The sequence below is a fragment of the Cronobacter sp. HA18006 genome, from assembly GCF_011605445.1.
Lineage (GTDB): Bacteria > Pseudomonadota > Gammaproteobacteria > Enterobacterales > Enterobacteriaceae > Cronobacter > Cronobacter sakazakii.
The window spans coordinates 57296-172638 of sequence record NZ_JAANQB010000011.1; the positions used below are offsets into that span (position 1 = coordinate 57296).

Genomic DNA, 115343 nt, shown 5'->3' on the forward strand with positions numbered 1-115343 from the left:
CCGGCAGGCAGCTGCGGGTTTTGTCCCACCCAGCTCAACTGACGCCGCCAGCTTTCCGGCTCCAGCTCGCGCAGTTCAACACCGTTAACGCGCAGCGAGCCTTCATAGGGCAGAAACCCGGCCAGCAGGTTTAAAAGCGAGCTTTTCCCCGCGCCGCTTTGCCCCACCAGCGCCACGCGTTTGCCCGCGGGCAGCGTGAAATTCAGCGGCCCGGCGAGACGTTTCCCTTGCGGCGAAAGAATGGTCAGGCCCTGTGCCTCAAGCGAAATCGGCTCGCAGCCGGGAAGCTCCAGTGTGCCTTTCTCAGCATGCTGAATCGGCGTTTCAAGGAACGTTTTCAGGCTATCCGCCGCGCCGACAGCCTGCGCTTTGGCATGATAAAAGGTGCCGAGATCGCGCAGCGGCTGGAAAAATTCCGGTGCCAGAATCAGCGCCAGGAAACCGGCGAACAGCGTCACGCCGGTGCCGTAATGGCCGAAATTCAGCTCGCCCAGATAAGAGAAGCCGAAATAGACCGCCACCAGTGCAATGGAAAGCGAGGTAAAAAACTCCAGCACGCCGGAGGAGAGGAACGCGAGGCGCAATACTTCCATGGTGCGCTGGCGAAAATCCTGCGAGGCGGCCTGAATGTTGTGCGTTTCCGCTGCGCCGCGGTTGAAAAGACGCAGGGTTTCCATACCGCGCAGGCGGTCAAGGAAGTTGCCGCTCAGGCGCGCCAGCGCCTGGAAATTACGCCGGTTAGCATCGGCGGCACCCATGCCGACCATCGCCATAAACAGCGGGATCAGCGGCGCGGTGCCAAGCAGGATCAGCGCCGCTGCCCAGTTATAAGGAAAAATAGCGAGCACAATCAGCAGCGGCACGCTCGCCGCCAGTGCCATTTGTGGCAGGTAGCGGGCGTAAAAATCGTGCATATCGTCAATCTGCTCAAGGATAAGCGTCGCCCAGCTACCGGCGGGTTTCCCCTGGATCCAGGCAGGCCCGGCCTCCTGAAGGCGGTTCATCACCTGCTGGCGAATGCGGGCGCGGATATGTTGCCCGGCGTGAAACCCGACTTTTTCGCGCAGCCACACCACCCAGGCCCGTAATACGAAGACCAGAATCAACAGCACAAACGGCAGCAGCAGCGCCTCGCGCGGGATGCCTTTGATTATCAGATCGTTAAGGAGATCGGCCAGCAGCCAGGCCTGCGCGACGATAAGCAAACCGCTCACCACGCCAAGCAGGCGCGACAGGCTGAGCCAGCGGCGGGAGATAACACTTTGCTGTTTAAGCCAGCGGGTCAGTTCTTGTTGACGGGTTTTATTCATTGCATGCACTGAGCAGTAAAATCCAGAGTGCTCGCCGCAAGGCGAGAGAGCAGGCAATGTTACAACGGGGATAAAAGAAAGGCGACTGATTCGTCGCCTTGTTTAACGTGCGGAATTAGCTCTGCTTTTCAGCAAGACCGTCAAGATAGCGTTCGGCATCCAGCGCGGCCATACAGCCGGTGCCGGCGGAGGTGATCGCCTGACGGTAAATATGATCCATCACGTCGCCTGCGGCGAAGACGCCCGGAATGCTGGTCTGGGTTGCGTTACCGTGAATACCGGACTGCACTTTGATGTAGCCGTTCTCAAGCTCCAGCTGGCCTTCAAAAATCGCGGTGTTCGGGCTGTGGCCGATCGCGACGAACAGGCCGGCGACATCCAGCGTCTCGACGTTTTCCGGGTTTACGGTGTCGCGCAGACGCAGACCGCTGACGCCCATCTGGTCGCCGGTCACTTCTTCCAGCGTGCGGTGGGTGTGCAGCACGATGTTGCCGCTTTCCACTTTATCCATCAGACGTTTCACCAGGATTTTCTCGGCGCGGAAAGTATCGCGGCGGTGGATCAGGTGTACTTCAGAGGCGATGTTCGCCAGATACAGCGCTTCTTCAACCGCAGTGTTGCCGCCGCCGATGACCGCGACTTTCTGGTTGCGGTAGAAGAACCCGTCACAGGTGGCGCAGGCGGAAACGCCGCGGCCTTTATAGGCTTCTTCAGACGGCAGGCCCAGATAACGCGCGGAGGCGCCGGTGGCGATGATAAGCGCGTCACAGGTGTATTCGCCGCTGTCGCCGATAAGACGGAACGGACGGTTTTGCAGATCGACCTTGTTGATATGGTCGAACAGGATTTCTGTTTCAAACTTCGCGGCATGCTCGTGCATGCGTTCCATCAACAGCGGACCGGTCAGATCGTGCGGGTCGCCCGGCCAGTTTTCCACTTCAGTGGTGGTGGTCAACTGACCGCCTTTTTCCATCCCGGTAATCAGAACCGGCTTCAGGTTGGCGCGCGCCGCGTAGACCGCAGCGGTGTATCCCGCCGGGCCGGAGCCAAGAATTAACAGCTTACTGTGTTTAGCCGTGCCCATGAGATCCTCATTGTTGTTGGCAGACAATGGGCTGGATTGTAGGGAATTTACGGGGCTAAAAAAAGAGTGTGGCAATTTTGTTAACGATTCATGCAATAGCTGCGGCCGATAGCGTCATTATTTTTACTGATTAAAAAGCGCGGCATATAAGGCAGTAAAATGAGGAATTATCGCCGCTCGCAACCAGTCTCTGGCACGTTCTACTAAAAATCGATGTTTTGCTTTGACAATCCCCTGCGCTTTTGCGAAAACATTCGAGGAAGAAAAAAGGGTTGGCTTTGGTTGCCGCGCATTCTGGCGCAAGCTTGTGCCAATTTCCGGGCTATTGAAATTCACGCATGGCGTGGACAGACGCCATACGTAATGTCGATAGCTGCCAGTGGGCAACGGTCTTCTAACTGACGCCCTGAACAGTGAAGTGCAACGGGTAATGGCAGGTGTAGGGAAGGAATACAGAGAGACAATAATAATGGTAGATAGCAAGAAGCGCCCTGGCAAAGATCTCGACCGTATCGATCGTAACATTCTTAATGAGCTGCAAAAGGATGGGCGCATTTCTAACGTCGAGCTTTCAAAAAGAGTGGGTCTTTCACCGACGCCGTGCTTAGAGCGCGTTCGTCGCCTGGAACGACAGGGTTTTATTCAGGGCTATACGGCTCTGCTGAACCCGCATTATCTGGATGCCTCACTTCTGGTATTTGTTGAGATTACTCTGAATCGTGGCGCGCCGGATGTGTTTGAGCAGTTCAATGCTGCTGTACAAAAGCTGGAAGAAATTCAGGAGTGCCATCTGGTTTCGGGCGATTTCGACTACTTGTTGAAAACCCGTGTGCCGGATATGTCCGCGTACCGTAAGCTGTTGGGCGAGACCCTGCTACGTCTGCCGGGCGTGAACGACACCCGTACTTACGTCGTCATGGAAGAAGTGAAGCAGAGTAATCGTCTGGTCATTAAAACCCGCTAACACAGAACAGGTGCAAACCGGGCGTAGTTTGATTACACTCCTGTTAATCCATACAGCAGCAGTGGCGGGGTTTCTCGCCACTGCTGTCCGTTTTACCTCATGGACCTGGAGAGCCTGTCTTGAGCCAGGAATACACCGAAGACAAAGAAGTCACACTCACTAAATTAAGCAGCGGGCGACGACTGCTCGAGGCGCTGCTGATCCTTGTAGTGCTGTTTGCCGTCTGGCTGATGGCCGCCCTGTTAAGCTTTAATCCTTCCGATCCGAGCTGGTCACAAACGGCATGGCATGAGCCTATCCATAATCTGGGCGGCGCGCCTGGCGCGTGGCTTGCGGACACGCTGTTCTTTATTTTCGGCGTGATGGCTTACACCATTCCTGTGATCATGGTAGGCGGCTGCTGGTTTGCCTGGCGTCAGCGCGGCAACGAAGATTACATCGACTATTTCGCCGTGGCGCTGCGCTTGATAGGCGTACTGGCGCTCATCCTGACTTCCTGCGGACTGGCGGCGATTAACGCCGACGATATCTGGTATTTCGCCTCCGGCGGCGTGATTGGCAGCCTGCTCAGCACCGCGCTTCAGCCGATGCTCAACAGCAGCGGCGGCACCATCGCGCTGCTCTGCGTCTGGGCGGCAGGGCTGACGCTCTTTACCGGCTGGTCCTGGGTCAGCATCGCAGAGAAAATCGGCAGCGCGGTGCTTACCGTACTGACGTTCGCCAGCAACCGTACCCGCCGTGACGACACCTGGCAGGATGAAGACGATTACGAAGACGATGAAGAGCACGACGAATATGAAGAGGATGAGCGTGAGCTGAAGCCAGCGAAAGGAGAATCCCGTCGCGCGCGTATTCTTCGTGGCGCTTTAGCCCGCCGTCAACGGCTGGCGGACAAATTCAGCAACCCTGTCGCCCGTAAAACCGACGCCGCGCTCTTTTCGGGCAAGCGGATGGATGACGCCGACGAGGTGCAATACAGTGTGCGCGGCACGCCGGCTGATGCCGACGACGTGCTGTTTTCCGGCCATAAAGTCACTGAACCGGACGCATTTTATGATGAAAACGACCCGCTGCTGAATGGTCATTCGATTGCCGACCCGGCCGCCGTTGCCGCGGCTGCCACACCGGTTGCGCCGGTCTGGGCATCTGCGCAAACGGCAATGCCGTCTGAAGCAGTAAGCGTTCAGGCACCGGACGTCGCGCCTGAAATTGAATGGCATTCCGCGCCTTCTGCGCCGCAATCGCATCCGGGGATTGCCCCGGAGCCGGATTACTATGCGCCGTCACAGCCACCTGTCGCACAACCACCAGTACAGGAAGAAGAGTACTGGCAGCACAGCGCGCCGGTAACGCCTGCTTATCAACCTGCGCAACAGTCTCATCAGCCGCAGCCGTATCAGGCGCAGCCCTCTCCTACGCAGGTATATCAGCAACCACCGCATGATCCTTATGCGCAGCCGCAGAGTGGTCAGTACGCGCCAGAGCCTTATGTACCTGCGCAGGAACCTTATGCACCGGCATCGCAAACACCTTACGCTGCGCCAGACCCGTATGCCCCGGCTCATGAAACTGCGCCGGTGCACGAGCCAGAGCCCGTTGCACCGCCGGAAGAGGTCAAACCCGCCCGTCCACCGCTCTATCACTTCGAAGAAGTGGAAGCCCAGCGCGCTCGCGAACGCGAACAACTGGCCGCGTGGTATCAGCCGATTCCTGAGCCTGAAGAGCTTACCCGTAAACCAGAGCCAGTCCGCGCACCAGACCCCGCGCCTGCCGCGCCTTCAGCATCGGTTTCTGATACCGCTGGTGCCGCCGCGTCTGGCCTGAACGTAGCCGCACAGGCGACTGTCGCTACGGCGGCTGCAGAGGCTGCATCGCAGGCAACCTCTGCAGCAGCGCAAACCGCCGGCCTCGCCTTTACCCCGGCGGCCAGCGAAGCACCGCGTCCGCAGGTGAAAGAGGGCATTGGCCCGCAGCTGCCGCGCCCGAACCGCGTTCGTGTGCCGACGCGTCGTGAGCTTGCCTCTTATGGCATCAAACTGCCTTCCCAGCGAATGGCCGAAGAGCGCGCCCGTGAAGAAGCGGAGCGTCGTATGGCGCAACAGCAGCAGGGCGTTTCTGAAGAAGAAGCTGATGCGATGTATCAGGACGAGCTGGCGCGCCAGTTTGCCGCGTCCCAGCAGCAGCGTTACGGCGAAACGTATCAGGCAGAGATGAGCCCGGAAGAGGAAGACGCCGCTGAACAGGCTGAGCTGGCACGTCAGTTTGCCGCGTCTCAGCAGCAGCGCTATTCTGCGCCGCAACCGTCTGGCGCTGCGCCGTTTATGCCTGATGACATTGCGCTTTCGCCGATGAAAGCGCTGGTTAATGACGGCCCGAGCGAGCCGCTGTTTATGCCAGAGCCTGTCGAGCCTGAGCCGTATCGCCCTGCACATCAACCGCAGCAACATTCTCAGCCGCCGCAACAGCCGCATACGCACGTTGCGCAGCCCGCAGCGCCCGCGCAAAGCTACGTGCAGCCGCAAGGTTATGTGCCGCAGCCTCAGGCACCGCAGGGCTATGCCCAACCTGCTGCCACGCATCAGTCTCAGATGCAACCGCAGTCTGTGGTACCGACTCAGGGTTATCAGGCGCCTTCCGCGCCCGCTCAGGGCTATCAGGCTCAGCCTCCGGTTGCGCCTGTGCAGCCTCAACAGCCAGCGGCACCGGCATTATCACCGCGTGACAGCCTGATCCATCCGCTGCTGATGCGTAATGGCGAAGAGCTGCCGAAGCATAAGCCGTCTACGCCGCTGCCGTCGCTGGATCTGCTGACGTCGCCGCCAGCGGAAGTGGAGCCGGTGGACACCTTTGCTCTGGAGCAAATGGCGCGTCTGGTGGAGGCGCGTCTCGCCGATTTCCGCATTAAAGCGGATGTGGTGAACTACTCGCCAGGCCCGGTTATTACCCGCTTCGAGCTGAATCTGGCACCGGGCGTTAAGGCTGCGCGTATCTCTAACCTGTCGCGCGACCTGGCGCGTTCGCTCTCCACCGTTGCGGTGCGCGTGGTGGAAGTGATCCCCGGTAAGCCGTATGTCGGCCTTGAGCTGCCAAACAAAAAACGCCAGACCGTCTATCTGCGCGAAGTGCTGGACTGCGCGAAATTCCGCGAGAACCCTTCACCGCTGAGCGTGGTGCTGGGGAAAGATATCGCTGGTGAACCGGTCGTGGCCGATCTCGCGAAAATGCCGCATCTGCTGGTGGCGGGTACCACCGGTTCCGGTAAGTCGGTGGGCGTTAACGCCATGATCCTGAGCATGCTCTACAAAGCGACGCCGGAAGATGTGCGCTTTATCATGATCGACCCGAAAATGCTGGAGCTTTCTGTCTATGAAGGCATTCCACATCTTCTGACCGAAGTGGTCACCGACATGAAAGACGCCGCCAACGCGCTGCGCTGGAGCGTGAATGAAATGGAGCGCCGTTACAAGCTCATGTCGGCGCTCGGCGTGCGTAATCTTGCCGGTTATAACGAGAAGATCGCCGAAGCGAAACGCATGGGCCGCCCGATCCCGGATCCGTACTGGAAACCAGGTGACAGCATGGACGCCACCCATCCGGTGCTGGAAAAACTGCCGTATATCGTGGTGCTGGTGGATGAATTTGCCGATCTGATGATGACGGTCGGTAAAAAAGTCGAAGAGCTGATCGCGCGTCTCGCGCAGAAGGCGCGTGCGGCGGGCATTCACTTGGTGCTGGCGACGCAGCGTCCTTCCGTGGATGTTATCACCGGCCTTATCAAAGCCAACATTCCGACGCGTATCGCATTTACCGTGTCCAGCAAAATCGACTCCCGCACCATTCTCGATCAGGGCGGCGCGGAATCGCTGTTGGGGATGGGTGATATGCTCTACTCCGGCCCGAACTCCTCCATGCCGGTTCGCGTTCACGGTGCCTTCGTGCGTGATGAAGAAGTTCATGCCGTCGTGCAGGACTGGAAAGCGCGCGGGCGTCCGCAGTATGTCGACGGCATCACTTCCGATAGCGAAAGCGAGGGCGGTGGCGGCGGCTTCGACGGCGGCGAAGAGCTGGATCCGCTGTTCGATCAGGCCGTGTCGTTTGTGGTGGAAAAACGTAAAGCGTCGATTTCCGGCGTACAGCGTCAGTTCCGCATCGGCTACAACCGCGCGGCACGCATTATCGAACAGATGGAAATGCAGGGCATCGTCAGCGAGCAGGGCCATAACGGCAACCGCGAAGTGCTGGCGCCGCCGCCGTTTGAGTAACCGTTCTTTTCCCTGCGCGTGCGGCATGTGACCGTGCGCGCAGGGCTTCACGCTCATCACGATTCTGAAAAGATGGGTAAATTACCAAAAAATCAGGTTTTTCTTCTGTCGAAAATGTCAGCCTTATGGCTACAGTTAGGGACAGTAAGCGATCCCGTACTGGGGTCGGTCGTATTCTGAGGGATAACAATGAAAAAAATCGCCGTTACCTGTGCTTTGCTTTCTGCGTTTGCCGTATCGTCCGTGTGGGCGGATGCCGCAGGCGATTTGAAAAGCCGCCTTGATAAAGTCAGCAGCTTCCACGCCAGCTTCACCCAGAAAGTGACCGATGGCAGCGGCGCTGCCGTTCAGGAAGGCCAGGGCGATCTGTGGGTCAAACGTCCGAATCTTTTCAACTGGCATATGACGCAGCCGGATGAAAGCGTGCTGATTTCCGATGGCAAGACGCTGTGGTTCTATAACCCGTTTGTTGAACAGGCGAGCGCGACCTGGCTGAAAGACGCGACCAGCAATACGCCGTTTATGCTGATTGCGCGTAACCAGAGCAGTGACTGGCAGCAGTACAACATTAAGCAAAACGGCGATGATTTTGTGCTGACGCCAAAATCAGCCAGCGGTAACCTGAAGCAGTTCACCATTAACGTGAGCCGCGACGGCACCATCAATCAATTCAGCGCCGTCGAACAGGACGACCAGCGCAGCAGCTATCAGCTGAAATCTCAGCAGAATGGCGCTGTGGATATGAGCAAATTTACCTTTACGCCGCCGCAGGGCGTAACGGTGGATGATCAGCGTAATAAGTAAGCCGAGGTCCGGGTGGGCAATCTTTCGCTCGATTTTTCCGATAACACCTTTCAGCCACTGGCCGCGCGTATGCGGCCAGAAAATCTGGCGCAGTACATCGGGCAGCAGCATCTGCTGGCGCCCGGTAAGCCACTCCCCCGCGCCATCGAAGCCGGGCATCTCCACTCGATGATCCTTTGGGGGCCGCCTGGCACCGGGAAAACGACACTGGCCGAAGTGATTGGTCGCTACGCGAACGCTGATGTGGAGCGTATTTCGGCGGTGACATCCGGCGTGAAAGAGATCCGCGAGGCTATCGAGCGCGCCCGCCAGAACCGCAACGCGGGCCGCCGCACGATTTTGTTCGTTGACGAAGTGCATCGCTTTAACAAAAGCCAGCAGGACGCTTTCTTGCCGCATATCGAAGACGGCACCATTACGTTTATTGGCGCGACAACGGAAAACCCATCGTTTGAGTTGAATTCCGCGCTGCTTTCACGCGCGCGTGTCTATCTGCTGAAATCGCTGACGGTGGAGGACATCGAACAGGTATTGACCCAGGCGATGACCGACCGTGAGCGCGGCTACGGCGGACAGGATATCGTCTTACCGGATGAAACCCGCCTCGCGATTGCCGAGCTGGTCAACGGTGACGCGCGCCGCGCGCTGAATACGCTGGAAATGATGGCCGATATGGCACCCACCGACGACAGCGGCAAACGGGTGCTCAGGCCCGAACTGCTGACGGAAATCGCTGGTGAGCGCAGCGCTCGCTTCGATAATAAAGGCGACCGTTTTTACGATTTGATCTCTGCACTGCATAAGTCGGTGCGCGGTTCAGCGCCGGATGCGGCGCTCTACTGGTATGCGCGTATTATCAGCGCAGGCGGCGATCCGCTGTATGTTGCGCGGCGCTGTCTGGCTATCGCCTCGGAAGATGTCGGTAACGCCGATCCGCGCGCCATGCAGGTGGCCATTTCTGCGTGGGACTGCTTTACGCGCGTCGGCCCGGCGGAAGGCGAAAGGGCGATTGCGCAGGCGATTGTCTATCTTGCCTGCGCGCCGAAGAGCAACGCGGTTTATACCGCTTTCAAGGCGGCGCTGAAAGATGCCCGTGAGCGCCCGGATTACGATGTGCCGGAACACCTGCGCAACGCCCCGACGAAGCTAATGAAAGAGATGGGTTACGGGCAGGAGTATCGTTATGCGCATGATGAGCCTAACGCCTATGCCGCTGGCGAAGACTATTTCCCCGCCGAAATGGCACAAACGCGCTACTATCATCCCACCAACAGAGGTCTTGAAGGCAAGATTGGCGAAAAGCTAGCCTGGCTTGCTGAGCAGGATCAGAAAAGCCCCACAAAACGCTACCGCTAACGCGATCGTTGCGGTAAGGTTAATCGTTGAATATCAGTGCGACCGCAGGCTGCGGTCGCCTTTCCCTTTTCTTTTTTCGATAAGCACAGGATAAGCATGCTCGATCCCAATCTGCTGCGTACCGAGCCAGACGCAGTCGCAGAAAAACTGGCACGCCGGGGCTTTAAGCTGGATGTAGATAAGCTGGTCGCTCTTGAAGAGCGTCGTAAAGTTCTGCAGGTAAAAACTGAAAATCTGCAGGCTGAACGTAACTCGCGATCGAAATCCATCGGCCAGGCGAAAGCGCGTGGGGAGGATATTGAGCCGCTTCGTCTGGAAGTGAACAAACTCGGCGAAGAGCTTGATGCGGCGAAAAATGAGCTGGATGCGCTGCTTGCGGAAATCCGTGATATCGCGCTGACCCTGCCTAACCTGCCGGATGATGAAGTGCCGCTGGGTAAAGATGACAGCGAAAACGTAGAAGTGAGCCGTTGGGGCACGCCGCGTAAATTCGATTTCGAAATCCGCGATCACGTGACGCTGGGTGAAACGCTGGGCGGTCTGGATTTTGCGAGCGCCGTGAAGCTGACCGGCTCACGTTTTGTGGTTATGAAAGGGCAGATTGCCCGCCTGCACCGCGCGCTGTCGCAGTTTATGCTGGATCTGCATACCGAAGAGCATGGCTATAGCGAAAACTATGTGCCGTATCTGGTGAACCACGACACGCTCTACGGTACGGGTCAGTTGCCGAAATTCGCAGGCGATCTGTTCCATACGCGTCCGCTGGAAGAAGAAGCCGACAGCAGCAACTATGCGCTGATCCCGACCGCAGAAGTGCCGCTGACGAACCTCGTGCGCGATGAGATCATCGACGAAGAGTCGCTGCCGATCAAAATGACCGCGCATACGCCGTGCTTCCGCTCTGAAGCGGGTTCTTACGGCCGCGATACCCGTGGTCTTATTCGTATGCACCAGTTCGATAAAGTGGAAATGGTGCAGGTTGTACGTCCGGAAGATTCCATGCAGGCGCTGGAAGAAATGACCGGCCACGCGGAGAAAGTGCTGCAACTGCTCGGTCTTCCGTACCGTAAAGTGCTGCTGTGCTCTGGCGATATGGGCTTCGGCGCGCGTAAAACCTATGACCTGGAAGTCTGGCTTCCGGCGCAGGATACGTACCGCGAAATCTCTTCCTGCTCCAATATGTGGGATTTCCAGGCGCGTCGCATGCAGGCACGCTGCCGCAGCAAGTCTGATAAAAAGACCCGCCTGGTTCACACCCTGAACGGTTCTGGTCTGGCGGTTGGACGTACGCTGGTCGCTGTGCTGGAGAACTATCAGCAGGCGGATGGCCGCATCGAAATTCCTGAAGTGCTGCGTCCGTATATGAAAGGTCTTGAATTCATCGGCTAAGGTGAATCGCCCATTCTTTTAAAAGCGCCTGCGGGCGCTTTTTTCATTTTTAGACCCGCCTCTTTTATAAGAATTATTGATAAATTTTTTCATCGATATCTACCCGGCATTATTCAGCTAACTTATTATTTTTAATGAATTATGCCAGGCGAAAATCACCAGTACCGTAACGGATAAATGAACACTGTTCATCGACAGCCTGTTTCGACCATAAAAGGCGATTTCTGGCAGATTGACTTTGGCGTTGCTGGTGGCATGATGCGCACGAATTCTTACCTTCCTCACGGTTTTATCCATGTCTATCTATACCCGGCCAGTGCTGCTTTTGCTCTGTGGCCTGCTGCTGTTGACCCTTGCGATAGCGGTGCTGAATACGCTCGTACCGCTGTGGCTGGCCCATGACAATTTGCCGACCTGGCAGGTTGGTATGGTCGGCTCGTCTTATTTTACCGGCAACCTGCTGGGCACGCTGATTACCGGCGCGCTTATCAAGCGCTATGGATTTAACCGCAGCTACTATCTCGCTTCGCTGATTTTTGCTGCTGGCTGTGCCGGGCTCGGCATGACGCTCGGTTTCTGGAGCTGGCTTGCGTGGCGTTTTATCGCGGGTGTCGGCTGCGCGATGATTTGGGTGGTCGTGGAAAGCGCGCTGATGTGCAGCGGCACGGCACGTAACCGCGGGCGTCTGCTGGCGGCGTATATGATGGTTTATTATCTGGGCACGGTCGCCGGACAACTGATGGTCAGCAAGCTGCCGACCGACCTGATGAGCGTCCTGCCGTGGGTCACTGGCATGGTGATGGCGGCCATTCTGCCACTGCTCTTTACCCGTATCGTGAACAGCAGCAGCGAGCATCAGGAAAAAACGCACGTCTGGCCGATGTTTAAGCTGCGTCAGGCGCGTCTCGGCGTTAACGGCTGCATTATCTCCGGTATTGTGCTGGGTTCGCTGTATGGTCTGATGCCGCTGTACCTTAACCATCAGGGCGTGAGCGACTCCGGGATCGGCTTCTGGATGGCGGTGATGGTGAGCGCCGGGATTATTGGCCAGTGGCCTATCGGTAAACTGGCTGACCGTTTCGGGCGTCTGCTGGTGCTGCGTGTGCAGGTGTTTGTCGTGATCGTGGGCTGCATGGCGATGCTGGCACAGGCTGCGATGGCACCAGCGCTGTTTGTTCTTGGTGCCGCCGGTTTTACGCTTTACCCGGTTGCGATGGCCTGGGCCTGTGAAAAGGTTGAGCATCACCAACTGGTGGCGATGAATCAGGCGCTGCTGCTGAGCTATACCATCGGCAGCCTGCTGGGACCAACTTTTACCGCCATGCTGATGCAGAGCTATTCAGACAGTCTGCTGTTTGTAATGATTGCCAGCGTATCGTTTGTTTATCTGATGATGCTGATGCGCAAAGCCGGGCATCATCCTACGCCGGTGGCACACGCCTGATAACAAAACGCCCGCATGATGCGGGCGTTGTTTTTAGTACATCACTTTGTGGCCGTACTGCTCAAGGATCCCTTTGACGCGCTCCATCGTTTCCTTTTTCGGTGGTTTCACGCCGTCAAGCTTATACTCTTCGCCCATCGCCACCCATTTATGCTTACCCAGCTCGTGGTAGGGCAGCAGTTCGATTTTCTCGACGTTGCCCATATCGCGGGTAAATTCGCCCAGGCGATGTGCGGAATCATCATCATCAGACCAGCCAGGAACGACGACATAGCGGATCCAGGTTTTGATGCCTTTGGCTGAAATATATTTGGCGAACTCCAGCGTGCGGTGATTAGAGACGCCGACCAGATTCTGGTGGATTTCATCGTTCATCTGCTTGAGATCGAGCATCACCAGATCGGTTACTTCCAGCAGTTCATCGATAACCGGATCGTAGCGACGTACGAAACCGTTGGTATCAAGACAGGTATGAATGCCTTCTTTCTTACAGGCGCGGAACCAGTCGCGGACGAATTCCGCCTGGAGTATCGCCTCGCCGCCGGATGCCGTGACGCCGCCGCCGGAGGCGTTCATGAAATGCCGGTAGGTCACCACCTCTTTCATCAGTTCTTCAACCGTTATCTCTTTGCCGCCGTGTGTGTCCCAGGTGTCGCGGTTGTGGCAATAGAGGCAACGCATCAGGCAGCCCTGAAAGAAGGTGATAAAGCGGATCCCCGGCCCGTCGACGGTGCCACAAGATTCGTAGGAGTGAATGCGACCAGTAACTGACATTGCGGTGTTATCTCCAGTTCAGGCCCGATGCAACAGGGCCGGGTGAGCGCGGTCTGTGCCGCGTCGAGTCTTTTTTGCGAGATAACTGAAGTATAGTCAGTCGCCTTGCAGAAAAGGCTCATACCGGGGTGGGTTATAAGAAAGGCCCCACAAACGTGGAGCCTTCATTTTACGCATTTTCAGCCAGAGCGGGTATTACATTGTCTGAGTGAAAGTACGGGTGATGACGTCCTGCTGCTGTTCTTTCGTCAGCGAGTTGAAACGCACCGCGTAGCCAGACACGCGAATGGTCAGCTGCGGGTATTTCTCAGGATGTTCCATCGCATCCAGCAGCATTTCGCGGTTCATGACGTTCACGTTCAGGTGCTGACCGCCTTCGATAGACGCTTCATGATGGAAGTAACCGTCCATCAGGCCCGCCAGGTTAGTTTTACGCACTTCGTCGTCTTTACCCAGCGCGTTCGGCACGATAGAGAAGGTGTAAGAGATACCATCTTTTGCGTAGGCGAACGGCAGTTTAGCAACCGAGGTCAGAGAAGCGACAGCGCCTTTCTGGTCACGGCCGTGCATCGGGTTAGCACCCGGGCCGAACGGTGCGCCAGCGCGGCGGCCATCCGGGGTGTTACCGGTTTTCTTACCATAAACCACGTTAGAGGTAATGGTCAGCACGGACTGGGTCGGGATAGCGTTGCGGTAGGTTTTCAGTTTCTGAATTTTCTTCATGAAACGTTCAACCAGGTCAACCGCCAGGTCATCCACGCGAGCGTCGTTGTTACCGAACTGCGGGTATTCGCCTTCGATTTCGAAGTCGATAGCCAGACCGTCTTCATCGCGAATCGGTTTAACTTTCGCGTATTTGATGGCAGACAGGGAGTCAGCGGCAACAGACAGACCTGCGATACCACACGCCATAGTGCGGATAACGTCGCGATCGTGCAGCGCCATCAGCGAAGCTTCGTAGCTGTATTTGTCATGCATGTAGTGGATGATGTTCAGGGCGGTGACGTACTGTTTCGCCAGCCAGTCCATGAAGTGATCCATACGTTCCATGACTTCGTCGAAGTTCAGCAGATCGCCTTTGATCGGTTCAGATTTCGGGCCTACCTGCATTTTCAGTTTTTCATCAACGCCGCCGTTGATAGCGTACAGCATGGTTTTCGCGAGGTTAGCGCGAGCACCGAAGAACTGCATTTGCTTACCAACTACCATCGGGCTTACGCAGCACGCGATAGCGTAGTCATCGTTGTTGAAGTCCGGACGCATCAGGTCATCGTTCTCGTACTGCAGAGAAGAGGTGTCGATGGAAACTTTCGCCGCGAATTTTTTGAAGTTCAGCGGCAGTTTTTCGGACCACAGAATCGTGATGTTCGGCTCCGGAGACGGCCCCATGGTGTAGAGGGTGTTCAGGAAACGGAAGCTGTTTTTGGTTACCAGCGTACGGCCGTCAACGCCCATACCACCAACGGATTCGGTCGCCCAGATCGGGTCGCCGGAGAACAGCTCATCATATTCTGGTGTACGCAGGAAGCGCACCATACGCAGTTTCATCACCAGGTGGTCGATCAGTTCCTGGGCTTCCTGCTCGGTGAGTTTGCCTGCTTTCAGGTCGCGTTCGATGTACACGTCAAGGAAGGTGGAGACGCGGCCAAAGGACATCGCGGCACCGTTCTGGGATTTCACCGCAGCCAGGTAGCCGAAGTAAGTCCACTGTACAGCTTCCTGAGCGTTGGTCGCCGGACCGGAGATATCACAGCCATATTTCGCTGCCATCTCTTTGATCTGGCCCAGAGCGCGGTGCTGTTCAGCAATTTCTTCACGCAGACGGATAGTCGCTTCCAGGTTTACGCCATTTTCCAGGTCCTGCTGCAGAGAGACAAACTGTGCATATTTGTCTTTCATCAGGAAGTCGATACCGTACAGCGCAACGCGGCGGTAGTCACCAATGATACGGCCACGGCCGTAAGCATCCGGCAGACCGGTCAGCACGCCGGATTTACGGCAGTTCAGGATGTCTTTGGTGTAAACGTCGAATACGCCCTGGTTGTGGGTTTTACGGTATTCGGTGAAGATTTTTTTCAGTTGCGGATCCAGCTCGCGGTTATACGCTTTGCAGGAACCTTCAACCATTTTGATGCCGCCAAATGGGATAATGGCGCGTTTCAGCGGAGCTTCAGTCTGCAGACCAACAATTTTCTCAAGAGACTTGTTGATATAGCCTGCGTCATGCGAAGTGATGGTGGACGCCACGGAAGTGTCGAAGTCTACTGGCGCATGAGTGCGGTTTTCCAGTTTGACGCCTTCCATAACTTTGTCCCACAGGGTAGTGGTGGCTTCAGTTGCGCCAGCCAGGAAGGACTCGTCACCCTCGTATGGCGTGTAGTTTTTCTGGATAAAGTCGCGGACGTTGACTTCATTCTGCCAGTCGCCTTTCGCAAAACCTTCCCAGGCTGTGGCTAACTTTTCATTAAGCTCGGACATGTAACACCTACCTTCTTAAGTGGATTTTTTATTTACTGCCTGGAACAACTATCAGCGATGGTCATCGCCACGCAGGTAAATGACCCAGTACGTCAATCCGACAAGCAACCCTCCACCGATAATATTACCAATCGTTACCGGTATCAGGTTATCGACGATGAAATTCATCATGGTCAGATGAGAAAATTGGTCTGGCGAAGCGTGGATCGCGCTCCAGAACTCCGGGCTGCCAAAGTGACGAATCACTATCCCCATCGGGATCATAAACATGTTGGCGATGCTATGTTCGAATCCGCTGGCCACAAACATGCCGACCGGCAGAATCATAATAAAGGCCTTATCAATCAGGCTGCGTCCTGAATAACTCATCCAGACGGCCAGGCAGACCATCAGGTTAGCCAGGATGCCAAGGCAAACTGCCTCAATAAATGTGTGTTCAACTTTATGCGACGCCGTTTGCAGGACATTAAGCCCCCAGCCGCCGTTGGCGGTCATATACTCGCCGGAAAGCCACATCAGTAAGACAAAGAGCAGGGCGCCAATCAGGTTGCCGATATAAACATTTACCCAGTTGCGCGTCAGCTGACCCCAGGTGATACGCCCGCTGGCTTTGGCGACCACAATCAGCACCGTTGAAGTAAAAAGATCGGCGCCGCAAATGACGCAAAGAATCAGACCGAGTGAGAAACAGATACCGCCAATCAGTTTGGTAATGCCAAAAGGCATCGCGGCAGCGCCGGTGGTGGCGGTGATATAGAAAACAAACGCAATGGAAATAAATACGCCAGCCGTAATTGCCAGATAAAACGTCTTTAACGGATGTTTCGTGGCTTTATAAACGCCCGCTTCCTCGGCAACTTTCGCCATCGCAGCAGGGAGTAAGGAGTCAAAAGGGTTGTCAGCTTTCACACTAACTCTCTCTTTATTTATTCGGCGAGTTGATACTAACAAAGCATGATGCAGTAAAATTTGATATGGATCATATCTCGCCAGGTTTGCAGGACTGAAAGGCGTCTGGTTTTTACGCAATTTCAGCTTAACTTTATGATTATTCAATAAAAAATAAATTTTAAATATTATTAAAAGTGTTGAAAAAAAGCGGTTTGCCTCTCCTCATAAAGTGTTAATCATTATGAATTATTGGCTAAAAAAGGTAACAATCAAGCCGGGCGGATATATTTAATATTCACCAGTAATTAACTTGATATTTACATTCAAACTTTTAACCAGACAAATAAAAACGGGGCCGTAAACGCGCCCCGTCATATTTGCTAAACATAAGTGTGAAGCAGGTCAATTGATATGCGTTATATCAATTTCCTTGCCAAAACCTGGCTTTAGCCCGTTGAAGTTTTTCATAGGCAGCCAGCAGCGACTGATGCGCCGGGAAAGCTTTCAGATCGCCGTCGACGGGCTGTAGGCCATAGAAGGGCGCTTCGCCGCTGATAGCCGCGCTCGCGGCTTCCACCGCGTCTGCGCCATACATACGAACGAAGGCATTAAGGTACTGTAGCGGCTCGCGTTCCTCTTCCTGCGCCAGCAGCAGAAGCGTCTGCAGGCAACGATAATAATTGGCGCGCCCGGCGCTAAACACCGATGCGTTAAATTCCATGGTCCACTCGGTCCAGATCAGCGCCTGATCCAGATCGCCGCCAGCCAGCGCCAGCATCGCTTTTAGCTCGCCGATGCGCAGGGTATACCAGCCGTTATCTTTACCCGTTGCCAGGCCCAGCAGTTCGCGCACGCGAGTGAAGTCGTCATGGCCTTCTTCGTCCAGTTGAGCGATCAGGTTCAGATAATCTTCTTTCTCCCACTCGCTGCCCGGCAGCGCCAGCAGCGTTTCGCGCAGATGGCTACCCATATTGTTATTCGCGAGCAGCAGATCCTCTGCCGGATAGATGTCAGACATGCCCGGCACAATGATACGACAGGCGTAAACGCCCAGATGCTCGTAATCGGCGATGTAGACTTCTTTATCTTCAGCCTTAAAAATCGCCATCAAAGTAGCGAACTCTTCTTCCGTCGTACCGGCGAAGCTCCAGTCTACAAACGGATAATCCGCGTCCTGCTTGAACATATCCCAGGAGATAAGACCGCTGGAGTCGATGAAGTGCGTCTCAAGGTTCGCATGTTCGGCCACTTCTTCATCATCGAACGTCGGTGGCGTAAACACGTCGAGATCTTTCAGGCCGCGGCCCTGCAGCAGTTCGGTGACGGTACGCTCCAGCGCTACGCCGAAATCGGGATGCGCGCCGAAGGAGGCAAAGCAGGTGCCGTTAGACGGGTTAAACAGCACAACGCAGATAACCGGATATTTTCCGCCGAGAGAGCCGTCGTAAGCGAAAATCGGGAAGCCTTCCGCTTCGAGCGTATTGATAGCCTCGACCACGCCTGGATAGCGCGCCAGCACCTCCTGCGGGATCTCCGGCAGGCTGATGCTTTCGGCAATAATGCGGTTCTTGATATGACGCTCAAACACTTCAGACAGCCCCTGAACACGGGCTTCGTTCCGGGTATTGCCCGCGGACATGCCGTTGGACACATACAGGTTGCCGACGATGTTCATCGGAATGTAAACGGTCTGTTCATCTGACTGGCGGGTGAACGGCAGGGCGCAGATGCCGCGCTCTTCATTACCAGACTGCAGGTCAACCAGCATGCTGGCGGTCAGTTCGTTCTCCGGATCGTAAAACGCGCGCAGGCGGGCATCAAGAATGCCTTCCGGCAGTTCATCGCTTTGCGGGATCGGAAACCATTTTTCGTTCGGATAGTGCACGAACGGGCCGTTTGCGATCGTATCGCCCAGCCAGAAATCGGCGAAGAAATAGTTGGTGGACAGACGCTCAAAGTATTCGCCCAGCGCGGAAGCCAGCGCGGCTTTTTTGGTGGCACCTTTACCGTTGGTAAAGCACAGCGCGCACTCTTTGTCGCGAATATGCACAGACCAGACGTTCGGCACCGGGTTTAGCCAGGAGGCTTCTTCGATGTTAAAGCCCAGATCGGTGAGTTTCTGCTGGAAGCGAGCAATGGAGTCTTCCAGTGCGGCATCTTTGCCGGGGATGAAGGTTTGAGTCATGGGATCCACTTTTATCGTACGCAAAGCACGCAATGATACGGATTTTAGCCCTTCTGCGCCATCGTCCCGCCCGATGCGGCAAAAATAAATCTTACGACTATCCTTAATCAAGATAACTCCCTGTTATGGCGTAAGAAAAATATGAAAGCTTTCGATTTGCAACGGATGGCGCTTGACAAGTTTCCATTAGAATTTTTGGGTGAAGTCGCGCTGCGCAGCCTTTACACCTTTATCCTGGTGTTTCTGTTTCTCAAAATTACCGGGCGACGCGGCGTGCGTCAGATGTCGCTCTTTGAAGTACTAATCATTCTAACGCTCGGATCAGCGGCGGGGGACGTGGCGTTTTATGACGACGTGCCGCTGCTGCCCGTGCTGGTAGTGTTTGTTACGCTCGGCGTGCTCTATCGTCTGGTGATGTGGCTGATGTCCTGTAGCGAAAAGCTTGAGGATCTACTGGAGGGCAAACCGCGCATCATTATTGAAGACGGCGAGCTGGCCTGGGAAAAGCTCAACCGGGAGAACATGACCGAATTTGAGTTTTTTATGGAGCTGCGTACCAAAGGCGTGGAGCATCTGGGGCAGGTGCGACTCGCTATCCTTGAGGCTAATGGTCAAATCAGCGTTTACTACTATCCCGACAAACTGGTACGACCGGGACTGTCGATTCTGCCGGAGTATTGCAGCGAGCGTTTTGAACACATCCCTGAAACCGGCGATTACGCCTGTATCCGGTGTAGCGAAGTGGTGACGTTTGATGCCGGTGTGAAACCGTCCTGTCCGCGTTGTAAAAACCATATATGGGTGAAGGCAAGCACCGCGACCCGCGTCACCTGACAGCAAATTCCACCGTCAGCGGGCGCTGCGCTGGCGGATTGTGTTGTGTGATTTGGCGCACATTCCCCCTGGCGCCAGGATTAGCCGTTGCAGCCCTCTCAACGGAATGATAAAACCGATAGCCACAGGAAAAACTTATTGCTTTTAGCGTGGTGAGGGGAAATGGCTCAGGTCTACAATTTTAGTTCTGGCCCGGCGATGTTGCCGGCGGATGTGTTACGAGTGGCTCAGGAAGAGTTGCGTGACTGGCAGGGGTTAGGCACCTCTGTGATGGAAATCAGCCACCGCAGTAAAGAGTTTATTCAGGTGGCGGAACAGGCGGAACAGGATTTTCGCGATCTGCTGGAGATCCCCTCAAATTACAAAGTGTTATTCTGCCACGGCGGCGGACGCGGGCAGTTCTCCGCGCTTCCGCTGAATCTGCTGGGCGACAAAACGACTGCCGATTATGTTGATGGCGGCTACTGGGCGGCAAGCGCGGTTAAAGAAGCCAAAAAATACCTGACGCCGAATGTGATCGACGCGAAAATCACCGTTGATGGCAAACGCGCCATTAAGCCGATGAGCGAATGGCAGCTCTCGGCGGATGCCGCTTACGTCCACTACTGCCCGAATGAAACCATCGACGGCATCGCGATTAACGATACGCCTGATTTTGGCGACGCTATCGTTACCGCCGATTTCTCCTCCACCATTCTTTCTCATCCGGTTGATGTCAGCCGTTACGGCGTCATCTACGCGGGCGCGCAGAAAAACATTGGCCCGGCGGGCCTGACGCTGGTTATCGTGCGTGAGGATCTGCTTGGCAAGGCGCATGTCTCTTGCCCGTCGGTGCTGGATTACAGCGTGCTGAGCGAAAACGACTCCATGTTCAACACGCCGCCGACGTTTGCCTGGTATCTCGCGGGCCTGGTGTTTAAATGGCTCAAAACCAACGGCGGCGTGGCGGCGATGGACAAGATCAACCAGCAAAAAGCCGATCTGCTCTACGGCGTGATTGATAACAGTGATTTCTATCGCAACGATGTTGCAACGGCTAACCGTTCACGCATGAACGTACCGTTCCAGCTCGCCGACAGCAGCCTGGATAAGCTGTTCCTTGAAGAGTCCTTTGCTGCGGGCCTGCACGCGCTGAAAGGCCACCGCGTGGTGGGCGGCATGCGCGCCTCTATTTACAACGCGATGCCGCTCGAAGGGGTAAAAGCCCTGACCGACTTTATGGTGGATTTCGAACGCCGCCACGGCTAATCCTTCCGTTACGTTTCGCCCCGCGGCTGGCCGCGGGGTTTTTATTCTGTTTTATCGAGACTTTTTTCATGCAGGAATCCCTGACCTTACAACCCATCGCGCGCGTGGATGGCACTATTAACCTTCCTGGCTCCAAGAGCGTTTCCAACCGGGCGCTGCTATTGGCGGCACTGGCGAAAGGCACCACCACGCTCACCAATCTGTTAGACAGCGATGACGTGCGCCATATGCTCAACGCGCTGAAAGCGCTTGGCGTTCATTATTCGCTTTCTGACGATCGCACCCGCTGCGAAATTCAGGGGCAGGGCGGGCCGTTCAATACGCTCGTGGAACTGGAACTGTTTTTAGGTAACGCCGGAACCGCAATGCGTCCGCTGGCAGCGGCGCTGTGCCTTGGCACTAATAATGTGGTGCTGACTGGCGAGCCGCGCATGAAAGAGCGCCCGATTGGACATCTGGTCGACGCGCTGCGTCAGGGCGGCGCAGATGTCACGTATCTGGAGCAGGAAAACTATCCGCCGCTGCATCTGAAAGGCGGATTCACCGGTGGCAACGTGACCGTTGATGGCAGCGTTTCAAGCCAGTTCCTGACCGCGCTGTTAATGGCCGCTCCGCTGGCACCGGGCAACACCGCTATCGACATTAAAGGCGAGCTGGTATCAAAGCCCTACATTGATATCACGCTGCACCTGATGAAAACCTTTGGGGTTGAGGTGGAAAACCAAAACTACCAGCGTTTTGTCATTCAGGGCGGCCAGCAGTACCAGTCGCCAGGACATTATCTGGTAGAAGGCGATGCGTCTTCCGCGTCTTATTTCCTCGCGGCGGCAGCCATTAAAGGCGGCACTGTCAAAGTCACCGGTATTGGGCGCAATAGTGTGCAGGGCGATATTCGCTTTGCTGACGTGCTGGAGAAAATGGGCGCACATATCACCTGGGGTGACGATTTCATCAGCTGCACCCGCGGTGAGCTGAACGCGATTGATATGGATATGAACCATATTCCCGACGCGGCGATGACCATCGCCACTACCGCGTTGTTTGCTAGAGGCACCACCACGCTTCGTAATATCTATAACTGGCGTGTGAAAGAAACCGATCGTCTGGCGGCGATGGCCACCGAGCTGCGCAAAGTCGGCGCTACGGTTGAAGAGGGGCATGACTTCATTACCGTCACGCCGCCTGCGCAGTTACAGTTTGCGGATATCGGCACCTATAACGATCATCGCATGGCGATGTGTTTCTCGCTGGTGGCGCTTTCCGACACGCCGGTTACGATTCTCGACCCGAAATGCACCGCGAAAACCTTCCCGAATTATTTCGCGCAGCTCGCGCGTATCAGCCACTCCGCTTGAATACGCGGTTTTCCCGGAACGGCAGCGCGCCGTTCCGGGCATCTGCGCCCACTTCTTCTACACTCAGCCACAATGGCGGCGATATTTTGCCGGAAAGATAACAGTCTGCGGTGATGAAGCGTATAATGCGCCGCGTTCACGTTGCAGGCCTGCCATTTGTTATTGAAGGAGAAAAAGATGACGGCATCCGTCCCGGTAATCACAATCGATGGCCCAAGCGGCGCAGGGAAAGGCACGCTCTGTAAAGCGATGGCTGAAACCCTGCAATGGCATTTGCTGGATTCCGGCGCCATCTATCGGGTTCTCGCGCTGGCCGCCCTGCATCATCATGTTGATGTCGATTCCGAAGAAGCGCTCGTTCCGCTGGCAGCGCATCTGGATGTGCGCTTCGTCGCGCAGCAGGGCGAGCTGGAGGTCATTCTGGAAGGTGAAGACGTCAGTGCCGAGATCCGTACTCAGGACGTGGCCAACGCCGCCTCGCAGATTGCCGCGTTCCCGCGTGTGCGCGAAGCACTGCTGCGCCGTCAGCGCGCATTTCGAGAAGCACCCGGCCTGATTGCCGACGGGCGCGACATGGGAACGGTGGTTTTCCCTGATGCGCCTGTGAAAATTTTCCTTGACGCTTCCTCCGAGGAACGTGCTCATCGCCGTATGCTACAGTTGCAGGAAAAGGGCTTTAGTGTTAACTTTGAACGCCTTTTGGCCGAGATAAAAGAGCGCGATGACCGCGATCGTAACCGGCCAGTAGCGCCGTTAGTGCCCGCGCACGATGCTCTGGTGCTGGATTCCACCAGCCTTAGCATTGAAGAGGTTATCGAAAAGGCGCTTGAATACGCCCGTGAAAAACTGGCGCTCGCGAAGTAACGCGACCGAATTTGCAGTACCCCCGTTGCAATGGAGTGACAGCGGGTATGTGAAACAACCCCACCCAGCATGATGCCAGGTGGACGTTAATTTAAAACCTGAAGATTAAACATGACTGAATCTTTTGCTCAACTCTTTGAAGAATCCCTGAAAGAAATCGAAACCCGCCCGGGTTCTATCGTTCGTGGCGTTGTTGTTGCTATCGACAAAGACGTAGTACTGGTTGACGCCGGTCTGAAATCTGAGTCCGCCATTCCGGCAGAGCAGTTCAAAAACGCCCAGGGCGAAATTGAAATCCAGGTTGGTGACGAAGTTGACGTTGCTCTGGATGCAGTAGAAGACGGTTTCGGTGAAACCCTGCTGTCTCGTGAGAAAGCTAAACGTCACGAAGCGTGGCTGATGCTGGAAAAAGCTTACGAAGAAGCTGCAACCGTTACTGGTGTTATCAATGGCAAAGTCAAGGGCGGCTTCACTGTTGAGCTGAACGGTATTCGTGCGTTCCTGCCGGGTTCCCTGGTAGACGTGCGTCCGGTTCGTGACACCCTGCACCTCGAAGGCAAAGAGCTTGAATTCAAAGTAATCAAGCTGGATCAGAAGCGCAACAACGTTGTTGTTTCTCGTCGTGCCGTTATCGAATCTGAAAACAGCGCAGAGCGCGATCAGCTGCTGGAAAACCTGCAGGAAGGCATGGAAGTTAAAGGTATCGTTAAGAACCTCACTGACTACGGTGCATTCGTTGATCTGGGCGGCGTAGACGGCCTGCTGCACATCACTGATATGGCCTGGAAACGCGTTAAGCATCCGAGCGAAATCGTGAACGTGGGCGACGAAATCACTGTTAAAGTGCTGAAGTTCGACCGCGAGCGTACCCGTGTCTCCCTGGGCCTGAAACAGCTGGGCGAAGATCCGTGGGTTGCTATCGCTAAACGTTACCCGGAAGGCACCCGCCTGACTGGTCGCGTAACCAACCTGACCGACTACGGCTGCTTCGTTGAAATCGAAGAAGGCGTTGAAGGCCTGGTACACGTTTCCGAAATGGACTGGACCAACAAAAACATCCACCCGTCCAAAGTCGTTAACGTTGGTGACGTGGTAGAAGTGATGGTTCTGGATATCGACGAAGAACGTCGTCGTATCTCCCTGGGCCTGAAACAGTGCAAAGCCAACCCGTGGCAGCAGTTCGCTGAGACCCACAACAAAGGCGATCGCGTTGAAGGTAAAATCAAGTCTATCACTGACTTCGGTATCTTCATCGGCCTGGACGGCGGCATCGACGGTCTGGTTCACCTGTCTGACATCTCCTGGAACGTGGCTGGCGAAGAAGCCGTTCGCGAGTACAAAAAAGGCGACGAAATCGCTGCCGTTGTACTGCAGGTTGACGCAGAGCGTGAGCGTATCTCTCTGGGCGTTAAACAGCTCGCAGAAGATCCGTTCAACAACTACGTTGCACTGAACAAGAAAGGTGCAATCGTTACTGGTAAAGTAACCGCAGTTGACGCGAAAGGTGCTACAGTTGAATTAGCAGACGGCGTTGAAGGTTACCTGCGCGCTTCTGAAGCTTCCCGTGACCGCGTAGAAGACGCGACTCTGGTTCTGAGCGTTGGTGACGACGTTGAAGCTAAATTCACCGGCGTTGATCGTAAGAACCGCGTTGTGAGCCTGTCTGTTCGTGCGAAAGACGAAGCTGACGAGAAAGATGCAATCGCTTCTGTTAACAACAAACAGGAAGAAGGCAACTTCTCTAACGCAATGGCTGAAGCGTTCAAAGCAGCTAAAGGCGAGTAATTGCCTTGACAGATTACAGGTTCCGGCCTGTAATCAGACACTAAGGGCGGCTTTGGCCGCCCTTGTTCGATGATAGCTGTAAGACAATTTTCCTGAATGGAAACCGGAGGAAACATGACCAAGTCAGAATTAATCGAAAGACTTGCAAGCCAGCACTCCCATATCCCGGCGAAAGCGGTGGAAGATGCGGTTAAAGAGATGCTGGAACATATGGCCTCTACCCTTGCCCAGGGCGAGCGTATTGAAATCCGGGGTTTCGGCAGTTTCTCCTTACACTATCGCGCACCACGCACCGGGCGTAACCCCAAAACAGGTGATAAAGTCGAGCTGGAAGGTAAATACGTTCCGCACTTTAAACCGGGTAAAGAACTACGCGACCGCGCCAATATTTACGGTTAAGGTTTATCGCTTAACCTTGCAGAAAACGGTACTTACGGGTGCCGTTTTTTGTACCCATCACATGACCTTGCGAGCTATCTCGACGCATTTCCTGCAACATCTGCAATACCATAAATTCTTCTCTGCACATCTCGTAAATCCACCAGTTACAGCCTGACAACGTTCCTTTTCGGCCGCACACTTCGTGGCAACAAGGAGGTGTCTGTGATCTCACTGCCCGTGTTGAGCCTGTGCGTTATGGCTGGTCTGTCGCCACTGCTGTTCTTACCTTCGCTACCGGGTATCGCGCAGATAGCCGTCATCACAATTGCATCGACGTTAATGCTGTTTTTGCGACATTCCGCTGTGCGGTTTCTGGCGCTGGCGCTGCTTTTCTTTTGTTGGGGGCTGCTCGCTGCCCGACAGGTTACGCTGCCATATGATTTGTTAACGACAAAAACGCACCAGGTTGAAGCCGTTATTACCGGGACTGATGGCGCTACGGAACACCATATTAAAATTTACCGGGCAGACGGCAAGCGGTGGTTTCCTGCGCCTGGCGTGGTACTGCGAGACAGCTATTTACCAAAAAAGGCCTGTGCCGGTCAGCGCTGGTTGATGACGTTGCGCCTGCGGCCAGTTCACGGGCAGCTCAACGAGGGCGGTTTTGACAGCCAGCGTTATGCCTTGTCGCAACATTTACCGCTGACAGGGCGTGTTGTATCTGCGCAACTACTTGAAGATAGCTGCAGCTTTCGGGCTCGTTATCTGGCTTCTTTCAGTCACCATATGGCGGCTTTTAACTGGCAGCCAGTGATACTGGCGCTCGGTTTTGGCGAACGCATGGCATTGACGGACGATGTCAAACGCTTGCTTCGTGAAACCGGCACCGCGCATTTGATGGCTATCTCAGGGTTGCACATCGGCTTTGCGGGGACGCTTGGATGGGCGCTGGCGCGATTACTGCAACTATTACTGCCTGCGCGTCGCTTAGGCTACCGGTTTCCTTTGCTGGCGATGCTTATTGCGGCGGCGCTCTATACCTGGCTTAGCGGGAGTAATCCGCCTGCCATCAGAACGCTTATCGCTCTGTCCGCGTGGTGCGCGCTGCGGCTTTGCGGCAGGCAATGGACGCCCTGGCAGGTATGGATGTGCTGCGTCGCGGCCATCCTGTTTTTTGATCCTGTGGCGATATTATCGGAAAGCCTCTGGCTCTCGGCCTTTGCCGTGGCGGCGCTGATTTTCTGGTATCAGTGGGTGCCGCTGCGCGCGGAAGGGAAATGGCGACCGTTAAAAAGCTTGCTGCATCTGCAATGTGGTATGACGCTCCTTCTGCTGCCGCTTCAGTTGCTGTTGTTCCACGGGCTCAGCCTGACATCGCTACTGGCAAATCTAATTGCGGTGCCAGTCATTACTTTCGTCGTTGTTCCACTGGTGCTGTTGAGCATGGTGCTGGATCTGGCGCATCTGGCATGGCTGGAACATTACGCGGGTTTGCTGGCTGATAGATCGCTCGCGTTGCTTTTCTGGCTGTTGCGAGAGCTTCCCCCCGGATGGCTGAGCCTGGACCAGCGCTATCAGTGGGTAACACTCGCCCCGTGGCTGATTATGATTGCGTTGAGAGTGGGCTGGCACCGCATTTCGCCCGCCACGTGTGGTATCTCACTGGGCCTGTTGACATGGCCCTTCTGGCAAAAAACGACAGATGATGTCTGGCGGCTGCACATGCTGGATATCGGACATGGGCTTGCCATCGTCATTGAGCGCCACGGCAGAGCGATACTCTATGACAGCGGCAACGCGTGGCCGGGCGGCGACAGCGCGCAGCAAATCATTATTCCCTGGCTACGGTGGCATCATCTCAAGCCTGAGGGCGTCATCATCAGCCATGAACATCTCGATCACCGTGGCGGTCTGGAGAGCCTTACCAGTACGTGGCCGACGATGTGGATACGCAGTTCGCTCCACTGGGCTGGTCATATCCCCTGTGTCAAAGGCGCGCACTGGCGCTGGCAGGGGCTGATTTTTACGGTTCACTGGCCCCCTGAAGGTTATCAGGAGCGAGGCAATAACCGCTCCTGTGTCGTTAAAGTGGATGACGGCGAGCACAGCATCCTGCTAACAGGCGATATTGAAGCTTCCGCAGAGTTGGCTATGCTCAAAAACCAGTGGCAACCGTTGCAGGCGGATATTCTTCAGGTGCCTCACCACGGCAGCCGTACTTCATCGACGCCTACGCTGTTATCGGTAGTGAATGGCAAAGCGGCGCTGGCGTCGGCATCACGATATAACGCCTGGCGGTTACCTTCAGCAAAAGTGGTGAAACGCTATCAGCAGCACCGTTATCAGTGGTTTGATACGGCACATGCCGGGCAGCTTTCAGTCTCTTTTTCATCAGGGCAATGGAAAATCGAGGGGTTAAGAGAACAGATTTCACCCCGCTGGTATCATGAGTGGTTTGGCTCACCTGCTGAATACAGGTAGAATATGCGGCTATTTCAACGAAAGCTGGTTTTTTGAATGCATAACGATAAAGATCTCTCCACGTGGCAGACCTTCCGCCGACTCTGGCCGGTGATAGCGCCCTTTAAAACGGGTCTGATTGTGGCTGGGGTAGCGTTAATACTCAACGCAGCCAGCGATACCTATATGCTATCGCTACTTAAACCATTACTGGATGATGGTTTCGGTAAAACCGATCGCTCAGTGCTGCTATGGATGCCACTGGTGGTCATTGGGCTGATGATCCTGCGCGGTATCACCAGCTATGTTTCCAGTTATTGCATCTCCTGGGTTTCCGGGAAAGTCGTCATGACGATGCGCCGCCGTTTGTTTAATCATATGATGGGCATGCCTGTCTCTTTCTTTGATAAACAATCTACCGGTACCTTGCTCTCCCGCATCACCTACGATTCTGAGCAGGTGGCGTCTTCTTCATCCAGCGCGCTGATTACCGTCGTGCGTGAAGGGGCGTCAATCATTGGTCTGTTCATCATGATGTTCTACTACAGCTGGCAGCTTTCGCTGATCCTTATCGTACTGGCACCAATTGTGTCACTGGCGATTCGTGTCGTGTCGAAACGCTTTCGCAGCATCAGTAAAAACATGCAGAACACCATGGGGCAGGTGACGACCAGCGCGGAGCAAATGCTTAAAGGCCATAAAGAAGTACTGATTTTCGGTGGCCAGCAGGTTGAAGGCGAGCGTTTTGCTAAGGTCAGCAACAAGATGCGTCTGCAGGGCATGAAAATGGTCTCGGCCTCGTCAATTTCTGACCCGATTATTCAGCTGATAGCGTCCCTGGCGCTGGCGTTTGTGCTCTATGCGGCAAGCTTCCCGAGCGTCATGGAAACCCTGACGGCAGGTACCATCACGGTTGTGTTCTCGTCCATGATTGCCCTGATGCGCCCGCTGAAATCGCTGACTAACGTGAACGCTCAGTTCCAGCGCGGGATGGCAGCCTGTCAGACGCTGTTCGCTATTCTCGATAGCGAGCAGGAAAAAGACGAAGGCACGCGTGTCATCGAACGTGCGCAGGGGAATCTCGAATTCCGCAATGTCACCTTTACCTACCCGGGACGTGAAATTCCGGCACTGCGTGATATCAACCTGTCTATCCCTGCCGGGAAGACGGTCGCGCTGGTGGGGCGTTCAGGCTCTGGTAAATCTACACTCGCAAGCCTCATCACGCGTTTTTATGACATCGACAGCGGCGAAATCCTGATGGATGGCCACGACCTGCGCGACTACACGCTATCGTCGTTGCGTAATCAGGTTGCGCTGGTATCGCAGAACGTGCATCTCTTTAATGACACCATCGCGAATAACATTGCTTACGCGCGCACCGATGTTTACAGCCGTGAAGCCATTGAGAATGCCGCCCGTATGGCTTATGCGATGGATTTCATCAATAAGATGGATAACGGTCTGGATACGGTCATCGGCGAAAACGGCGTTCTGCTTTCCGGTGGTCAGCGTCAGCGTATCGCGATTGCCCGCGCGCTGCTGCGAGACAGCCCCATCCTTATCCTCGATGAAGCGACGTCTGCGCTGGATACCGAATCAGAACGTGCTATTCAGGCCGCGCTGGATGAACTGCAAAAGAACCGCACCTCGCTGGTTATCGCGCATCGTCTTTCGACTATCGAGCAGGCGGACGAAATCGTGGTTATCGAAGACGGACGCATTGTCGAGCGAGGCAATCATACCGAGCTTCTGGAGCAGCATGGCGTCTATGCGCAGCTTCATAAAATGCAGTTTGGGCAATGATTGAGCGCATCTGGTCTGGCCGTTCGCTGTTATGGGTGCTCCTGCTGCCGCTCTCCTGGCTGTATGGCCTCATTAGCGGCGCTATTCGCCTGAGCTATCAGCTGGGCTTACGTAAGGCCTGGCGCGCGCCGGTGCCGGTGGTCGTGGTGGGGAATCTTACCGCAGGCGGCAACGGTAAAACGCCGGTCGTGGTCTGGCTGGTCGAGCAACTGCAGCAGCGAGGTATACGCGCAGGCGTAGTATCGCGCGGTTACGGCGGGAAGGCTGCGCATTATCCGTTAGTGCTTAGCGCAGCTGCCACGCCTGCGCAAGCAGGCGACGAGCCGGTGCTTATCTACCAGCGCACCGGCGCGCCCGTGGCGGTATCCGCCAATCGCGCGCAGGCGGTGCAGGCGCTTATCGATAACGCCGGGCCGCAAATCATCATTACCGATGATGGTCTTCAGCACTACGCGCTGGCGCGCGATAAAGAAATCGTGGTGGTTGATGGCGTGCGCCGTTTCGGCAACGGTTGGTGGCTTCCGGCAGGCCCAATGCGTGAGCGCGCATCCAGGCTTAAGCAGGTTGATGCGGTCATTACCAATGGCGGAGAAGCGCGTCCCGGCGAAATCGCCATGCAGCTTGAACCAGGGCTCGCGGTTAATTTACGCAGCGGTGAAAGGCGTCCGGTCAATACGCTGGAAAATGTGGTGGCGATGGCGGGAATCGGTCATCCGCCGCGCTTCTTTGCCACGCTTGAAAAATGTGGCCTGACACCTGTTAAAACCGTGAGCCTCGCTGACCATCAGGCGCTGCGCGAAACCGACGTGCTGGCGTTGCTCAGCGAAGGTCAGAGCCTGCTGATGACGGAAAAAGACGCGGTGAAATGTCGCGCCTTCGCCCATGATAACTGGTGGTATCTGCCAGTCGACGCGACGCTTGCGCAGCCGCAAGCCGATCAATTACTGAAGGACATTCTCACGCTGGTGCGTTAAGCAGGGGCGCCAGCCATAGCGGACGGGAGCGGATATGTCTGGAGTGCATCTTTCTTTGCGCGCGGCGCGCCACCTTCACCTTGCCGCGCAAAGGCTGCTGAAAAAGCCGGTTCGCCGCGCATGCCCTGCCGATATTCTTGCTGCCATCACCCGCATGTCTCTCCTGCAAATTGATACCATCAATATCGTGGCGCGCAGCCCGTATCTGGTGCTTTTTAGCCGTCTTGGTAACTACCCGGGCCGCTGGCTGGATGAGGCGCTGGCGCGCGGTGAGTTGATGGAGTACTGGGCGCACGAAGCCTGTTTTCTGCCGCGCAGCGATTTCCCGCTTTTTCGCCACCGTATGCTGAGCCCCGAAAAGATGGGCTGGAAATATCGTGCCGCATGGATGGAAGAACACGCGCAGGAAATCGGTGAATTAATGGCGTTTATCGAGCGTAACGGCCCGGTGCGTTCGGCAGATTTTGAGCATCCGCGTAAAGGTGCCAGTGGCTGGTGGGAGTGGAAACCGCACAAAAAACATCTCGAAGGGCTGTTTACCGCAGGGCAGGTGATGGTGGTAGAGCGGCGCAATTTTCAGCGCGTCTACGATCTCACCACCAGAGTCTTGCCCGACTGGGACGACAGCCTGCATCTGATTGATAAAGCGCAGGCCGAGGCGCAGATGCTCGCTAACAGCGCCCGCAGCCTCGGCATTTTCCGTAGCGCCTGGCTTGCTGATTACTACCGCTTGCGCCATGTCGCTACCGGCCCGCTATTGCAGGCGTGGCAGGATGAGGGATTCGTGGTGCCGGTTGACGTCGAGACGCTCGGGCCGATGTGGTTGCATCATGAGCTTCTGCCGCTGCTTGAGCGAGCTGTGGCGGGCAAACTCACCGCCACCCACAGCGCCGTGCTCTCACCATTCGATCCCGTTGTCTGGGACCGCCGCCGCGCGGAAGAATTCTTTAACTTCTCTTACCGCCTCGAATGTTATACGCCTGCACCTAAGCGCAAATATGGCTATTTCGTCCTGCCATTGCTGCACAAAGGCGCGCTGGTAGGGCGGATGGATGCCAAAATGCACCGCCAGCAAGGCTCGCTTGAAGTCATCGCGCTTTATGGCGAAGAGGGCGTATCGTTCACGGCAGGCGTTATCGCCGGATTGCGGCAGGCTATTGGCGATTTCGCCGCCTGGCAGGGCGCAACCAGGGTCGTTTTCCGCCAGTTGCCCGGCCCGCTTGCGCACGCGTGGGGCGAGGGCTGGGAAATTGACCCCGCGCCTGAAACGCATGTGATATCCTCAAAAGATTAATACCACCGGTCCATCAGGAGGAACCATGGATCATCGTTTACTCGAAATCATCGCCTGTCCGGTTTGCAACGGCAAACTCTACTTTAATCAGGAAAAGCAGGAACTTATCTGCAAGGTTGACCGTCTGGCTTTCCCGCTGCGCGACGGTATCCCGGTCCTGCTGGAAAATGAAGCGCGCGCGCTTACAGCCGAAGAGACCAACCCATGAGTTTTGTGGTGATTATTCCTGCCCGCTACGCGTCGACGCGTCTGCCGGGCAAACCGCTGGTCGATATCAACGGCAAGCCGATGATCGTACATGTGCTTGAGCGCGCGCGTGAGTCAGGCGCGGCGCGCATTATTGTGGCGACCGATCACCCGGATGTGGCACGTGCGATTGAAGCGGCAGGCGGCGAAGTGTGTATGACCCGCGCCGATCATCAGTCCGGCACGGAACGTCTGGCGGAAGTCGTGGAGAAATGCGGTTTCGCTGACGATACGGTTATTGTCAACGTTCAGGGCGACGAGCCGATGATCCCGCCAGCGATTATTCGCCAGGTCGCAGAAAATCTGGCGAGTGCGCAGGCAGGCATGGCGACGCTCGCGGTGCCGGTCCATGATGCCCAGGAAGCGTTCAACCCCAACGCGGTCAAAGTGGTGATGGATGCGCAGGGTTACGCGCTCTATTTCTCACGCGCCACCATTCCGTGGGATCGCGACCGTTTCGCGCAGTCGCGCGATACCATCGGCGACAGCTTTCTGCGTCATATCGGTATTTACGGCTATCGCGCCGGGTTTATCCGCCGCTATGTCACCTGGCCTGCCAGCCCGCTTGAGCAGATTGAAATGCTGGAGCAACTGCGCGTCCTGTGGCACGGCGAGAAAATCCATGTGGCGGTTGCCGCCGTGGTGCCCGGCACCGGCGTGGATACGCCTGAAGATCTTGAGCGCGTGCGCGCCGAAATGCGTTAACAGAAAACCGGCCCCGGCCGGTTTTTTTACGGCGTCACACAGTCGCGCCGACCGGCAGCGTCTGGAACGGTTTGATCTCTTTTAGCACGAACATACTCTGCATCTCTTTTATGCCCGGCAGACGGCGCAGCACCGACATGGCGAACTCCGCGTAGGCGTCGAGATCGCGCGACACCACCTGCAACAGGAAGTCGGCATCTCCACCAATGCTGTAACAGGCCACCACGTTTTCCAGCTCCATGACTTCCTGTTCAAAACGCCGCGCCTGCGCCTCGCTGTGGCTGTCGATGCTGACACGCACGAATACCATCACGCCAAGCCCGATTTTGCGGCGATCCAGCGCGGCGTGATAGCCGAGAATCACCTTGTCTTCTTCCAGTTTTTTCACCTTACGCCAGCAGGGCGAGGGCGAAAGGTTGACGGATTCCGCCAGCGCCTGATTGGTGGTGCGTGCATCCTGCTGCAAGAGTGTCAGCAGGGTGATATCTGTGGGTGTCAGGGTATCGTCAGACATAATTTTTCCCGTTTCTCTTTTTAAAGGGTAATTTTACCCTTTCATAGCGCATTGCGGTGCAATAAAGGTCATTTTTTTCCGCCGTTGTCGGGCAGACTTATTACATCAACTGACAGGGAGAAAAACATGCAATTCGATACCCGCCTGCATAAATGCACTATCGTCGTCGACCGCGCGCTCACGCCAGGGCTTGCCATGAACGCCGCAAGCGTTCTGGGCGTGTGTCTTGGCAGACAGGTCGAGGGATTAGTCGGCCCCGATCTGTTAAGCCTGGATGGGGTGACTTATCCGGGCGTGATCCGCGCGCCGCTGCCGGTGCTGCTCGGCGAGGGCAACACGCTGTTAAGCCTGTTTAGCGCCGCGCAGAGCGATCCGCAAATCCTGGTGCTGCCCTTTAGCGCGCTGGCGCAGTCGTGCAAAACCTGGGAGGAGTATGAGCTCCGTCTGGCGGGTGCCAGCAGCGCGCAAACCGAGCTGGCGGCGCTGGGGCTGGTCGGCCCGAAAAAACAGATAGCCCGACTGACAGGCAACCTGCCGCTTTACCGTTAAGCTAACTGGCATGGAATTGATCTCAACAGATGACATCCGCCGTAAGGACGCCCATTATAAAAACAGTAGCGTTTATAAGGGTAACGGCAAATGGAGCAACTGCGTGCAGAACTCAGTCACCTGTTAGGTGAAAAACTCAGCCGGCTTGAATGCATTAGCGAGAAAGCAGACACCGCGCTCTGGTCGCTTTACGACAGCCACGGCAACCCGCTGCCGTTGCTGGCGCGGAGTTTTACCTCGCCGGGGCTGGCGCAGCAGCAGGCCGGGAAAATGTCGATTCTCGCGCGTTACGGCACGGTGCGCATGCCCGTGGTGTATGGCGTAATGACGCATGAGGAGCATCCGGGGCCTGATGTGCTGCTGATGGAGCGCCTGCGCGGCGTACCGGTGGAAGCACCGGCGCGCACGCCGCAGCGCTGGGAGCAGCTTCAGGATCAGATTATTGAGGCACTGCTGAGCTGGCACCGCGTTGACAGCCACGGCTGCGTGGGCAGCGTCGACAGTACCCAGGAGAATCTCTGGCCGCACTGGTATCGCCAGCGCGTTGAAGTGCTCTGGAGTACGCTCAATCAATATCAGAATACCGGGCTGACGATGCAGGATAAGCGGATGCTGTTTCGCACCCGTGAATGTCTGGACGCGATGTTCGCCGGGTTCAACGACAATTGCGTGCTGATCCACGGCAATTTTAACCTGCGCAGTATGCTCAAAGATGCGCGTAGCGATCAGCTTCTGGCAATGGTGAATCCGGGCGTGGTGCTCTGGGCGCCGCGCGAATATGAGCTTTTTCGCCTGTTCGACACGCCGATGGCTGAAAGCCTTTTCTGGCGCTATCTCCAGCGCGCGCCAGTGGCGGAATCGTTCCTCTGGCGCCGCTGGCTTTATGTCCTGTGGGATGAAGTGGCGCAGTTACTGCAAACCGGAAAAATGAACCGCGCCGCGTTCAGTAAGGCGTCGGAATCACTTCTGCCCTGGGTCGCCTGAGCCCACGCCTTTTACCCATTGCCAGACGCGCCCGAGAATTTCATAACCGGCGCGTTCGCTGTGCATCAGCCACAGTGAAGACGGATAGACGCGCTCCCACGGATTGAGCGGCGAGTCGATTGCCATCTGGTTGGCGGGGGCTGGTATCGGGTTCAGTCCCTGGCGTTTAAAGAAAATCATCGCCCGCGGCAGATGCGACGCCGACGTCACCAGTAAAAACGGCTGCTTGCCGAGCGCACCGGCGACCGCCGCGGCTTCTTCTTCGGTGTCTTTCGGGGAATCAAGCGTAATGATATCGCTTCGCGGTACGCCTAAGCTTTCTGCCACGCGGGCACCTGCTTCAGCGGTGCTGACCGGATTCGTGGTGGCGCGCGCGCCGGTAAAGACCATTTTCGCGCCGGGGTTTGCAAGCCACAGACGCACGCCTTCAGTCACGCGCGGCAGGCTGTTATTGACGAGATTAGAGCTCGGTGCCCATTTGTCATTCCAGGTATAGCCGCCGCCCAGCACCACAATGTAATTCGCTTTCTGACCGTTCCAGGTCGAGTAGTCATCTTCCACCGGTTTCAGCAGCCCATCCGCTACCGGCTGCAGGCTTAACAGCAGCAAAATAACCCAGCTTGCCGTCATTAAAACCTTGCCGCTTTGTTTAAAGCGCGTGAACCACAGCAGCGCAAGCGCGATGCCCATCATCAGCAGCAGAAATGGCAGCGGCAGCAGCAGCGTGCCGGTGAGTTTTTTCAGAATAAAAAGCATCGGTTATGGGTCCTTTTTTAACCATACGGCAGGTAAACGTGGCCTATCTTACGCGAGATGGGTTCATTCTCCCTCCGGCTGTGACAAAATAGCGGTTTTGCCGGATGCGCTTATCACCTGGAGAGTGTGCCCATGCGGGATCGCAATTTTGATGACATCGCCGAAAAGTTTGCGCGCAACATTTACGGTACAACAAAAGGCCAGTTGCGTCAGGCTATCCTCTGGCAGGATCTCGACGCGTTGTTAGGCCTGTTGCCTGACCGTCCACTGCGCGTACTGGATGCAGGCGGTGGCGAAGGGCAAACCGCGTGTCGCATTGCGCAGCGGGGTCATCAGGTGGTGCTGTGCGATCTCTCCGCGGAAATGATAGCTCGTGCTCAAAAGGCGGCGCAGGAGAAAGGTGTGAGCGGCAACATGCATTTTGTACAATGCGCCGCGCAGGAGGCGGGTCAGCATTTGGAAAGCCCGGTTGATCTGATATTGTTTCACGCTGTGCTGGAATGGGTGGCCGATCCGCAGGCGGCACTGCGTCATTTATGGGAATGTCTGGCACCGGGCGGCGCGCTCTCGCTGATGTTCTACAACGCCAACGGCCTTCTGATGCATAACATGGTGGCGGGCAACTTCGCGTATGTGCAGCAGGGCATGCCCAAAAAGAAAAAACGCACTCTTTCGCCGGATTATCCGCGCGAGCCGCAGCAGGTTTATCGCTGGCTTGAAGAGATGGGCTGGCAGATCCACAGCAAAACCGGCGTGCGGGTGTTTCATGACTATCTGCGTGAAAAACATCAGCAGCGCGACGAGTATGAAACGCTGCTTGAGCTTGAAACGCGTTACTGCCGACAGGAGCCCTGGGTGAGCCTGGGCCGATACATCCATGTCACTGCGTTTAAGCCGGAGATCCAAGGATAAATTATGAGTACTTTTTCCCAGACAGTCCCTGAACTGGTTGCCTGGGCCAGGAAAAACGATTTTTCGATCCAGCTTCCGGTAGACAGGCTGGCTTTTTTGCTGGCTATCGCCACGCTGAACGGCGAAAGGCTGGATGGCGAAATGAGCGAAGGGGAGCTGGTGGACGCGTTTCGCCACGTCAGCGACGCCTTCGAGCAATCCACGGAAACGGTCACCCAGCGCGCCAACAACGCCATCAACGATATGGTGCGTCAGCGTCTGCTTAACCGCTTTACCAGCGAGCAGGCGGAGGGCAACGCGATTTACCGCCTGACGCCGCTGGGCATCGGCATTACTGATTACTACATCCGCCAGCGCGAATTCTCCACGCTGCGTCTCTCGATGCAGCTCTCCATCGTGGCAAGCGAACTCAAGCGCGCCGCGGATGCCGCGCAGGAAGGCGGCGACGAGTTTCACTGGCACCGTAACGTTTACGCGCCGCTGAAATATTCGGTTGCGGAAATTTTCGACAGTATCGATCTCACCCAGCGCATCATGGATGAGCAGCAACAGCTGGTGAAAGACGATATCGCCCAGTTGCTGAATAAAGACTGGCGTGCGGCGATTTCGAGCTGCGAACTGCTGCTTTCAGAGACCTCCGGTACGCTGCGCGAGTTACAGGATACGCTGGAGGCGGCGGGCGATAAGCTGCAGGCCAACCTCCTGCAAATCCAGGAAGCGACGCTTGGGCGCGACGATCTTCATTTCGTCGACCGCCTGACGTATGACCTGCAAAGCAAGCTCGACCGTATTATCAGCTGGGGTCAGCAGGCGATTGACCTGTGGATTGGCTATGACCGCCACGTCCATAAATTTATCCGTACCGCTATCGATATGGATAAAAACCGCGTCTTTGCCCAGCGTCTGCGCCAGTCGGTGCAGAACTATTTCGATGCGCCCTGGGCGCTCACCTACGCCAGCGCCGATCGCCTGCTCGATATGCGCGATGAAGAGATGACGCTGCGCGATGAAGAAGTGACCGGCGAACTGCCGCCGGATCTGGAGTTTGAAGAGTTTAACGAGATCCGCGAACAACTGGCGGCGATGATTGAGGCCCAGCTCAACGTCTACCGGGAGCGTCAGCAGCCGCTCGACCTGAGCGTCGTGATGCGCGATTACCTGACCCAGTTCCCGCGAGCCCGCCACTTTGACGTGGCGCGCATCGTGGTAGACCAGGCGGTGCGCCTGGGCGTCGCTGAAGCGGACTTTACCGGCCTGCCAGCTAAGTGGCAGCCCATTAATGATTATGGAGCCAAGGTACAGGCGAATGTCATCGACAAATATTGAACACGTGATGCCAGTGAAGCTGGCGCTCGCGCTCGCGAATCCGCTGTTTCCGGCGCTCGACAGCCAGTTGCGCGCCGGGCGTCACATTGGCCTGGACGAGCTGGATAATCACGCTTTTCTGATGGATTACCAGGGCGAGCTGGAAGAGTTCTACAGCCGCTATAACGTCGAGCTTATCCGCGCGCCGGAAGGCTTTTTCTATCTGCGTCCACGCTCCACGACGCTTATCCCGCGCTCGGTGCTCTCCGAGCTGGATATGATGGTGGGCAAAATCCTCTGTTATCTCTACCTGAGCCCGGAGCGCCTGGCGAACGAGGGTATCTTCACCCAGCAGGAACTCTATGACGAGCTGATGGCGCTGGCGGACGAAACCAAACTGCTGAAGCTTGTGAACAACCGCTCAACCGGCTCCGACCTCGATCGCCAGAAACTGCAGGAAAAAGTGCGCTCATCGTTAAGCCGCCTGCGCCGCCTGGGCATGGTCTGGTTTATGGGCCATGACAGCAGCAAATTCCGCATCACCGAGTCGGTGTTTCGCTTCGGCGCGGACGTGCGCGCTGGCGACGATCCGCGCGAGGCGCAACTGCGCATGATCCGCGACGGCGAAGCGATGCCGGTGGAAAGCCATCTGCAGCTCAATGATGAGAACGACGATACCCAGCAGGATAACGCGGAGGATGACAATGATTGAACGCGGTAAGTTTCGCTCGCTAACGCTTATCAACTGGAACGGCTTTTTTGCCCGCACGTTTGATCTCGACGAGCTGGTCACCACGCTTTCCGGCGGTAACGGGGCGGGTAAATCGACCACGATGGCGGCGTTCGTCACGGCGCTGATTCCTGACCTCACGCTGCTGCACTTCCGTAACACCACCGAGGCGGGCGCAACCAGCGGCTCGCGCGATAAAGGTCTGCACGGCAAACTGAAAGCAGGCGTTTGTTATTCGGTGCTGGATGTCGTCAACTCGCGTCATCAGCGCGTGCTGGTGGGCGTGCGTCTGCAACAGGTCGCCGGACGCGACCGTAAAGTGGATATCAAACCGTTCGCCATTCAGGGCCTGCCGAGCGCGATTCTGCCCACACAACTGCTGACGGAAACGCTGAACGATCGTCAGGCGCGCGTGCTGAGCCTCAACGAGCTGAAAGATAAAATCGACACGATGGAAGGCGTGCAGCTTAAGCAGTTCAACTCCATCACCGATTATCACTCATTAATGTTTGATCTGGGCGTAGTGGCGCGTCGCCTGCGTTCAGCGTCCGATCGCAGCAAATATTACCGTCTGATTGAAGCCTCGCTCTACGGCGGGATCTCCAGCGCCATTACCCGCTCGCTTCGTGATTACCTGCTGCCGGAAAATGGCGGCGTGCGTAAAGCGTTCCAGGACATGGAAGCGGCGCTGCGCGAAAACCGCATGACGCTGGAAGCTATCCGCGTCACCCAGTCGGACCGCGATCTCTTCAAACACCTGATTTCCGAAGCCACCAACTACGTGGCGGCGGACTATATGCGCCACGCCAACGAGCGGCGCATTCATCTCGATCAGGCGCTGGAGCTGCGCCGCGAGCTGTTCAGCAGCCGCAAGCAGCTTGCCGCCGAGCAGTATAAGCATGTCGATATGGCGCGCGAGCTCTCCGAGCACGCGGGGGCTGAAGGCGATCTCGAAACCGATTATCAGGCGGCGAGCGATCACCTGAATCTGGTGCAAACCGCGCTGCGCCAGCAGGAGAAAATCGAGCGCTACGAGGCTGACCTCGAAGAGCTGCAGATTCGCCTGGAAGAGCAGAGCGAAGTGGTGGCGGAAGCGGCCGAGCAGCAGGAAGAGAACGAAGCCCGCGCGGAAGCCGCCGAGCTTGAAGTCGACGAACTCAAAAGCCAGCTTGCCGACTATCAGCAGGCGCTTGACGTGCAGCAGACCCGCGCCATTCAGTACCAGCAGGCGCTCACCGCGCTGGAGCGCGCCCGCGAGCTGTGCCATCTGCCGGATCTGAGCGCCGACAGCGCCGATGAATGGCTGGATACCTTCCAGGCCAAAGAGCAGGAGGCCACCGAACGGTTGCTGTCGCTTGAGCAGAAAATGAGCGTCGCGCAGACCGCGCACAGCCAGTTCGAGCAGGCTTATCAGCTTGTCGCCAGCATTAACGGCCCGGTAAGCCGTGCAGAGGCCTGGGACGTGGCGCGCGAACTGTTGCGCGACGCCAGCCAGCAGCGCCATCTCGCCGAACAGGTGCAGCCGCTGCGTATGCGCCTTTCCGAGCTGGAACAGCGCCTGCGCGAACAGCAGGATGCCGAGCACCTGCTGGCCGAGTTCTGCAAACGCCAGGGCAAAGACTATGACCCGGAAGATCTCGAAGCGCTGAACGATGAGCTGGAAGCCCGCATCGCGGCGCTCTCCGACAGCGTCTCGCAGGCAGGTGAACAGCGCATGACGCTGCGCCAGGAGCTGGAGCAGATCCAGAGCCGCGTTAAGACGCTCACCAGCCATGCGCCGGCCTGGCTTGCGGCGCAAAACAGCCTCAACCAGATTAGCGAACAGAGCGGCGAGACGTTTGAGTCCGGCCAGCAGGTCACCGAATACCTTCAGCAACTGCTGGAGCGTGAGCGAGAAGCCATCGTTGAACGTGACGAAGTGGGCGCGCGTAAGCGGGCCGTGGACGAAGAGATTGAACGCTTAAGCCAGCCGGGCGGTGCCGAAGACGCACGCCTCAATGCGCTGGCGGAGCGCTTCGGCGGCGTACTGCTCTCTGAAATTTACGACGACGTATCGTTTGACGACGCGCCGTACTTCTCTGCGCTTTACGGCCCGTCGCGCCATGCGATTGTGGTGCCGGATTTGTCGCGCGTGCGCGATCTGCTTGACGGCCTTGAGGATTGCCCGGAAGATCTCTACCTGATCGAAGGCGATCCGCAATCCTTTGATGACAGCGTCTTCAGCGTTGAAGAGCTGGAAAAAGCGGTAGTGGTGAAAGTGGCCGAGCGCCAGTGGCGCTATTCCCGCTTCCCGTCGGTGCCGCTGTTTGGCCGCGCCGCGCGCGAAAGCCGTATCGAGAGCCTGCATGCCGAGCGCGAGGCGCTGTCTGAACGCTACGCGACGCTCTCTTTCGACGTACAGAAAACGCAGCGCCTGCACCAGGCGTTCAGCCGTTTTGTCGGCCAGCATCTCGCCGTGGCGTTTGAGGCGGATCCGGAAGCGGAAATCCGTAAGCTCAACACGCGCCGCAGCGAAATCGAGCGCGCCATCAGCCAGCACGAAAACGACAACCAGCAGCAGCGCGTGCAGTTTGAACAGGCGAAAGAGGGCGTGGCTCAGCTTAACCGCCTGCTGCCGCGCCTGAGCCTGCTGGCAGACGACAGCCTGGCCGACCGCGTGGAGGAAATTCAGGAGCGCCTGGCGGAAGCCCAGGACGCCGCGCGTTTCCTGTCTCAGCACGGCAACGCGCTGGCGAAACTGGAGCCGGTGGCGTCTGTACTGCAGAGCGACCCGGAGCAGTTCGACCAGCTCAAACAGGATTATGAACAGGCGCGCCAGACGCAGCGCGACGCCCGTCAGCAGGCCTTTGCGTTAAGCGAAGTGGTGCAGCGTCGCGCGCACTTTAGCTACAGCGATTCGGCGCAAATGCTCAATGGCAACACCGATCTCAACGAGAAACTGCGCCAGCGTCTGGAGCAGGCGGAAGCCGAGCGTACCCGCGCCCGCGAAGCGCTGCGTACCCACGCCGCGAAGCTCAGCCAGTATCATCAGGTGCTGGCGTCGCTGAAAAGCTCCTTCGATACCAAAAAAGAGCTGCTGGGCGATCTGCAACGTGAACTGCAGGATATCGGCGTGCGCGCCGATGCCGGAGCCGAAGAGCGCGCCCGCCAGCGTCGCGACGAACTGCATACGCGCCTCAGCAACAACCGTTCGCGCCGTAATCAGCTGGAGAAACAGCTGACGCTGTGCGAAGCGGAGATGGACAACCTGACCCGCAGCCTGAAGCGTCTGGAGCGTAACTACCACGAGATGCGCGAGCAGGTGGTCAGTGCCAAAGCGGGCTGGTGCGCGGTGATGCGTATGGTGAAAGACAATGGCGTTGAACGTCGCCTGCACCGCCGCGAGCTGGCGTACCACTCCGGTGACGATCTTCGCTCGATGTCGGATAAAGCCCTCGGCGCGCTGCGTCTGGCGGTGGCGGATAACGAACACCTGCGCGACGTGCTGCGCCTGTCTGAAGACCCCAAACGCCCCGAGCGCAAAATCCAGTTCTTCGTGGCCGTGTATCAGCATCTGCGTGAGCGTATCCGCCAGGATATTATCCGCACCGACGATCCGGTCGAGGCGATTGAACAGATGGAAATTGAGCTGGGCCGCCTGACGGAAGAGCTTACCTCACGCGAACAGAAGCTCGCCATCAGCTCCCGCAGCGTGGCGAATATTATTCGCAAGACGATCCAGCGCGAGCAGAACCGTATTCGTATGCTCAACCAGGGCCTGCAGAGCGTGTCGTTCGGCCAGGTCAACAGCGTGCGTCTGAACGTTAACGTGCGTGAAAGCCATGCCACGCTGCTGGAAGTGCTTGCCGAGCAGCACGAGCAGCATCAGGACTTGTTTAACAGTAACCGCCTGACATTCTCAGAAGCGCTGGCGAAACTCTGGCAGCGCCTGAACCCGCAAATCGACATGGGCCAGCGTACCGCGCAGACCATCGGCGAAGAGCTGCTCGACTACCGTAATTATCTTGAGATGGAAGTTGAGGTTAACCGAGGCTCCGACGGCTGGCTGCGCGCAGAAAGCGGCGCGCTTTCTACCGGTGAGGCGATCGGTACGGGGATGTCTATCCTGGTGATGGTGGTGCAGAGCTGGGAAGATGAATCCAGTCGCCTGCGCGGCAAAGACATTTCGCCATGCCGTTTGCTGTTCCTCGACGAAGCGGCGCGTCTGGATGCTCGCTCCATCGCCACGCTGTTTGAACTGTGCGAACGCCTGCAGATGCAGCTCATTATCGCGGCACCGGAGAACATCAGCCCGGAAAAAGGCACGACCTACAAGCTGGTGCGTAAAGTCTTCCAGAACCATGAGCATGTGCATGTGGTTGGCCTGCGCGGCTTTGCCGCCCCGCCAGCCGATGCGCTGCCGGGACCGGCTGAAGTCTCATAACGTCATCAACTCACAGAGCGGGCTTCGGCCCGCTTTCTTTTTGTCCGGCAAATCTTTAAACTTCTTTACATTCGATCAGGCAAATGATTTTTTCTGTTTATATACTCACAATAAGCCTGAGTGCCGAATTATTCTGAAAAACAGGGGGCAAGGGATGGTGCTTAAGAATATGCATGGTTTTCGACGGTCAGCACTGTATGTGTGCCTGGCTCTCAGTATCGCTCCACTGTTTAACGCGTATGCCGATGAACCGGAACTGATCGCAAACGACAGTATTACCACGCTCAGCGCGCAGCCACTGGCGCTGTCGCCGGGCATGGCGTTCCTGGCGGCGAATACGGCGCCTGATGCCGCAAGCCGTCTTGCGAGCGCACGCACGCAGTTACAGGCGGCGCTTCCAGCGGGCTTCACGCCGGTCTACATGAATGCGCTGGTGGGGCTATACGCCGCCCGCGATCTTAAACCGATGTGGGAGAACCGCGACGCCGTTCAGGCATTCCAGCAGCAGCTGGCTGAAGTCGCGCTCGCTGGCTTCCAGCCGCAGTTTACCGCCTGGGTGGAGCAACTGACCAATCCCGCCGTTACGGGGCTCGCGCGCGATATCGTGCTGAGTGACGCGATGGTGGGGTATCTGCATTTTATTTCTGGCATCCCAAGCCAGGGCAACCGCTGGCTCTACAGCGAAAAACCGTACAAGCTGGAGATGCCCGCGCTGAACGTGCTGAACCAGTGGCAGGTCGCGCTGGATAACGGCTCTGTGCCTGCGTTTGTGCGCTCTCTCGCCCCCGCGCATCCGCAGTATGCGGCGATGCACGCCTCGCTGTTGCAACTGGTGGCGGATACCCGTCCGTGGCCGCAAATGACCGGCAAAGAGAAGCTGCGCCCCGGCCAGTGGAGCAGCGATATTCCGGCGCTTAAGGAGATTTTACAGCGTACCGGCATGCTGGATGGCGGCCCGGATATTGCGCTGCCGGGCGATAACAACGGCGTGGTCAGCCCGTCGGCGGCCCCGCAAACTGCAAGCCAGACCCGTAGTACGCCGAAACCGGCGCGCGCTGTTTACGATAAAAATCTGGTCGCGGCGGTAAAACGTTTTCAGAAATGGCAGGGGCTGGGCGCGGATGGTGTTATCGGTCAGTCCACCCGCGACTGGCTGAATGTGACGCCCGCGCAGCGCGCCGCGCTGCTGGCGCTCAATATTCAGCGTCTGCGTCTGCTGCCCGGCAAACTCAGCACCGGCATTATGGTAAATATTCCCGAGTATTCGCTGGTTTATTACCAGAATGGCAATCAGGTGCTGGCGTCGCGCGTTATCGTCGGCAGACCGGATCGCAAAACGCCGCTGATGAGTAGCGCGCTCAATAACGTGGTGGTCAATCCGCCGTGGAACGTGCCGCCAACGCTCGCCCGCAAAGATATTCTGCCGAAAGTCTGGAATGACCCAGGGTATCTGGAGAGCCACGGCTATACAGTGCTGAACGGCTGGGGAAGTAACGCGGATGTTGTGGACCCGTGGATGGTGGACTGGGCGACAATTACGCCGTCTAATCTGCCATTCCGTTTCCAGCAGGCACCGGGTGCCCATAACTCGCTCGGGCGGTATAAGTTCAACATGCCGAGCTCAGACGCTATCTATCTGCACGATACGCCGAACCATAATCTTTTCCAGCGCGATGCACGGGCGCTCAGCTCCGGCTGCGTGCGTGTGAATAAAGCTTCTGAACTGGCCAATATGCTGCTTCAGGATGCGGGCTGGAATGATTCGCGCATTTCGCAGACGCTAAAAGAGGGGAATACGCGTTACGTGAATATTCCACAGACCATTCCGGTGAACCTCTATTATCTGACCGCGTTTATCGGCGAGGACGGGCGTCCGCAATATCGTACAGATATTTACAATTACGATCACACCGCGCGATCGGGCGCACAAATCCTCCCAAAAGTGGAACAACTGATCCGCTAACAGGTTTAATTCCGCGGACTTAACCTGCTCTATGTGAAGCGAAAACGGGCCAAACGTAAAAAAAGGCCCGTTATTCGCGGCTTTGACCCGTATTGACTCCCCTCCGGCTGGCGGTTAAGGTGCCACTCGTGCGCCAGAAGTGCATAGTTATTGTTCATTTGATTGTAGACCTGAATATCATGGATAAAATTGACGCTCATCGCCGCAAACTGCTGACGATTGGCGGCGCCGCTTTAGGCGCTGCGATACTGCCCACGCCTGCATTTGCTACCCTGTCGACGCCACGACCGCGTATTCTTACGCTCAATAATTTACATACTGGCGAATCCATTAAGGCCGAGTTTTTCGATGGCCGGGGCTATATTCAGGATGAATTAGCAAAGCTTAATCATTTCTTTCGTGATTACCGGGCGAATAAGGTAAAAGCGATTGATCCCCGTTTATTTGACCAGCTTTTCCGTTTGCAGGGGCTGCTCGGCACCCGTAAACCGGTACAGCTGATCTCCGGCTATCGTTCCGTTGATACCAACAACGAACTGCGATCCAAAAGCCGCGGCGTGGCTAAGCACAGCTACCACACCAAAGGCCAGGCCATGGATTTTCATATCGAAGGTATTTCGTTAAGCAATATTCGCAAAGCGGCGTTATCTCTGCGCGCCGGTGGTGTAGGATACTACCCCAGCAGTAACTTTGTGCATATTGATACCGGGCCGCTAAGGCACTGGTAATTAACGACCCCGGCAGCGCGCCGGGTAAAAGGAGCGGTATGAACTATCATATTATTCCGGTAACGGCGTTCGCGCAGAACTGCTCGTTAATCTGGTGTGAGGAGACGCGACAGGCGGCGCTGGTGGACCCGGGCGGCGATGCGCAGCGTATCAAGGAAGACGTCGCCCGTATTGGCGTCACGCTGCAGCAGATCCTGTTGACGCATGGTCATCTTGACCACGTGGGCGCGGCGGCGGAGCTTGCGGCGCATTACGGCATCCCCATTATCGGCCCGGAAAAAGAAGATGAGTTCTGGCTACAGGGACTACCTGCGCAGAGCCGCATGTTTGGTCTTGATGAGTGCCAGCCGCTGACGCCAGACCGCTGGCTTAATGAAGGCGACACGGTGAGCGTCGGCAATATAACGCTTGCCGTGCTGCACTGCCCGGGCCACACGCCGGGGCACATCGTCTTTTTCGATGTGCAGTCCCGTCTGCTGGTTTCGGGCGACGTCATCTTTAAAGGCGGAGTAGGGCGCAGCGACTTCCCGCGCGGCGATCACAGCCAGCTTATCGATGCCATTAAGCGTAAGCTGCTGCCGCTTGGCGATGACGTGACGTTTATTCCCGGCCACGGCCCGATGTCAACGCTCGGCCATGAGCGTCTGCATAACCCTTTCCTGCAGGATGAAATGCCGGTCTGGTAAATCTTTCCAAATAAAAAGGGCCGCACAGTGCGGCCCTTTTTGTATCTTTACGCAGCGATTACAGCACCGCGACGATGGCTTCGCACAGCGGCGCCATGTTATCCGGCGTCATGCCCGCCACGTTCACGCGCCCGGACGCCACCGCGTACACGCCAAACTCTTCACGCAGACGCAGCACCTGCTCTTTCGTCAGGCCGCTGAATGAGAACATGCCGTTCTGTTTGGTGATAAAGCTGAAATCGCGGTTTGCGCCTTTCTCTGCCAGCGTGTTCACAAACAGCTGACGCATACGCTGGATGCGCTGGCGCATATCGGTGAGCTCCTGTTCCCAGATGGCGCGCAGCGCGTCGTTGCTGAGAATGGTTGCGACTACTGACGCGCCGTGTGCCGGCGGGTTGGAGTAGTTGGCACGAATGCAGGATTTCATCTGGCTGAAGGCACGGTCTGCGGCATCAGCATCCGCCGCAACCAGCGTACAGGCACCCACGCGCTCGTTGTACAGGCCAAAGTTTTTAGAGAACGAGCTCGCAACGATAAGTTCTTTATGCAGCGCGGCAAACGCGCGCAGGCCTTCAGCATCTTCTTCCAGACCACGAGCAAAGCCCTGATAGGCGAAATCGAACAGCGGCAGCCAGCCTTTCTCGACAGACAGCTTCGCGAGCTGTTCCCACTGATCCAGCGTCGGGTCGATGCCGGTCGGGTTGTGACAGCAGCCGTGGAACAGCACTACGTCGCCTGCCTGGGCTTCCTGCAGGCTGTTTAACAGACCGTCGAAATCCAGAGAATGGTTGGCGGCGTCGTAGTAGGCATATTCGCGCACTTCCAGACCGGCGGAGTTAAACACGCCTTTATGGTTCGGCCAGCTCGGGTTCGAGACCCAGACGCGTTTGACCTCGGTGTTTTTCGCAAGGAAATCCGCCGCGACACGCAGCGCGCCGGTGCCGCCTGGGGTCTGCGCCGTGCGGGCGCGTTTATCGCTGATAATATGGCTGCCTTTGCCGAACAGCAGTTCCTGTGTGCAGCGGCCAAATTCGGGAATACCGTCAATGCCGAGGTAGTTTTTGGTGGTTTCATTTTCCAGCAGATATTGTTCTGCTTTTTTTACGCTGGTCAGAACCGGGGTCTTACCGGTTTCATCCTTGTAAACACCAATGCCTAAGTTAATTTTGGTTGGGCGATCGTCGGCACGAAACAGATCGGCCAGGCCAAGGATCGGGTCGGCTGGGGCGGCGGTAATGTTCTCAAACATGACGAGGTTCCATTGTGATTTCAGAAGGGAAATTCGCTATCAGGTTAACGGGAGATTTACAAAATGCCAACCGTTTGCCCGGAAAAGTTACGTGGATCGCAAAAGTTGGCAGAATTTTCTTTTACGCATAAAAAAACAGGGCCGAAGCCCTGTTTTTCCGCTATCAGACAACAAGGTTGTGCTGATTAGAACTGGTAGGTAGCAGCCAGTGCAACCTGGTCGTCACGACCGTTAACGATACCAACGTTACGAGCGTAAGCGTCGTTATCAATCAGGTTGATCTGGTAGTCAACGTATACGTTGAAGTTTTTGTTGAAGTAGTAGTAAGCACCAACTTCAACATATTTCTGCAGGTCAGCATCGCCACCATCGAAGGTACCGCGCGCAGCCAGGTTTTTACCTTTAGACTGAACATAAGACAGGGATGGACGCAGACCGAAATCGAACTGGTACTGAGCGATCGCTTCAAAGTTCTGAGTTTTGTTCGCGAAGGAATCATCAGCTTCACGAGTCATGTTGCGAGTCTCTGCGTAAACAGTCGCCAGGTACAGGTTGTTGGCATCGTATTTAGCACCAACAGCCCATGCTTCAGCGCGATCGCCTTTATCATCCAGTTTCTGACGAAGTGTACGGTTAGAGTTGCTGTACGCACCGATAACGCTGAAGCCTTCGCCGAAATCATAACCCAGTGAGTAACCAGCGCCGTCGCCGTTAGAGGTAGCTGCGTTATTACGGTCGTTTTTACCCTGATACTGGATACCAAAGTTCAGACCATCTGCCAGGCCGAAGAAGCCAGTGTTACGGTAGGTCAGAACGCCAGTGGTACGGCCGGTCATGAAGTTATCAGAATAGTTAGCCCAAGTCATACCGGAGTAAGACGGTGCCATATCGGTGTAAGATTCAACATCGTAAACGATACCGTAGTTACGGCCGTAATCGATGGAGCCCGCATCCGCAATTTTCAGACCAGCAAAGGCCAGACGGGTACGGTTAGAGTTGTTAGCTCCCTGCTCAGATTCAGCGCTGCTTGCGTAGGCACGGTATTCCCACTGGCCGTAACCGGTCAGCTGATCGTTAATCTGAGTTTCACCTTTGAAGCCCAGCTGTGCATAGGTGGCGTCACCGTTGTTGGTGTTATCGCCAGAGGTCACGAAATCGTGCTCAGCAGTAACTTTTCCGTAAAGATCCAGTTTGTTGCCGTTTTTGTTATAGATTTCTGCAGCGTTTGCTGCACCGGCTACCAGCAGGGCAGGGATAACCACTGCCAGGATATTGCGCTTCATCATTATTTATTACCCTCATTGGTTTTTTTGAACACCTGCCACTGCCGTCAATAATTCATTACGGAACTATTGATGAGAGTTTGGTGTCTTTCTGTGTCTGTCTGGCATCTTTCCATTCATATAATCGTTTCGCTACCCGGAAAGTGCTACAAATGTCTTAATCAGGTAACAAAAAGAAATATTGTGTAAAATTTTATTAATGAAAGGGAACTTTGTGAGAGACCTCAAATTTATTACTTAAGTGAATAAATTTCGGCCATTCCTTTCTTATATATATGAAAAACTTATTATTAATTTGGATAAGGCGCATTTTTATACAATTGTAAGCAACAAGAGTTTTCTACTGGATGAGATGGATGGAAGGCCAGATGTCTGTGGAAGTTGTGTACAAATATGCTATAGCGAAGCGGTGCAAAAAATCACCATCAGACAATTGATGAATTTTTATACAGCCTAAAATTCCGTGAAACCGTAATAGAAAATGAACAACACAAGGCGGGAAGAAAAAAGGCCAGCAAGTCGCTGGCCTTTTTGGGATTAGAAGTTCGCGTTGCGCGGGGTACGCGGGAAGGGGATCACATCGCGCACGTTTTGCACGCCGGTAACATAGGCGATCAGACGTTCAAAGCCGAGACCAAAGCCGGAATGCGGCACGGTGCCGTAACGGCGCAGGTCGCGATACCACCAGTAGTCTTCTTTATTAAGACCCATCTCTTCCATACGCGCATCCAGCACGTCGAGGCGCTCTTCACGCTGGGAGCCGCCGATGATTTCACCGATGCCCGGCGCGAGTACATCCATCGCCGCCACGGTTTTACCATCTTCGTTAAGGCGCATATAAAACGCCTTGATGTCTTTCGGGTAATTTTTAACAACAACCGGCGCTTTAAAGTGTTTCTCGGCGAGATAACGCTCATGCTCGGACGCCAGATCCACGCCCCAATAAACCGGGTTCTCGAATTTCTCGCCGCATTTCTCAAGAGTAGCGACCGCGTCGGTGTAATCCACCTGCGCGAAGTCTGCGGAGATGAAACGCTCCAGACGCTCGATGGCTTCCTTATCCACGCGTTCGGCGAAGAACTTCATGTCGTCCATGCGTTCATCGAGCACCGCTTTGAAGACATATTTCAGCATCGCTTCCGCGAGCCCCGCGACATCGTTCAGGTTGGCGAACGCCACTTCCGGCTCCAGCATCCAGAACTCCGCCAGGTGACGGCTGGTGTTGGAGTTTTCAGCGCGGAAGGTTGGGCCGAAGGTATAGACTTTCGACAGCGCGCAGGCGTAGGTTTCGCCGTTCAACTGGCCGGACACGGTCAGGAACGCTTCTTTACCGAAAAAGTCTTTATCGAAATCGATTTTGCCCTGCGCGTCGCGCGGCAGATTTTCCAGATCCAGCGTCGAGACGCGGAACATCTCGCCCGCGCCTTCGGTATCCGACGCGGTGATAAGCGGCGTGGAAACCCAGAAGAAGCCCTGTTCGTGGAAGAAACGGTGCAACGCCTGCGCCAGCGTGTGGCGTACGCGAGCCACCGCGCCGATCAGGTTAGTACGCGGGCGCAGGTGCGCGACTTCACGCAGATACTCGATGCTGTGGCGCTTGGCCGCCATCGGGTAGGTGTCCGGATCGTCCACCCAGCCGGTCACTTCCACCTGGGTTGCCTGCAACTCAAAGCTCTGGCCTTCGCCCGGGGATTCCACCACCTTGCCGGTGACGATAACCGAGCAGCCCGTCGTGAGGTGTAAAACCTCTTCATTGTAATTGGGCAGAGAATTATTAATGACAGCCTGTATCGGATCAAAGCAGGAACCGTCATAAACGGCGAGGAAGGAGATGCCAGCTTTTGAATCTCTTCGGGTACGCACCCACCCGCGCACGGTGACTTCACTGTCAACGGCAACGCGGCCCTGGAGTACGTCGGCTACAGGCACAACGCTCATAATTTTCTCTCTGGTTAATGGTCAAAAATAACATTTTCCACCCGGACGGGGGGTTATCTATGTTACCTGGCATACGCCATCAGACAAGCAGAATTCGCGGTGCGGGAAAAAGAAATCGCAAAGGAGAGGGAAAAGCAGGGAGCGCGCGGCTCCCTTTGGGAAAACATCAGCTTGCTTTACGCACCTGAGGAAGATCGAAGGCTTTGCGCAGCGCGCGGACAAACGCCTTATCGTGACAAATCGTTTTGCCTGGGCTGTCGGAGAGTTTTGCCACCGGACGGCCGTTACATTCAACGAGCTTAATCACGATATTGAGCGGCTTCACGTGCGGGATATCGCAGGTCAGGCGGGTGCCGATGCCAAAGCCCAGCTTCACGCGGTCGGCGAAGTGGCGATAAAGCTCAATGGCTTTCGGGAAATCGAGGTTATCGGAGAAAATCAGCGTTTTGCTGAGCGGATCGATGCCGAGCTGCTGATAGTGTGCGATAGCTTTCTCGCCCCACTGCACCGGATCGCCCGAGTCGTGGCGCAGCCCCTGGTAGCGCCCCGCGAACTCCGGGCCGAAATCGCGCAGGAAGGCGTCCATCGTAATACAGTCGGTCAGCGCGATGCCGAGCATATCCGGGTATTCGTCAAGCCACGCCTGCAACGCCGCAATCTGGCTGTTCGCGAGATCGGGGCTGATTTGCTGATGCGCCTGGAACCATTCATGCGCCTGGGTGCCCATCGGCGTCAGTGAAAGACGGCGGGCGAGGTCATAGTTACTGGTGCCGATAAACCACGGCTCCAGCTTAAGACGCTCGACAATCGCCTGCTGGACATCGCGCGAGAAACGGCGTCGGGTGCCGAAATCCATCAGGCGGAAAGCGCTTAAATCGAGCCCATCCGTCATGGTGCGGAAATCATCGAGTTTAACTTCAAGATGCGCCAGCGCCTGATCAACGCTCGCTTCCGGGGAACGATAGCGGTGCACCAGTTCGCTAATTACGGCCAGCAGCGGCACTTCCCACATAATGACTTCGCGCCACGGGCCGCTTAAACGGATATCCAGCTTGCCGCCATCGTTGCGGATCTGCACCTGCGTCGGGTCATAACGGAACGTTTTCAGCCACTGGAGGTAATCGGATTTGAAAAACGGCAGGCCGGAGAGCCACTGATACTCGGCGTCTGAAAGCGCGAGATGCTGCATAGCATCGACCTGTTCGCGGATGGCGTCAGCATAAATGCCCAGCAGATCGTCACCCCGGCAGCGAAATTCCGCTGCGACATGCACATCATAATAGTGATGAAAAACCGCCTGCTGCATATGCAGCTTATAGGCGTCCGTATCCAACAGCGTTTGCAATAGGGGGGAAGCGTATTGTGTCATGGTGCGAACTGGCATCCTCTCACAGGCGCGTGTCTATCAGTGGCATAAGCAGATAAAGACGCAGGAGTATACCCTGATTATCGGTTTATTGAAGCAGGATCACAACACAACCGGCGAAGCGGGTCGAGGGCAATTTGTGCCGCTTGTTACTTAAATGTAGCAATCTGCGCGGTAGCCGCTGAAAAGTGAAAGATTCTGCGTGGCAACATTAACGCAACAGGAATAGACTGGAGACGTAACCATACGGACCCTGGATAAGGTTTTTTATGACTCAACAGCCACAAGCAAAATATCGCCACGACTATCGTGCGCCGGATTACCTGATTACCGACATTGATCTGACCTTCGACCTCGACGCCGCCAGAACGCGGGTCACTGCGGTCAGTCAGATCAACCGCCGCGTGGCGGAGAACGCGCCGCTGCGTCTGGATGGCGAAGACCTTACCCTGATTTCGGTCGAGGTGGATGGACAGCCCTGGACGCATCACCGCCTGGAAGAGGGCGCGCTGGTGCTGGAAAATCTGCCGGAGCGCTTCACGCTCAAAATCGTCAACGACATCAACCCGGCGGCGAACACGGCGCTGGAAGGCCTGTATCAGTCAGGCGAGGCGCTCTGCACCCAGTGCGAAGCTGAAGGCTTCCGTCACATTACCTGGTATCTGGATCGCCCGGACGTGCTGGCGCGCTTCACTACCAAAATCATCGCCGATAAAACGAAATACCCGTATTTACTCTCCAACGGTAACCGTGTGGCGCAGGGCGAACTGGACGATGGCCGTCACTGGATGCAGTGGGAAGATCCGTTCCCGAAACCGTGTTATCTGTTTGCGCTGGTGGCAGGCGATTTCGACGTGCTGCGCGATACCTTCACCACCCGCTCAGGCCGCGACGTGGCGCTGGAGCTTTATGTAGATCGCGGCAACCTGGACCGCGCCGGCTGGGCGATGTCCTCGCTGAAAAACTCCATGAAGTGGGACGAAGAGCGCTTTGGTCTGGAGTACGATCTCGACATTTATATGATAGTCGCGGTCGATTTCTTCAACATGGGCGCGATGGAGAACAAAGGGCTTAACGTCTTTAACTCCAAATTCGTGCTGGCGCGCGCTGAAACCGCGACCGATAAAGACTATCTCAACATTGAGCGCGTTATCGGCCATGAATATTTCCACAACTGGACCGGCAACCGCGTCACCTGCCGCGACTGGTTCCAGCTGAGCCTGAAAGAGGGGCTGACCGTCTTTCGCGATCAGGAATTCAGCTCCGATCTCGGCTCCCGCGCGGTTAATCGCATCAGCAACGTGCGTACCATGCGTGCGATGCAGTTCGCCGAAGATGCAAGCCCGATGGCGCACCCGATTCGCCCGGACATGGTCATTGAGATGAATAACTTCTACACCCTGACCGTGTACGAAAAGGGCTCCGAAGTCATCCGCATGCTCCATACGCTCCTTGGCGAAGCGAATTTCCAGAAAGGGATGCAGCTCTACTTCGAGCGTCACGACGGCAGCGCGGCCACCTGCGACGATTTCGTGCAGGCGATGGAAGACGCGTCGAATGTTGATCTCTCGCACTTCCGCCGCTGGTATAGCCAGTCCGGCACGCCAATTGTCACGGTGCAGGATGATTACAATCCGCAGACCGAGCAGTACACGCTGACGCTAAGCCAGCGCACGCCGCCAACGGCGGACCAGCCGGAAAAACTGCCGCTGCATATTCCGTTCGATATCGAGCTGTATGACAACGAAGGTAAGGTCATCCCGCTGCAAAAAGACGGGCATCCGGTGCACCATGTGCTGAACCTAACGCAGGCGGAGCAGACGTTTGTTTTTGATAACGTGTACTTCCAGCCGGTGCCGTCGCTGCTGCGCGAATTTTCCGCCCCGGTGAAGCTGGAATACAAATGGAGCGATCAGCAGTTAACGTTCCTGATGCGCCACGCGCGTAACGATTTCTCGCGCTGGGATGCGGCGCAAAGCCTTCTGGCCACCCATATCAAACTCAACGTCGCGCGTTATCAGCAGCAGCAGGCGCTTTCGCTGCCGCTGCACGTGGCGGACGCTTTCCGCGCGATCCTGCTTGATGAGACCATCGATCCGGCGCTGGCGGCGGAGATCCTGACGCTGCCGTCGCAAAACGAGATCGCCGAGCTGTTCCAGACCATCGATCCGCAGGCCATCGCAGCGGTGCACGACGCGCTGACCCGCACGCTGGCGACCGAGCTTGCCGATGAACTGCTGGCGGTCTACAACGCGCATAAACTCACCGGCTACCGTATCGATCACGCGGATATCGGCAAGCGCGCGCTGCGTAATACCTGCCTGCATTATCTGGCGTTTGGCGACGCGCAGCTGGCCGACAAGCTGGTCTCCGCCCAGTATCACGACGCGGACAACATGACCGACGCGCTGGCAGCGCTGGCCGCCGCCGTGGCGGCGCAGTTACCGTGCCGCGATACGCTGCTTGGCGAGTATGACGACAAGTGGCACCACGACGGTCTCGTGATGGACAAGTGGTTTATGTTGCAGGCGATGAGCCCGGAGAAAGCCGTGGTGAGCAAAGTTCGTGCGTTGCTGGAACACCGCTCCTTCAGCCTCGGCAACCCGAACCGCGTGCGTGCGCTGGTGGGCACGTTCGCCACTAACAACCCGGCGGCGTTCCATGCCGAAGATGGCAGCGGCTACCGTTTTCTGGTCGATATGCTGATTGAGCTCAACACCCGTAACCCGCAGGTGGCGTCGCGGCTGATTGAGCCGCTGATCCGCCTGAAGCGTTATGATGAAAAACGTCAGGCGCTGATGCGCGCGGCGCTGGAAGAGCTGAAGGCGCTGCCGAAGCTGTCCGGCGATCTGTATGAGAAAGTTAGCAAGGCGCTGGCGTAATGGGCTGATATGGGGTGGTGGGTGCGCTGCGCTTACCCACCCTACATTGGTTCTGTGGTGGGTGCGCTGCGCTTACCCAACCTACATTGGTTCTATGGTGGGTGCGCTTACGCTTACCCACCCTGGATAATACCCTGTCAGTGTTTGTAGGGCGGATAAGCGTAAGCGCACCCGCCTTTCATTTATAGATAACACATCACCCCACCTTCACTTCCCGCACCGGCACAGGTGTTTTACGCATCACCCGGTTCAACACCCGCGCTTCAAGCTCCGCCAGACGCGGCGTGCCGTGGTGACGCGGATGCGGCAACTCCACGGCCATATCGAGCCCGATTTTCCCGTCTTCGATTAACAACACCCGCTCCGCCATCGCCACCGATTCGCTCACGTCGTGCGTCACCAGCAGCACCGTAAAACCGTGCTCGCGCCACAGCGACACAATTAACTCCTGCATCTCAAGGCGCGTCAGCGCATCCAGCGCACCGAGCGGCTCATCCAGTAGCAGCAGGCCGGGGCGATGAATCAACGCGCGCGCCAGCGCCACACGCTGCTTCTGTCCACCGGAAAGCGCGGCGGGCCAGTCGTTCGCGCGGTCAGCCAGGCCCACTTCCTGCAGGGCCTGGCGCGCCGCCGGACGCCAGTCGCTTCTAAGCCCCAGCCCGACATTATCCAGCACCTTCTTCCACGGCAGCAGGCGCGCATCCTGAAACATCATGCGCGTATCTTCACGGGTGTCGGCAAGCGGCGCATTCCCGGCACGCAGTTCGCCGCTGTCTGGCGTCTCAAGCCCCGCGAGCAGACGCAGCAGCGTACTCTTGCCGCCGCCGCTGCGCCCGACCACCGCCACAAACTGCCCGGCGGGAATATGCAGATCCAGCGCGTTAAGAATGGTTTTCTCGCCGTAGCGTTTGGTCACGCCTTCCAGCAGCAGCGGCGTTCCCTGGTTGAGTCGTGCTGTTGTCATGCGTTCGCCTCCTTTAACTGATAAGCGGGGTGCCAGCGCAGCCAGACACGCTCCAGCGCACGGGCGCTGAGATCGGCGAGTTTGCCAAGCAGGGCATAGAGAATAATCGCCACCACCACCACGTCGGTTTGCAAAAATTCACGCGCGTTCATTGCGAGATAGCCAATACCGGAATTCGCCGAAATCGTCTCCGCCACGATAAGCGTCAGCCACATCAGCCCGAGCGCGAAACGCACGCCGACCATAATTGAGGGCAGTGCGCCCGGTAAAATTACCTGCCGGAACAGGCTGAAACCGGAAAGCCCATAGCTGCGCGCCATCTCCAGCAGACCGCTGTCAATATTGCGAATGCCATGCCAGGTGTTGATATAGATCGGGAACAGCGTGCCGAGCGCCACCAGAAAAATTTTGGCGCTCTCATCAATGCCGAACCACAAAATCACCAGCGGGATCAGCGCCAGATGCGGCACGTTGCGCAGCATCTGGATGGAGCTGTCGAGCAGGCGTTCGCCCCAGCGCGACAGCCCGCTGATAAGCCCGAGCGCCAGCCCAATCAGTCCGCCGATGGAAAAACCCACCAGCGCGCGCCAGCTACTGATAGCCATGTGCTGCCAGAGCTCGCCGCTCGCCGTCAGCCGCCAGAACGCCTCCACCACGCTTTCGGGCGACGGCAGAATACGCGTCGACAGCCAGCCCGTCTGGGAGGCGAGCTGCCAGACGGCGATAATTCCCACCGGCAACACCCACGGGGCGGCGCGCTGGAGCCATTTTTGCGAAGCGCTTGTCATACGGCCTCCTTAACTCTGCGCGACCCGGCGCGGAATAAATTCATTGGCCACTGCTTCACCCTGTGCCGTGAGCGGGCGAGGCTGCGGCACGTCCGGGATGGCGACATCCAGATGCGGGAACAAAAGCTCGCCCACCCGGTACGCCTCTTCCAGATGCGGGTAACCGGAGAGAATAAAGCTGTTGATGCCAAGCGCTGCGTATTCATTAATACGCGCCGCCACCGTTGGGCCATCGCCCACCAGCGCCGTGCCTGCGCCGCCGCGCACCAGACCGACGCCCGCCCAGAGGTTCGGGCTAATCTCAAGCTGGTCGCGCCGCCCGCCGTGCAGCGCCGCCATGCGCTGCTGGCCGACCGAATCCTGGCGCGCGAACGCTGCCTGGGCTTTGGCAATCATTTCATCGTCGAGATGAGCGATCAGCCGGTCAGCGGCCTGCCAGGCTTCTTCCGTGGTTTCACGCACAATGACATGCAGGCGGATGCCGAAGCGTACCGTGCGCCCGTGAGCCGCCGCTTTGGCGCGTACCTGGGCTATCTTCTCTTTTACCTGCTCCGGCGGCTCGCCCCAGGTGAGGTAGAGATCGACCTGCTCGGCAGCCAGATCCTGCGCCACATCAGACGAGCCGCCGAAGTAAAGCGGCGGGCGGGGCTGTTGTACCGGCGGGAATAACAGCTGCGCGCCGCGCACCTTAATATGCTTGCCTTCAAAATCGACCTTTTCGCCTTCCAGCAGGCGACGCCAGACGCGGGTAAACTCGGCCGACGCCTCATAACGCGCGGTGTGATCGAGGAACACGCCGTCACCGGCCAGCTCCTGCGGATCGCTGCCGGTTACCAGGTTAAAGAGCGCGCGCCCGTTGGACAGCCTGTCCAGCGTCGCCGCCTGACGCGCCGCTACGGTCGGCGACACGACCGACGGGCGTAGCGCGACCAGAAATTTCAGCCGCTGGGTAACCGGGATCATCGACGCTGCGACCAGCCAGGCGTCTTCGCAGGAGCGCCCGGTCGGGATCAGCACGCCGGTAAATCCGAGTCGGTCAGCGGCCTGGGCGATTTGCTGCAAATAACCATGATCGACCGGGCGAGCCCCTGCGTCGCTGCCAAGATAGTGACCATCGCCGTGGGTGGGTAAAAACCAGAACAGATTCAGACTCATGATTTCGCTCCTTCAGTAGCGCCGGACCAGATGCGGCTGCGGATATCGACTTTCTTTGGAACCAGATGGTTGTCGTAAAACAGATCGGCGGTGTGCTGCTGGCGCACGGCGGTGTCTTCATTCACGGGCGTGATGCGTGTCGGCGGGCGGTGATCGAAATAGAGCTCAATGACCGGCTCCGGCAGCCCGATGCTTTGCGCGAACAGTTTCACGCTCTCTTTGCGCTGGCTGCGGGTCAGGGCGTCCGCTTCGCTTAAGCTCTCCAGCACGCCTGTCAGGAACTGGCCATATTTTTCGGCGTAGGGGCGTGAGGCGAGATAGAACGATCCTGTCAGATCAAGATCGGTGCCGTCGGTCAGTACGCGCACGCCGCCCTGAATGAGCGCGGCGGAGTAGTACGGGTCCCAGATGGCCCAGGCGTCAACATTACCCTGCGTAAACGCGGCGCGCGCATCGGCGGGTGTGAGGTATACCGGCTGAATATCGGTAAATTTCAGTCCGGCTTTTTGCAGCGCGCGCAGCAGCAGGTTATGCGAGCTGGAGCCTTTCTGGAAAGCGACCTTATGGCCTTTCAGGTCGGCGACACTCTTAATGGGGCTGTTTTCCGCCACCAGCAGCACTTCGGCTTTCGGTTTTGGCGGTTCGCTGCCGATGTACACCAGATCGGCCCCCGCCGCCTGGGCGAAGATCGGCGGAATGTCGCCGGTACTGCCGAGATCGATGCTGCCGACATTCAGCGCTTCAAGCAGCTGCGGGCCTGCCGGGAATTCGACCCAGGTGATTTTGGTGTTCGGATAACGCTGCTCAAGCAGATGATGGCTTTTCGCCAGCACCATGCTCACAGAGCCTTTCTGATAGCCGATACGCAGCGCCTCTGGCTGTGGTTCAGCCGCGCTGACGCCCGCGGTAAAAAGCGTGAGGCCGGCTACCAGTAGCGGTGCGGCGTGACGACGCAAAAGATTAAGCATGTAACGTTCTCCTTGTGAACTGCGGCGCAGGGGTTGCCAGATGGCGACGAGTCAGCGCCTGCCAGAAAGTGTCGAGGGCATCGTCAAGACGCGTTTGTAGCGGTTCGGAAAAGCGCGGCTGATGCTGGTAATCCAGCACCTGGCTGTCATCGGCAAAGACGCCATGCAGGATCTCCTGCGCTTTCAGGGCGTTGAGCACAGGTTTAAGCGCGTAATCCAGCGCCAGCAGATGGCCGGCCGAACCCCCGGTCGCGACCGGCAACACCACTTTTTTCTCAAGGGCCCGTTCGGGCAGGAGATCGAGCAGCGTTTTCAGCGCGCCGGAAAACGAGGCCTTATAGATAGGCGTAGCGATGATGACGCCGTCGGCCTGCTGAAGCTGCTCGATAAGCGTCAGGAGCGCCGGGCTGTCGAAGCGGGCGTAGAGTAAATCTTCTGGCGCAAAATTCTGGATATGCCAGTGACAAATCTCAACATCGAGCCGGGTGAGTTCACCCGCGAGATAAGAAAGCAGGGCGCTGGAGCGCGAAGGAAAGCGTGGGCTTCCCGCCAGAGTAATAACCCGCATACCACCTCCTTATAACCAAAATAAAGTTTTTGATTAACATTAATAACAATATGAGAGGATAGTGGCAGAGGGGCTGGCCCCGAGAAACTAAAAATTGTGATGATGCTTTGCCAAAAAACGCATAAAACAGGATTAAAAAGAAAACGTTTGCTTTCTCAGGGGCTTTTTTGCCGCAGGTCAATTCCCTTTGTGAAGCGGATCGCAGATAATAGCGCCCCGGTTTGCACACCGGGAATCCAGGAGAGTTCATGTACTACCCCTTCGTTCGAAAAGCCCTTTTCCAGCTCGACCCCGAGCGCGCTCACGAATTTACCTTCCAGCAAATGCGCCGCATTACCGGCACGCCCCTTGAAGCGCTGCTGCGCCAGAAAGTGCCGTCTAAACCGGTGACCTGCATGGGGCTGACGTTTAAAAACCCGCTGGGGCTTGCCGCAGGCCTTGATAAAAACGGTGAGTGCATCGACGCGCTCGGCGCGCTGGGTTTTGGAGCGGTGGAAATCGGCACCGTGACGCCGCGCCCGCAGCCGGGCAACGACAAGCCGCGTCTGTTCCGCCTGGTCGAAGCGGAAGGGCTGATTAACCGCATGGGCTTTAATAATCTCGGCGTGGATAACCTGGTAGAGAACGTCAAAAAAGCGCATTTTGACGGCGTGCTCGGCATTAATATTGGTAAAAATAAAGATACGCCGGTAGAACAGGGTAAAGATGACTACCTGATTTGTATGGAAAAAGTATTTCCTTACGCCGGGTATATCGCGATTAATATCTCGTCACCGAATACGCCTGGCCTGCGCTCGCTGCAATATGGAGACGCGCTCGACGATCTCCTTGCCGCTATTAAAAATCAGCAGCAAGTGCTTTCGCAAAAGCACCATAAATATGTACCCGTGGCGGTTAAGATCGCACCGGATCTTTCGCTGGAAGAATTGATCCAGGTGGCCGATAGCCTGGTGCGCCATAATATCGATGGGGTTATTGCGACCAATACGACACTCGATCGCAGCCTGGTTCAGGGCATGAAATATTGCGACGAAACGGGCGGATTAAGCGGCCGTCCTCTGCAATTAAAAAGTACGGAAATCATTCGCCTGTTAAGCCAAGAGCTGCAAGGACGCCTGCCGATTATCGGCGTCGGTGGTATTGATTCTGTTATTGCCGCGCGGGAAAAAATAGCCGCTGGCGCTTCGCTTATTCAGATCTATTCCGGCTTTATTTTTAAAGGGCCGCCGCTTGTTAAAGAAATTGTGACCCACCTTTAAGCATTTCCCCCTTTAAGACCGCCAGGGCTTTATTTTCAGCCCTGGTTGTTTTATATTCCGCGATTGTTGCTAATTTAAACGTCATAGTCTTAGATTAATGAGGGAATAAACGAAGCGGCAAAAAAGGGAAATAATTTTAAGTTTCATCGCAGTGGGGGGTAATGATGCGTATAAAGCCGGACGATAACTGGCGCTGGTATTATGATAACGAGCACGACCGGATGATGCTCGATCTGGCCAACGGCATGCTGTTTCGCTCGCGTTTTGCCCGCAAAATGTTGACGCCCGACGCGTTTGATCCTTCCGGATTCTGCGTTGATGACGCCGCACTCTGGTTCTCCTTCGATGAAAAATGCCGTGAGCTTCCTCTCTCCGCTGAACAGCGCGCCGAACTGGTGCTGAACGCTCTTGTGGCTATCCGCTTCCTGAAACCTCAGATGCCGAAAAGCTGGCATTTCTTAACCCATGACGACACCGAATGGTCGCCGTGCTGTGGCGATGCCGCCTGCGTATGGCTGAGCGACAGCGGCGAAGCGGTCTGCCTGCTGGTGGTCGAGCCTGGTGATAACGCGACGCTCTGCCTGCTGGCGCAGCCTGCGTTGACGCTCGCTGGCCGCCCGATGCAACTGGGTGATGCGATTAAAGTCATGAATGACAGGCTCAAACCGCTGGCGAACGCCCCGCAGCTGAGCCTCGATCAGGCGGTTTAACGCGCCAGCCGTATCGGGCCTGCCGGCACGCAGCTACAGCTTAAAAACGTGCCATCGTCGCTGAGCGCGCTTTTCTTCAATGGCGTAACTTCTCCTTCCAGCAGCGTCACGCGACAGCTGCCGCAAATCCCGGCGCGACAGGAGTAGGGGACCCGAATACCCTGCTGTTCAAGCTGCTCAAGCACAACCTGCTGATTATTCCCGTTAAAGCTTTTGCCTTCCCATTCGACAGACACCTGCGCCGCTGCGTTTGCCGCAGGCATCACGCTCTCTTCCACGTCGCCTGCGCCATAAAGCCTTGCCGGGCCGGTCGAAAGCACTTCAACGCGATCGCCTGCGCGGATCACGCCGCTGTTGCGGGCAATCAGGTTCTGGCCGAAATCGACATCGCCGTTATCCAGCGCCGTGCGGAATTTTTGCAGCGTCGCCAGCGGCTCGCCGCTTGGGTGTTTGCGTCCGCGCTCGGGGCTGACGGTGGTAAATACGCAGCGGCTGCACGGTTTAGCAACATCAAACACCACGTCGCCAATGCGGATCACTTTCCACGTGTCCTCAGCCCAGGCCTCAACGCCCGTCACAACCAGATTCGGGCGGAACTGATTCATCGCCACACCCGCCGGGCAGCGTTTTTGTAAATCGCGCAGCGAGGCTTCATTAGCAAGCAGGTACGGGAAGCCATCGGCGAAACCGAGCGGTACGCCGGGATGAAGTTTAACGCGGCGCGTGAGCGATGGGCCGACCCAACGTAGTTGCACATCGCGGCCAAAAAAGCCGCTCAGCCACTGGTTAACGCTTTCGGGCGCGATAAGCGCGGTGAAGTGATTGCCCCAGACTTCCGTCGGCGCAGGGGCGGTCGCGAAATCAGCGAAGCGAATCGCGGCGCTGCTGCCGTCCGGCGCAGTGAGGTGCAACCCGTCCGGCAGCAGCGCGGGCGTGAAGAGCACCATTTGCGGATACTGGCGCGCGGTAATAAAGGTGCCATCGGTTTCCGTCACCATAAACGCGCGGTCAAATGTCAGGCCGCTGACGTCCGCCAGCGCGTGAGAGACCTGCAACCCACGCATCGATTTCACCGGATGAATAAAAAGCTGCGATAAAACCATGGCGTACGCCCTCCCGGCATAAGAAATAGAAGGGCAACTTTATGACATGCGTGCGGGATTGGCTATAATGCGCCACAATTTTCTTTTTACTGAAGTGACGATATGAAAGCTTTGTTTGCCAGTACGGCGCGTGGGCTCGAAGAGCTGTTAAAAACTGAACTGGAAAACCTGGGCGCGCAGGAGTGCCAGGTGGTTCAGGGAGGCGTGCATTTTCAGGGCGATGCGGCTCTGGTTTATCAAAGCCTGATGTGGAGCCGTCTTGCGTCGCGTATTCTGCTGCCGCTTGGCGAGTGCGCGGTTTACAGCGATCTGGATCTCTATCTGGGCGTTCAGGCCATCGACTGGACGAGCATTTTCGCGCCCGACGCCACGTTTGCCGTTCATTTCAGCGGTCTTAACGACACCATCCGCAACAGCCAGTATGGTGCCATGAAGGTGAAAGACGCGATTGTCGACGCCTTCACCCGTAAAAATCTGCCGCGCCCCAGCGTGGATCGCGAACAGCCTGATCTGCGCATTAACGTCTGGCTCAATAAAGATACCGCCAGCATCGCCATCGATCTTAGCGGCGAAGGCCTGCACCAGCGTGGCTATCGCGATCGCACCGGCCAGGCCCCCATCAAAGAGAACCTGGCGGCGGCGATTGTGATGCGCTCCGGCTGGCAGCCGGGCACGCCGCTGCTCGACCCGATGTGCGGCTCCGGCACGCTGCTGATTGAGGCGGCGATGATTGCCACCGATCGCGCACCGGGCCTGCATCGTACCCACTGGGGCTTTAACGGCTGGGCGCAGCATGACGAAAGCCTCTGGAAAGAGGTGAAAACTGAAGCGCAGGTGCGCGCCCGTCGCGGTCTTAGCGAATATGCCTCGCGTTTTTACGGCTCCGATAACGATGCGCGCGTCATTGAGCGCGCCCGTACCAACGCCCGTCGCGCCGGTCTTGCCGACATCATTACCTTCGCCGCGCAGGATGTGACAAATCTGACTAATCCGCTGCCGGAAGGGCCGACCGGCACCGTTATCAGCAACCCGCCTTACGGTGAGCGTCTGGAGAGTGAACCGGCGCTGATCGCGCTGCACAGCCTGCTCGGCCGCATTATGAAAAATCAGTTTGGCGGCTGGAATCTGTCGCTGTTTAGCGCCTCGCCAGAGCTGTTAAGTTGCCTGCAACTGCGTGCTGACCGCCAGTTCAAAGCGAAAAACGGCCCGCTTGATTGCGTACAGAAAAACTATCGTCTGGCCCCGACGCAGCCTGGCGCAGCACCGGCGCAGATAGCGGAAGATTACGCCAACCGTCTGCGTAAAAATCTGAAGAAACTGGAGAAGTGGGCGAAACAGGAAGGCATTGAATGTTATCGCCTGTATGATGCCGACCTGCCGGATTACAACGTGGCGGTGGACCGCTATGCCGACTGGGTGGTGATTCAGGAATATGCGCCGCCGAAAACCATCGAGCCGGAAAAAGCGCGCCAGCGCCTGTTCGACGTGATTGCCGCCACGCTCTCGGTGCTCGGCCTTGCGCCGAATAAGTTGGTGCTGAAAACCCGCGAACGCCAGAAAGGCAAAAATCAGTATGAAAAACTGGCCCAGAAGGGCGAGTTTATGGAAGTCCATGAGTTTAACGCGCGTCTGCTGGTCAACCTGACGGATTATCTGGATACCGGCCTGTTCCTCGATCACCGCATCGCGCGCCGGATGCTCGGCCAGATGAGTAAAGGCAAAGATTTCCTGAACCTCTTCTCCTATACCGGCAGCGCCAGCGTTCATGCAGGGCTCGGCGGCGCGCGCTCCACCACGACGGTGGATATGTCGCGCACGTATCTGGAGTGGGCGGAGCGCAATTTACGTCTCAACGGGCTGAGCGGCCGCGCGCATCGCCTGATTCAGGCCGACTGCCTGAGCTGGCTTGCCGAGAGCGATGAACAGTTCGACCTGATCTTTATCGATCCGCCGACATTCTCTAACTCCAAGCGTATGGAGGAGACATTCGACGTGCAGCGCGATCATCTGCGCCTGATGAAAGATCTCAAGCGTCTGCTGCGTCGCGACGGGACAATTATGTTTTCCAATAACAAGCGTGGGTTCAAGATGGATAACGAAGGGCTTGCGGCCCTGGGCCTGAAAGCGCAAGACATCACACAAAAAACGCTCTCTCAGGACTTCGCGCGCAACCGCCAGATCCACAATTGCTGGCTTGTTACTCACCAGACCAAGGACTAAGAATTATGTCGTTAATCAGTATGCATGGCGCCTGGCTCTCATTCAGCGATGCGCCGCTGCTCGATAATGCTGAACTGCATATCGAAGAAAATGAGCGTGTCTGTCTGGTAGGGCGTAACGGGGCCGGTAAATCGACCCTGATGAAAATCATTAACCATGAGTTGCCGCTGGACGATGGTCGCATCGTCTATGAGCAAGATCTGGTGGTCGCACGTCTGCAACAGGACCCACCGCGAAATGTCGCTGGCAGCGTTTATGATTTTGTTGCCGAAGGCGTGGCGGAGCAGGCTGAATACCTGAAGCGTTATCACCAGATTTCACATCTGGTGATGAGCGATCCGAGCGATAAAAACCTGTCAGAGCTCGCGAAAGTGCAGGAGATGCTGGAGCACCACGATTTGTGGCAGCTCGAAAACCGCATCACCGAAGTGCTGGCGCAGCTGGAGCTTGACGCCGACACGCCGCTCGCGTCGCTTTCCGGCGGCTGGCTGCGTAAAGCGGCGCTGGGCCGTGCGCTGGTCAGCGCGCCGCGCGTGCTGCTGCTCGATGAGCCGACCAACCATCTGGATATCGAAACCATCGACTGGCTGGAAACTTTCCTGAAATCGTTCTCCGGCAGCATCGTATTTATCTCGCACGACCGTTCGTTTATCCGCAACATGGCCACGCGCATCGTCGACCTTGATCGCGGCAAGCTGGTGTCGTACCCGGGTGATTACGACAAATATCTGGTGGCGAAGGAAGAAGCGCTGCGCGTTGAAGAGCTGCAAAACGCGGAATTCGACCGCAAGCTGGCGCAGGAAGAGGTGTGGATCCGCCAGGGCATCAAAGCGCGCCGTACCCGTAACGAAGGCCGCGTGCGCGCGCTGAAGGCGATGCGTCGCGAGCGCGGCGAACGCCGCGAAGTGATGGGCAGCGCGAAGATGCAGGTGGAAGAGGCGACCCGCTCCGGCAAAATCGTCTTTGAGCTGGAGAACGTCAATTACCGCCTCGGCGAGAAAGTGCTGGTGAAAGACTTCTCCGCCCAGGTACAGCGTGGCGACAAAATCGCGCTGGTGGGGCCAAACGGCTGCGGTAAAACCACGCTGCTTAAACTGATGCTGGGCCAGCTGAAAGCTGACAGCGGCCGCGTGCATTGCGGCACCAAACTGGAAGTGGCGTACTTCGATCAGCACCGCGCGGAGCTCGATCCGGAACGCACCGTGATGGACAACCTGGCCGAAGGCAAACAGGAAGTGATGGTCAACGGCAAACCGCGCCACGTGCTCGGTTATCTGCAGGACTTCCTGTTCCATCCGAAGCGTGCCATGACGCCAGTGCGTGCGCTCTCCGGCGGTGAACGTAACCGCCTGTTGCTGGCGCGTCTGTTCCTCAAGCCCAGTAACCTGCTTATCCTCGATGAACCGACCAACGACCTCGACGTCGAAACGCTGGAACTGCTGGAAGAACTTATCGACAGCTATCAGGGCACCGTGCTGCTGGTGAGCCACGACCGTCAGTTTGTGGACAATACCGTCACCGAATGCTGGATTTTCGAAGGCGAAGGCCGGATTGGCCAGTATGTGGGCGGCTATCACGATGCCCGTGGTCAGCAGGCGTCGTCGCGCGCGATGCAGCAGACCACGGCGAAAAAAGCGGAGCCGGTGGCGGAGTCGAAGGCAGAAACTGTCAAACGAGGCAGCAACAAACTAAGCTATAACTTGCAGCGCGAACTGGAACAGCTGCCCGCCCGTCTTGAGACGCTGGAGGCAGAGCTTGAGGCGCTGCAGGCGAAAGTCAGCGACGCGTCGTTCTTTAACCAGCCTCACGACGTAACGCAGGATGTGCTGGCGCAGCTTAGCGCTGCCGAAGCGGCACTGGAAGAAGCGTTTGAGCGCTGGGAATATCTTGAATCACTTAAAAACGGCTGATTATTCAGGAACCCGCATGCGTGAACGTCATCATGCGGGCGAGCATATGCTCTGCCCGCAATGCGATCTTCTGGTCAGGCTGCCGGCGCTAATGCCGGGGCAAAAGGCGCATTGCCCTCGCTGTGACACCACGCTTGCCGTCGAGTGGGCGGCACCCCGCCAGCGTCCGACGGCGTATGCGCTGGCGGCGCTGTTCATGCTGCTGCTCTCCAACCTTTTTCCCTTCGTCAATATGGAAGCGGCGGGCGTCAGCAGCGAAGTGACAATGCTGGAAATTCCGCGCGTCCTGTTTAACGAAGATTACGCGAGCCTCGGCTCGCTGTTTATGCTGTTTGTTCAGCTGGTGCCTGCGTTCTGCCTGATCACCATCCTGTTACTGGTCAACCGCGTTACGCTGCCGCCACGGCTTAAAATCGCGATGGCCCGCGTACTGTTCCAGCTGCGCAGCTGGGGGATGGCGGAAATTTTCCTCGCGGGCGTGCTGGTGAGTTTCGTTAAGCTGATTGCCTATGGCGATATCGGCATTGGCAGCAGCTTTATCCCCTGGTGTCTCTTCTGCATCCTGCAGCTACGTGCTTTTCAGTGCGTCGACCGCCGCTGGCTCTGGAATGATATCGCGCCGATGCCGACAGTATCTCAGCCGCTGAAAGTAGGCGTCGCTGGTATCCGTCAGGGGTTGCGCGCGTGCCCGTGCTGCACCGCGATCCTTACGGGCGAAGAGGGGCGCTGTCCGCGCTGCCATACGTACGGTCACGTTCGCCGCAAACACAGTCTCCAGTGGACGGTCTCGCTGCTGGTCTGCTCCATTATGCTTTATCTGCCCGCGAATCTGCTGCCCATCATGATTACCGATCTGCTCGGCGATAGAATGCCTTCCACCATTATTGCGGGCGTAATCCTTATCTGGAACGAAGGCTCTTACCCGGTGGCGCTGGTGATTTTCCTTGCCAGTATTATGGTGCCGACGCTTAAGATGATTGCCCTCGGCTGGCTGTGCCTTGACGCTAAAGGCTATGGCCGTCAGGAGCGCGAGCGAATGCATCTGATGTATGAAGTGGTAGAGTTTGTCGGCCGCTGGTCGATGATCGACGTTTTTGTGATTGCCGTGCTGTCTGCGCTGGTCCGTATGGGCGCGCTGATGAATATTTATCCGGCCTGGGGAGCGGTCATGTTTGCGATGGTGGTGATTGTCACCATGTTTGCCGCGATGACCTTTGACCCGCGTCTCTCCTGGGACCGTGAATCTGATTCAAGTTATGAGGAGTTACCCGAACATGGAAAATAATCGCGGGGAAGCGAAGATTAAACGGGTGAAGAACTGGTCACCTGTCTGGATCTTCCCGATTATTACTGCGCTTATCGGCGCCTGGATCCTGTTTTATCACTACAGCCATCAGGGGCCGGTCGTGACGCTGATGACCACCAACGCGGAAGGTATTGAAGGGGGCAAAACCACCATCAAGAGCCGCAGCGTTGATGTAGGTGTGGTGGAAAGCGCGGTACTGACGGATGATTTGCATCACGTCGAAATTAAAGCACGTATGAACCCCGGTATGGAAAAGCTGCTGTATGGCGATTCCGTCTTCTGGGTGGTGAAGCCGCAGATTGGGCGTGAAGGCGTTACCGGCCTGAATACGCTGCTTTCCGGCTCTTACATTGAACTTCAGCCGGGCTCGAAAGGCAGCGTGCCGGAATCTTACAAGCTGCTCGACGCGCCGCCGCTGGCACCGCCGGATGCGAAAGGGATTCGCGTCATCCTCGACAGTAACAAAGCCGGGCAACTTAACCCGGGCGATCCGGTGCTGTTTCGCGGCTATCGCGTCGGTTCGGTGGAAACCAGTACGTTTGACCCGCAAAAGCGATCCATCCGCTATCAGCTTTTCATTAATGCGCCAAACGATCGGCTGGTGACCAGCAACGTGCGTTTCTGGAAAGACAGCGGGATCGCGGTCGATCTCAGCTCCTCCGGTATGCGCGTGGAAATGGGATCGCTTAGTACGCTGTTTAGCGGCGGCGTCAGTTTTGACGTGCCGGACGGCTGGGAACTCGGCCAGCCGGTAGCGGAGAAAACCGCGTTTACGCTCTACGACGATCAGCGCAGCATTCAGGAGTCGCTCTATACCGAACATATTGATTACCTGATGTTCTTTAAAGACACCATTCGCGGTCTGCAGCCTGGCGCGCCGGTAGAGTTTCGTGGCATTCGTCTCGGTACTGTTGCGCAGGTGCCATTCTTTGTGCCTGGCCTGCATCAGGCGGTCACTACCGATTACCGCATTCCGGTGCTGGTTCGTATTGAGCCGGAGCGTCTGGCGAATCAGATTGGCGAAGATCCGAACATCGCCAGTCATATGCATGAACTGTTGAAGAAAGGCCTGCGCGCCACGCTCAAAACCGGCAATCTGGTGACCGGGCAGCTGTTTGTCGATCTCGATTTCTATCCGAAGGCGCCCCCTGTGACCGATATGGCGAGCTTTAATGGATATCCGGTGATCCCGACAGTGAGCAGCGGGCTTGCGCAAATCCAGCAGCGTCTGATGGATACGCTGGATAAAATTAACAATCTGCCGCTCAACCCGATGATTGAACAGGCCACCAATACGCTCTCGGAAAGCCAGCGCACTATGCGCCGCCTGCAGACGACGCTCGATAACCTGAATCAGCTTACTTCCAGCCAGTCGGCGCAGGAGCTGCCGGCGGATATGCAGAAAACGCTGCGTGAGCTTAATCGCAGCATGCAGGGCTTCCAGCCAGGCTCTGCCGCCTATAACAAAATGGTGGCGGATATGCAGCGTCTGGATCAGGTGTTGCGTGAGCTTCAGCCGGTGCTGCGCACGCTCAATGAGAAGAGCAACGCGCTGGTGTTTGAATCGAAAGAGAAAAAGGACCCGCAGCCGAAGAGGGCGAAAGAATGAAAAAATGGCTCCCGTTTGTCGCCGTTGCGCTACTGAGCGCCTGTAGCACCACACAGGAAACCACCTGGTATCAGCTCCCGGCGTCTACGGCGCCGGTGACCCGCAGCGCGCCGATGGACAGTCAGCATCTGCTCTGGGTGGAGCAGGTGTCGGTGCCCGATTATCTCGCGGGTAACGGCGTGGTCTACCAGACGACCGACGTGCAGTATGTCATCGCCAGCCAGAACCTGTGGGCCAGCCCGCTGGATCAGCAACTGCGTAATACGCTGGTGACGAATCTGAGCGCCACGCTGCCGGGCTGGGTGGTTTCCGCCCAGCCGCTGGGGGCCGAGCAGGATACGCTGAACGTCAACGTGACCGGCTTTCATGGCCGGTATGACGGGCGTGTGATTGTGAGCGGCGAATGGCTACTCAAGCACAAAGGGCAACTTATCAAGCGGCCTTTCTATACTGAGCTTAAGCAGCAACAGGATGGTTATGACGCGATGGTGAAAACGCTGGCGCAGGCCTGGCAGCAGCAGGCTAAAACCATTGCCGATGAGGTTGCGCGTCAGCCATAAAAAATTTGAATGATGTTAAAAGCCGTCGTCTTCTTCTTAAAGAGGGCGGCGGCTTTCTCTTTTATGCCAGTCAGATAAGCTCAACGCCTGCTCAATTTTTGTATAAATGTTATCCAGAGTAGCTCACAAATATGACATTGGCGTGAATTTTGCGCATTGACGTTCCCTGGGTTTACAGGTATTCGTAAAGGGTGATTGCGCAAAATGTAATCACTGTTTTCTTTTCCACCAGACCTGAAATGAGGGAAACGAGGCATGAAGAGACAAAAAAGAGATCGCCTGGAACGGGCACATCATCGTGGTTATCAGGCCGGTATCACCGGACGCTCGAAAGAAATGTGTCCTTACCAGACCCTGAATCAGAGGTCTTATTGGCTGGGAGGCTGGCGAGAAGCCATGGAGGACAGGGCTCAGATTGCGTGAGCTTGTCTCTTTAAAAAGAAACCTCCGCGATGCGGAGGTTTCGCCTTTCTGAATGCTGAGAAAAGCTATCAGAAAGCGGAGGTGTCCTGGAACAGGCCCACTTTCAGGTCAGTCGCGGTGTAAATCTGTTTGCCGTCGACCAGCACTTCGCCATCGGCAATACCCATTACCAGACGGCGGTTGACTACGCGTTTGAAGTGGATGCGGTAGGTCACTTTTTTCGCGCTCGGCAGTACCTGACCGGTGAATTTCACTTCGCCCACGCCCAGCGCGCGGCCTTTACCTTCACCGCCCAGCCAGCCTAAGTAGAAGCCGACCAGCTGCCACATAGCGTCAAGGCCGAGGCAGCCAGGCATTACCGGGTCGCCGATGAAATGGCAGCCAAAGAACCACATATCCGGGTTGATATCCAGTTCCGCTTCCACGTAACCCTTATCAAAGTTACCGCCGGTTTCGGTCATTTTCACCACGCGGTCCATCATTAACATGTTGGGTGCCGGCAGTTGCGGGCCGTTCGCGCCGAACAGCTCGCCGCGCCCGGAGGCAAGAAGGTCTTCTTTCGTATAGGATTCGCGTTTGTCTACCATGTTCTCAGTATGCCTTATTTTAGTGAAGCCCGCAGGTTAGCTAACACGTGTACGCTGAACAAGTCCGATCAGTTGTGGTTAAACCAGTTCATCCAGCGTAACGGCCACGGACGCTGACGGATATCCTGCTGCGTCGCCTGCGCGATTCGCTCGCCGATAACCCCAAGCAGTGTCGTCTGGCCTTCGCCATCCCACGGGAGAGTCGTTAATAAGGGTAGCGCATCTGTGACATCATCAATCGCCCAGATGGAAAACTGCCCCTGATCGACCGCGTCCAGAATCGCCTGATTTAGCGATAAATGACGCACGTTAGCCGAAGGAATAATCACGCCCTGTTTGCCCGTTAAGCCACGGGCCTGACAGATGGTGAAGAAGCCTTCGATTTTTTCATTCAGTCCGCCGACCGGCTGTGCGCGGCCAAACTGGTCCACGGAGCCGGTAATAGCAATCTGCTGATTAAGCGGCGCATTGGCCAGCGCGCTGATAAGCGCGCACAGCTCGGCCATTGAGGCGCTGTCGCCGTCCACTTCGCTATAGGACTGCTCAAACGTCAGCGAGGCAGAGAAGGGCATCTGTTGCTCCAGATCCAGCTCGGCCATCAGAAACGCCTGCATGATCATCATGCCTTTGGCGTGGATATTGCCGCCGAGTTCAGCCTTGCGCTCGATATCGGTAAATTCGCCGTCGCCAATATGCACCACGCAACTGATGCGCGATGGCTCGCCAAACGCGCGCGGATGCCCTGGAAATTCCACCACCGAAAGCGCGTTAATCTGACCGATGCGCTCGCCTTCGGTTTCGACCAACAGCTGACCGAGTAGAATTTCATCCTGCATACGCTCTGCGAGATACCCCTCACGCCAGGCGCGGCGAGCGAGCATCTCAGAAAATTGCGCTGCGGTGAATGTCGCGCCGTCGCAAAAGGCGGCCACTTCAGTTAACTGGCGCGCCATCCAGAGCGGATCGAGCGGCAACGTTTCCTGGTCACCCGTATAGCGCACCGCTTCACGAATGATAAGGGGCCAGGCGTCGCTTGCCGGTGCAGGCAGCGCAAGCTGGGCGGCCTGCGCGCAGACCCAACTGCACCATAGCGTAATATCTTCTTCGTCAGCGATTTGCAGGTCGTCTTCATATTCGCTGTAGATAGCCTGCTGCGCGAGTACCGGCTCCATCTCCTGAAAATCCGCCAGTGATTCGCGATCGCCGACCAGCACGACGCGAAGGTCAAGAGGCAGAGAAGGAACAGACACCGGCAGCGGGCGGGTCTCGTCCGGGGCGACCCAGTCGAAGCGTTTCGTGACGACCATCTGCTTCAGACGCAGCCACAAGAGCGGCTGCAGAAGCAGTGTTTTCAGCGGCACGACCAGAATGCCGCCGTTGGCTTTATGTACCAGGCCCGGCTCAAGCGAAATCTGGCCTGCAAACTGTCTGACACAGCCAAACAGCTCGCCCGCATCAGCCCAGGTAGCGACCACCACATCGCGATGCACGGCGAAATCGCCCGGTGTCGCATTCGGTGGAGTCAGCGTCACGCTCTGGTTTTCAATACGATAATGACCGCCGACCAGTTCTGACTGATGCGGCAGTAATGCTTTCGCGGTACTGGCGATAAGCTCCAGCAAAGGCTTCTCTTCGTCAGCCTTAACCAGCATGAAATCATTTACAGGACGTGGCGCGCACAGCTGGCTTAGTCCGTCGTGAAGGCGAGGCTGAAGCGCCTCAAAATCAAGCGCGTCTGCAAAACCGGCATCCATTTCAGCAAAGCGGGACCGGAAGGTCTCCGTATCGGGTACAAGCGCTTGTGATGTAAGTCTGTTAATGGTCAATGTCGAGGTTTTTTAGTCAGATGTAAAAGGCGAGATTATAGCGTAATGGGCGGATCAACACACCGGAAATGCCACTATTGCCCCGCAGAATCTCCCCATGCGTCACAGACGTTTATTTCCCCTCAGCGAATCGAAAAAAAACTGTTATCCTGAAATGAGTTACACGGTCATCCTGAGATCGCAATGAAATACCAACAACTCGAAAATCTGGAAAGCGGCTGGAAGTGGAAATATCTGGTGAAAAAGCATCGCGAAGGCGAGCTGATCACCCGGTATGTTGAAGCCAGCGCCGCGAAAGAGGCGGTGGATCTCTTGCTGGGTATGGAAAACGAACCGGTAAGAGTGCTGGGCTGGATTGATCAGCATATGAACCCGGCGCTGCAAAACCGCCTGAAACAGACGATTCGCGCCCGTCGTAAGCGGCATTTTAATGCTGAGCATCAGCATACCCGTAAAAAATCCATCGACCTGGAATTTATGGTCTGGCAGCGTCTCGCAGGCCTTGCGCAGCGCCGCGGCATCACGCTTTCAGAAACAATCGTGCAACTGATTGAAGACGCCGAGCGCAAAGAGAAATATGAAAACCATATGTCGACGCTGAAACAGGATTTACAGGCATTGCTGGGGAAGAAAGAGTAACCCGAGAAGGCTCATGAGAGGGCGAGGCGGTTCTTTTTTGCTACTACATGCAGCAGAGAAATTACTTCTGGCTGTAAAAGGAAATAATGCGCTTAAGCGCATCTCATCAGAAATTCAATTCAAATGACAAGATTTCCGGACAACAAAAAACCCCGCCTTAGCGGGGTTTTTCTAAACGTTTAACTTAAGCCTGCGGCTGAGTTACAACGTCTTTAACGCCTTTAACTTCGATCTCTACGCGACGATCCGGACCCAGGCACTCGATCAGAGCAGCGCGAGGTTTCACGTTGTCACAGGTGTTGCCAGTGACCGGATTGGATTCGCCCATACCACGTGCGGAGATCTTGTTGGACGGGATACCTTTGGAGATCAGGTAGTCAACAACGGACTGAGCACGTTTCTCGGACAGACCCTGGTTGTAAGCGTCAGAACCGATACGGTCGGTGAAGCCCAGAACCACGACGGAACCGTCTTTCGGATCCAGGTTGCTCAGCTGAGAGTACAGCTGATCCAGCGCCTGCTGACCTTCCGGTTTCAGGGTCGCTTTGTTGAAGTTGAACAGAACGTCAGACTTCAGGGTGAAGTGCTTGGTCTGTACTTCCGGAGCCGGAGCCGGAGCCGGAGCTACAACCGGAGCTGCATCTTCCTGCTGACCGAAACGGTAGGAAACACCTACGCTCAGCATGCCGTTGTCCGGACGAGCGCCAACAGTCTGCGCGTCACCGATGTTGTTAACCCACTGGTATTCCAGACGGGTAGCGATATCGCGGGTCATCGCCCACTCAACGCCGCCAGCGAATACCGGAGAAACGCCGGTGTCGTGGTCGTCGCCGCCGATGTTAGAAGAGGAGTCAGCACGCCATACCATGCCGCCCAGACGGGTGTATACGTCCAGGTCGTCGGTTACCGGGTAACCCAGTTTAGCGGTCAGCTGTACGCCCTGAGCTTTGAAAGCGCCGTTTACAGTGTCGCCTTTATACGGCATGCGGCCCAGCCAGTCGTAGCCCATTTCGAAACCAACGTACGGGTTAACCTGGTAACCACCGAACGCGCCTGCGCCCAGCTGGCTTTCGTGAGTCGGGCCGTCGTTAGGGATAAAGCCGGTATCGTGGAACTGGGACCAACCCAGTTTGCCACCTGCGTACCAGGTGTTATCTTTCGGTGCGGCCTGCGCTACGGTAGCGAAGCCAGCCAGTGCCACTGCAATCGCGATAGCTGTCTTTTTCATTTTTTGCGCCTCGTTATCATCCAAAAAGGCCATGCGCTTTTCCTTGGGAAAAGTTCACGGTTAAATCCTTCACCGGGGTATAGCTCAATGGTTACTCTACCGATAATGTCGGTTTATTGATGAGCACCCTGGCGAGGTAAAGTCTACAACGTAGTTGAAAACTTACAAGTGTGAAGTCCGTCAGGCATATGAAAAAAAACAACTTGCGAAAGCAAAATTTAACATTTTTGAGGAAATTTTAATCGCTCGTAAAGTGCGAAAGCGGACGTGAGTGCCCGTCTGGCCGTTCATTCACCACTATCGCTTCTGATAAAGAGACACGCACAAAAAATTGCCAGGAATTATCCTAAAAAAGATTAATGCACCATGCCAGAGTGAATTCTTAAGGCAGAACGTGGTCGGTCACCCGGCAGAGAGGGTTGAACAGGACGCATTAAAAAACCCATGGCGTTACCTTTCTCGGCCGCTGCAGTCAGACGTCGATGTTCATCATCCGTTAGATCGTCATGCAGCCAGGCAATTACCACGCTGTAGTTGCCGGTTTCCAGCGCACGGATCATAGAATCAAGCGTAACCTGCGGGTTCATCTGGCTGACTTGCATCACCTTGGTCAGCGGCAAACCAGCGGATTCCACCCACTCACGGCTAAGACGTTGCTGCGGAGTAAGCCACAGCTGCCAGCGGGATTGCTGCCCGAGCTGCTGCAAGAGCGGCAGCAGGACCAGTTGCGTCATCCACGGCTGGTCTTCGTTGTACATCACTTCACTGATCAGGCCTCGGGTTTCCGCCTGAGCCAAAGCGCCCGCCGTTTCTTTTGCCAGACGACGTGAGCCATACGCGCGATTTTGATGAGAAGAGTACATAAAGGTCCAGCCTCGCTAGTTACTGTATGCATATACAGTAATGCTGGCGCAACCAAAGATCAATCGAAATTTCGGAAAGCATCTCGCAAATTTCGCATCTCGTTCCACTTAAAACAAAATTCGGATTGCTCACGGCGCACAACTTTCATATGTTCCTGTTAAGGGAAACGCTAATGGAATTTTTTATCCATTACTGGTTGATATAAAAGGAATAATCATGGATAAATCTTCGTCTGACACGCTGGTTCGGGTGCAGAATACACTTTCATCTTTGGGAAATGTCACCCATCGTTCACTGTTTGGCGGCTATAGCCTTGCCATTGATGACGCCGTTTTCGCCATGCTGGCAGGAGGAAAACTATACCTGCGCGCCAGCAATGAGAGTCGTGATTACCAACACGCCCACAATCCGCCGATGCTTGTCTGTACCCGACGCGGCCGTCATATCAGCCTCAATTATTATCTTGTAGATGAGACGCTCTGGAATTCACCAGCCTTGCTGCGCGATCACGCACGAATGGCGCTGGCCTGCGCGCAGGCGGAAAAAAACGAGCGAGCCCGCGAGCGGCGGGTCAAAGATCTGCCCAATCTCAATGTTCAGCTGGAAGTCTCATTGTGGGAAGCGGGAATACGCGATGTGGAAACGCTCTGCGCATACGGTGCGAAAGAGTGCTGGCTTAAGCTGCGCAAAGCCCGAAAAAATCTCAGTCTGCAAGTATTGTATGCGCTTCAGGGTGCCATTATCGGCACCCATGAAGCAGCATTACCTGTGCACATTCGCGAGGAGCTGCTGGAGTGGTTTATGCAGCTTTCGGTGCAAAATCAGTCCTGAATAAGCTGGCGCTGCAGTCGACTGATTTCCGGCAAAATAGAGATTAACAACCCGATTTGCTGAAGCACCAGCGGCTCTTTACTCTCCTGGCGCGGCTCTATCTGTTCAATACGCTGCGCCAGATGCGTCAGTGAGTTTTCTACTCGCGCTTCATCGGCAGGCTGATGATGGAGCGCGTCATCCACATAACAGACGGCGTCGTCGAGCAGAGAAAGGATCTCCTGGCGCGACAGTTTTTCGCGGTGAGCACCCAGAGCTGAAATATAGCTGGTCAGCGTGTGGTTCAGGCACAGAAAGCGGAAAGCGAGTTCGCGCATCTGCGCGCTGACGCGAGGCTCACTGGACATGTTCGACACCACCGAGGCCAGCTCCGCATCGCTGTTATGCGCGTCGCGACGCGCGATGCGATACGCGAGACGGTTATCGCGCCCCTGATGGTACTGCTCAAGGATGGCATCCAGATAGCGACAGTTGGCGTTAAGCGCGCGCTCCAGCACCACCGGCAACCGGCGAAAACGCCAGTCGGGCCAGATAAAGCTCACGGCACACCACGCGATAGCGCAGCCGATTATCGTATCCACTACCCGCGGCAGCGCGACTTCAAACCCTTCGCCCAGCAGGTTAAAGCACAGCAAGACCAGCAGCGTGATGAACAGCGTGGCGTGCGCGTATTGCACTGTGCGGAAGACAAAAAACAGCACGCCGGTAATGACGATGAGTACCAGTTGCCCTTCAAGGGAAGGCACGAAATAGAGCACGGGAATGCCGACCGCGACGCCCGCCAGCGTGCCGATAATGCGCAGCGTCAGGCGATGCCGTGTGGCGTTATAGTTCGGCTGGCACACAAACAGGCTGGTCAGCAAAATCCAGTAGCCGTGGTTCAGCCCGGTGAACTGAATAAAGGCGTAGCCCACGCACAGCACAACGGACATCCGCACCGCATGGCGGAACAGCGCGGACTGCGGCGTCAGATTACGCGTCAGGCGAAACCACACATCGCTAAAGCCGTTCAGGCTATCATCGGCAAGGCTGTGCTCGCTCTCGCTGGCATCGGCCTGTGTAAATGGCTGTTCTGATTCGATCGTCGCGAGCTGAGCGTCGATAGCCTTAAGATTCGCGACCAGAAAGCGCACGGCTTTAATTTCTGATGCCGAGCCACCGGCCGCGGCGGTGCGATCGAGTGCGGCGTCAAGGTGCGTAAACGCGCGCTCAAAACGCGGGTCATGCTGATAGGGCGTACGAAGCAGCACAGAGCGCGCCAGCTGCTGACACGCCTGCGATTGCATCGAAAGCAGCCGCTGGAAGCGGAACATGACATCGCTGTAGCGGAAGGTGTCCCGCAGCGTCTGATACTGGATATGCGACGAACTGGCGCGCTCGTGAATATCCTGCGCGACAAAATAGTAGTGCAGTGTCCGGCGCGTGCTGCGCTGACCGCGGTCGCCGCGCAGGCGGGTGAGTAGCGAGGCTTTGGTCTGGTTCAGCGTGGCGACCAGCTGGCTGTTCGCCATCGCCAGTTCCATCATCGGCACCTGGTTTTCATCTTCGATATCCGGGTCAAAAAAACGTGATTTAATTTCCAGATAGTGCGCCAGCTGTTCATAACAGCGGGCGAGATTTTCCTGAAGTGGGCGCACCGGAAAGAGCAAATGCCCGGCCAGCGTCAGCAGGTTGTACCAGACCGCGCCTGCGAGCAGCAGCAGCGGCTGCTGATACCAGTGCTCATAGAGTGAAACCCCGAGCATCGTATAGATGGCGATAAGCAACGCGCCGAAGGCGATAGTCGCGTAGCGCTGTCCGAGGCCACCCAGCAAAATAAAACCGATGGTCGAGACCGTCAGGCCTACAGCGAACAGCCACGGCCACGGAAACAGCAGTTCCACCGAAGCGGAGGCGATAAAAAAGCTAACCAGCGTAATCAGCAGATTGCGCAGGCGGCCCGTCAGGCGGTCGTCAAGATCGGTGAGTGCTGCGGCCACAACGCCAAGCGTCAGCGGAATAGTCAGCTTCGCCTCGCCAAGCCACCAGGGCAGCGCCGCCGTCCCGCACAGCGCGATAAAAATGCGCACGTTAGTGAGCCACGCGCTGTTCCAGGCGTGACGGTGAAGCAGAGGATTGAGCATCATGAGCGCATCCGTTTTTACTGGAAACGGCGGCGGGCATTGGCTTCGCGGGCCGCCTGCGCGGTTTCCACGGAGACGACGCGACGCCCAACCGGCCAGAGCGCAATCGCGGCGATTTTAAAATTCGCGATGCCTACCGGGATGCCGATGATAGTGACACACTGCGCAATGCCGGTCGCGATATGCAGCAGGCACAGCCACCAGCCGAAAAACACCAGCCAGAAAACATTCAGCAGCGTGCCACCGGTGTTCAGCAGGGCGTTTTTGCCCGCCGGGTCAAGTTCATCGACATGCACCGCTTCATTGCCGTACGGCAACAGCGACAGTTTAGTGATTTCCCAACAGGAGCGCGTCAGCGGCAGCGTCACGATAAAAATAATGCTGACAAGCGTCGCCACCAGCCAGGAGAACGTCGTGGCGAAGCCGCCCAGGACGAAATTCAGAATATTTAAAACAGTACGCATAAAACCTCAAAAGCGTCGGCAGAGCGCCGGAGTGATAACCACAACAATTGTAACGCGTTTTGGGTCTGGAGCGTGATATCGCAGGCGGGTAAACTTAGCCTCATAACACTATTGACTGGCAGCCTCATGGAACTGAAAGCAACCTCTCTGGGTAAACGTCTGGCGCAGCACCCCTACGACCGCGCAGAAATTCTCACCGCCGGAGTGAAAGTCTCCGGAGATAAGCATGAATATCTGATCCCGTTTAATCAGTTGCTGGGCATCGAATGCCGTCGGGGACTGGTCTGGGGGGAGCTGGAGTTTACGCTGCCGGATAACAAAGTCGTTCGTCTGCACGGTACCGAATGGGCGGAAACCCAGCGCTTTTACCATCATCTGATGGCGCTCTGGCAGCAGTGGAGCCAGGAGATGAGTGAGGTGGCGGCAGGGGTGCTGAATGCCTGGCAGGAGAAACTTCGCAGTAGCGAATCCCAGGAAAAATGGCTTAAGCGTGAAGAGGGCGAGGCGCTGTGCCATGCGCTGCGCCGGGCGTTGCAGGCGCTGCCGATGCCGACATCGCGCCTTGAGGCGTTCGATAACTGCCGCGAGGCCTGGCGCGAATGTCAGGCCTGGCTTGCCGACAGCGAGGCGAAGCGTCTTTTGCATAATCAGGCCTATACCGATGCGATGCTGACGCGCTACGCCGATTTCTTCTCGCAGATTGAAAGCTCGCCGCTGAATCCGTCGCAGGCGCGGGCTGTCGTCAACGGCGAAAGCTCGCTGCTGGTACTGGCAGGCGCCGGGAGCGGCAAAACCTCCGTGCTGGTGGCGCGCGCAGGCTGGCTTATTGAGCGTGGCGAGGCGACGGCGGAGCAGATCCTGCTGCTGGCGTTTGGGCGTCAGGCCGCCAAAGAGATGGAAGAGCGGCTGCAGGCGCGGCTGCATACGGATGCCATCACCGCGCGCACGTTTCATGCGCTGGCCTTGCAGATTATCGGCCAGGGCGGGCGGAAAACCCCGCGCGTCAGCGAGCTGGAAAACGATACCGCGGCGCGCCATGAACTTTTACTGAACGCCTGGCGTGAACAGTGCCGCGAGAAAAAAGCGCAGGCGAAGGGATGGCGTCAGTGGCTTACCGACGAGCTGGAATGGGACGTTGATGACGGCGATTTCTGGGAGGACGAGACGCTGGGCAAACGGCTGGCGAGCCGTCTCGACCGCTGGCTTGGGCTGATGCGCATGCATGGCGGCTCGCAGGCCGAGATGATAGCCGCCGCGCCCGAAGAGGTGCGCGATCTGTTCCAGAAGCGCGTTAAGCTGATGGCGCCGCTGCTGAAAGCCTGGAAAGCCGCGCTGAAAGCCGAAGAGGCCGTCGATTTCTCCGGGCTTATCCATCAGGCCATCAATGTGCTGGAAAAAGGCCGGTTCGTCAGTCCGTGGAAGCATATTCTTGTGGACGAGTTTCAGGATATCTCGCCGCAGCGCGCGGCCCTGCTGGCGGCGCTGCGCCGCCAGAATTCCGCCGCCAGCCTGTTTGCGGTGGGCGACGACTGGCAGGCTATCTATCGCTTTAGCGGCGCGCAGCTTTCGCTAACGACGGCGTTTGAGGCGCATTTTGGCGGGGGCGACCAGTGCGCGCTGGATACCACCTACCGTTTTAACGGGCGCATCGGCGATATCGCTAATCGCTTCATTCAACAAAACCCGCACCAGCGTGAAAAACCGCTCAACAGTTTGCGCGCGGGCGACAAGAACGCCGTGACGCTGCTTGCGCAGGAGCAACTGGAGGCGCTGCTTGATAAGATGAGCGGTTACGTGCGCCCTGACGAGCGCATTCTGGTGCTGGCGCGCTACCACCATCTGCGCCCGGCGGCGCTGGAAATGGCCGCGACCCGCTGGCCGAAGCTGCAACTGGAATTTATGACGATTCACGCCAGCAAAGGGCAGCAGGCGGATTATGTGATTATTCTCGGGCTGAACGAGGGGCGGGAAGGCTTCCCGGCGCCAGCGCGGGAATCCATCATGGAACAGGCGCTGTTGCCGCCACCGGAGGATTTCCCGGATGCCGAAGAGCGGCGTCTGCTCTATGTGGCGCTGACCCGCGCGCGACACCGGGTCTGGCTGCTGTATGACAAAGCGGCGCCGTCGGTGTTTGTCGAAGCGCTGACGCGTCTCGGCGTGCCGACGGCCCGTAAGCCATGATTTATTTCAGGCGTTCGGCGAGATAGCGCGGATAGTCGGGGATTAACACATCCAGCGTGTCGCTAAAGGTCGGCGACTGGATAATAAAATCCGCGGTTGAGAGATTGGTCGCCACCGGGATGTTCCAGACGGTGGCAAGGCGCAGCAGCGCTTTGACGTCGGGATCGTGCGGCACGGCGTTGAGCGGATCCCAGAAGAAAATCAGCACGTCGATTTTGCCTTCGGCGATCATCGCGCCCACCTGCTGATCGCCGCCCATCGGGCCGCTCAGCATGGCGTTGACGTTAAGACCGGTCGCGCGCTGCACCAGATTGCCTGTGGTGCCGGTTGCATACAGCGTATGTTTTGCCAGCAACGCTTTATGGCGCTCCACCCATTTCATCAGCATCGATTTGCAGTGGTCATGCGCCACCAGGGCGATTTTCTTTTGGGCTGGCAGGGTTCGGGTTGTCAGTTCCATATTATTTTCCGGATTACATAACTGCCTACAGATTACTGGAAGTGATGGCGGCTGCAAGCGAAGCCGGTAAAAACTGTGTGCGTTTCTGCTTACCGTCGTCGCATGGTGCGCCCGACGCCTTTGGCATACACTGAAATGACTGAGCTAACGGGGAGGTAAAATGAAAGATTCTGATATCGCAGAGATTTTACAGAGCACCAAAACGATCGCGCTGGTGGGGGCGAGCGATAAGCCGGACCGTCCGAGTTACCGCGTCATGTCGTATCTTCTGGATAAAGGCTATCACGTGATCCCCGTGTCGCCGAAAGTGGCAGGCAAAACGCTGCTCGGCCAGCAGGGATACGCCACGCTTGCTGACGTGCCGGAGAAGGTGGATATGGTGGATGTGTTCCGTAACTCCGAGGCCGCGTGGGGTGTCGCGCAGGAAGCGATTGCGATCGGTGCGAAAACGCTCTGGATGCAGCTTGGCGTCATCAACGAAGAGGCCGCCGTACTGGCGCGCGATGCGGGGCTTAAAGTGGTGATGGACCGCTGTCCGGCGATAGAAATTCCGCGTCTCGGTCTTTGACAGTAATAAAAAACCCGGCGTTGCCGGGTTTTTTTAGTTACGCAGACGGGGTGCCTGGAGCTGCTGGCGAATGGATCGCGCCAGTTCATCCATAGAGGGTTGCTCCGGATGTTCCTCCTGCATTTCGCCACTGAGCTGGGCTTCTGCAAGATAGGTGTGCACGGGCTGGCCGTCGTCGTCTTCCATCACGACGTGATACCACGGCGCGGCGCGCAGCTCGGCGTTTACCGCCAGTTCATCGACTTCAGGTTCATCAAGCGAGTATTCAGGGTCGATATCCACCACAACCCCTAAATACCCTAAAAGAGAATGACGAACCTGCTGGCCGATACCAAATTTGCTGGCAATCATTGTCACCTCCCGGGAAACGTTCATACCCTGTATATAAGGGCGGAGCATTCCTTTTCAAGCTACATGACGCGACAGGCAAACCCTTTCAGATAAAGACCTTCCGGGTAGCTCGCGATCACAGGGTGATCGGCGGCCTGACGGAACTGCTCTATAAATTGTACATCACGCCCCGCATCTGTTGCGGCGTCGGCAACAATTTTCTGGAATAAATCGGTGGTCATCAGTCCGGAGCAGGAGAACGTCAGCAAAATGCCGCCAGGGTTAAGCAGCTGGATAGCCAGCATATTAATGTCTTTGTAACCGCGGCACGCGCCCTGAAGCTGGCTTTTATTTTCCACGAATTTCGGCGGGTCCATTACGATGACGTCAAACTTTTCGCCCTGGTCGCGGTATTTACGTAAAAGCTTAAAGACGTCGTCGCGCACGAACTCCGCTTTGCTGAGATCAAGTTTGTTAAGCTCAACGTTTTGCTTCGCCACATCCAGCGCGTCCTGCGACGTATCAACACTGATGACCTGACGGCAGCCGCCCATCAGCGCAGAAACGGCAAAACCGCCGGTGTAGGAAAAGCAGTTCAGCACGCGTTTATCTTCCACATAACGGCGCGTGGCGAAACGGCTGTCGCGCTGATCCAGGTAATACCCCGTTTTATGGCCGCCTTTAATATCCACCAGCAGCTTCATACCATGCTCTTCAATCGCGAGCAGATCCGGCGGCACTTCGCCGCTGACCGGCCCCTGCGCGAGATCCATGCCTTCTTTTTTACGCACCGCGACGTCGGAGCGGTCATAGATGGCGCATTCCGGGTAGAGCGCCTGCAGAGCCGACACCAGCGCCGGACGCTGATATTCCGCGCCCGCCGAGAGCAGTTGCAGCACCAGGAAGTTGCCGAAGCGGTCAATCGTCACGCCCGGCAGGCCGTCCGATTCACCAGCGATAAGACGGTAGCTGTCGAGCCCGTCCTTTTTCGCCAGCCAGTTGCGCCACTGCTGCGCCTGTTGCAGGCGGCGAGTAAAAAAGGCGATATCAATGGTTTCATTCGGATCAAACGTCCAGACGCGTGCGCGGATCTGCGAGGCGGGGGAGAGGGCGGCGCGTGCTAACCATTTTCCCTGATGGTCGACGATGTCGATGGTTTCACCCGGTGCGGCTTTACCTTCCATGCGCGCGACGGCACCGGAAAATACCCAGGGATGGCGGCGCAGGAGAGATTTCTCGCGCCCTTTGGCTAACACTAAACGTACGCTCATAATTTGCTATTCTGTGATTCAAAGAAAATGGGCGCCATTCTCCCGACTTCAGCCGGGAAATGCAACGCTACCGCAAAGGAGAACCGCTATGGCACGACAATGCACAATGGCCTGGGTACATGGCCGGGTACAGGGCGTCGGGTTTCGCTACACCACGCAGCATGAAGCGACGCGGCTGGGTCTGACCGGCTATGCGCGTAATCTGGACGATGGCAGCGTGGAGGTGCTGGCCTGCGGCGAGGCCGAGCAGGTGGAGAAGTTAATCGCCTGGCTGAAAGCGGGCGGGCCGCGCAGCGCCCATGTGGAAAAGGTGCTGACCGAGCCGCATTCGCCCGCTGAAGATTACCAGGATTTCCGAATTCGCTATTAAATGCACTTCACGGGTTTCGGCAGACCCGCGATTTTAGTGGCTTGCTTTGCCGGGCCTTTCGGAAAGAGGCGATAGAGATAGCGACTGTTGCCTTTCTCTTCGCCAAATTTCGTCGCCATCGCTTTGACCAGCATGCGGATAGCCGGCGACGTATTAAATTCGATATAAAACTCGCGCACGAAGCGCACCACTTCCCAGTGCTCTGGCGTGAGCGTGATGCCTTCTTTTTCGGCAATCACTTCCGCCAGGCCTTCGCTCCAGGCGTCGAAGACTTTCAGATAGCCCTCGGCGTCGGTTTCAAACTCTTTACCTTCAAACGTTAACATACGCATTTTTGCCCTGATTCACACAGCGCGCAGTGTAGCAAATTCCCGCCGCCAGAAAAAACAAAGCCCCGCACGGGGCGGGGCTTAAGCGCAGTTTCGGTTAACCGTTAGTCGCGGCTCGCGAAGCCCAGAATGCTCAGCAGGCTCACGAAGATGTTGTACAGCGACACATACAGGCTGACGGTCGCGCGAATGTAGTTGGTTTCGCCGCCGTGGATGATATTGCTGGTTTCAAACAGGATGGCGCCCGAAGAGAGCAGAATAAACACGGCGCTAATCGCCAGGTGCAGCGCAGGAAGCTGCAGGAAGATGTTCGCCACCATGCCGATCAGCACAACCACCACGCCCGCCATCAGCATACCGCCCAGGAAGGACATATCTTTACGGGTGGTCAACACGTAGGCGGAGCAGCAGAAGAACACCAGCGCGGTACCGCCAAGCGCGAGTGCGATGACATCGCCCATACCGGCAGACAGATATGCATTCAGCATCGGCCCCAGAATGTAGCCCAGAAAGCCGGTGAAGGCGAACGCCGCCAGGATGCCGCTCGGTTTATCGGCCAGGCGGTAGGTCAGGAACATCAGGCCGTACATACCGACCAGCGTCAGAATCAAACCCGGCGATGGCAGTGCGAATACGGTACTGGCGGTCGCGGTGATCGCGGAAAACGCCAGCGTCAGGCTCAGCATAAAATAGGTGTTACGCAGAACCTTATGGGTGCTAAGCAGCGACTGTCTGTCGCGCGCAGAGGTAATTAAGCGATCCATGAGTAGTCTCTCATTACAGGTGTTTAGTTTCCGAGCATAGAAGGTAGCACGCAACGGGAAAAGCCCTTTTACCCATCTTTACGCTGCTTTATTTCTCTAAAAACAAGGACTCAGAAAAGGCGTTTATATCCTAAAAACCGGGCTGCCCCGACGCGCTTTCAGATCCCCCTCTTATATATGACGTAAAACCGTTGCATGAAACCCGGCGCGCGACTATCAGTGTTAACGACACATCACAACAACACACAAGGCGTGGAAAATGAAAGTGAATCATAAGGCTCTGACTTTTTCTCTCATCGCCGCCGTCATTTCCGGCGCATGCGCGACGGCGTATGCGGCGCAGGTGCCGGCAGGCGTTGAGCTGGCGGCAAAACAGGAACTGGTGCGCAACAACGGCAGCGAGCCTGCCTCGCTCGATCCGCATAAAGTGGAAAGCGACGTTGAATTCAACATTATCAGTGACGTTTTTGAAGGGCTGGTGGCGGTGCGCAAAGATGGCTCGATTGAACCGCGGCTCGCAGAAAGCTGGGAAAACAAAGACAACACCGTCTGGACGTTTCATCTGCGCAAGGGCGTGACCTGGTCTGACGGCGAGCCTATCACGGCGGAAGATGTGGTCTGGAGCTGGCGGCGTCTGGTCGACCCGAAAACCGTCTCTCCTTATGCGAGCTTTCCGGGCAACATGAATATTGAAAACGCCGCTGACATCGCCAACGGCAAAAAGCCGACGGACACGCTGGGCGTGAAGGCGCTGGATGACAATACCATTCAGGTGACGCTGACGCAGCCCACTGCGGCGTTCCTGTCGATGCTGGCGCACCCGTCGCTGGTGCCCATCGATAAAACCGCCGTTGAGCGTTTCGGCGATAAATGGGCGCGCCCGGAGCATTTCGTCTGCAGCGGGGCGTACAAAGTCACCGACTGGGTGGTGAATGAAAAGATCGTGGCCGAGCGTAATAAACGCTACTGGAACGACAAAGAGACCGTCATTAATAAAGTCACTTATCTGCCGATCGCCGCTGAAACAGCGGATCTGAATCGCTATAAAGCGGGCGAAATTGACATCACCAGTACTGTGCCGCTCAATCAATTCGCCCAGTTGAAAAAAACGCTGCCCGATCAGGTTAATGTCTCTCCACTGCTGGCGACGTATTACTACGAATTTAACACCAGCAAACCGCCGTTTAACGATCCACGTGTGCGCCGCGCGCTCAATATGGCGCTCGACAAAGACATCATCGCCCAAAAAGTGCTGGCGCAGGGGCAGCGTCCGGCGTGGGTGGTCAGCCAGCCTGAAATTGGCGGCGTGAAAATTGCGCCGCCGGAGTACGCCAGCTGGCCGCTGGAAAAACGCGTCAGCGAGGCGAAAAAACTGCTGGAGGAGGCAGGCTTCAATGCGCAGCATCCGCTCACGTTTAATCTGCTTTATAACACTTTGGAATCGCACCAGCGCATCGCCATCGCCGCAAGCTCTATGTGGCAGAAAAATCTCGGCGTTGTGGTGAAGCTCCAGAACCAGGAGTGGAAAACCATGCTGGATAGTAAACACACCGGCAATTTTGACGTGGTGCGCTACGCCTGGAACGCCGATTACGACGACGCCTCGACCTTTCTGAATAACTACCGCACCGGCGACAGCCAGAACACCTCGCGCTATACCAACAAAGCGTATGACGAGGTCCTGACGAACGCTTCAAAAGCCGCTGATGCCACCGAACGCGGGAAATATTATCAGCAGGCGGAAACGATCCTGGCTCAGGATGTGCCTGCGATTCCGGTCTATCACTACGTGCGTACCCATATGGTGAAACCCTGGGTTGGCGGCTTTTATTCCAATAACCTGGGCTTCTACTACACAAAAGATATGTACATCAAAAAACATTAACCGGAGCGCGACGCCGTTATTGCCCGTAAAGCTGCTGTATTTGTGATCGTTGTGCCGGTATTTCAGTCAATTAGCGCGCTTTTGGCTGTTTTTAAGGCAATCGAACACATTCGGGCTTTACACGGCGCAGGGGGATGTTTATAGTTCGCGTCATTGCGGAAGTGTGGCCGAGCGGTTGAAGGCACCGGTCTTGAAAACCGGCGACCCGAAAGGGTTCCAGAGTTCGAATCTCTGCGCTTCCGCCAACCAATTTAAGGGGATGCCGAAAGGCGTCCCCTTTTTCGTTTTACCTCTTATGTGTCATCAGTCTTTCCTTAAACGCTTGCAGTAAGTTTGTTACTGAAGACAACATTCCTGTGGCATGCAGCCAGCGCCTCGCCGCAGAACACCTCTTCTGATGCGTAAACTCTGTTTACATCTGCCCGTTGCCCATTGCTTGTGAATGTCTCTTGCGTGCGTAGCATCTGCGCTTTAACCCGCTGTTAAATAAATGCTTCCCGTCTTGTGGCGGAGCTGGCGGTTTCGTTTCAGGGAGAGAAACAATGGCATCGCTGCAGACAGTGCTGGAAAGTTGTCAAGCGCAGACAGATGAGCTGGCCGCCCAGGCGCAGGCGCGTCTCGCGCTCTGGGAAAAATGGCTGCAACCCATCATCACCACGGCCCCCACCGGGGACGATCCGGGGTATGACGACGATTTCCAGCAGATCCGCGAGGAGGTGAATAAGCTTTCCGGTGCCGATCTCACGCTTATCGGCGAGCTGGCAGAAAAAGTGCTGACCACGGCATCGAAAGATATTCGCGTCGCCACCTATTATGCGTGGTCGCGGCTGCACCAGGAGGGCGAGGCTGGTTTTGCCGAAGGGCTGGAACTGCTCGCCGCGCTGCTTGCGCGTTTTGGCACGGCGCTGCACCCGCAGCGCGCGCGCAGCCGTCAGGCGGCGCTGGAGTGGCTTGCGGGCTCGCGCGTGCTCGACAGCCTGTCGCTTTACCCGGAAGTGACGCGCGATGACGCCCGGCGCACCGCGGGCGCGCTGTTGTTGATTGAACAGGCGCTGGCGCAGGAGGAGCCTTCCGCGCGTCCGTCATTAAGCGCGCTTTACGGCGCGCTGGAAGCGCGGCTGATGAAAGCGGGCGGCGTGGATGCGGTGGTACCGCAAACCACTAGCGACAGCAACGCGTCGCAGCCCACGGCTGCGCCTGTTATCAGCGCAATTACGTCCGGGCGCGATCTGCTGGATCAGGCCCGTCAGCTTGCCGACTACCTGCGTAATCAGCCTGATGGCTGGCTCGCCGCCCACCGCATGATGAAAAGCCTGCGTCACGACACCCTTCACCAGTTGCCGCCGCTCGCAGGCGACGGACGCACCCGCATAGAATCCCCGAAGGCCGACCAGCGCGCATTGTTGAAAAGGCTCTGGCTTCAGCAGAGCTGGCTTGAGCTGCTGGAGCAGGCCGACAGCCTCTTTGCGCGCGGTGCCAGCCATCTGTGGCTCGATTTGCAGTGGTATCTTCACGAAGCGCTGCAGAAGTCTGGTAAGGAGACACTGGCAGGCATCATTCGCGCCGATCTGAACGGGCTGTTAAACCGGCTGCCCGGCCTTGAGACGCTGGCGTTTAGCGACGGCACGCCGTTTGCCGATGAGGTAACGCAACACTGGATCGCGCAGCAGGTGCGCGAGAATGCCTCCGGCCCTGACGCAGCGCACGTTGTGGACGCTGGCAGCGCCGCCGATGACGAGGTACTGCAACTGGAGCCGGAAGCCGTCGCGCTCGCCGACAGCGACGGTATTGACGCAGCACTCGGCTGGCTACAGACCCGGCCCGCGCTCACCACACCGCGCCAGCGCTGGCTTTTGCGCCTGCTGATGGCGCGTCTGGCGGAGCAATACGGCAAAAACGATCTGGCGCTGCATCTGCTTGCCGCGCTGGACGCGGGCGCGTCGCAAATGACGCTTGCACAATGGGAGCCGGCGCTGCTTTTTGAAGTGGGTGCCAGACGGCTGCGGTTGCTGCGTATGAAAGCCGGGCGTAGCGACGCGGAGAAAGCGCGCCTGCAAACTGATATGGAACAGCTGCTGGCGGCACTTATCGCCATCGATCCGGCGCGCGCCGCCGTGTTATGCAGCTAAGTCATCACCTTATTCATGGAAGGAGAAAATGATGCCCGAAACCCCTCTCTCGCCATCGCTCTATGAAATACTCTACGGCAATTTCGACGGCGGCCTGCCGCTGGATGCGGTCAGCGAAGAAAATCAGGTCATTTTGTCGGTGCTCGATAACATGCAGCGCATTCTCAATACCCGCGCCGGTAGCCTCAAACATCTGCCGGATTACGGCCTGCCGGATCTGACCAAAATTCTTCAGGGTATGCCCGGCACCGCCCATGAACTCATCAGCGCGCTCTCTGCCGTATTGCTGAAATACGAGCCGCGTCTGAAACGGATCAACGTTGTGATGCTCCCGCAAACCCTTCCCGGCGAGCTGCGCTATGCCATCGACGCCGAGCTGAAAGGCGTGGGGCTGGTGCGCTACGGCACGGCATTTATGCCAGAAGGGCGGGTGCTGATCCGCCACCTCAAACAACAGCAGTTTATGGATAACCGCGCCGCGATCTGAGCGGCCTTCAGGACAGGGATATTATGGACACGTCCACTGAACGTCATCTGAAAACCGGCGGCGATCCGCGCCTGCTGCCGGACTACGCCGCGCTTCGCGAAGAGCTCGGCAAACTCACGCACCCGGCGCGCCCGGATGTCGACTGGCGGCGGGTCGAACAGCTGTCGCTCTCGCTCTTTGAGCGCAATGGCGTCGAGCTGCAAACCGCCGCCTGGTATACGCAGGCGCGTCTGCGCTTGCTGGGGTTGCCCGGCCTTAACGAAGGGCTGGCGATCCTCGAGGCGCTCATCTCGCGCCAGTGGGGCAACCTGTGGCCGCAGCCGGTACACGCGCGAATGGAGATTTTAAGCGGCCTCAGCCAGCGTGTGTAGCAGACGCTGCGCACTTTCTCGTTGCGTTATGCGGATCTCGGCGCGCTCTATCAGGCGGAGCAGCACCTGACACGTATTATCACGGTGCTGGAGCGCCTTGAGCTTAAGCATGTCAGTCAGATGGACGCGCTGCGTCTGCATCTGCAAAACGCAGCGGCGCGGCTGGAAAATGACGCGGGGCAGAGTGAAGTGACGCTGAAGGAGCGCGCGGTGACGGTTAACGATCCGCAGACGGATGATGATATCCGCCGGGTGTATGTTCCGGACAGCGTGCCTGCGCCAGACGTGGCATCGGCTCACATGCTAACGCGCCGTAGCCTGAAGCCGTTCATCGCCGGTATGGTCACTATGCTGGTGGCGGGCAGCGCCGTGTTGATGGGCTGGCAGGCGTATCACCGCCCCAATCCAGTGCAGGCGCGGATTGCGGCGTCGCTTCGCGCGTGGCCGCAGATGGCAGACAGTGCCACCATCACACCGGAACAGGCGCGCCAGATTGATCCTGCTCTGGTCCTGACGCAAACGCGCCAGCGTCTGGGGTGGCTGGCAACGCTGCCGCCCGATCGCAATATCCGTTTTGCCTGTGAGCTGGTGCGCCAGGCGAGCCAACTTTTGCCTCAGCACACGCAGGCACAGGCGCTAACCCGCGAATGGCGTCAGCAGATGAGCGCCGCGGCGCTGCCGCTGCAAAATCTGGATGGCTGGCGCCGCGGCATGACGCAGCTTGACGAATTGACTGCGCGGCTCAACGCGCTGGATGAGCGGCGGGGGAAATACCTGACCGGCAGCGAGCTTAAAACGATGGTGTTTAATATTCACCAGGCGTTTGCCGCCATGCCGCCAGCAGAAGAGCTGTTGCGTCAGATGGCAGAGCAGCGCCAGCAGGGCGTTGAGCCTGGTGCGCTGCGTCAGGAAACCGCCACCCGGCTTAATCAGCTTCTCTATCGCTATGTGCTGCTGACACCGCCGTCACCCGATGCCACTACGCCTTAGCGCCCCGTTTTCATTCTCCCTGCAATAGATAAAAAAAATCCTGCCCATCGGGCAGGAAATAACAGTATCAGGGGATTCACATCGAGCATGTATCTCAGGAGTAATGAGTACATGAATCCAGTGTAGCCAGCCTTGAGGCTCCCTCAGTGCATTTGAGAAGATTCTCAATGATACCAGGGCGTTAGCGCCTGACGTACCGCGCTTATCAGACGCTTTTTCCATGGCACCGTCGAGGTGCGGTACTGCAAAAAAAGACTGCCGAGCGCTTTTTCATCGTCAAGCTCCAGCATCGAGAGCTGCGCGTTATCTTTGAGCGCGGCAAACCATGGCCAGGGCACCACCGCCAGTAGCGGCGCTTCGCGCAGCGCGCCGGGAAGCTGGGCGTAATCGGTGCCGATAAACCCCAGCCGCCGCGTCAGGCCACTGCGCGCCAGCTGGCGATCCAGCTCGTTTTCTGGCTGTGGCCACGGGTGACAATAGGCATGCGGGTAGTCGCACAGCCCTGCAAGCGTCAGGCTGTTTTTCCCGGCAAGCGCAGGGCGAAGCGGCGGGCCATAAAGAATAACCAGCCGCGTCTGCCCGACGCGCTCATAGTGCAGCGCGCTAAGCTGCTTCTGGTGATCGCCCACTGCCAGCAGCAAATCAATCGAACCATCCACCAGATCGTCACGCCAGGCGCGCCGCTCGAACGCCACGCACTCGACGCTCGCCTGCGCCTGATGCGCTTTTTGCGCAAGAACAGGGGCGAGCAGCGTATTGAGCGCGGGCGGCACCACCACCCGAAAACGCCGCTCGTGCGGCTGCGGCTCGCCGAACATTTCTTCATTCAGCGAAACGAACAGCGGCACCAGTTTATCGCGCAGCGCCTGCGCAAAAGGCGTTGGATGCTGGCGGTTCCCTTCGCGTCGAAACAGCGGATCGCCCAGCGCTTCACGCAGGCGCGAGAGCGCGTGGCTGACGGCGGAAGGCGTAATATTCAGCCGCTGCGCCGTCTCGCCGGTCGTACCCGTCTGTAGCATCACATAGAGCACTTTCAGCAGGTTCATATCCAGTTGCAGGATATTCATCAGATGTCATTCCAATTGAGCCGCATTAAAAAGGCGCTGATTATACTGCGTCTCCTTATTCAGGAGATGATAATGAAACCCCGTATCGCACTTTTTTCTTGTCTGATGTCACTGCTCTCTGTACCCGCGCATGCCGCGCTCGATCCTGCCCAACCGCTCGCCGAGGCACCGCCGTATTCCCTTTTTGAAGCCTGGGCGAAGCCCGTTCAGCCCTTCGCCATCTGGCCTGGCGTCTGGTACGTCGGCACCGAAAACCTCTCGTCGGTGCTGCTTACCACGCCGCAGGGCCACATTCTGATTGACGCGGGCCTTGATGCCAGCGCGCCGCAAATCAGGCACAACATTGAAGCGCTCGGTTTTCGCATGGCCGATATTCGCTACATCGCGAACAGCCATGCGCGGCTCGATCAGGCTGGTGGCATTGCGCGCCTGAAGGCGTGGAGCGGCGCGCGCGTTATCGCAAGCCATGCCAACGCAGAGCAGATGGCGCGCGGCGGTAAAGAGGATTTCGCGCTGGGCGACGCGCTGCCGTTCCCGCCAGTGACGGTGGATATTGAGGCGCAGGACGGGCAGCAGTGGCATCTGGGCGGCGTGACGCTTGCGGCCATTTTCACGCCAGGCCATCTTCCGGGGGCGACCTCATGGAAAGTCACACTCGCCGACGGTAAAACGCTTATCTATGCCGACAGCCTGGCGACGCCGGGGTATCCGCTTATCAACAACCGCAACTATCCGACGCTGGTGGAAGATATCCGTCGCAGTTTTGCGCGGCTTGAGGCGCAACAGGTGGATATTTTTCTTGCCAACAAAGGCGAGCGTTTTGGCCTGATGGATAAAATGGCGCGCAAGGCGAGGGGAGAGAATAACGCGTTTGTCGATAAGGCAGGGCTGGCGCAGTATGTGGCGCAGTCGCGGGCGGCTTTTGAGAAACAGCTGGCAGCGCAGCGCGCGCAGCCATAAAAAGAAGCCCTCTGCATACGCAGAGGGCCGAAGCGTCAGACGTTTTTACGTTCGATCGTCTGCTCGCCCCAGAAGAGCGAATCTTTGTCGGTTTTCTTAAAGGCGCGGATCAGCACTTCATCGCTGCCTTCTTCCCAGATCTTTTCGGCCATCACCTCATCGTAATCGGCCACTTCGAAAATCGCTTCGGCGATCTCAGGGGACGTATTACGCAGGCTGGCCCATTCCCCCACGTGATGGGTTTTCGATTCTTGTGTTGGCATGCTTTCCTCCGGTGAAGTGAGTGAGTTAGCCTTTCATTTTGACGGCGAGGCCCGCCACGTATTCACCCTGATAGCGGGCGATCGCCAGTTCTTCCTGGCTTGGCTGGCGTGAACCGTCGCCGCCTGCGATGGTGGTCGCGCCGTAAGGCGTTCCGCCGCGAACCGTGGAAATATCAAACAGCTCCTGCGCCCCGTAACCGATAGGCACAATGATCATTCCATGATGAGCAAGCGTAGTCCATGTGGAGGAGATCGTGTGCTCCTGACCGCCGCCCGTACCGGTTGAGCTAAACACGCTCGCCAGTTTGCCGTACAGCGCGCCGGAGGCCCACAGGCCGCCGGTCTGGTCAAAGAAGGTACGCATCTGGCCAGACATATTGCCAAAGCGGGTCGGGGTTCCGACGATAATCGCGTCGTAATCGGCGAGCTCCTGCGGCGTGGCGACCGGCGCATTTTGCGTTTTCCCGCCCGCTTTCGCGAAGGCTTCCGCCTGCATAGTTTCCGGCACGCGCTTAATCGTCACTTCCGCGCCCTGAACCTTTTCGACGCCTTCCGCCACCGCGTGCGCCAGCGTTTCGACATGCCCGTACATGGAATAATAAAGCACCAGAACTTTCGCCATCAGCCTTGCTCCTGTATCAGTGGTTGCCACAGCCGTTATCGCTGCGCTCATCTATAAAGCATATGCCCCTGATGGCAGAGTGCAAACCGGCAGCTAAAAAATCTTTAAAAATAATAGTTTATCTATGAATGGGGTGTTTGTAGCATCAGATCACATTTTTTAAGCGCTGAAATTTTTCAATCATAAGAATGCCTTATTAATCGTTTCGTCAGTTTTACGGGCGAAACGCCAGATTGATGTTGCTAAATGTTTCCGAAAAGTGGCGAGGTCGGGCACCCTGGCTAAGCTTTTAATCACGCGGCAACGATAACGGCTCCGGCCAGTGCCGTGAGGTGAAAGAATCCTCTTTTACTGAATGCAGTATGATGTCTAATGATTCACACAATCTGGAGGTCAGAAATGGCAAACCATCGTGGTGGTTCAGGTAATTTCGCAGAAGATCGTGACAGAGCATCAGAAGCAGGTCGTAAAGGTGGCCAGCACAGCGGCGGGAACTTTAAAAATGACCCGCAACGCGCCTCCGAAGCCGGGAAAAAAGGGGGTAAAAACAGTCATGGCGGCGGCCGTAGCTAGCGCCACGCATGACCGTTATTAACCATTCTATGTACGTCAAAGGTTAATAGCACCCCTGACCGCCGGGCATTCCCGGCGGTTTTTTTATGCCTGCGGGGGCGGCTCCTGTGGCGCAAGTACCGGCTCCGGCGTCTGAGCCTGTTTGCGGCTTAACAGCGCATTGAGCGCAATCGCTCCAAAGGTCGCGGTGCCGATGCCGCCAAGCGTAAAGCCGCCTACCGTGAGCGCAAAATCACCCGCGCCCAGCACCAGCGTTACCGCCACCATAATCAGATTGCCGTTCTGGCTCAGATCCACATGGTTCTGCACCCAGATACGCGCGCCCGCGACCGCAATCAGCCCGAAGACCACTATTGATGCTCCGCCGATGACCGGGGCCGGAATGGTGTGGATCAGCGCGCCAAATTTCGGCGAGAAGCCGAGCAGCAGGGCGATCGCTGCCGCCGCCACAAAGACCAGCGTCGAGTAGACTTTTGTCACTGCCATCACGCCGATATTCTCCGCATAGGTCGTCACGCCGCTGCCGCCCACCGCGCCGGAAAGCATCGTCGCCAGCCCGTCGCCGACAAACGCGCGCCCCATATACGGGTCCATATTGCGCCCGGTCATGCCCGCGACCGCTTTCAGATGCCCGAGGTTTTCCGCCACCAGAATCACGGCGACCGGCGCAATCAGCATGATGGCCTGGACGTTAAACGTGGGCGCGGCGAAGTGGGGCAGCCCGAACCACGCGGCCTGCGTCACCGGCGTAAAATCCACCGGCTTGCCGAAGCCCAGCACATTGGTGAACAGCGCATACAGGGCCCAGGCGGCGATAAGCCCCATCAGAATCAGCAACCGCTGCACCATGCCGCGCGTAAACACCGCCACGAGGCCAATACAGAGCACGGTCATCACCGCCATCCAGCCGTCAAAGCCGCTGGCGGAGACGCTTTTAACCGCAATCGGCGCGAGATTAAGCCCAATCGCCATCACGACGGCCCCGGTGACGACCGGCGGCATCAGCCGTTCTATCCAGCGCGTGCCCGATTTCATCACCACCACGCCGATAAGCGTATACAACAAACCGCAGGCGATAATCCCGCCCAGCGCCACGCTCATATTCGGATTCAGCCCCTGGCCGTTAAAGCCGGTCGCGGCGATCACCACCCCCACGAAAGCGGCGCTGGAGCCGAGATAGCTCGGCACCCGCCCGCCGGTAATCACAAAAAATAGCAGCGTGCCGATGCCGGACATCAGAATCGACAAGTTCGGGTCGAGCCCCATTAAAAGCGGCATCAGCACCGTCGCGCCAAACATCGCCACCGCGTGCTGCACGCCCATGACCAGCGTCTGGCCGGCAGAGAGCGTTTCGTCCGGGGCGACCACGCCACCCGCGGGGCCGGCAGGTTTACGCCAGTGAGGAAACCAGGAATTGGCCATAGGTATCTCCTGTGGAGCTAAGAGGCGAGCCCGCAGACGGGGCGCGAAAGGGCGTGATAACGCCGGTCAAACCAGACCAGCCCGTGCGTATCGTCATTACGTAAGATTTCCAGCACCCGGCACAGCAGCACGTCGTGGGTGGAGACCGGCACCACCTGTTCCACCCGGCAGTCGAAAGAGACCACCGCGCCGTCGAGCTGCGGAGAGCCGGTGACGCCGCGATGCCAGCGGGCGGCGGCGAAGCGCTCTTGCATCGGGGTTTTGCCGCCGAAGAGGCCAGAGAGCGCCTCGTGCCCGGCGGCGAGCGTGTTGACGCACAGCTGCCCGTTGGCCTGAAACACCGGCCAGACGGAGGCGTTGCGGTTCAGACACACCAGCAGCGTCGGCGGGCTGTCCGTCACGCTGCACACCGCCGAGGCGGTAAAGCCCGCCATGCCCGCCGGGCCGTCGGTAGTCACAATATTCACCGCCGCGCCGAGGCGGGACATTGCATCGCGAAAAGCCTGTTGTTCACTCATAACCCCTCCTTAAACGATCGCGCAGGCGTCTTCAAAGGCGAGACGCGGCAGGCGCGGATGCAGTTTTTCGGTATCGCCATAGCCGATATTGATAAGCAGATTGCTCTTCCAGGGGGTGCCGCTGAAGAATTCGGTGTCCACCGCCGCGCGGTCAAAGCCGGACATCGGGCCGGTATCGAGCCCCAGCGCCCGGCAGGCCATAATCAGATAACCGGCCTGTAGGGAGCTGTTGCGAAACGCGGTCTCCTCTGCCACCGCCGGGCTTGAGGTGAACCAGGCGCGGGCGTCGGCATAGGGAAACAGCGTCGGCAGCGCCTCGTAAAATTCACTGTCCCAGGCGACGATGGCGGTCACCGGTGCCTGCATGGTTTTCTCAACGTTGCCGCTGGAGAGCGCGGGTTTCAGGCGGGCTTTGGCCTGCGGCGTGGTGACAAACAGCAGCCGCCCCGGCGAGCAGTTGGCGGAGGTCGGGCCGAGGCGCACCATTTCATAGAGATCGCGCAACTGCGCGTCGCTGACGGGTGTCTCACGCCAGGCGCTGTGGGTGCGGGCGTCGGTAAATAACGTGGCGAGCGCGCTGGCGCTCAGAGCTTCGCTCATACGGTCTCCTTGTGGGGCGCGGGCGCAAGTGATGCCAGCCCGGCATAAAGCAGAGAATGAAACGGCTGGGGCGCGGTGACGTTGCAGGCGTGGCCGCCGAAGTCCATCACGTCAAGACGGCTGTGGGGCAACGCCTCGTGCAGCGCCTGCGAACAGGTCCACGGCACCAGCATGTCATCGCGTGCGCAGATAATCTGAACCGGCGTGATAACGCGCGCGGCGCGCTCGCGATAATCGGCGTTTTTCAGCGCCCACAGCCTGCGCAGCAGGTTTTCGGTGCCCTGAAAATGGGCGTTATGCAGCGCTTCTTCGGCTTCGAGGCGCGGCTGATTCTCCTGCGCCCACGACGGCGGGTAGAGAAACAGCGGTTGCGCGGCGATATACGCTGCAGGGCCGCTGTCGAGCAGCAGCCGCTCGCGGGCTTCAAAGCAGCGGCGCGTCCAGGCGCTGAGTGACAGCCAGCCGTTAACGATAACCAGCGCGCTCACCGCCTCCGGAAACGCCAGCGCCAGTTCAAGACCCACCAGCCCGCCAAGCGCGTGGCCAAGCACCGCATAGCGATGCACGCCGTGGATGAACAGCGCGCGGTGCAGCTCCTGCGCCATATCGGCGAGCGTATAGCCCTCCGGCAGCGTATCGGCGTTATCGCCGGTGCCGCGCTGGTCATACACCACCACCTGATAATCGCGACTCAGCGCGCTCTGCTGCGCCAGCCAGTAACCGCCAAGCCCGCCGAGGCCCGCTATCATCACCATCACCGGCGCGCCGGGAAAGGGCGCTTCGCTTACACGCAGTTTCATCATGCGCCTCCCGGCTGTCCGATATGGGCGACCGTCGCTATCTCCACCAGCGCCTCCGGTTTCACCAGCCCGCACTGAATACAAAAGCGCGCCGGTTTATCACCGGGGAAAAACTCCGCGTATATCTCGTTAATCGCGGCGTAGTTTTTCCAGTCGGTAATAAAGATCGAGTTGAACGTCACGTCCTCCATCGTCCCGCCCGCCGTTTCGATAACGCGCCGAATCGTCTCCAGCACATGGCGGGTTTGCGCCTTTGGGTCGCCGGGATACACCACATTGTTGGCGCTATCAAAAGGCAGCGTGCCGGAGACATAGACCACGCCGTCTGCGAGCGTGCCGGGCACAAAGGGCGCGATGGGCGTGCTGGTGCCGGGCGGAATAATGACCTGTTTTGGCATAACGACTCCTTACGCGATGCGGGCGAGGGCTTCCGGGGAGAGCGCGTCGCAGAAGCTCTGCACGTCGCTCACCCAGCCGAAAAAGGTTTCGATATTAAACAGCGCCGCCTGCTGGGCGAACGGCGGCCCGGCCTGGTGCGTGGCGTCTTCCAGCACCACGCCGAAATATTCCAGGAAAAAACCGTCGCGCAGCGTCGATTCCACGCAGACATTAGTGGCGATGCCGGTAAAGACCAGATGGCGGATATTGCGCGCACGCAGCATGCTGTCGAGCGGCGTGTTGAAAAAGCCGCTGTAGCGCGGTTTCGGCAGTACGATATCGCCGGGAAGCGGCGTCAGTTCATCCACCAGCTGATAGTCCCAACTGCCTTTCGCCAGCAGCTTGCCGTGCAGCTCCGGACGGCGGCGCATGGTTTTCAGCGCGTTCGATTTGTGGAAGTTTGGCGAGCCGGGGCCGCCCGCTTCGAGATAGTCGCTGTCCCAGCCGTTCTGGAACCAGACGATGGTCATGCCCGCCTCGCGTGCGGCCGCCACGGCGGTTTTGATGTTCTCTATCACCGGCGCGGTGGCCGAGACGTCAAACCCCGCCAGATCCAGATAGCCGCCCTGGCTTGCGTAGGCGTTTTGCATATCCACCACAATCAGCGCGCTCTGTTCCGGCGCGAAGGTAAGCGCCTCGGGGCGCGCCGTCAGCGTTATCGTATTCATCAGGCCACCTCCTGCGTCACGCGCAGATGATCGCGACAGCGCATCAGCGGCTGAATATGTTCGCCAAAGGCGTCGATACCGGTCAGGAAGTCGTCGAACGTCAGCAGCACGCCTTCGGTGCCCGGCACGGCGGCGACTTCATCCAGCATCCGTGCGACGCTCGCGTAAGAGCCGACCAGCGTACCCATATTAATGTTGACCGCCGAGGTCGGGTCCGCCATCTGGCGCACGTTGGTATCCGCGCCGGAGCGGGTATCTTTCTGGCTCTGCTCGGTGAGCCACGACAGCGCCTCTTCATCGGCACCGGCTTTGTAGTGCTCCCATTTGGCGCGTGCCGCTTCGTCGGTCTCATCGGCGATCACCATAAAGAGCACATAGGAACCCACGTCGCGCCCGGCTTTTTCGGCCGCCGCTTTCATTCGTGCGGCGGTTGGGGCGAACGCGGCGGGCGTGTTGACGCCCTTACCAAAGCAGAAGTTGTAGTCAGCGTGCTGTGCGGAAAACGCCATGCCCGCGTCGCTCTGGCCTGCGCAGATCACTTTCATCGGCTGCTGCGGGCGCGGGCTGACGCGGCAATCGTTCATCGTGAAGTAGTCGCCTTTGAAATCGCTCCGTCCGGTATCCCAGAGGTCGCGCAGCACATGGACATATTCAGTGAGATAGTCGTAGCGGCGCGAGAAGTAGTCATCGCCCGGCCACAGGCCCATCTGCTCATACTCCGGCTTCTGCCAGCCGGTCACGAGATTCACGCCAAACCGTCCGCCGGAGATGGAGTCGATAGTTGACGCCATGCGCGCCACAATCGCGGGCGGCAGCGTGAGCGTGGCGGCGGTGGCGTAAATCTGTATACGCGAGGTTACAGCGGCGAGGCCCGCCATTAAGGTGAACGACTCCAGATTGTGATCCCAGAATTCGGTCTTTCCGCCGAAGCCGCGCAGTTTGATCATCGAGAGCGCAAAATCGAACTGCTGCTGCTCGGCTTTCTGCACAATAGCTTTATTCAGCTCGAACGTCGGCATGTATTGCGGGGCATGGGTGGAGATCAGCCAGCCGTTATTTCCGATAGGCACAAAGACACCAATTTTCATCACGAACCTCTCTTTTGCAGGTGAAAGAACCGTCGCGTGGCGTTGCATCCTGCACGTCCTGTGCCGCGCTCAGAGAGGGTTTTGCAAAGCGAATGCCAGTTTTGAAAATGCCTTTGTTATCATTGTGTTGAAGAAGTGTGGCATTTTTGCGATTAAAAAAACGGACTGAATGGTCAAAAACGTTGCACAGAAAACAGGCAGCGTTGCGCAATCAAAGTGCAGCGAGGTCGAGCCTGCAGCGCGCTTTTGCTATGCTTGAGCAAAACAAAAAGGAGAGGGCGCATGGCACAAGGCGCGCAAAAAGAGACCGGCAAGCGGTCAAAGGCGGTAGCGGCGAAGAAACAGGCGATACTGGACGCTGGCCTGACGCTGTTTTCCCAGTTCGGCCTGCATGGCACGACGCTTGAACAGGTCGCGGAGCGCTCCGGCGTGTCCAAAACCAATCTGCTCTACTATTTTCCGTCCAAAGAGGCGCTGTATGTCGCCGTGCTAAAGCACATTCTGGATATCTGGCTGGCACCGCTGCGGGCCTTTCGCGCGGATCTGCAACCGCTCGCAGCCATCAGCGAATACATTCGTTTAAAGCTTGAGGTTTCGCGCGATTTCCCCGAAGCCTCACGGCTGTTCTGTCTCGAAATGCTGCAGGGCGCGCCGCTTCTGATGGCTGAATTGCAGGGCGATTTAAAAGCGCTGGTGGAAACCAAATCGGCCATCATTACCGGCTGGGTGGCAAGCGGCAAGCTCGCGCCCGTCGATCCGCACCATTTGATTTTTATGATCTGGGCCACGACCCAGCACTACGCCGATTTCGCCACCCAGGTGGAAGCGGTCACCGGCGCGACGCTCGCCGACGAGGCCTTTTTTAACCGCACCGTTGAGAATGTCCAGCGGATGATTATTGAAGGTGTTCGGGTGCGGTAATAAAACGGGAGTCGGTTTCCGGCATAGGTTTTACGGAAAACGACTCTGCAGAATTAGTCCTGACGAGGCGTAATATAAGGCGGAAAAAGATCTGGTTTTAACAGGGAGTTATACAGATGGGTAATGTCAGTTTTCCGCTTATTCTGTTTTGCACGCAGCGCAAGTTTAATGATAAATCGGCACCGGATATGAAGTCAGGAGATTTGACGGCTGAGCAGTTACAGCAGCGTTTTAATTTATCTCATGTTTCAGACCGCGTTGATCCTTATCAGCTCAGAAAGATGACCGCTTTTTCTAACCCGCAATCCCGTTTCGCTGGTATTTATGGCGCAGGACGGGGTGACCTTCTGACCGTCGATCAGTGCGCCGCGCTGTTATTTGATGAATTACGAAACACCTCCTGGCCGTTTTCCATGTATGGAGATTGCCGGGAAATCATCAACCGCATGTTTTCTCATATGCAGAATGAAAAAGGGGCAGATTTTCAGGATTTGAAACTTAACGCGGCGCTACGTGAGCGCATCCTGAAAGACACCACGCATAACAGCACGTTACTGGCTATCAGGAGAATCATTAGCAGTGGCGTTGATTATATAAATAAAGGTTTTCCGCAGGCGCTTGCAGGGCAGTTTGCATATACGCTTGGCAAGCTAATTTTACCAAAATTCAATGACTTATCCGACAGATTTAACGGGCTTGGCATCACCGTTCATGATATCCATGCCACGCAAATCACGCTGACGCAGCTACGGGTTGAGGAGGATGGCTGGTCTGCAACGGTGAAGTATCAATGCCAGGACCATTTTGGACTTGATGAAACGGATATCAGAAACCCTAAATTCAACCAGTTTCTCTTCTTCAGAATTTGGTTCGTTCTTCAGCATTACCACCGCTTTGGTTTTAAACCTTTTATGACCAATATGGAGGCCACCTTTAACCTGCGCGGGGGGCTGTCATGATAAAAAGGAGCATTTTGCTGCTTATCATTATCCTGGCGGCGGTCGTTATGATCAGGTATATGGCTGACCGATCTGTAAACATTATTGCGGTGTATCAAAACCCCTATACAGCGGCGGTGATTGTGGAAAGTCTGCCCTGGCGCGACCGCGATAAAATAGCCTGGTGGCGTAATAATGAAAAAAGGCTAATCCAGCGCTATTCCCTTAAAACCGATAACCCACGCGGCGCGTTAGATTACTTCGTCTATGCCTTCGGTGAGGGTTATCAGCCGGAAGGTAAAACCGATCGGTTGTGCTTTGATGAAATACAAAGTCCGGCCCGCTGTATCGATAAAAATCTGCGGATGGTCGTCACGCAAAACCGTGCGGGCGAACAGATGTTCTTAATTGATAAATATCGATATCAAGTGATGCGTGATGGTGAGCTGCAAAAGCAGCCGCTTATCGAACCCGGAGATATACGTTAATACGTTCTCTTGCCAAAGAAAAAGGCGCCCGCGGGCGCCTTTCGTGTTTATTAACCGTCAGCCGATGGTCATCAGGCTGGCGTTACCGCCTGCGGCGGCGGTGTTGACGCTAAGCGAACGCTCCAGCCACAGACGCTCCAGCAGCAGGTTGGTTTCCCCGCGTGCGAAGCCCTGCACCGAAACAATCGCGCCGTCGCGTGCGGCCACTTTCTCGCACAGCGCGCGTAGCTGATCGGAATCGCCGTGGTAAATCACCGCATCGAAGAACTGGCTAAACAGCACATCCGGTTTGGCGAAGTCGATAATCGCGTTCACGGCGGCCGGAAGCTGTTTGGCCAGGGTGCGTTGCAGCGGCTCGTCAACCCACAGTACGCGGCTGCCCGCGCTGGTGGCGGCGGCGAGCTGCACCAGCAGGTCCTGTTCGTTATCCGCCAGGCACAGCACGCGCTCGCGCGGCAGCAGGGTATAGGTGTTGCGCTCGCCGGTCGGGCCTGGCAGGGTGCGCTGCACGCCGCTTTGCGACAGCGCGAGGTAGTGCTCGCACAGCGCTTTGAGTTCCGGGCGGCCTGCGGCCCATTCGGTCAACGCCTGGTGCGGACGCGTAATCAGCGTTTTGACCTGCGCATCCTGGGCGTAGCGGGCGTCGTGACGCTCAAGCGTCGTCTGCACCGCCGTTTCCGGACGGCTCGCCAGCAGGCGGTAGAGGTAGAGCGGCCCGCCCGCTTTCGGGCCGGTGCCGGAAAGCCCTTCACCACCAAACGGCTGCACGCCGACTACGGCGCCGACCATATTGCGGTTCACATACAGGTTGCCGACGTGCGCGCTGCCGGTCACCTGCGCGATGGTTTCATCGATACGCGTGTGTACGCCGAGCGTCAGGCCGTAACCCGCTTTATTGATCTGCTCAATCAGCCCCGCCAGGTTGTTGCGGTTGTAGCGCACCACGTGCAGTACCGGGCCGAAGACCTCTTTTTTCATCTCATCAAAGCTTTCCAGCTCAATCAGCGTCGGCATGACAAACGTGCCAGTCTGCCATTCACGCGCATCAAGGCTGTTGTCGCGCGCGGCCTGGAAGACTTTGCGGCCCTTGGCGCGCATCGCCTGAATATGGCGCTCGATACCGGCTTTGGCGTCGGCGTCGATAACCGGTCCGATGTCGGTCGTCAGGCGGCCAGGGTTGCCCATCCGGCATTCGGCCATCGCGCCTTTCAGCATGGTCAGGGTGTGATCGGCGATCTCTTCCTGGAGGCAGAGCACGCGCAGCGCGGAGCAGCGCTGGCCGGCGCTGTCGAAAGCCGAGGCGACGACGTCCACAACCACCTGTTCCGTGAGCGCGGAGGAGTCGACAATCATGGCGTTCAGCCCGCCGGTTTCCGCGATAAGCGGCGTCGGACGGCCCTGCGGGTCAAGACGGTCGGCGATGTTGCGCTGCAACAGCGTCGCCACTTCCGTTGAACCGGTGAACATCACACCGCGCACGCGCGGATCGCCCGTGAGCTGCGCGCCGACAGTTTCGCCACGGCCTGGCAGCAGCTGCACCACGCCCTGCGGCACGCCTGCTTCCAGCAGGATCTGAATGCCCTGAGCGGCGATAAGCGGCGTCTGCTCCGCCGGTTTCGCCAGCACGCTGTTGCCTGCGGCAAGCGCGGCGGCCACCTGGCCGGTGAAAATAGCCAACGGGAAGTTCCACGGGCTGATACAGACCACCGGGCCGAGCGGGCGATGGGTTTCGTTATCGAAATCATCACGCACCTGGCCTGCGTAATAGCGCAGGAAGTCGACCGCCTCGCGCACTTCGGCGATGGCGTTAGCGAAGGTTTTACCCGCTTCGCGCACCAGAATGCCAATCAGCGTCTGGGTCTGGTCTTCCATCAGCACGGCGGCGCGCTCAAGAATGGCGGCGCGCTCCTGCGGCGGCGTGGCGAACCAGATAGGCGCGTTGTTCACCGCGCTTTCCAGCGCCTGCGCCACTTCCGCTTCGGTGGCTTCACGGGCGTAACCGACGATATCACGCGGCTCGGCGGGGTTAATCACCGGTGTCAGCTCGCCGTCGTCCACGGCGTTTTCCAGCATCGGCAGCGCGCGCCATTTTTGCAGTGCGCTGTTGAGCAGCGACGAGGAGAGCGACGCCAGGCGGTGTTCGTTCGCCAGATCAAGCCCGGCGGAGTTAACGCGGCCTTCGCCGTAAAGATCCTGCGGTAACGGGATTTTCGGGTGCGGCAGACCGACGCGGCCTTCCTGCGCCGCCAGCTGTTCGACTGCGCTGACCGGGTCGGCCACCAGATCGTCAAGCGACAGCGTGTTATCGGCGATGCGGTTCACAAACGACGTGTTGGCACCGTTTTCCAGCAGGCGACGCACCAGGTAGGCCAGGAGCGTCTCATGGGTGCCGACCGGCGCGTAAATACGGCACGGACGGTTCAGTTTGCCATCGCTGATTTTACCAACCACCTGCTCATAGAGCGGCTCGCCCATGCCGTGCAGGCACTGGAATTCATACTGGCCAGGGTAGTAGTTCTGGCCCGCCAGATTGTAGATGGCCGCCAGCGTATGGGCGTTGTGGGTGGCGAACTGCGGGTAGATAAGGTTCGGCACCGCCAGCAGTTTCTTCGCGCAGGCGAGGTAAGAGATATCGGTGTAAACCTTGCGGGTGTAAACCGGGTAGCCCTCAAGGCCTTCCATCTGGGCGCGCTTAATTTCGCTGTCCCAGTAAGCGCCTTTCACCAGACGGATCATCAGACGACGACGGCTGCGGGTGGCGAGATCGATCAGATAATCGATAACGAACGGGCAGCGCTTCTGGTACGCCTGAATCACAAACCCGATGCCGTTCCAGCCCGCCAGCTCCGGCTCAAAGCAGAGTTTTTCCAGCAGATCGAGAGAGATCTCCAGGCGGTCGGCCTCTTCGGCGTCGATATTAATGCCGATGTCATACTGGCGCGCCAGCAGCGTCAGGGATTTCAGGCGCGGGTAGAGCTCTTCCATCACGCGGTCGTACTGCGCGCGGCTGTAGCGCGGGTGCAGGGCGGAGAGCTTAATCGAAATGCCCGGCCCTTCATAAATGCCGCGCCCGTTGGAGGCTTTGCCGATGGCGTGAATAGCCTGCTGGTAAGAGACCATATAAGCCTGCGCGTCGGCGGCGGTGAGCGCCGCTTCGCCCAGCATATCGTAGGAGTAACGGAAGCCTTTCTCTTCAAGCTTGCGCGCGTTGGCCAGCGCCTCGGCGATGGTTTCGCCGGTGACGAACTGCTCGCCCATCAGACGCATCGCCATGTCCACGCCTTTACGGATAAGGGGCTCACCGCTCTTGCCAATAATGCGGTTGAGCGAGCGCGACAGGCTGGCTTCGTTGTGCGTCGAGACCAGACGGCCCGTAAACAGCAGGCCCCAGGTGGCGGCGTTGACAAACAGCGACGGGCTGCGGCCAATGTGCGACTGCCAGTTGCCGTTGCTGATTTTGTCGCGGATCAGCGCATCACGCGTGGCTTTATCCGGGATACGCAGCAGCGCTTCGGCAAGGCACATCAGCGCCACGCCTTCCTGCGAGGAGAGCGAAAACTCCTGTAACAGGCTCTGCACCATACCGGCGCGGCCGGAGGTGGTTTTCTGGTTGCGCAGCTTCTCGGCGAGGCTCCAGGCAAGCTGGTGGGTTTTCTCGGCGACCGGCTGCGGCAGACGGGCCTGCTCCAGCAGCATCGGCACCGCGTCGGTTTCCGCGCGACGCCAGGCGGCGGTGATGGCCGCACGGCTGACGGACTGCGGCTGGATCTGTTCAGCAAATTCAAGGAACGGCTGGTGAGTTTCTTCCACTGGCGCTGGTACTTCATCGCTTTCGTTCGCCGCGCCCGCCAGCAGCGCAGGCAGCTCCGGCAGGCCGTCGCTGTTCTCCAGCTGTTCCAGATAATTAAAGATGGCCTGTTTAATCAGCCAGTGCGGCGTGCGGTCGATTTTCGTCGCGGCGGATTTAATGCGCTCGCGGGTGGCGTCGTCCAGCTTGACCCCCATCGTGGTGGTGCCCATGCCCTTACTCCTGTGTCTCGGTCTGTATAAAAAAGGCGAATGATCGGCAATATCTATCATGTTGCAACTTTGTGCAACCTTGTTAAATGTGACCTCGCCAGCAAGCTTAAAAATGAATGAAATGTTAAATATGAAATTGCTATGACGCACCGAAGAAAGGGCGGTTATAAGCTCAGAATCCGGGCCTGGTTAACATTTTTAACAGGTGCAACCGACAAAAGCGTGAGCGAGTGCAACCTCTCAAAAAATGTACAGGTTTCACAGATGCAAAACATGTGAATGGTGTGTTAAATCGATTGTGAATAAAAAACGCTTCCGGCAGGATACTGCCGCCACACGACATGACAATAACGCCACCGCTACGTTCCGGCGGTGATAAACGGGGCGACCCGGCCATAACGCGGAGAAGTGAAATGACGACGAGTACACCGATGCTGGTGACTTTCATTATTTATATTTTGGGGATGATACTGATTGGGTTTATTGCGTGGCGCTCCACCAAAAACTTTGATGACTACATTCTCGGCGGGCGCAGTCTCGGGAGCGTGGTGACCGCGCTCTCTGCGGGCGCGTCGGATATGTCGGGCTGGCTGCTAATGGGCCTGCCGGGCGCGGTATTTCTCTCCGGGATCTCCGAAAGCTGGATAGCCATCGGCCTGACGCTGGGTGCCTGGATCAACTGGAAGCTGGTAGCAGGGCGCCTGCGCGTTCACACCGAGCACAACAATAACGCCCTGACGTTACCGGATTATTTCACCGGCCGTTTTGAAGATAACAGCCGTCTGCTGCGGATTATCTCGGCGCTGGTGATTTTGCTGTTCTTCACCATTTACTGCGCTTCAGGCATCGTGGCGGGCGCGCGCCTGTTCGAAAGCACCTTCGGTATGAGCTACGAAACCGCGCTCTGGGCGGGGGCTGCGGCGACGATTCTTTACACCTTTATCGGCGGGTTCCTGGCGGTGAGCTGGACCGATACTGTGCAGGCGAGCCTGATGATTTTCGCGCTGATCCTGACGCCGGTGATTGTGATTTTCGCGGTCGGCGGGCTGGACGATTCGCTGGCCGTTATTAAGCAGAAGAGCATCGAAAATATCGACATGCTCAAGGGCCTGAATCTGGTGGCGATTATCTCGCTGATGGGCTGGGGACTGGGCTATTTCGGCCAGCCGCATATTCTGGCGCGCTTTATGGCGGCGGATTCTCACCACACCATCGTTAACGCACGTCGTATCTCGATGACCTGGATGATCCTGTGCCTCGCGGGCGCAGTGGCCGTTGGTTTCTTCGGCATCGCCTACTTTAACGAGCATCCTGACCAGGCGGCCGCGGTGAACCAGAACGGCGAGCGCGTGTTTATTGAACTGGCGCAGATCCTCTTTAACCCGTGGATTGCCGGTATCCTGCTGTCGGCGATTCTGGCGGCGGTGATGTCAACGCTGAGCTGCCAGCTGCTGGTCTGCTCCAGCGCCATTACCGAAGACCTCTATAAAGCGTTCCTGCGTAAAGGCGCGAGCCAGAAAGAGCTGGTGTGGGTCGGGCGTATGATGGTGCTGGTGGTGGCGCTGGTCGCCATTGCGCTGGCGGCGAACCCGGAAAACCGCGTGCTGGGCCTGGTGAGCTACGCGTGGGCGGGCTTTGGCGCGGCCTTCGGCCCGGTGGTGCTGTTCTCGGTGATGTGGTCCCGCATGACGCGCAACGGCGCGCTGGCCGGCATGATCATCGGCGCGGTGACGGTTATCGTCTGGAAACAGTTCGCGTGGTTTAACCTCTACGAGATCATTCCGGGCTTTATCTTTGCAAGCCTCGGTATCGTGGTGGTGAGCCTGATGGGCAAAGCGCCGTCGGCCTCCATGCAGGCGCGCTTTGAAAAAGCGGACGAGGAGTATCACACGCCTGCGCCGTCTAAGCTTCGCGCCAGCTAAGCGTCTTAACAAACCCGCCACCCGGCGGGTTTTTTCTTTTTCATCAATCCGGTAGCTTGCCAGACGCCGCGATTTACGCTGTTATCGTCGCGTTCACCCATAACAAAAAAGGACAGGATGATGGCGATTCGCAAGGTTATTGTTTCACTCGCGCTGGCGGCGACGCTCGCCGGTTGCGCACCGCACGCGGCAGAACAGGCGCAGCGCTGCGCCGCGCAAAACCGCATGACGCAAACCACGCTGTACTTTGGCCTCAACCGGCCCTCCGGCCCGGTGATTACCGCAGACGAGTGGCAGCGTTTTGTGGATAACGACGTCACGCCGCGCTTTCGCGACGGGCTAACGGTGTTTGACGCGCGCGGGCAGTGGCTCGGTAACGATGGCAAGGTGGCGCGCGAGCCGAGCAAGGCGCTGATGCTGATTCACGCGAATGACAGCGCGAGCGAGAAGGGGATTGAAGCCCTGCGCGGAATTTATAAATCGCGCTTTGCGCAGGAGTCGGTCATGCGCGTCGATGAGAGCGTGTGCGTGCAGTTCTGAAACAGGCGGGGGAGACCCCGCCTTAATTTTTACAGCACCAGCCCGGCGAAGGCCGCGGAGAGTAAACTCACCAGCGTCGCGCCATAGACCAGACGCAGGCCAAAACGCGACACCGCGTTGCCCTGCGGCTCGTTCAGGCCCTTAATCGCCCCCGCCACAATGCCGATGGACGCGAAGTTGGCAAACGACACCAGGAAGACCGACAGAATACCGAGACCGCGCGGGGAGAGCGTCGCGGCAATTTTTTGCAGCTCGATCATCGCCACGAACTCATTGGCGACCAGCTTGGTGGCCATAATGCCGCCCGCCGTCAGGGCATCCTGCGCCGGAATCCCGATAAGCCAGGCGAGCGGGTAAAACACGTAGCCCAGCAGTTGCTGGAAGCTCTGACCGAACAGCGTCAGGAACAGCGCATTCACCGCGCTGATAATGGCGATAAAGCCAATCAGCATCGCGAGAATAATCATCGCCACCTTAAAGCCCGCCAGAATGTACTCGCCGAGCATCTCGAAAAAGCTTTGTGATTCATGCAGCTTTTCAAGCTTCACTTCCGGCTCATCCTGCGGGCGCGTCGGGTTGATAACCGAGAGAATGATGAACGTGCTGAAGAGGTTAAGCACCAGGGCCGCCACCACATATTTCGCCTCGATCATCGACATATATGCGCCAACAATAGAGAGCGAAACGGTGGACATGGCGGTCGCCGCCATTGTGAACAGCCGACGCGAGGAGAGATCCGCCAGCACGCCTTTATAGGCGATAAAGTTTTCCGACTGGCCGAGGATCAGTGAACTGACAGCGTTAAAGGATTCCAGCTTACCCATGCCGTTAACTTTCGACAGCAGCGTACCGATGACGCGGATAAAAATTGGCAGAATGCGCCAGTGTTGCAGAATGCCGATGAGCGCGGAGATAAACACGATAGGGCAGAGCACGCCGAGAAACACAAACGCGAGGCCTTTCTGGCTCATGCCGCCGAAGACGAAATCGGTGCCCTGGGCCGCGAAGTGCAGCAGCGAGGAGAACGCCCCGGCAATCGACTGGATAACCAGCAGCCCGGCCTGTGCATGCAGGAAGAACCAGGCGAGCACCGCTTCAATCACAATCAGCTGAAGAATATAACGCAGGCGGATCTTTTTACGGTCAAAGCTTGCAAGCCACGCGAGCAGGAGGATCGCCACCACGGCGAAAATAAAATGCAGTATGGTTGTCATAGTTACGCAGGTGTCTGAAAGAAAAATAGTTAGCCACATAAAAACGGGCCGGTAAACAGCGCGCTAAGCATAATTTCCCGCATCGTTATCTGGCAAACGGAATAAGAAAAAGCGATGGCTGACTATTTTTCAGGTGAATGTTTCAGAGTGCGGTGGAAAGAGAAAACGCGGCGCCGGGCCAGCCAGTTTCGCTTATGGTTTCATTATGTGACTACTCAACTTCGCAACTTTTACACTTCGTCATACTTATCCCCACATTTCGCTTGTTTTTCTTTTGGCGGTAATGATAATCACTTTCACTCCCGTTTACGTTTCTTTGCATCAGTTGACCTGATTTCACACTTACAGGTGCCCAAATGTTTGTTCCTTTTCTGATTATGCTGCGTGAAGGCCTTGAAGCAGCGCTCATCGTCAGCCTTATCGCGAGCTATCTTAAACGCACCCAGCGCGGCAACTGGCTTGGCGTAATGTGGGCAGGCGTGTTTCTCGCCGCCGCGCTCTGCCTGGGCCTCGGTATTTTTATCAATGAAACCACCGGCGAGTTCCCGCAAAAAGAGCAGGAGCTGTTTGAAGGGCTTGTGGCGACGGTGGCCGTCGTGATCCTCACCTGGATGGTGTTCTGGATGCGTAAAGTCTCCCGCAACGTGAAAGGCGAACTGGAACAGGCCGTAGATCGCGCGCTGAAACGCCCTGGCGGTCACGGCTGGGCGCTCATCATGATGGTGTTTTTCGCGGTCGCGCGCGAGGGTCTGGAATCGGTCTTCTTCCTGCTGGCGGCGTTTGGCCAGGATGTCGGCGTCTGGCCGCCGCTCGGCGCGATGCTGGGCCTGGCCACCGCCGTGGTGCTCGGTTTTCTGCTCTACTGGGGCGGCATTCGTCTTAATCTCGGCGCGTTTTTCCGCTGGACCAGCCTCTTTATTCTGCTCGTTGCCGCCGGGCTCGCAGCGGGTGCCATTCGCGCGTTTCATGAAGCCGGACTGTGGAACCACTTCCAGGCCGTCGCGTTTGATTTCAGCAATGTGCTCTCTACGCATTCGCTCACCGGCACGCTGCTGGAAGGCATTTTCGGCTACCAGGAAGCGCCGACCGTCAGCGAAGTGGCGGTATGGTTTATCTATCTGATCCCGGCGCTGGCGTTTTATGCGCTGCCAGCGCGCGCCGGTGCGCGCGTCTCCGGGAACGCCTGATTTTTTGCCGCGCCCGTGCGCGTCTTAGTTACAACATACTTTTAGAGGGATGGTCATGACGAATCAACTTCGCCGTAGCGCGCTTTCCGTGACGCTGCTGGCGCTTATCAGCTCCGCCTTTGCCGCCCGCGCGGCGGATATTCCGCAGGTGAAAGTCACCGTAAACGACAAACAGTGCGAGCCGATGACGCTCACGGTGAACGCCGGTAAAACCCAGTTCATCATCCTGAACCACAGCCAGAAGGCGCTGGAGTGGGAAATCCTTAAAGGCGTGATGGTCGTCGAAGAGCGCGAAAACATCGCGCCAGGCTTTAGCCAGAAGATGACCGCTAACCTGGAGCCGGGCGAATATGACATGACCTGCGGCCTGCTGAGCAACCCGAAAGGCAAGCTTATCGTCAAAGCCGCCGGTGGTGAAAAAGCGGCGGCGAAGAGCGATCTGCTGTCGCTGGAAGGCGCCGTGACCGAGTATAAAACCTGGGTAAGCGCCGAAACCGCCGCGCTGGTTTCTGGCACCAAAGCCTTTACCGACGCGGTAAAAGCAGGCGATATCGCCAAAGCGAAATCCCTCTACGCGCCCACTCGCCAGCACTATGAGCGCATTGAGCCTATCGCCGAGCTGTTCTCCGATCTCGACGGCAGCATCGACGCCCGCGAAGATGATTACGAACAGAAAGCGGCCGACCCGAAATTCACCGGCTTCCACCGTCTGGAAAAAGCGCTGTTTGGCGATAACAGCGTCAAAGGCATGGCGCAGTATGCCGACAAGCTCAACAGCGACGTGCTGGAGCTACAAAAACGCATCAGCGAACTCGCGTTCCCGCCGGGCAAAGTCGTGGGCGGCGCGGCGGGCCTTATCGAGGAAGTGGCGGCCAGCAAAATCAGCGGTGAAGAAGATCGCTACAGCCACACCGACCTGTGGGATTTCCAGGCCAATATCGATGGCGCGCAGAAAATCGTGAATCTGCTGCGTCCGCAACTGCAAAAAGAGAACGCGCCGCTGCTCGCGAAAGTGGACGCGAACTTCAAAAAAGTGGATGCCATTCTTGCGAAATATCGCACCAAAGAGGGCTTTGAGACTTACGACAAGCTGACCGACGCTGACCGCAACGCGCTGAAGGGGCCGATTACCTCGCTTGCTGAAGATCTCTCGTTGCTGCGTGGCGTGCTCGGACTGGACTAAGCGTGATGCAAGAACATGATATTCACGGCGTACCGCAACCGGCGCGCCGCCGTCTGCTGAAAGGGCTGGGCGCGCTGACCGGCGCGCTCGCGGTCACCGGTGGTTGTCCGGTGGCGCATGGCGCGCAGCCGCAAAGTGCGCCCGGCACGCTGCCTCCGGACGCGCGTCAGGAGACGCAGCCGTTTTACGGCGCGCATCAGGCAGGCGTGCTGACGCCGCAGCAGGCGTCGATGATGCTGGTGGCTTTCGATGTGCTGGCGGGAAATAAAGCCGATCTCGAACGGCTGTTTCGTTTGCTGACCGACCGCATCGCGTTTTTAACCGCGGGCGGCCCGGCGCCGCAGACGCCGAACCCGCGTCTGCCGCCGATGGATTCCGGTATTCTGGGGCCGGTGATTGCGCCGGATAACCTGACGATCACCGTGTCGCTGGGACGTTCGCTGTTTGACGATCGCTACGGCCTTGCGCCGCAGATGCCGAAAAAGCTGCAAAAGATGGAGCGTTTCCCGAACGATTCGCTGGATGCGGCGCTGTGCCACGGCGATCTGCTCCTGCAAATCTGCGCCAATACCCAGGATACGGTGATCCATGCGCTGCGCGATATCATTAAGCACACGCCGGATCTGCTGAGCGTGCGCTGGAAGCGTGAAGGGTTTATCTCCGATCACGCGGCGCGCAGCCGTGGCAAAGAGACGCCGGTGAATTTGCTTGGCTTTAAAGACGGCACCGCGAACCCCGATACGCGTAATACCGCGTTAATGGACAGCGTGGTGTGGGTAACGCCGGATCAGGGCGAGCCCGCGTGGGCGGTGGGCGGCAGTTATCAGGCCGTGCGCATTATTCAGTTCCACGTGGAGTTCTGGGACCGCACGCCGCTCAAAGAGCAGCAGACGATTTTCGGGCGCGACAAACAGACCGGCGCGCCACTTGGTATGCAGCATGAGCATGACGTGCCGGACTACAGTAAAGATCCTGACGGTAACGTGATTGCGCTCGACAGCCACATCCGGCTCGCGAACCCGCGCACACCCGAGACGCAGTCCAGCCTGATGGTGCGCCGTGGCTACAGCTATTCGCTCGGCGTGACCAACGCAGGCCAGCTCGACATGGGCCTGCTGTTTGTCTGCTACCAGCACGATCTCGAAAAGGGATTTTTAACGGTGCAGAAGCGGCTTAACGGCGAGGCGCTGGAGGAGTATGTGAAGCCTATCGGCGGCGGCTATTTCTTTGTGCTGCCGGGGGTGGCGGATAAATCCCGCTTCCTTGCCGATGGCCTGCTGAAAGCCTGATAAAAAACCCCGCCACCACGGCGGGGTTTTTATTTTCATTTGCTAACAATTTTCGCGCGGATGTGGCAGAGCATTTTCGCGGCGGCTATTCTGTTGATACATTTCTGTAATATTTTTCTGTCATAAAAGATGCATCAGACGTTCAGTCTCAAAAGTTATCTTTTAGTAAATATTATGTTGCAAAGTTGATAATTTTTGTTGTACTTAAAGTGTTAGCGGTAGTTCCCCTCTGTGGCAGCAGTAGCACGATGGAGATCGCGAATGGTAGCGTCCAGAACTGGACTTAAACGGAAAACAACCCGCACCACCCGGCGCGGAGGAGCCTCCTCCGGCAGCGTTATCTCCACCCCCTCAGAAACGTTCAAAGCTTCTCACCCTGTTCCAGACGATGCGGTAAGCGGTGCGCGTAGCCGTACTACCGCGTCTTTTCGACCGGCAATCTATGGCTTAAAAGGAAGCCAAACCTCAAATGTTTGTGCGCATAATCGCGTCCATCAGCAGGACGCGGCTCATGTAAACCAACTTAACAAGGTGCCATCCATGGGAAGACAGAAAGCAGTGATCAAAGCTCGTCGTGAAGCAAGACGCGTTCTCAGACGAGATTCACGCAGCCACCGGCAGCGTGAAGAGGAATCGGTCACCACGCTTGTGCAAATGAGTGGCGTTGAAGCAATCGGCATGGCGCGGGACAGCCGCGATAACGCGCCGATTGTCGCTCGTACCGACGCTCAGGCGCATTATCTTGAGGCTATTGAGAGCAAACAGCTGATATTCGCCACCGGTGAAGCCGGATGCGGCAAAACGTTTATCAGCGCGGCGAAAGCCGCTGAGGCCCTGATTCATAAGGATGTCGACAGGATAATTGTCACCCGCCCGGTTCTGCAGGCCGATGAAGATCTCGGCTTCCTGCCCGGCGATATCTCTGAGAAGTTCGCCCCGTATTTCCGCCCGGTGTATGACGTGCTGGTGCGCCGTCTTGGTGCTTCCTTCATGCAATATTGCCTGCGCCCGGAAATCGGGAAAGTTGAGATTGCGCCGTTCGCCTATATGCGCGGACGTACCTTTGAGAACGCCGTCGTGATTCTGGACGAGGCCCAGAACGTGACAGCCGCGCAGATGAAGATGTTTTTAACCCGCCTCGGGGAGAACGTGACCGTGATAGTCAATGGCGACATCACCCAGTGCGATTTGCCGGCGGGCGTGCAGTCCGGCCTGAGCGAC

The 115343-nt window shown here is 57.2% G+C and carries 96 protein-coding genes, 1 tRNA gene and 1 pseudogene (2 of these 98 running past the window's edge); 57 read left to right on the forward strand and 41 right to left on the reverse strand.

Translation table 11 applies throughout. The annotated features are described in order from the left end of the window. Both cydD and trxB read right to left on the reverse strand, forming a co-directional pair. A protein-coding gene (gene cydD, locus G9X48_RS02065) for a cysteine/glutathione ABC transporter permease/ATP-binding protein CydD (RefSeq protein ID WP_097640751.1) crosses the window boundary here: on the reverse strand, positions 1-1310 show its 5' portion. 457 nt of this gene lie to the left of the window's left edge; 1310 of the gene's 1767 nt are visible here — the first part of the coding sequence; its start codon is at positions 1308-1310; its stop codon lies off the left edge, out of view. A 115-nt stretch (positions 1311-1425) separates the two neighbouring features. Further along, complete coding sequence (gene trxB, locus G9X48_RS02070) at positions 1426-2394, reverse strand: thioredoxin-disulfide reductase (RefSeq protein WP_004386312.1); 969 nt, start codon at positions 2392-2394, stop codon at positions 1426-1428. 469 nt (positions 2395-2863) lie between these two features. On the opposite strand from trxB, the gene lrp reads away from it, so the two are divergent. The 6 genes from lrp to G9X48_RS02100 all read left to right on the forward strand — a co-directional run bounded on the left by lrp (position 2864) and on the right by G9X48_RS02100 (position 12613). Beyond that, positions 2864-3358, forward strand: coding sequence for a leucine-responsive transcriptional regulator Lrp (gene lrp / locus G9X48_RS02075; RefSeq protein WP_000228469.1), 495 nt, complete (start codon positions 2864-2866; stop codon positions 3356-3358). Between the two features lie 119 nt (positions 3359-3477). Then, positions 3478-7620 carry a DNA translocase FtsK gene (ftsK, locus tag G9X48_RS02080; protein WP_105629511.1) on the forward strand — a complete coding sequence of 1381 codons (4143 nt, stop codon included), beginning with the start codon at positions 3478-3480 and terminating at the stop codon, positions 7618-7620. A 189-nt stretch (positions 7621-7809) separates the two neighbouring features. Further along, entirely contained in the window at positions 7810-8424 is a 615-nt protein-coding gene (gene lolA, locus G9X48_RS02085) for an outer membrane lipoprotein chaperone LolA (RefSeq protein ID WP_004387365.1), read from the forward strand. A gap of 12 nt (positions 8425-8436) precedes the next feature. Further along, entirely contained in the window at positions 8437-9780 is a 1344-nt protein-coding gene (rarA, locus tag G9X48_RS02090; RefSeq protein WP_004387364.1) for a replication-associated recombination protein RarA, read from the forward strand. A gap of 96 nt (positions 9781-9876) precedes the next feature. Continuing rightward, positions 9877-11169: a serine--tRNA ligase gene (serS, locus tag G9X48_RS02095; protein ID WP_007866459.1), complete on the forward strand. Its 1293-nt coding sequence runs from the start codon at positions 9877-9879 to the stop codon at positions 11167-11169. 295 nt (positions 11170-11464) lie between these two features. Beyond that, entirely contained in the window at positions 11465-12613 is a 1149-nt protein-coding gene (locus G9X48_RS02100) for an MFS transporter (protein ID WP_004387362.1), read from the forward strand. Between the two features lie 33 nt (positions 12614-12646). Here the strand turns inward: G9X48_RS02100 and pflA are convergent, their stop codons facing one another. From pflA to ycaO, 4 genes are all read right to left on the reverse strand, one after another. Beyond that, positions 12647-13387 carry a pyruvate formate lyase 1-activating protein gene (gene pflA / locus G9X48_RS02105; protein ID WP_007782507.1) on the reverse strand — a complete coding sequence of 247 codons (741 nt, stop codon included), beginning with the start codon at positions 13385-13387 and terminating at the stop codon, positions 12647-12649. A gap of 195 nt (positions 13388-13582) precedes the next feature. Beyond that, on the reverse strand, positions 13583-15865 hold the full coding sequence (gene pflB, locus G9X48_RS02110) for a formate C-acetyltransferase (protein ID WP_004387360.1): 2283 nt from the start codon (positions 15863-15865) through the stop codon (positions 13583-13585). Positions 15866-15916: 51 nt separating this feature from the next. Next, positions 15917-16774 carry a formate transporter FocA gene (gene focA, locus G9X48_RS02115; RefSeq protein WP_097641050.1) on the reverse strand — a complete coding sequence of 286 codons (858 nt, stop codon included), beginning with the start codon at positions 16772-16774 and terminating at the stop codon, positions 15917-15919. A gap of 403 nt (positions 16775-17177) precedes the next feature. After that, entirely contained in the window at positions 17178-18941 is a 1764-nt protein-coding gene (gene ycaO, locus G9X48_RS02120; RefSeq protein ID WP_097641049.1) for a 30S ribosomal protein S12 methylthiotransferase accessory factor YcaO, read from the reverse strand. 141 nt (positions 18942-19082) lie between these two features. Between ycaO and G9X48_RS02125 the strand changes: the two genes are divergently transcribed. The 12 genes from G9X48_RS02125 (at position 19083) to kdsB (ending at position 32893) form a co-directional block, all read left to right on the forward strand. After that, the gene (locus G9X48_RS02125) at positions 19083-19775 is read left to right on the forward strand and encodes a DUF421 domain-containing protein (RefSeq protein ID WP_004387357.1); all 693 of its coding nucleotides are present in this window, start codon (positions 19083-19085) and stop codon (positions 19773-19775) included. 162 nt (positions 19776-19937) lie between these two features. After that, a complete protein-coding gene (serC, locus tag G9X48_RS02130) occupies positions 19938-21023 on the forward strand; it encodes a 3-phosphoserine/phosphohydroxythreonine transaminase (protein WP_097641048.1) in 1086 nt (361 codons plus the stop codon). Positions 21024-21091: 68 nt separating this feature from the next. Then, on the forward strand, positions 21092-22378 hold the full coding sequence (gene aroA, locus G9X48_RS02135; RefSeq protein ID WP_097641047.1) for a 3-phosphoshikimate 1-carboxyvinyltransferase: 1287 nt from the start codon (positions 21092-21094) through the stop codon (positions 22376-22378). Positions 22379-22555: 177 nt separating this feature from the next. Next, entirely contained in the window at positions 22556-23242 is a 687-nt protein-coding gene (gene cmk / locus G9X48_RS02140; protein ID WP_063264830.1) for a (d)CMP kinase, read from the forward strand. A 111-nt stretch (positions 23243-23353) separates the two neighbouring features. Continuing rightward, on the forward strand, positions 23354-25027 hold the full coding sequence (rpsA, locus tag G9X48_RS02145) for a 30S ribosomal protein S1 (protein ID WP_004387354.1): 1674 nt from the start codon (positions 23354-23356) through the stop codon (positions 25025-25027). Between the two features lie 114 nt (positions 25028-25141). Continuing rightward, the gene (gene ihfB, locus G9X48_RS02150) at positions 25142-25426 is read left to right on the forward strand and encodes an integration host factor subunit beta (RefSeq protein ID WP_004387353.1); all 285 of its coding nucleotides are present in this window, start codon (positions 25142-25144) and stop codon (positions 25424-25426) included. Positions 25427-25630: 204 nt separating this feature from the next. After that, the gene (locus G9X48_RS02155; RefSeq protein WP_097641046.1) at positions 25631-27889 is read left to right on the forward strand and encodes a ComEC family protein; all 2259 of its coding nucleotides are present in this window, start codon (positions 25631-25633) and stop codon (positions 27887-27889) included. 36 nt (positions 27890-27925) lie between these two features. Then, positions 27926-29674: a lipid A ABC transporter ATP-binding protein/permease MsbA gene (gene msbA / locus G9X48_RS02160; protein ID WP_004387352.1), complete on the forward strand. Its 1749-nt coding sequence runs from the start codon at positions 27926-27928 to the stop codon at positions 29672-29674. Then, on the forward strand, positions 29671-30648 hold the full coding sequence (lpxK, locus tag G9X48_RS02165) for a tetraacyldisaccharide 4'-kinase (RefSeq protein ID WP_097647832.1): 978 nt from the start codon (positions 29671-29673) through the stop codon (positions 30646-30648). Before msbA ends, lpxK begins: the two co-directional genes overlap by 4 nt. A gap of 34 nt (positions 30649-30682) precedes the next feature. Beyond that, a complete protein-coding gene (locus G9X48_RS02170; protein ID WP_097641044.1) occupies positions 30683-31942 on the forward strand; it encodes a winged helix-turn-helix domain-containing protein in 1260 nt (419 codons plus the stop codon). Positions 31943-31967: 25 nt separating this feature from the next. Beyond that, a complete protein-coding gene (gene ycaR / locus G9X48_RS02175; protein ID WP_007898151.1) occupies positions 31968-32150 on the forward strand; it encodes a protein YcaR in 183 nt (60 codons plus the stop codon). After that, the gene (gene kdsB / locus G9X48_RS02180) at positions 32147-32893 is read left to right on the forward strand and encodes a 3-deoxy-manno-octulosonate cytidylyltransferase (RefSeq protein ID WP_004385497.1); all 747 of its coding nucleotides are present in this window, start codon (positions 32147-32149) and stop codon (positions 32891-32893) included. Before ycaR ends, kdsB begins: the two co-directional genes overlap by 4 nt. Positions 32894-32927: 34 nt before the next feature. Here kdsB and G9X48_RS02185 read toward each other — a convergent pair whose 3' ends face one another. After that, positions 32928-33407, reverse strand: coding sequence for an Lrp/AsnC family transcriptional regulator (locus G9X48_RS02185; RefSeq protein ID WP_004385496.1), 480 nt, complete (start codon positions 33405-33407; stop codon positions 32928-32930). 126 nt (positions 33408-33533) lie between these two features. Between G9X48_RS02185 and G9X48_RS02190 the strand changes: the two genes are divergently transcribed. Next, on the forward strand, positions 33534-33956 hold the full coding sequence (locus G9X48_RS02190; RefSeq protein ID WP_007864224.1) for a DUF2000 domain-containing protein: 423 nt from the start codon (positions 33534-33536) through the stop codon (positions 33954-33956). A 90-nt stretch (positions 33957-34046) separates the two neighbouring features. After that, a complete protein-coding gene (locus G9X48_RS02195) occupies positions 34047-34940 on the forward strand; it encodes a YcbJ family phosphotransferase (RefSeq protein ID WP_007898135.1) in 894 nt (297 codons plus the stop codon). Here the strand turns inward: G9X48_RS02195 and elyC are convergent. Continuing rightward, positions 34917-35696, reverse strand: coding sequence for an envelope biogenesis factor ElyC (gene elyC / locus G9X48_RS02200; protein ID WP_097641043.1), 780 nt, complete (start codon positions 35694-35696; stop codon positions 34917-34919). The genes G9X48_RS02195 and elyC overlap by 24 nt on opposite strands. Positions 35697-35828: 132 nt before the next feature. On the opposite strand from elyC, the gene cmoM reads away from it, so the two are divergent. The 7 genes from cmoM to G9X48_RS02235 all read left to right on the forward strand — a co-directional run bounded on the left by cmoM (position 35829) and on the right by G9X48_RS02235 (position 46443). After that, positions 35829-36608: a tRNA uridine 5-oxyacetic acid(34) methyltransferase CmoM gene (gene cmoM, locus G9X48_RS02205; protein ID WP_007898129.1), complete on the forward strand. Its 780-nt coding sequence runs from the start codon at positions 35829-35831 to the stop codon at positions 36606-36608. Positions 36609-36611: 3 nt separating this feature from the next. After that, on the forward strand, positions 36612-37934 hold the full coding sequence (gene mukF, locus G9X48_RS02210; protein ID WP_007898125.1) for a chromosome partition protein MukF: 1323 nt from the start codon (positions 36612-36614) through the stop codon (positions 37932-37934). After that, a complete protein-coding gene (gene mukE, locus G9X48_RS02215) occupies positions 37915-38625 on the forward strand; it encodes a chromosome partition protein MukE (RefSeq protein WP_004385487.1) in 711 nt (236 codons plus the stop codon). The genes mukF and mukE overlap by 20 nt, the downstream gene beginning before the upstream one ends. Next, the gene (gene mukB / locus G9X48_RS02220) at positions 38618-43066 is read left to right on the forward strand and encodes a chromosome partition protein MukB (RefSeq protein WP_097641042.1); all 4449 of its coding nucleotides are present in this window, start codon (positions 38618-38620) and stop codon (positions 43064-43066) included. The genes mukE and mukB overlap by 8 nt, the downstream gene beginning before the upstream one ends. A 154-nt stretch (positions 43067-43220) precedes the next feature. Beyond that, positions 43221-45029 carry a L,D-transpeptidase gene (ldtD, locus tag G9X48_RS02225; RefSeq protein WP_097641041.1) on the forward strand — a complete coding sequence of 603 codons (1809 nt, stop codon included), beginning with the start codon at positions 43221-43223 and terminating at the stop codon, positions 45027-45029. Between the two features lie 179 nt (positions 45030-45208). After that, positions 45209-45757 carry a YcbK family protein gene (locus tag G9X48_RS02230; protein WP_004385484.1) on the forward strand — a complete coding sequence of 183 codons (549 nt, stop codon included), beginning with the start codon at positions 45209-45211 and terminating at the stop codon, positions 45755-45757. 38 nt (positions 45758-45795) lie between these two features. Further along, the gene (locus tag G9X48_RS02235; RefSeq protein WP_097641040.1) at positions 45796-46443 is read left to right on the forward strand and encodes an MBL fold metallo-hydrolase; all 648 of its coding nucleotides are present in this window, start codon (positions 45796-45798) and stop codon (positions 46441-46443) included. Between the two features lie 58 nt (positions 46444-46501). Here G9X48_RS02235 and G9X48_RS02240 read toward each other — a convergent pair whose 3' ends face one another. The 4 genes from G9X48_RS02240 to pncB all read right to left on the reverse strand — a co-directional run bounded on the left by G9X48_RS02240 (position 46502) and on the right by pncB (position 52282). Next, positions 46502-47692: an amino acid aminotransferase gene (locus G9X48_RS02240; protein WP_038881052.1), complete on the reverse strand. Its 1191-nt coding sequence runs from the start codon at positions 47690-47692 to the stop codon at positions 46502-46504. A 185-nt stretch (positions 47693-47877) separates the two neighbouring features. Further along, entirely contained in the window at positions 47878-48978 is a 1101-nt protein-coding gene (locus G9X48_RS02245; protein ID WP_080320448.1) for a porin, read from the reverse strand. Positions 48979-49512: 534 nt separating this feature from the next. Continuing rightward, positions 49513-50913, reverse strand: coding sequence for an asparagine--tRNA ligase (asnS, locus tag G9X48_RS02250; RefSeq protein WP_097641039.1), 1401 nt, complete (start codon positions 50911-50913; stop codon positions 49513-49515). 166 nt (positions 50914-51079) lie between these two features. After that, positions 51080-52282: a nicotinate phosphoribosyltransferase gene (gene pncB / locus G9X48_RS02255; RefSeq protein ID WP_097641038.1), complete on the reverse strand. Its 1203-nt coding sequence runs from the start codon at positions 52280-52282 to the stop codon at positions 51080-51082. A 266-nt stretch (positions 52283-52548) separates the two neighbouring features. On the opposite strand from pncB, the gene pepN reads away from it, so the two are divergent. Further along, positions 52549-55161 (forward strand): aminopeptidase N, encoded by a 2613-nt coding sequence (gene pepN, locus G9X48_RS02260; RefSeq protein WP_097641037.1) that lies wholly within the window; start codon positions 52549-52551, stop codon positions 55159-55161. Between the two features lie 196 nt (positions 55162-55357). On the opposite strand, the gene ssuB is transcribed toward pepN, so the two are convergent. The 5 genes from ssuB to ssuE are packed head-to-tail and all read right to left on the reverse strand — an operon-like array spanning position 55358 to position 59604. After that, complete coding sequence (gene ssuB / locus G9X48_RS02265) at positions 55358-56125, reverse strand: aliphatic sulfonates ABC transporter ATP-binding protein (RefSeq protein WP_097641036.1); 768 nt, start codon at positions 56123-56125, stop codon at positions 55358-55360. Beyond that, positions 56122-56913, reverse strand: coding sequence for an aliphatic sulfonate ABC transporter permease SsuC (ssuC, locus tag G9X48_RS02270; RefSeq protein ID WP_097641035.1), 792 nt, complete (start codon positions 56911-56913; stop codon positions 56122-56124). Before ssuC ends, ssuB begins: the two co-directional genes overlap by 4 nt. 9 nt (positions 56914-56922) lie before the next feature. Next, a complete protein-coding gene (gene ssuD / locus G9X48_RS02275) occupies positions 56923-58068 on the reverse strand; it encodes an FMNH2-dependent alkanesulfonate monooxygenase (RefSeq protein ID WP_097641034.1) in 1146 nt (381 codons plus the stop codon). Further along, positions 58065-59036, reverse strand: coding sequence for a sulfonate ABC transporter substrate-binding protein (locus G9X48_RS02280; RefSeq protein ID WP_234451426.1), 972 nt, complete (start codon positions 59034-59036; stop codon positions 58065-58067). Before G9X48_RS02280 ends, ssuD begins: the two co-directional genes overlap by 4 nt. Beyond that, entirely contained in the window at positions 59029-59604 is a 576-nt protein-coding gene (gene ssuE, locus G9X48_RS02285) for an NADPH-dependent FMN reductase (RefSeq protein WP_076728762.1), read from the reverse strand. The genes G9X48_RS02280 and ssuE overlap by 8 nt, the downstream gene beginning before the upstream one ends. A 248-nt stretch (positions 59605-59852) precedes the next feature. Here ssuE and pyrD point away from each other — a divergent pair, with 248 nt between their 5' ends. Both pyrD and G9X48_RS02295 read left to right on the forward strand, forming a co-directional pair. Next, a complete protein-coding gene (gene pyrD, locus G9X48_RS02290; protein WP_097641033.1) occupies positions 59853-60863 on the forward strand; it encodes a quinone-dependent dihydroorotate dehydrogenase in 1011 nt (336 codons plus the stop codon). Between the two features lie 164 nt (positions 60864-61027). Next, the gene (locus G9X48_RS02295; RefSeq protein ID WP_097641053.1) at positions 61028-61573 is read left to right on the forward strand and encodes a cell division protein ZapC; all 546 of its coding nucleotides are present in this window, start codon (positions 61028-61030) and stop codon (positions 61571-61573) included. On the opposite strand, the gene G9X48_RS02300 is transcribed toward G9X48_RS02295, so the two are convergent. After that, positions 61570-62676, reverse strand: a complete 1107-nt coding sequence (locus G9X48_RS02300; RefSeq protein WP_097641032.1) for a YcbX family protein — start codon at positions 62674-62676, stop codon at positions 61570-61572. The two genes, G9X48_RS02295 and G9X48_RS02300, sit on opposite strands and share 4 nt — an antisense overlap. Before the next feature lie 102 nt (positions 62677-62778). On the opposite strand from G9X48_RS02300, the gene rlmKL reads away from it, so the two are divergent. The 6 genes from rlmKL to rmf all read left to right on the forward strand — a co-directional run bounded on the left by rlmKL (position 62779) and on the right by rmf (position 70704). Then, the gene (gene rlmKL, locus G9X48_RS02305) at positions 62779-64896 is read left to right on the forward strand and encodes a bifunctional 23S rRNA (guanine(2069)-N(7))-methyltransferase RlmK/23S rRNA (guanine(2445)-N(2))-methyltransferase RlmL (protein WP_007866549.1); all 2118 of its coding nucleotides are present in this window, start codon (positions 62779-62781) and stop codon (positions 64894-64896) included. Between the two features lie 5 nt (positions 64897-64901). After that, positions 64902-66806 (forward strand): ABC transporter ATP-binding protein, encoded by a 1905-nt coding sequence (locus G9X48_RS02310; protein ID WP_069684004.1) that lies wholly within the window; start codon positions 64902-64904, stop codon positions 66804-66806. A gap of 16 nt (positions 66807-66822) precedes the next feature. Further along, positions 66823-68091: a membrane integrity-associated transporter subunit PqiA gene (pqiA, locus tag G9X48_RS02315; RefSeq protein WP_014729188.1), complete on the forward strand. Its 1269-nt coding sequence runs from the start codon at positions 66823-66825 to the stop codon at positions 68089-68091. Further along, the gene (gene pqiB / locus G9X48_RS02320; protein WP_076728753.1) at positions 68081-69721 is read left to right on the forward strand and encodes an intermembrane transport protein PqiB; all 1641 of its coding nucleotides are present in this window, start codon (positions 68081-68083) and stop codon (positions 69719-69721) included. The genes pqiA and pqiB overlap by 11 nt, the downstream gene beginning before the upstream one ends. Further along, the gene (pqiC, locus tag G9X48_RS02325) at positions 69718-70281 is read left to right on the forward strand and encodes a membrane integrity-associated transporter subunit PqiC (RefSeq protein ID WP_007866582.1); all 564 of its coding nucleotides are present in this window, start codon (positions 69718-69720) and stop codon (positions 70279-70281) included. The genes pqiB and pqiC overlap by 4 nt, the downstream gene beginning before the upstream one ends. A gap of 255 nt (positions 70282-70536) precedes the next feature. Beyond that, positions 70537-70704 carry a ribosome modulation factor gene (rmf, locus tag G9X48_RS02330; protein WP_004385424.1) on the forward strand — a complete coding sequence of 56 codons (168 nt, stop codon included), beginning with the start codon at positions 70537-70539 and terminating at the stop codon, positions 70702-70704. A 68-nt stretch (positions 70705-70772) separates the two neighbouring features. On the opposite strand, the gene fabA is transcribed toward rmf, so the two are convergent. Continuing rightward, on the reverse strand, positions 70773-71291 hold the full coding sequence (fabA, locus tag G9X48_RS02335) for a bifunctional 3-hydroxydecanoyl-ACP dehydratase/trans-2-decenoyl-ACP isomerase (RefSeq protein WP_004385423.1): 519 nt from the start codon (positions 71289-71291) through the stop codon (positions 70773-70775). A 68-nt stretch (positions 71292-71359) separates the two neighbouring features. Next, complete coding sequence (locus tag G9X48_RS02340; RefSeq protein ID WP_171964757.1) at positions 71360-73117, reverse strand: Lon protease family protein; 1758 nt, start codon at positions 73115-73117, stop codon at positions 71360-71362. A gap of 183 nt (positions 73118-73300) precedes the next feature. Between G9X48_RS02340 and matP the strand changes: the two genes are divergently transcribed. Further along, complete coding sequence (matP, locus tag G9X48_RS02345; RefSeq protein WP_007849091.1) at positions 73301-73756, forward strand: macrodomain Ter protein MatP; 456 nt, start codon at positions 73301-73303, stop codon at positions 73754-73756. 184 nt (positions 73757-73940) lie between these two features. On the opposite strand, the gene ompA is transcribed toward matP, so the two are convergent. Further along, positions 73941-74984 (reverse strand): porin OmpA, encoded by a 1044-nt coding sequence (gene ompA, locus G9X48_RS02350; RefSeq protein WP_004385421.1) that lies wholly within the window; start codon positions 74982-74984, stop codon positions 73941-73943. Positions 74985-75340: 356 nt separating this feature from the next. Beyond that, positions 75341-75847 carry an SOS-induced cell division inhibitor SulA gene (gene sulA / locus G9X48_RS02355; protein WP_004385420.1) on the reverse strand — a complete coding sequence of 169 codons (507 nt, stop codon included), beginning with the start codon at positions 75845-75847 and terminating at the stop codon, positions 75341-75343. Between the two features lie 217 nt (positions 75848-76064). Between sulA and G9X48_RS02360 the strand changes: the two genes are divergently transcribed. Continuing rightward, complete coding sequence (locus G9X48_RS02360; protein WP_054628763.1) at positions 76065-76679, forward strand: TfoX/Sxy family DNA transformation protein; 615 nt, start codon at positions 76065-76067, stop codon at positions 76677-76679. Here G9X48_RS02360 and yccS read toward each other — a convergent pair. Then, positions 76670-78802, reverse strand: a complete 2133-nt coding sequence (yccS, locus tag G9X48_RS02365) for a YccS family putative transporter (protein WP_097641052.1) — start codon at positions 78800-78802, stop codon at positions 76670-76672. The two genes, G9X48_RS02360 and yccS, sit on opposite strands and share 10 nt — an antisense overlap. A gap of 17 nt (positions 78803-78819) precedes the next feature. Beyond that, on the reverse strand, positions 78820-79266 hold the full coding sequence (locus tag G9X48_RS02370) for a YccF domain-containing protein (protein ID WP_004385418.1): 447 nt from the start codon (positions 79264-79266) through the stop codon (positions 78820-78822). 126 nt (positions 79267-79392) lie between these two features. Between G9X48_RS02370 and helD the strand changes: the two genes are divergently transcribed. Beyond that, positions 79393-81447, forward strand: coding sequence for a DNA helicase IV (gene helD / locus G9X48_RS02375; RefSeq protein WP_097641030.1), 2055 nt, complete (start codon positions 79393-79395; stop codon positions 81445-81447). Between the two features lies 1 nt (position 81448). Here helD and mgsA read toward each other — a convergent pair whose 3' ends face one another. Then, positions 81449-81907 (reverse strand): methylglyoxal synthase, encoded by a 459-nt coding sequence (gene mgsA / locus G9X48_RS02380; protein WP_097641029.1) that lies wholly within the window; start codon positions 81905-81907, stop codon positions 81449-81451. 160 nt (positions 81908-82067) lie between these two features. Between mgsA and G9X48_RS02385 the strand changes: the two genes are divergently transcribed. Beyond that, complete coding sequence (locus G9X48_RS02385; RefSeq protein ID WP_004385416.1) at positions 82068-82475, forward strand: CoA-binding protein; 408 nt, start codon at positions 82068-82070, stop codon at positions 82473-82475. A gap of 33 nt (positions 82476-82508) precedes the next feature. Here G9X48_RS02385 and hspQ read toward each other — a convergent pair whose 3' ends face one another. Both hspQ and rlmI read right to left on the reverse strand, forming a co-directional pair. After that, positions 82509-82826, reverse strand: a complete 318-nt coding sequence (gene hspQ, locus G9X48_RS02390) for a heat shock protein HspQ (RefSeq protein WP_004385415.1) — start codon at positions 82824-82826, stop codon at positions 82509-82511. 59 nt (positions 82827-82885) lie between these two features. Beyond that, complete coding sequence (rlmI, locus tag G9X48_RS02395) at positions 82886-84076, reverse strand: 23S rRNA (cytosine(1962)-C(5))-methyltransferase RlmI (protein ID WP_097641028.1); 1191 nt, start codon at positions 84074-84076, stop codon at positions 82886-82888. Between the two features lie 88 nt (positions 84077-84164). Between rlmI and yccX the strand changes: the two genes are divergently transcribed. Continuing rightward, positions 84165-84446 (forward strand): acylphosphatase, encoded by a 282-nt coding sequence (gene yccX, locus G9X48_RS02400; protein ID WP_097581919.1) that lies wholly within the window; start codon positions 84165-84167, stop codon positions 84444-84446. Here the strand turns inward: yccX and tusE are convergent. Together tusE and yccA are read right to left on the reverse strand one after the other, a co-directional pair. Next, entirely contained in the window at positions 84443-84772 is a 330-nt protein-coding gene (gene tusE, locus G9X48_RS02405) for a sulfurtransferase TusE (protein WP_032990230.1), read from the reverse strand. The genes yccX and tusE overlap by 4 nt on opposite strands. Before the next feature lie 107 nt (positions 84773-84879). Beyond that, on the reverse strand, positions 84880-85539 hold the full coding sequence (gene yccA, locus G9X48_RS02410; RefSeq protein WP_004385411.1) for an FtsH protease modulator YccA: 660 nt from the start codon (positions 85537-85539) through the stop codon (positions 84880-84882). A gap of 259 nt (positions 85540-85798) precedes the next feature. Here yccA and G9X48_RS02415 point away from each other — a divergent pair, with 259 nt between their 5' ends. The 5 genes and pseudogenes from G9X48_RS02415 (at position 85799) to G9X48_RS02435 (ending at position 91401) form a co-directional block, all read left to right on the forward strand. Further along, positions 85799-87424, forward strand: a complete 1626-nt coding sequence (locus tag G9X48_RS02415) for an ABC transporter substrate-binding protein (RefSeq protein WP_012125176.1) — start codon at positions 85799-85801, stop codon at positions 87422-87424. A gap of 157 nt (positions 87425-87581) precedes the next feature. Further along, positions 87582-87669: transfer RNA gene (locus G9X48_RS02420), tRNA-Ser, on the forward strand. 297 nt (positions 87670-87966) lie between these two features. After that, entirely contained in the window at positions 87967-89553 is a 1587-nt protein-coding gene (tssA, locus tag G9X48_RS02425) for a type VI secretion system protein TssA (RefSeq protein WP_097641027.1), read from the forward strand. A 31-nt stretch (positions 89554-89584) separates the two neighbouring features. After that, positions 89585-90040, forward strand: a complete 456-nt coding sequence (tssE, locus tag G9X48_RS02430; RefSeq protein WP_032989972.1) for a type VI secretion system baseplate subunit TssE — start codon at positions 89585-89587, stop codon at positions 90038-90040. Positions 90041-90063: 23 nt separating this feature from the next. After that, positions 90064-91401: pseudogene (locus G9X48_RS02435) on the forward strand (VasL domain-containing protein). Between the two features lie 164 nt (positions 91402-91565). Here G9X48_RS02435 and G9X48_RS02440 read toward each other — a convergent pair. Continuing rightward, a complete protein-coding gene (locus G9X48_RS02440) occupies positions 91566-92468 on the reverse strand; it encodes a LysR family transcriptional regulator (protein ID WP_097641025.1) in 903 nt (300 codons plus the stop codon). A 72-nt stretch (positions 92469-92540) separates the two neighbouring features. Between G9X48_RS02440 and G9X48_RS02445 the strand changes: the two genes are divergently transcribed. After that, entirely contained in the window at positions 92541-93428 is an 888-nt protein-coding gene (locus G9X48_RS02445; RefSeq protein ID WP_234451490.1) for an HARLDQ motif MBL-fold protein, read from the forward strand. 35 nt (positions 93429-93463) lie between these two features. Here the strand turns inward: G9X48_RS02445 and G9X48_RS02450 are convergent, their stop codons facing one another. Further along, positions 93464-93691 carry a YccJ family protein gene (locus tag G9X48_RS02450; RefSeq protein ID WP_004385405.1) on the reverse strand — a complete coding sequence of 76 codons (228 nt, stop codon included), beginning with the start codon at positions 93689-93691 and terminating at the stop codon, positions 93464-93466. Between the two features lie 25 nt (positions 93692-93716). Continuing rightward, positions 93717-94313, reverse strand: coding sequence for an NAD(P)H:quinone oxidoreductase (wrbA, locus tag G9X48_RS02455; RefSeq protein ID WP_004385404.1), 597 nt, complete (start codon positions 94311-94313; stop codon positions 93717-93719). A gap of 399 nt (positions 94314-94712) precedes the next feature. On the opposite strand from wrbA, the gene G9X48_RS02460 reads away from it, so the two are divergent. After that, on the forward strand, positions 94713-94886 hold the full coding sequence (locus G9X48_RS02460; protein WP_007866642.1) for a general stress protein: 174 nt from the start codon (positions 94713-94715) through the stop codon (positions 94884-94886). Positions 94887-94970: 84 nt separating this feature from the next. Here the strand turns inward: G9X48_RS02460 and rutG are convergent, their stop codons facing one another. The 7 genes from rutG to rutA are packed head-to-tail and all read right to left on the reverse strand — an operon-like array spanning position 94971 to position 100420. Beyond that, positions 94971-96308 (reverse strand): pyrimidine utilization transport protein G, encoded by a 1338-nt coding sequence (rutG, locus tag G9X48_RS02465; protein WP_097641023.1) that lies wholly within the window; start codon positions 96306-96308, stop codon positions 94971-94973. A 17-nt stretch (positions 96309-96325) separates the two neighbouring features. Next, a complete protein-coding gene (gene rutF, locus G9X48_RS02470; protein WP_097641022.1) occupies positions 96326-96826 on the reverse strand; it encodes an NADH-dependent FMN reductase RutF in 501 nt (166 codons plus the stop codon). Positions 96827-96835: 9 nt separating this feature from the next. Beyond that, complete coding sequence (locus tag G9X48_RS02475) at positions 96836-97426, reverse strand: malonic semialdehyde reductase (RefSeq protein ID WP_054624903.1); 591 nt, start codon at positions 97424-97426, stop codon at positions 96836-96838. After that, the gene (rutD, locus tag G9X48_RS02480) at positions 97423-98226 is read right to left on the reverse strand and encodes a pyrimidine utilization protein D (protein ID WP_097641051.1); all 804 of its coding nucleotides are present in this window, start codon (positions 98224-98226) and stop codon (positions 97423-97425) included. The genes G9X48_RS02475 and rutD overlap by 4 nt, the downstream gene beginning before the upstream one ends. Then, on the reverse strand, positions 98226-98624 hold the full coding sequence (gene rutC, locus G9X48_RS02485) for a pyrimidine utilization protein C (RefSeq protein WP_004385399.1): 399 nt from the start codon (positions 98622-98624) through the stop codon (positions 98226-98228). The genes rutD and rutC overlap by 1 nt, the downstream gene beginning before the upstream one ends. Positions 98625-98633: 9 nt before the next feature. After that, positions 98634-99332: a pyrimidine utilization protein B gene (gene rutB, locus G9X48_RS02490; protein ID WP_097570455.1), complete on the reverse strand. Its 699-nt coding sequence runs from the start codon at positions 99330-99332 to the stop codon at positions 98634-98636. Then, positions 99332-100420 (reverse strand): pyrimidine utilization protein A, encoded by a 1089-nt coding sequence (gene rutA / locus G9X48_RS02495; protein ID WP_004385397.1) that lies wholly within the window; start codon positions 100418-100420, stop codon positions 99332-99334. The genes rutB and rutA overlap by 1 nt, the downstream gene beginning before the upstream one ends. Positions 100421-100702: 282 nt before the next feature. Between rutA and rutR the strand changes: the two genes are divergently transcribed. The 3 genes from rutR to G9X48_RS02510 all read left to right on the forward strand — a co-directional run bounded on the left by rutR (position 100703) and on the right by G9X48_RS02510 (position 102767). Next, on the forward strand, positions 100703-101341 hold the full coding sequence (gene rutR, locus G9X48_RS02500; RefSeq protein WP_007898015.1) for an HTH-type transcriptional regulator RutR: 639 nt from the start codon (positions 100703-100705) through the stop codon (positions 101339-101341). Positions 101342-101457: 116 nt separating this feature from the next. Beyond that, entirely contained in the window at positions 101458-102300 is an 843-nt protein-coding gene (locus tag G9X48_RS02505; protein WP_097641020.1) for a DUF3289 family protein, read from the forward strand. 14 nt (positions 102301-102314) lie between these two features. Then, entirely contained in the window at positions 102315-102767 is a 453-nt protein-coding gene (locus tag G9X48_RS02510; protein ID WP_230678201.1) for a DUF943 family protein, read from the forward strand. 57 nt (positions 102768-102824) lie between these two features. Here G9X48_RS02510 and putA read toward each other — a convergent pair whose 3' ends face one another. Further along, on the reverse strand, positions 102825-106787 hold the full coding sequence (gene putA / locus G9X48_RS02515; RefSeq protein WP_097641019.1) for a trifunctional transcriptional regulator/proline dehydrogenase/L-glutamate gamma-semialdehyde dehydrogenase: 3963 nt from the start codon (positions 106785-106787) through the stop codon (positions 102825-102827). 413 nt (positions 106788-107200) lie between these two features. Here putA and putP point away from each other — a divergent pair, with 413 nt between their 5' ends. Beyond that, complete coding sequence (gene putP / locus G9X48_RS02520) at positions 107201-108709, forward strand: sodium/proline symporter PutP (RefSeq protein ID WP_029038936.1); 1509 nt, start codon at positions 107201-107203, stop codon at positions 108707-108709. A gap of 117 nt (positions 108710-108826) precedes the next feature. Continuing rightward, a complete protein-coding gene (locus G9X48_RS02525; protein ID WP_032989961.1) occupies positions 108827-109249 on the forward strand; it encodes a DUF3574 domain-containing protein in 423 nt (140 codons plus the stop codon). 29 nt (positions 109250-109278) lie between these two features. Here the strand turns inward: G9X48_RS02525 and G9X48_RS02530 are convergent, their stop codons facing one another. Continuing rightward, a complete protein-coding gene (locus G9X48_RS02530) occupies positions 109279-110463 on the reverse strand; it encodes a nucleoside transporter C-terminal domain-containing protein (RefSeq protein ID WP_032989960.1) in 1185 nt (394 codons plus the stop codon). Positions 110464-110819: 356 nt separating this feature from the next. Between G9X48_RS02530 and efeU the strand changes: the two genes are divergently transcribed. From efeU to phoH, 4 genes are all read left to right on the forward strand, one after another. Next, a complete protein-coding gene (efeU, locus tag G9X48_RS02535) occupies positions 110820-111650 on the forward strand; it encodes an iron uptake transporter permease EfeU (protein WP_004387575.1) in 831 nt (276 codons plus the stop codon). Between the two features lie 55 nt (positions 111651-111705). After that, positions 111706-112833, forward strand: coding sequence for an iron uptake system protein EfeO (gene efeO, locus G9X48_RS02540; protein WP_004387574.1), 1128 nt, complete (start codon positions 111706-111708; stop codon positions 112831-112833). A gap of 5 nt (positions 112834-112838) precedes the next feature. Further along, positions 112839-114122 carry an iron uptake transporter deferrochelatase/peroxidase subunit gene (gene efeB / locus G9X48_RS02545; protein ID WP_097564946.1) on the forward strand — a complete coding sequence of 428 codons (1284 nt, stop codon included), beginning with the start codon at positions 112839-112841 and terminating at the stop codon, positions 114120-114122. A 540-nt stretch (positions 114123-114662) separates the two neighbouring features. Continuing rightward, positions 114663-115343, forward strand: the 5' portion of a protein-coding gene (gene phoH / locus G9X48_RS02550) for a phosphate starvation-inducible protein PhoH (protein WP_004387572.1). Its footprint extends 108 nt past the window's final position; only the first 681 of its 789 coding nucleotides appear in the window; it begins with the start codon at positions 114663-114665; the stop codon falls past the right edge of the window.

Excerpts from the sequence above, each read along its gene's own strand:
- efeU (WP_004387575.1), top strand. The coding sequence starts at position 110,820 with ATGTTTGTTCCTTTTCTGATTATGCTGCGTGAAGGCCTTGAAGCAGCG.
- G9X48_RS02360 (WP_054628763.1), top strand. The coding sequence starts at position 76,065 with ATGGATAAATCTTCGTCTGACACGCTGGTTCGGGTGCAGAATACACTT.
- G9X48_RS02240 (WP_038881052.1), bottom strand. The coding sequence starts at position 47,692 with ATGTTTGAGAACATTACCGCCGCCCCAGCCGACCCGATCCTTGGCCTG.
- mukF (WP_007898125.1), top strand. The coding sequence starts at position 36,612 with ATGAGTACTTTTTCCCAGACAGTCCCTGAACTGGTTGCCTGGGCCAGG.
- G9X48_RS02185 (WP_004385496.1), bottom strand. The coding sequence starts at position 33,407 with ATGTCTGACGATACCCTGACACCCACAGATATCACCCTGCTGACACTC.
- G9X48_RS02505 (WP_097641020.1), top strand. The coding sequence starts at position 101,458 with ATGGGTAATGTCAGTTTTCCGCTTATTCTGTTTTGCACGCAGCGCAAG.
- G9X48_RS02190 (WP_007864224.1), top strand. The coding sequence starts at position 33,534 with ATGCAATTCGATACCCGCCTGCATAAATGCACTATCGTCGTCGACCGC.
- pyrD (WP_097641033.1), top strand. The coding sequence starts at position 59,853 with ATGTACTACCCCTTCGTTCGAAAAGCCCTTTTCCAGCTCGACCCCGAG.
- G9X48_RS02300 (WP_097641032.1), bottom strand. The coding sequence starts at position 62,676 with ATGGTTTTATCGCAGCTTTTTATTCATCCGGTGAAATCGATGCGTGGG.
- tusE (WP_032990230.1), bottom strand. The coding sequence starts at position 84,772 with ATGTTAACGTTTGAAGGTAAAGAGTTTGAAACCGACGCCGAGGGCTAT.
- trxB (WP_004386312.1), bottom strand. The coding sequence starts at position 2,394 with ATGGGCACGGCTAAACACAGTAAGCTGTTAATTCTTGGCTCCGGCCCG.
- pqiA (WP_014729188.1), top strand. The coding sequence starts at position 66,823 with ATGCGTGAACGTCATCATGCGGGCGAGCATATGCTCTGCCCGCAATGC.
- serC (WP_097641048.1), top strand. The coding sequence starts at position 19,938 with ATGGCTCAGGTCTACAATTTTAGTTCTGGCCCGGCGATGTTGCCGGCG.
- fabA (WP_004385423.1), bottom strand. The coding sequence starts at position 71,291 with ATGGTAGACAAACGCGAATCCTATACGAAAGAAGACCTTCTTGCCTCC.
- cmoM (WP_007898129.1), top strand. The coding sequence starts at position 35,829 with ATGCGGGATCGCAATTTTGATGACATCGCCGAAAAGTTTGCGCGCAAC.
- sulA (WP_004385420.1), bottom strand. The coding sequence starts at position 75,847 with ATGTACTCTTCTCATCAAAATCGCGCGTATGGCTCACGTCGTCTGGCA.
- lrp (WP_000228469.1), top strand. The coding sequence starts at position 2,864 with ATGGTAGATAGCAAGAAGCGCCCTGGCAAAGATCTCGACCGTATCGAT.
- rutR (WP_007898015.1), top strand. The coding sequence starts at position 100,703 with ATGGCACAAGGCGCGCAAAAAGAGACCGGCAAGCGGTCAAAGGCGGTA.
- G9X48_RS02125 (WP_004387357.1), top strand. The coding sequence starts at position 19,083 with ATGAAAGCTTTCGATTTGCAACGGATGGCGCTTGACAAGTTTCCATTA.
- helD (WP_097641030.1), top strand. The coding sequence starts at position 79,393 with ATGGAACTGAAAGCAACCTCTCTGGGTAAACGTCTGGCGCAGCACCCC.
- G9X48_RS02100 (WP_004387362.1), top strand. The coding sequence starts at position 11,465 with ATGTCTATCTATACCCGGCCAGTGCTGCTTTTGCTCTGTGGCCTGCTG.
- ssuE (WP_076728762.1), bottom strand. The coding sequence starts at position 59,604 with ATGCGGGTTATTACTCTGGCGGGAAGCCCACGCTTTCCTTCGCGCTCC.
- pflB (WP_004387360.1), bottom strand. The coding sequence starts at position 15,865 with ATGTCCGAGCTTAATGAAAAGTTAGCCACAGCCTGGGAAGGTTTTGCG.
- G9X48_RS02440 (WP_097641025.1), bottom strand. The coding sequence starts at position 92,468 with ATGAATATCCTGCAACTGGATATGAACCTGCTGAAAGTGCTCTATGTG.
- kdsB (WP_004385497.1), top strand. The coding sequence starts at position 32,147 with ATGAGTTTTGTGGTGATTATTCCTGCCCGCTACGCGTCGACGCGTCTG.
- ssuC (WP_097641035.1), bottom strand. The coding sequence starts at position 56,913 with ATGACAAGCGCTTCGCAAAAATGGCTCCAGCGCGCCGCCCCGTGGGTG.
- ssuD (WP_097641034.1), bottom strand. The coding sequence starts at position 58,068 with ATGAGTCTGAATCTGTTCTGGTTTTTACCCACCCACGGCGATGGTCAC.
- G9X48_RS02370 (WP_004385418.1), bottom strand. The coding sequence starts at position 79,266 with ATGCGTACTGTTTTAAATATTCTGAATTTCGTCCTGGGCGGCTTCGCC.
- pepN (WP_097641037.1), top strand. The coding sequence starts at position 52,549 with ATGACTCAACAGCCACAAGCAAAATATCGCCACGACTATCGTGCGCCG.
- yccS (WP_097641052.1), bottom strand. The coding sequence starts at position 78,802 with ATGCTCAATCCTCTGCTTCACCGTCACGCCTGGAACAGCGCGTGGCTC.
- G9X48_RS02415 (WP_012125176.1), top strand. The coding sequence starts at position 85,799 with ATGAAAGTGAATCATAAGGCTCTGACTTTTTCTCTCATCGCCGCCGTC.
- asnS (WP_097641039.1), bottom strand. The coding sequence starts at position 50,913 with ATGAGCGTTGTGCCTGTAGCCGACGTACTCCAGGGCCGCGTTGCCGTT.
- pqiB (WP_076728753.1), top strand. The coding sequence starts at position 68,081 with ATGGAAAATAATCGCGGGGAAGCGAAGATTAAACGGGTGAAGAACTGG.
- G9X48_RS02525 (WP_032989961.1), top strand. The coding sequence starts at position 108,827 with ATGATGGCGATTCGCAAGGTTATTGTTTCACTCGCGCTGGCGGCGACG.
- rutA (WP_004385397.1), bottom strand. The coding sequence starts at position 100,420 with ATGAAAATTGGTGTCTTTGTGCCTATCGGAAATAACGGCTGGCTGATC.
- rutG (WP_097641023.1), bottom strand. The coding sequence starts at position 96,308 with ATGGCCAATTCCTGGTTTCCTCACTGGCGTAAACCTGCCGGCCCCGCG.
- msbA (WP_004387352.1), top strand. The coding sequence starts at position 27,926 with ATGCATAACGATAAAGATCTCTCCACGTGGCAGACCTTCCGCCGACTC.
- tssE (WP_032989972.1), top strand. The coding sequence starts at position 89,585 with ATGCCCGAAACCCCTCTCTCGCCATCGCTCTATGAAATACTCTACGGC.
- G9X48_RS02450 (WP_004385405.1), bottom strand. The coding sequence starts at position 93,691 with ATGCCAACACAAGAATCGAAAACCCATCACGTGGGGGAATGGGCCAGC.
- hspQ (WP_004385415.1), bottom strand. The coding sequence starts at position 82,826 with ATGATTGCCAGCAAATTTGGTATCGGCCAGCAGGTTCGTCATTCTCTT.
- yccA (WP_004385411.1), bottom strand. The coding sequence starts at position 85,539 with ATGGATCGCTTAATTACCTCTGCGCGCGACAGACAGTCGCTGCTTAGC.
- efeB (WP_097564946.1), top strand. The coding sequence starts at position 112,839 with ATGCAAGAACATGATATTCACGGCGTACCGCAACCGGCGCGCCGCCGT.
- mukE (WP_004385487.1), top strand. The coding sequence starts at position 37,915 with ATGTCATCGACAAATATTGAACACGTGATGCCAGTGAAGCTGGCGCTC.
- G9X48_RS02295 (WP_097641053.1), top strand. The coding sequence starts at position 61,028 with ATGCGTATAAAGCCGGACGATAACTGGCGCTGGTATTATGATAACGAG.
- rmf (WP_004385424.1), top strand. The coding sequence starts at position 70,537 with ATGAAGAGACAAAAAAGAGATCGCCTGGAACGGGCACATCATCGTGGT.
- cmk (WP_063264830.1), top strand. The coding sequence starts at position 22,556 with ATGACGGCATCCGTCCCGGTAATCACAATCGATGGCCCAAGCGGCGCA.
- ycaO (WP_097641049.1), bottom strand. The coding sequence starts at position 18,941 with ATGACTCAAACCTTCATCCCCGGCAAAGATGCCGCACTGGAAGACTCC.
- efeO (WP_004387574.1), top strand. The coding sequence starts at position 111,706 with ATGACGAATCAACTTCGCCGTAGCGCGCTTTCCGTGACGCTGCTGGCG.
- mukB (WP_097641042.1), top strand. The coding sequence starts at position 38,618 with ATGATTGAACGCGGTAAGTTTCGCTCGCTAACGCTTATCAACTGGAAC.
- G9X48_RS02385 (WP_004385416.1), top strand. The coding sequence starts at position 82,068 with ATGAAAGATTCTGATATCGCAGAGATTTTACAGAGCACCAAAACGATC.
- pqiC (WP_007866582.1), top strand. The coding sequence starts at position 69,718 with ATGAAAAAATGGCTCCCGTTTGTCGCCGTTGCGCTACTGAGCGCCTGT.
- G9X48_RS02460 (WP_007866642.1), top strand. The coding sequence starts at position 94,713 with ATGGCAAACCATCGTGGTGGTTCAGGTAATTTCGCAGAAGATCGTGAC.
- wrbA (WP_004385404.1), bottom strand. The coding sequence starts at position 94,313 with ATGGCGAAAGTTCTGGTGCTTTATTATTCCATGTACGGGCATGTCGAA.
- rutC (WP_004385399.1), bottom strand. The coding sequence starts at position 98,624 with ATGCCAAAACAGGTCATTATTCCGCCCGGCACCAGCACGCCCATCGCG.
- serS (WP_007866459.1), top strand. The coding sequence starts at position 9,877 with ATGCTCGATCCCAATCTGCTGCGTACCGAGCCAGACGCAGTCGCAGAA.
- G9X48_RS02475 (WP_054624903.1), bottom strand. The coding sequence starts at position 97,426 with ATGAGCGAAGCTCTGAGCGCCAGCGCGCTCGCCACGTTATTTACCGAC.
- rlmI (WP_097641028.1), bottom strand. The coding sequence starts at position 84,076 with ATGAGCGTACGTTTAGTGTTAGCCAAAGGGCGCGAGAAATCTCTCCTG.
- G9X48_RS02530 (WP_032989960.1), bottom strand. The coding sequence starts at position 110,463 with ATGACAACCATACTGCATTTTATTTTCGCCGTGGTGGCGATCCTCCTG.
- rlmKL (WP_007866549.1), top strand. The coding sequence starts at position 62,779 with ATGAAAGCTTTGTTTGCCAGTACGGCGCGTGGGCTCGAAGAGCTGTTA.
- elyC (WP_097641043.1), bottom strand. The coding sequence starts at position 35,696 with ATGCTTTTTATTCTGAAAAAACTCACCGGCACGCTGCTGCTGCCGCTG.
- G9X48_RS02170 (WP_097641044.1), top strand. The coding sequence starts at position 30,683 with ATGTCTGGAGTGCATCTTTCTTTGCGCGCGGCGCGCCACCTTCACCTT.
- tssA (WP_097641027.1), top strand. The coding sequence starts at position 87,967 with ATGGCATCGCTGCAGACAGTGCTGGAAAGTTGTCAAGCGCAGACAGAT.
- putA (WP_097641019.1), bottom strand. The coding sequence starts at position 106,787 with ATGGGCACCACCACGATGGGGGTCAAGCTGGACGACGCCACCCGCGAG.
- G9X48_RS02230 (WP_004385484.1), top strand. The coding sequence starts at position 45,209 with ATGGATAAAATTGACGCTCATCGCCGCAAACTGCTGACGATTGGCGGC.
- ompA (WP_004385421.1), bottom strand. The coding sequence starts at position 74,984 with ATGAAAAAGACAGCTATCGCGATTGCAGTGGCACTGGCTGGCTTCGCT.
- G9X48_RS02245 (WP_080320448.1), bottom strand. The coding sequence starts at position 48,978 with ATGATGAAGCGCAATATCCTGGCAGTGGTTATCCCTGCCCTGCTGGTA.
- rutD (WP_097641051.1), bottom strand. The coding sequence starts at position 98,226 with ATGAAACTGCGTGTAAGCGAAGCGCCCTTTCCCGGCGCGCCGGTGATG.
- yccX (WP_097581919.1), top strand. The coding sequence starts at position 84,165 with ATGGCACGACAATGCACAATGGCCTGGGTACATGGCCGGGTACAGGGC.
- aroA (WP_097641047.1), top strand. The coding sequence starts at position 21,092 with ATGCAGGAATCCCTGACCTTACAACCCATCGCGCGCGTGGATGGCACT.
- G9X48_RS02310 (WP_069684004.1), top strand. The coding sequence starts at position 64,902 with ATGTCGTTAATCAGTATGCATGGCGCCTGGCTCTCATTCAGCGATGCG.
- lolA (WP_004387365.1), top strand. The coding sequence starts at position 7,810 with ATGAAAAAAATCGCCGTTACCTGTGCTTTGCTTTCTGCGTTTGCCGTA.
- G9X48_RS02445 (WP_234451490.1), top strand. The coding sequence starts at position 92,541 with ATGAAACCCCGTATCGCACTTTTTTCTTGTCTGATGTCACTGCTCTCT.
- ssuB (WP_097641036.1), bottom strand. The coding sequence starts at position 56,125 with ATGACAACAGCACGACTCAACCAGGGAACGCCGCTGCTGCTGGAAGGC.
- putP (WP_029038936.1), top strand. The coding sequence starts at position 107,201 with ATGACGACGAGTACACCGATGCTGGTGACTTTCATTATTTATATTTTG.
- pncB (WP_097641038.1), bottom strand. The coding sequence starts at position 52,282 with ATGACACAATACGCTTCCCCCCTATTGCAAACGCTGTTGGATACGGAC.
- rpsA (WP_004387354.1), top strand. The coding sequence starts at position 23,354 with ATGACTGAATCTTTTGCTCAACTCTTTGAAGAATCCCTGAAAGAAATC.
- lpxK (WP_097647832.1), top strand. The coding sequence starts at position 29,671 with ATGATTGAGCGCATCTGGTCTGGCCGTTCGCTGTTATGGGTGCTCCTG.
- pflA (WP_007782507.1), bottom strand. The coding sequence starts at position 13,387 with ATGTCAGTTACTGGTCGCATTCACTCCTACGAATCTTGTGGCACCGTC.
- rutF (WP_097641022.1), bottom strand. The coding sequence starts at position 96,826 with ATGAGTGAACAACAGGCTTTTCGCGATGCAATGTCCCGCCTCGGCGCG.
- ycaR (WP_007898151.1), top strand. The coding sequence starts at position 31,968 with ATGGATCATCGTTTACTCGAAATCATCGCCTGTCCGGTTTGCAACGGC.
- mgsA (WP_097641029.1), bottom strand. The coding sequence starts at position 81,907 with ATGGAACTGACAACCCGAACCCTGCCAGCCCAAAAGAAAATCGCCCTG.
- G9X48_RS02235 (WP_097641040.1), top strand. The coding sequence starts at position 45,796 with ATGAACTATCATATTATTCCGGTAACGGCGTTCGCGCAGAACTGCTCG.
- ihfB (WP_004387353.1), top strand. The coding sequence starts at position 25,142 with ATGACCAAGTCAGAATTAATCGAAAGACTTGCAAGCCAGCACTCCCAT.
- ldtD (WP_097641041.1), top strand. The coding sequence starts at position 43,221 with ATGGTGCTTAAGAATATGCATGGTTTTCGACGGTCAGCACTGTATGTG.
- G9X48_RS02280 (WP_234451426.1), bottom strand. The coding sequence starts at position 59,036 with ATGCTTAATCTTTTGCGTCGTCACGCCGCACCGCTACTGGTAGCCGGC.
- rutB (WP_097570455.1), bottom strand. The coding sequence starts at position 99,332 with ATGAATACGATAACGCTGACGGCGCGCCCCGAGGCGCTTACCTTCGCG.
- matP (WP_007849091.1), top strand. The coding sequence starts at position 73,301 with ATGAAATACCAACAACTCGAAAATCTGGAAAGCGGCTGGAAGTGGAAA.
- G9X48_RS02195 (WP_007898135.1), top strand. The coding sequence starts at position 34,047 with ATGGAGCAACTGCGTGCAGAACTCAGTCACCTGTTAGGTGAAAAACTC.